Origin of the sequence: Jannaschia seohaensis (assembly GCF_900116765.1) — a bacterium.
Classification (GTDB): domain Bacteria; phylum Pseudomonadota; class Alphaproteobacteria; order Rhodobacterales; family Rhodobacteraceae; genus Jannaschia; species Jannaschia seohaensis.
The window spans coordinates 335,390-445,883 of sequence record NZ_UETC01000001.1; the positions used below are offsets into that span (position 1 = coordinate 335,390).

107 protein-coding genes (2 of these 107 cut by a window edge) are annotated in these 110,494 nt (G+C 69.5%); 60 read left to right on the forward strand and 47 right to left on the reverse strand.

From position 1 onward, the window contains the following. From polA to trhA, 3 genes are all read right to left on the reverse strand, one after another. On the reverse strand, nt 1–1,144 hold the 5' end (the start) of the coding sequence (gene polA, locus DTQ71_RS01640; protein ID WP_109562537.1) for a DNA polymerase I. Its footprint begins 1,646 nt before the window's first position; the window shows 1,144 of its 2,790 coding nt (coding positions 1–1,144); the start codon lies at nt 1,142–1,144; its stop codon lies off the left edge, out of view. Between the two features lie 148 nt (nt 1,145–1,292). Further along, nucleotides 1,293–1,883 carry a VPLPA-CTERM sorting domain-containing protein gene (locus DTQ71_RS01645; RefSeq protein ID WP_109562538.1) on the reverse strand — a complete coding sequence of 197 codons (591 nt, stop codon included), beginning with the start codon at nt 1,881–1,883 and terminating at the stop codon, nt 1,293–1,295. 151 nt (nt 1,884–2,034) lie between these two features. Then, a complete protein-coding gene (gene trhA, locus DTQ71_RS01650; RefSeq protein ID WP_109562539.1) occupies nt 2,035–2,712 on the reverse strand; it encodes a PAQR family membrane homeostasis protein TrhA in 678 nt (225 codons plus the stop codon). Nucleotides 2,713–2,902: 190 nt separating this feature from the next. Here trhA and DTQ71_RS01655 point away from each other — a divergent pair, with 190 nt between their 5' ends. Continuing rightward, nucleotides 2,903–5,005, forward strand: coding sequence for a hybrid sensor histidine kinase/response regulator (locus tag DTQ71_RS01655; RefSeq protein WP_109562540.1), 2,103 nt, complete (start codon nt 2,903–2,905; stop codon nt 5,003–5,005). Between the two features lie 98 nt (nt 5,006–5,103). Here DTQ71_RS01655 and DTQ71_RS01660 read toward each other — a convergent pair whose 3' ends face one another. Together DTQ71_RS01660 and rocF are read right to left on the reverse strand one after the other, a co-directional pair. Beyond that, a complete protein-coding gene (locus tag DTQ71_RS01660) occupies nt 5,104–6,129 on the reverse strand; it encodes an ornithine cyclodeaminase (protein WP_109563108.1) in 1,026 nt (341 codons plus the stop codon). Between the two features lie 32 nt (nt 6,130–6,161). Beyond that, nucleotides 6,162–7,073 (reverse strand): arginase, encoded by a 912-nt coding sequence (rocF, locus tag DTQ71_RS01665; RefSeq protein ID WP_109562541.1) that lies wholly within the window; start codon nt 7,071–7,073, stop codon nt 6,162–6,164. A 116-nt stretch (nt 7,074–7,189) separates the two neighbouring features. On the opposite strand from rocF, the gene DTQ71_RS01670 reads away from it, so the two are divergent. Then, nucleotides 7,190–7,612: an Lrp/AsnC family transcriptional regulator gene (locus DTQ71_RS01670; protein WP_109562542.1), complete on the forward strand. Its 423-nt coding sequence runs from the start codon at nt 7,190–7,192 to the stop codon at nt 7,610–7,612. 120 nt (nt 7,613–7,732) lie between these two features. Here DTQ71_RS01670 and DTQ71_RS01675 read toward each other — a convergent pair whose 3' ends face one another. Then, entirely contained in the window at nt 7,733–7,951 is a 219-nt protein-coding gene (locus DTQ71_RS01675) for a DUF6356 family protein (RefSeq protein WP_109562543.1), read from the reverse strand. A gap of 104 nt (nt 7,952–8,055) precedes the next feature. Between DTQ71_RS01675 and DTQ71_RS01680 the strand changes: the two genes are divergently transcribed. Then, nucleotides 8,056–8,517, forward strand: coding sequence for an Lrp/AsnC family transcriptional regulator (locus tag DTQ71_RS01680; protein WP_109562544.1), 462 nt, complete (start codon nt 8,056–8,058; stop codon nt 8,515–8,517). A 150-nt stretch (nt 8,518–8,667) separates the two neighbouring features. Here DTQ71_RS01680 and DTQ71_RS01685 read toward each other — a convergent pair whose 3' ends face one another. The 3 genes from DTQ71_RS01685 to dnaE all read right to left on the reverse strand — a co-directional run bounded on the left by DTQ71_RS01685 (nt 8,668) and on the right by dnaE (nt 15,671). Further along, nucleotides 8,668–9,837 carry a hydantoinase/carbamoylase family amidase gene (locus tag DTQ71_RS01685; RefSeq protein ID WP_109562545.1) on the reverse strand — a complete coding sequence of 390 codons (1,170 nt, stop codon included), beginning with the start codon at nt 9,835–9,837 and terminating at the stop codon, nt 8,668–8,670. Nucleotides 9,838–9,841: 4 nt separating this feature from the next. Next, nucleotides 9,842–11,962: a hypothetical protein gene (locus DTQ71_RS01690; protein WP_109562546.1), complete on the reverse strand. Its 2,121-nt coding sequence runs from the start codon at nt 11,960–11,962 to the stop codon at nt 9,842–9,844. A 103-nt stretch (nt 11,963–12,065) separates the two neighbouring features. Continuing rightward, on the reverse strand, nt 12,066–15,671 hold the full coding sequence (dnaE, locus tag DTQ71_RS01695) for a DNA polymerase III subunit alpha (RefSeq protein ID WP_172500035.1): 3,606 nt from the start codon (nt 15,669–15,671) through the stop codon (nt 12,066–12,068). Between the two features lie 163 nt (nt 15,672–15,834). Here dnaE and xdhA point away from each other — a divergent pair, with 163 nt between their 5' ends. Genes xdhA through DTQ71_RS01735 form a run of 8 tightly spaced genes read left to right on the forward strand, consistent with a single transcriptional unit; the run spans nt 15,835 to nt 25,861 of the window. Further along, nucleotides 15,835–17,220, forward strand: a complete 1,386-nt coding sequence (gene xdhA / locus DTQ71_RS01700; RefSeq protein ID WP_109562547.1) for a xanthine dehydrogenase small subunit — start codon at nt 15,835–15,837, stop codon at nt 17,218–17,220. Then, nucleotides 17,217–19,547, forward strand: coding sequence for a xanthine dehydrogenase molybdopterin binding subunit (gene xdhB, locus DTQ71_RS01705; protein ID WP_109562548.1), 2,331 nt, complete (start codon nt 17,217–17,219; stop codon nt 19,545–19,547). Before xdhA ends, xdhB begins: the two co-directional genes overlap by 4 nt. Further along, nucleotides 19,544–20,410 (forward strand): xanthine dehydrogenase accessory protein XdhC, encoded by an 867-nt coding sequence (gene xdhC / locus DTQ71_RS01710; RefSeq protein ID WP_109562549.1) that lies wholly within the window; start codon nt 19,544–19,546, stop codon nt 20,408–20,410. The genes xdhB and xdhC overlap by 4 nt, the downstream gene beginning before the upstream one ends. Then, a complete protein-coding gene (locus tag DTQ71_RS01715) occupies nt 20,407–21,921 on the forward strand; it encodes an ABC transporter ATP-binding protein (protein ID WP_109562550.1) in 1,515 nt (504 codons plus the stop codon). Before xdhC ends, DTQ71_RS01715 begins: the two co-directional genes overlap by 4 nt. Before the next feature lie 30 nt (nt 21,922–21,951). Then, nucleotides 21,952–23,064, forward strand: coding sequence for an ABC transporter permease (locus tag DTQ71_RS01720; protein WP_109562551.1), 1,113 nt, complete (start codon nt 21,952–21,954; stop codon nt 23,062–23,064). Between the two features lie 52 nt (nt 23,065–23,116). Further along, nucleotides 23,117–24,046: an ABC transporter permease gene (locus DTQ71_RS01725; protein ID WP_109563110.1), complete on the forward strand. Its 930-nt coding sequence runs from the start codon at nt 23,117–23,119 to the stop codon at nt 24,044–24,046. Then, on the forward strand, nt 24,033–24,776 hold the full coding sequence (locus DTQ71_RS01730) for a potassium channel family protein (protein WP_109563111.1): 744 nt from the start codon (nt 24,033–24,035) through the stop codon (nt 24,774–24,776). Before DTQ71_RS01725 ends, DTQ71_RS01730 begins: the two co-directional genes overlap by 14 nt. Further along, complete coding sequence (locus DTQ71_RS01735; protein WP_109562552.1) at nt 24,773–25,861, forward strand: BMP family ABC transporter substrate-binding protein; 1,089 nt, start codon at nt 24,773–24,775, stop codon at nt 25,859–25,861. The genes DTQ71_RS01730 and DTQ71_RS01735 overlap by 4 nt, the downstream gene beginning before the upstream one ends. Before the next feature lie 121 nt (nt 25,862–25,982). Here the strand turns inward: DTQ71_RS01735 and DTQ71_RS24530 are convergent, their stop codons facing one another. Beyond that, nucleotides 25,983–26,114: a hypothetical protein gene (locus DTQ71_RS24530; protein WP_281271209.1), complete on the reverse strand. Its 132-nt coding sequence runs from the start codon at nt 26,112–26,114 to the stop codon at nt 25,983–25,985. Nucleotides 26,115–26,437: 323 nt separating this feature from the next. Between DTQ71_RS24530 and DTQ71_RS01740 the strand changes: the two genes are divergently transcribed. The 3 genes from DTQ71_RS01740 to DTQ71_RS01750 all read left to right on the forward strand — a co-directional run bounded on the left by DTQ71_RS01740 (nt 26,438) and on the right by DTQ71_RS01750 (nt 29,185). After that, nucleotides 26,438–27,370, forward strand: a complete 933-nt coding sequence (locus DTQ71_RS01740; protein ID WP_109563112.1) for an aldo/keto reductase — start codon at nt 26,438–26,440, stop codon at nt 27,368–27,370. A gap of 97 nt (nt 27,371–27,467) precedes the next feature. Next, the gene (locus tag DTQ71_RS01745) at nt 27,468–28,535 is read left to right on the forward strand and encodes an NAD(P)/FAD-dependent oxidoreductase (RefSeq protein WP_109563113.1); all 1,068 of its coding nucleotides are present in this window, start codon (nt 27,468–27,470) and stop codon (nt 28,533–28,535) included. Nucleotides 28,536–28,588: 53 nt separating this feature from the next. Beyond that, on the forward strand, nt 28,589–29,185 hold the full coding sequence (locus tag DTQ71_RS01750; protein WP_245947152.1) for a DUF938 domain-containing protein: 597 nt from the start codon (nt 28,589–28,591) through the stop codon (nt 29,183–29,185). Between the two features lie 9 nt (nt 29,186–29,194). On the opposite strand, the gene hisG is transcribed toward DTQ71_RS01750, so the two are convergent. The 3 genes from hisG to hisS form a co-directional block, all read right to left on the reverse strand. Beyond that, the gene (gene hisG / locus DTQ71_RS01755; RefSeq protein ID WP_109562554.1) at nt 29,195–29,887 is read right to left on the reverse strand and encodes an ATP phosphoribosyltransferase; all 693 of its coding nucleotides are present in this window, start codon (nt 29,885–29,887) and stop codon (nt 29,195–29,197) included. A gap of 133 nt (nt 29,888–30,020) precedes the next feature. Continuing rightward, the gene (locus DTQ71_RS01760) at nt 30,021–31,112 is read right to left on the reverse strand and encodes an ATP phosphoribosyltransferase regulatory subunit (RefSeq protein WP_109562555.1); all 1,092 of its coding nucleotides are present in this window, start codon (nt 31,110–31,112) and stop codon (nt 30,021–30,023) included. Further along, entirely contained in the window at nt 31,109–32,731 is a 1,623-nt protein-coding gene (gene hisS / locus DTQ71_RS01765) for a histidine--tRNA ligase (RefSeq protein WP_109562556.1), read from the reverse strand. Before hisS ends, DTQ71_RS01760 begins: the two co-directional genes overlap by 4 nt. Nucleotides 32,732–32,798: 67 nt before the next feature. On the opposite strand from hisS, the gene DTQ71_RS01770 reads away from it, so the two are divergent. The 10 genes from DTQ71_RS01770 to cobJ all read left to right on the forward strand — a co-directional run bounded on the left by DTQ71_RS01770 (nt 32,799) and on the right by cobJ (nt 42,193). Then, nucleotides 32,799–32,993 carry a SlyX family protein gene (locus DTQ71_RS01770; RefSeq protein WP_109562557.1) on the forward strand — a complete coding sequence of 65 codons (195 nt, stop codon included), beginning with the start codon at nt 32,799–32,801 and terminating at the stop codon, nt 32,991–32,993. A 544-nt stretch (nt 32,994–33,537) separates the two neighbouring features. Then, nucleotides 33,538–34,680, forward strand: coding sequence for a cytochrome P450 (locus tag DTQ71_RS01775; RefSeq protein WP_109562558.1), 1,143 nt, complete (start codon nt 33,538–33,540; stop codon nt 34,678–34,680). Between the two features lie 45 nt (nt 34,681–34,725). Continuing rightward, nucleotides 34,726–35,106: an HIT domain-containing protein gene (locus DTQ71_RS01780; protein ID WP_109562559.1), complete on the forward strand. Its 381-nt coding sequence runs from the start codon at nt 34,726–34,728 to the stop codon at nt 35,104–35,106. A 157-nt stretch (nt 35,107–35,263) separates the two neighbouring features. Continuing rightward, nucleotides 35,264–36,022, forward strand: coding sequence for a DUF3750 domain-containing protein (locus DTQ71_RS01785; protein WP_109562560.1), 759 nt, complete (start codon nt 35,264–35,266; stop codon nt 36,020–36,022). Nucleotides 36,023–36,220: 198 nt separating this feature from the next. Next, the gene (locus DTQ71_RS01790) at nt 36,221–36,439 is read left to right on the forward strand and encodes a DUF6732 family protein (protein ID WP_109562561.1); all 219 of its coding nucleotides are present in this window, start codon (nt 36,221–36,223) and stop codon (nt 36,437–36,439) included. Further along, on the forward strand, nt 36,436–37,641 hold the full coding sequence (locus tag DTQ71_RS01795; protein WP_109562562.1) for a sirohydrochlorin chelatase: 1,206 nt from the start codon (nt 36,436–36,438) through the stop codon (nt 37,639–37,641). The genes DTQ71_RS01790 and DTQ71_RS01795 overlap by 4 nt, the downstream gene beginning before the upstream one ends. Nucleotides 37,642–37,704: 63 nt before the next feature. After that, nucleotides 37,705–38,337, forward strand: a complete 633-nt coding sequence (locus DTQ71_RS01800) for a precorrin-8X methylmutase (RefSeq protein ID WP_109562563.1) — start codon at nt 37,705–37,707, stop codon at nt 38,335–38,337. Between the two features lie 153 nt (nt 38,338–38,490). Next, entirely contained in the window at nt 38,491–39,696 is a 1,206-nt protein-coding gene (gene cbiE / locus DTQ71_RS01805) for a precorrin-6y C5,15-methyltransferase (decarboxylating) subunit CbiE (RefSeq protein WP_109562564.1), read from the forward strand. Continuing rightward, nucleotides 39,693–40,415 (forward strand): precorrin-2 C(20)-methyltransferase, encoded by a 723-nt coding sequence (gene cobI / locus DTQ71_RS01810; RefSeq protein ID WP_109562565.1) that lies wholly within the window; start codon nt 39,693–39,695, stop codon nt 40,413–40,415. The genes cbiE and cobI overlap by 4 nt, the downstream gene beginning before the upstream one ends. Continuing rightward, nucleotides 40,406–42,193, forward strand: a complete 1,788-nt coding sequence (cobJ, locus tag DTQ71_RS01815) for a precorrin-3B C(17)-methyltransferase (RefSeq protein ID WP_109562566.1) — start codon at nt 40,406–40,408, stop codon at nt 42,191–42,193. Before cobI ends, cobJ begins: the two co-directional genes overlap by 10 nt. Nucleotides 42,194–42,264: 71 nt before the next feature. Here cobJ and DTQ71_RS01820 read toward each other — a convergent pair whose 3' ends face one another. Next, nucleotides 42,265–42,705 (reverse strand): YybH family protein, encoded by a 441-nt coding sequence (locus DTQ71_RS01820; RefSeq protein WP_109562567.1) that lies wholly within the window; start codon nt 42,703–42,705, stop codon nt 42,265–42,267. A 17-nt stretch (nt 42,706–42,722) separates the two neighbouring features. Between DTQ71_RS01820 and cobM the strand changes: the two genes are divergently transcribed. The 3 genes from cobM to DTQ71_RS01835 all read left to right on the forward strand — a co-directional run bounded on the left by cobM (nt 42,723) and on the right by DTQ71_RS01835 (nt 44,877). Further along, nucleotides 42,723–43,490 carry a precorrin-4 C(11)-methyltransferase gene (gene cobM, locus DTQ71_RS01825; protein WP_109562568.1) on the forward strand — a complete coding sequence of 256 codons (768 nt, stop codon included), beginning with the start codon at nt 42,723–42,725 and terminating at the stop codon, nt 43,488–43,490. A gap of 113 nt (nt 43,491–43,603) precedes the next feature. Beyond that, nucleotides 43,604–43,963 (forward strand): hypothetical protein, encoded by a 360-nt coding sequence (locus DTQ71_RS01830; protein WP_109562569.1) that lies wholly within the window; start codon nt 43,604–43,606, stop codon nt 43,961–43,963. A gap of 59 nt (nt 43,964–44,022) precedes the next feature. Continuing rightward, a complete protein-coding gene (locus DTQ71_RS01835; protein ID WP_109562570.1) occupies nt 44,023–44,877 on the forward strand; it encodes a D-amino-acid transaminase in 855 nt (284 codons plus the stop codon). A 72-nt stretch (nt 44,878–44,949) separates the two neighbouring features. Here DTQ71_RS01835 and DTQ71_RS01840 read toward each other — a convergent pair whose 3' ends face one another. The 4 genes from DTQ71_RS01840 to DTQ71_RS01855 form a co-directional block, all read right to left on the reverse strand. Then, a complete protein-coding gene (locus DTQ71_RS01840) occupies nt 44,950–45,216 on the reverse strand; it encodes a hypothetical protein (RefSeq protein ID WP_109562571.1) in 267 nt (88 codons plus the stop codon). A gap of 17 nt (nt 45,217–45,233) precedes the next feature. After that, nucleotides 45,234–45,554, reverse strand: coding sequence for a hypothetical protein (locus DTQ71_RS01845; RefSeq protein ID WP_109562572.1), 321 nt, complete (start codon nt 45,552–45,554; stop codon nt 45,234–45,236). An 83-nt stretch (nt 45,555–45,637) separates the two neighbouring features. Beyond that, nucleotides 45,638–45,949, reverse strand: a complete 312-nt coding sequence (locus DTQ71_RS01850) for a DUF1244 domain-containing protein (protein WP_109562573.1) — start codon at nt 45,947–45,949, stop codon at nt 45,638–45,640. Next, nucleotides 45,942–46,691 carry an N-formylglutamate amidohydrolase gene (locus tag DTQ71_RS01855; protein WP_109562574.1) on the reverse strand — a complete coding sequence of 250 codons (750 nt, stop codon included), beginning with the start codon at nt 46,689–46,691 and terminating at the stop codon, nt 45,942–45,944. The genes DTQ71_RS01850 and DTQ71_RS01855 overlap by 8 nt, the downstream gene beginning before the upstream one ends. Nucleotides 46,692–46,814: 123 nt before the next feature. Here DTQ71_RS01855 and pyk point away from each other — a divergent pair, with 123 nt between their 5' ends. The 4 genes from pyk (at nt 46,815) to rplT (ending at nt 49,276) form a co-directional block, all read left to right on the forward strand. Continuing rightward, nucleotides 46,815–48,263 carry a pyruvate kinase gene (gene pyk / locus DTQ71_RS01860; RefSeq protein WP_109562575.1) on the forward strand — a complete coding sequence of 483 codons (1,449 nt, stop codon included), beginning with the start codon at nt 46,815–46,817 and terminating at the stop codon, nt 48,261–48,263. Between the two features lies 1 nt (nt 48,264). Beyond that, a complete protein-coding gene (locus DTQ71_RS01865; protein WP_109562576.1) occupies nt 48,265–48,576 on the forward strand; it encodes a hypothetical protein in 312 nt (103 codons plus the stop codon). A 124-nt stretch (nt 48,577–48,700) separates the two neighbouring features. Further along, a complete protein-coding gene (rpmI, locus tag DTQ71_RS01870; protein WP_109562577.1) occupies nt 48,701–48,901 on the forward strand; it encodes a 50S ribosomal protein L35 in 201 nt (66 codons plus the stop codon). Between the two features lie 15 nt (nt 48,902–48,916). Further along, nucleotides 48,917–49,276 (forward strand): 50S ribosomal protein L20, encoded by a 360-nt coding sequence (gene rplT / locus DTQ71_RS01875; RefSeq protein ID WP_109562578.1) that lies wholly within the window; start codon nt 48,917–48,919, stop codon nt 49,274–49,276. A 210-nt stretch (nt 49,277–49,486) separates the two neighbouring features. Here the strand turns inward: rplT and DTQ71_RS01880 are convergent, their stop codons facing one another. After that, a complete protein-coding gene (locus tag DTQ71_RS01880; protein WP_109562579.1) occupies nt 49,487–50,491 on the reverse strand; it encodes a glycosyltransferase family 2 protein in 1,005 nt (334 codons plus the stop codon). A gap of 97 nt (nt 50,492–50,588) precedes the next feature. On the opposite strand from DTQ71_RS01880, the gene DTQ71_RS01885 reads away from it, so the two are divergent. After that, nucleotides 50,589–51,251, forward strand: coding sequence for an SGNH/GDSL hydrolase family protein (locus DTQ71_RS01885; RefSeq protein ID WP_170125262.1), 663 nt, complete (start codon nt 50,589–50,591; stop codon nt 51,249–51,251). A gap of 7 nt (nt 51,252–51,258) precedes the next feature. Here the strand turns inward: DTQ71_RS01885 and DTQ71_RS01890 are convergent, their stop codons facing one another. Beyond that, nucleotides 51,259–52,395: a serine hydrolase domain-containing protein gene (locus tag DTQ71_RS01890; protein WP_170125263.1), complete on the reverse strand. Its 1,137-nt coding sequence runs from the start codon at nt 52,393–52,395 to the stop codon at nt 51,259–51,261. 123 nt (nt 52,396–52,518) lie between these two features. On the opposite strand from DTQ71_RS01890, the gene pheS reads away from it, so the two are divergent. Next, the gene (pheS, locus tag DTQ71_RS01895; protein WP_109562582.1) at nt 52,519–53,583 is read left to right on the forward strand and encodes a phenylalanine--tRNA ligase subunit alpha; all 1,065 of its coding nucleotides are present in this window, start codon (nt 52,519–52,521) and stop codon (nt 53,581–53,583) included. Nucleotides 53,584–53,638: 55 nt separating this feature from the next. Next, the gene (locus DTQ71_RS01900; RefSeq protein WP_109562583.1) at nt 53,639–54,325 is read left to right on the forward strand and encodes a methyl-accepting chemotaxis protein; all 687 of its coding nucleotides are present in this window, start codon (nt 53,639–53,641) and stop codon (nt 54,323–54,325) included. A 22-nt stretch (nt 54,326–54,347) separates the two neighbouring features. Here the strand turns inward: DTQ71_RS01900 and DTQ71_RS01905 are convergent, their stop codons facing one another. From DTQ71_RS01905 to DTQ71_RS01955, 11 genes are all read right to left on the reverse strand, one after another. Next, a complete protein-coding gene (locus DTQ71_RS01905; RefSeq protein WP_109562584.1) occupies nt 54,348–55,562 on the reverse strand; it encodes a lytic murein transglycosylase in 1,215 nt (404 codons plus the stop codon). Beyond that, on the reverse strand, nt 55,559–57,763 hold the full coding sequence (gene rnr, locus DTQ71_RS01910) for a ribonuclease R (protein WP_109562585.1): 2,205 nt from the start codon (nt 57,761–57,763) through the stop codon (nt 55,559–55,561). Before rnr ends, DTQ71_RS01905 begins: the two co-directional genes overlap by 4 nt. Before the next feature lie 151 nt (nt 57,764–57,914). After that, nucleotides 57,915–58,943, reverse strand: coding sequence for a DNA recombination protein RmuC (locus DTQ71_RS01915; protein WP_109562586.1), 1,029 nt, complete (start codon nt 58,941–58,943; stop codon nt 57,915–57,917). Further along, nucleotides 58,940–60,742 (reverse strand): DNA mismatch repair endonuclease MutL, encoded by a 1,803-nt coding sequence (gene mutL / locus DTQ71_RS01920; protein ID WP_109562587.1) that lies wholly within the window; start codon nt 60,740–60,742, stop codon nt 58,940–58,942. Before mutL ends, DTQ71_RS01915 begins: the two co-directional genes overlap by 4 nt. 121 nt (nt 60,743–60,863) lie before the next feature. After that, a complete protein-coding gene (locus tag DTQ71_RS01925) occupies nt 60,864–62,204 on the reverse strand; it encodes a M16 family metallopeptidase (protein ID WP_109562588.1) in 1,341 nt (446 codons plus the stop codon). Continuing rightward, complete coding sequence (locus DTQ71_RS01930) at nt 62,201–63,547, reverse strand: M16 family metallopeptidase (RefSeq protein WP_245947205.1); 1,347 nt, start codon at nt 63,545–63,547, stop codon at nt 62,201–62,203. Before DTQ71_RS01930 ends, DTQ71_RS01925 begins: the two co-directional genes overlap by 4 nt. Before the next feature lie 144 nt (nt 63,548–63,691). Then, nucleotides 63,692–64,201, reverse strand: coding sequence for a DUF3035 domain-containing protein (locus DTQ71_RS01935; protein ID WP_109562589.1), 510 nt, complete (start codon nt 64,199–64,201; stop codon nt 63,692–63,694). A 53-nt stretch (nt 64,202–64,254) separates the two neighbouring features. Further along, a complete protein-coding gene (gene lspA / locus DTQ71_RS01940; protein ID WP_109562590.1) occupies nt 64,255–64,722 on the reverse strand; it encodes a signal peptidase II in 468 nt (155 codons plus the stop codon). A 183-nt stretch (nt 64,723–64,905) separates the two neighbouring features. After that, on the reverse strand, nt 64,906–66,474 hold the full coding sequence (gene purH / locus DTQ71_RS01945) for a bifunctional phosphoribosylaminoimidazolecarboxamide formyltransferase/IMP cyclohydrolase (RefSeq protein WP_109562591.1): 1,569 nt from the start codon (nt 66,472–66,474) through the stop codon (nt 64,906–64,908). Between the two features lie 15 nt (nt 66,475–66,489). Then, on the reverse strand, nt 66,490–68,214 hold the full coding sequence (locus DTQ71_RS01950; RefSeq protein ID WP_109562592.1) for a heparinase II/III family protein: 1,725 nt from the start codon (nt 68,212–68,214) through the stop codon (nt 66,490–66,492). Nucleotides 68,215–68,264: 50 nt separating this feature from the next. Beyond that, nucleotides 68,265–69,515, reverse strand: coding sequence for an RsmB/NOP family class I SAM-dependent RNA methyltransferase (locus DTQ71_RS01955; RefSeq protein WP_109562593.1), 1,251 nt, complete (start codon nt 69,513–69,515; stop codon nt 68,265–68,267). Nucleotides 69,516–69,587: 72 nt separating this feature from the next. On the opposite strand from DTQ71_RS01955, the gene DTQ71_RS01960 reads away from it, so the two are divergent. After that, the gene (locus DTQ71_RS01960; protein WP_342768094.1) at nt 69,588–69,884 is read left to right on the forward strand and encodes a DUF1674 domain-containing protein; all 297 of its coding nucleotides are present in this window, start codon (nt 69,588–69,590) and stop codon (nt 69,882–69,884) included. A gap of 145 nt (nt 69,885–70,029) precedes the next feature. On the opposite strand, the gene DTQ71_RS01965 is transcribed toward DTQ71_RS01960, so the two are convergent. Both DTQ71_RS01965 and dapB read right to left on the reverse strand, forming a co-directional pair. Next, a complete protein-coding gene (locus DTQ71_RS01965; protein WP_109562594.1) occupies nt 70,030–70,371 on the reverse strand; it encodes a dihydrodipicolinate reductase in 342 nt (113 codons plus the stop codon). 103 nt (nt 70,372–70,474) lie between these two features. After that, nucleotides 70,475–71,284, reverse strand: a complete 810-nt coding sequence (gene dapB, locus DTQ71_RS01970; protein WP_109562595.1) for a 4-hydroxy-tetrahydrodipicolinate reductase — start codon at nt 71,282–71,284, stop codon at nt 70,475–70,477. A 114-nt stretch (nt 71,285–71,398) separates the two neighbouring features. Here dapB and rbfA point away from each other — a divergent pair, with 114 nt between their 5' ends. The 5 genes from rbfA to rpsO all read left to right on the forward strand — a co-directional run bounded on the left by rbfA (nt 71,399) and on the right by rpsO (nt 75,292). Next, nucleotides 71,399–71,833 (forward strand): 30S ribosome-binding factor RbfA, encoded by a 435-nt coding sequence (gene rbfA / locus DTQ71_RS01975; protein WP_109562596.1) that lies wholly within the window; start codon nt 71,399–71,401, stop codon nt 71,831–71,833. Further along, a complete protein-coding gene (locus DTQ71_RS01980; protein WP_245947155.1) occupies nt 71,830–72,552 on the forward strand; it encodes a phosphodiester glycosidase family protein in 723 nt (240 codons plus the stop codon). The genes rbfA and DTQ71_RS01980 overlap by 4 nt, the downstream gene beginning before the upstream one ends. A gap of 96 nt (nt 72,553–72,648) precedes the next feature. Then, on the forward strand, nt 72,649–73,551 hold the full coding sequence (gene truB, locus DTQ71_RS01985; protein WP_109562597.1) for a tRNA pseudouridine(55) synthase TruB: 903 nt from the start codon (nt 72,649–72,651) through the stop codon (nt 73,549–73,551). A gap of 569 nt (nt 73,552–74,120) precedes the next feature. Further along, nucleotides 74,121–74,639, forward strand: a complete 519-nt coding sequence (locus DTQ71_RS01990; protein ID WP_109563117.1) for a DUF1643 domain-containing protein — start codon at nt 74,121–74,123, stop codon at nt 74,637–74,639. Between the two features lie 383 nt (nt 74,640–75,022). Next, nucleotides 75,023–75,292 carry a 30S ribosomal protein S15 gene (gene rpsO / locus DTQ71_RS01995; protein ID WP_109562598.1) on the forward strand — a complete coding sequence of 90 codons (270 nt, stop codon included), beginning with the start codon at nt 75,023–75,025 and terminating at the stop codon, nt 75,290–75,292. Nucleotides 75,293–75,394: 102 nt separating this feature from the next. Here rpsO and DTQ71_RS02000 read toward each other — a convergent pair whose 3' ends face one another. Next, nucleotides 75,395–75,910: a GNAT family N-acetyltransferase gene (locus DTQ71_RS02000; RefSeq protein ID WP_109562599.1), complete on the reverse strand. Its 516-nt coding sequence runs from the start codon at nt 75,908–75,910 to the stop codon at nt 75,395–75,397. Nucleotides 75,911–75,912: 2 nt separating this feature from the next. Continuing rightward, nucleotides 75,913–77,340, reverse strand: a complete 1,428-nt coding sequence (locus DTQ71_RS02005) for a PQQ-dependent sugar dehydrogenase family protein (protein ID WP_109562600.1) — start codon at nt 77,338–77,340, stop codon at nt 75,913–75,915. Between the two features lie 286 nt (nt 77,341–77,626). Between DTQ71_RS02005 and pnp the strand changes: the two genes are divergently transcribed. Then, nucleotides 77,627–79,756: a polyribonucleotide nucleotidyltransferase gene (pnp, locus tag DTQ71_RS02010; protein WP_109562601.1), complete on the forward strand. Its 2,130-nt coding sequence runs from the start codon at nt 77,627–77,629 to the stop codon at nt 79,754–79,756. A 311-nt stretch (nt 79,757–80,067) separates the two neighbouring features. Here pnp and DTQ71_RS02015 read toward each other — a convergent pair whose 3' ends face one another. Beyond that, nucleotides 80,068–80,769 (reverse strand): glutathione S-transferase family protein, encoded by a 702-nt coding sequence (locus DTQ71_RS02015; RefSeq protein ID WP_109562602.1) that lies wholly within the window; start codon nt 80,767–80,769, stop codon nt 80,068–80,070. Between the two features lie 141 nt (nt 80,770–80,910). Between DTQ71_RS02015 and mscL the strand changes: the two genes are divergently transcribed. Next, the gene (mscL, locus tag DTQ71_RS02020) at nt 80,911–81,357 is read left to right on the forward strand and encodes a large conductance mechanosensitive channel protein MscL (RefSeq protein ID WP_109562603.1); all 447 of its coding nucleotides are present in this window, start codon (nt 80,911–80,913) and stop codon (nt 81,355–81,357) included. Nucleotides 81,358–81,397: 40 nt separating this feature from the next. Here mscL and ald read toward each other — a convergent pair whose 3' ends face one another. Continuing rightward, a complete protein-coding gene (gene ald, locus DTQ71_RS02025; protein ID WP_109562604.1) occupies nt 81,398–82,519 on the reverse strand; it encodes an alanine dehydrogenase in 1,122 nt (373 codons plus the stop codon). 135 nt (nt 82,520–82,654) lie between these two features. Between ald and DTQ71_RS02030 the strand changes: the two genes are divergently transcribed. Then, complete coding sequence (locus DTQ71_RS02030) at nt 82,655–83,119, forward strand: Lrp/AsnC family transcriptional regulator (RefSeq protein ID WP_109562605.1); 465 nt, start codon at nt 82,655–82,657, stop codon at nt 83,117–83,119. A gap of 21 nt (nt 83,120–83,140) precedes the next feature. Here the strand turns inward: DTQ71_RS02030 and DTQ71_RS02035 are convergent, their stop codons facing one another. Together DTQ71_RS02035 and DTQ71_RS02040 are read right to left on the reverse strand one after the other, a co-directional pair. Further along, a complete protein-coding gene (locus DTQ71_RS02035) occupies nt 83,141–83,464 on the reverse strand; it encodes an AzlD domain-containing protein (protein WP_109562606.1) in 324 nt (107 codons plus the stop codon). After that, the gene (locus DTQ71_RS02040) at nt 83,461–84,144 is read right to left on the reverse strand and encodes an AzlC family ABC transporter permease (RefSeq protein ID WP_109562607.1); all 684 of its coding nucleotides are present in this window, start codon (nt 84,142–84,144) and stop codon (nt 83,461–83,463) included. Before DTQ71_RS02040 ends, DTQ71_RS02035 begins: the two co-directional genes overlap by 4 nt. Before the next feature lie 63 nt (nt 84,145–84,207). Between DTQ71_RS02040 and DTQ71_RS02045 the strand changes: the two genes are divergently transcribed. From DTQ71_RS02045 to DTQ71_RS02060, 4 genes are read left to right on the forward strand one after another with little or no spacing between them, the layout of a single operon-like run. Then, nucleotides 84,208–85,029: a formate dehydrogenase accessory sulfurtransferase FdhD gene (locus DTQ71_RS02045; RefSeq protein WP_109562608.1), complete on the forward strand. Its 822-nt coding sequence runs from the start codon at nt 84,208–84,210 to the stop codon at nt 85,027–85,029. Next, complete coding sequence (gene mobA / locus DTQ71_RS02050) at nt 85,026–85,619, forward strand: molybdenum cofactor guanylyltransferase MobA (RefSeq protein WP_109562609.1); 594 nt, start codon at nt 85,026–85,028, stop codon at nt 85,617–85,619. The genes DTQ71_RS02045 and mobA overlap by 4 nt, the downstream gene beginning before the upstream one ends. Further along, the gene (gene mobB, locus DTQ71_RS02055) at nt 85,610–86,080 is read left to right on the forward strand and encodes a molybdopterin-guanine dinucleotide biosynthesis protein B (RefSeq protein WP_109562610.1); all 471 of its coding nucleotides are present in this window, start codon (nt 85,610–85,612) and stop codon (nt 86,078–86,080) included. Before mobA ends, mobB begins: the two co-directional genes overlap by 10 nt. Beyond that, nucleotides 86,068–88,104, forward strand: coding sequence for a molybdopterin-binding protein (locus DTQ71_RS02060; protein ID WP_109562611.1), 2,037 nt, complete (start codon nt 86,068–86,070; stop codon nt 88,102–88,104). The genes mobB and DTQ71_RS02060 overlap by 13 nt, the downstream gene beginning before the upstream one ends. Nucleotides 88,105–88,155: 51 nt before the next feature. Here DTQ71_RS02060 and DTQ71_RS02065 read toward each other — a convergent pair whose 3' ends face one another. The 3 genes from DTQ71_RS02065 to DTQ71_RS02075 form a co-directional block, all read right to left on the reverse strand. Continuing rightward, nucleotides 88,156–89,040: an NAD(P)-dependent oxidoreductase gene (locus tag DTQ71_RS02065; protein WP_109562612.1), complete on the reverse strand. Its 885-nt coding sequence runs from the start codon at nt 89,038–89,040 to the stop codon at nt 88,156–88,158. A 114-nt stretch (nt 89,041–89,154) separates the two neighbouring features. Next, a complete protein-coding gene (gene irrA / locus DTQ71_RS02070; protein ID WP_109562613.1) occupies nt 89,155–89,583 on the reverse strand; it encodes an iron response transcriptional regulator IrrA in 429 nt (142 codons plus the stop codon). Nucleotides 89,584–89,986: 403 nt separating this feature from the next. Next, nucleotides 89,987–90,979 (reverse strand): calcium-binding protein, encoded by a 993-nt coding sequence (locus tag DTQ71_RS02075; RefSeq protein ID WP_211317096.1) that lies wholly within the window; start codon nt 90,977–90,979, stop codon nt 89,987–89,989. A 280-nt stretch (nt 90,980–91,259) separates the two neighbouring features. Here DTQ71_RS02075 and fabA point away from each other — a divergent pair, with 280 nt between their 5' ends. The 7 genes from fabA to DTQ71_RS02110 all read left to right on the forward strand — a co-directional run bounded on the left by fabA (nt 91,260) and on the right by DTQ71_RS02110 (nt 97,637). Beyond that, on the forward strand, nt 91,260–91,769 hold the full coding sequence (gene fabA / locus DTQ71_RS02080; protein WP_109562615.1) for a bifunctional 3-hydroxydecanoyl-ACP dehydratase/trans-2-decenoyl-ACP isomerase: 510 nt from the start codon (nt 91,260–91,262) through the stop codon (nt 91,767–91,769). Nucleotides 91,770–92,462: 693 nt separating this feature from the next. Further along, nucleotides 92,463–93,692, forward strand: coding sequence for a beta-ketoacyl-ACP synthase I (fabB, locus tag DTQ71_RS02085; RefSeq protein WP_109562616.1), 1,230 nt, complete (start codon nt 92,463–92,465; stop codon nt 93,690–93,692). A 4-nt stretch (nt 93,693–93,696) separates the two neighbouring features. Next, the gene (locus DTQ71_RS02090) at nt 93,697–94,476 is read left to right on the forward strand and encodes an enoyl-ACP reductase FabI (protein WP_109562617.1); all 780 of its coding nucleotides are present in this window, start codon (nt 93,697–93,699) and stop codon (nt 94,474–94,476) included. A gap of 197 nt (nt 94,477–94,673) precedes the next feature. After that, on the forward strand, nt 94,674–95,111 hold the full coding sequence (locus DTQ71_RS02095; RefSeq protein ID WP_109562618.1) for a hypothetical protein: 438 nt from the start codon (nt 94,674–94,676) through the stop codon (nt 95,109–95,111). A gap of 50 nt (nt 95,112–95,161) precedes the next feature. After that, the gene (locus DTQ71_RS02100; RefSeq protein ID WP_109562619.1) at nt 95,162–95,848 is read left to right on the forward strand and encodes a haloacid dehalogenase type II; all 687 of its coding nucleotides are present in this window, start codon (nt 95,162–95,164) and stop codon (nt 95,846–95,848) included. After that, entirely contained in the window at nt 95,848–96,693 is an 846-nt protein-coding gene (locus DTQ71_RS02105; RefSeq protein ID WP_109562620.1) for an alpha/beta fold hydrolase, read from the forward strand. The genes DTQ71_RS02100 and DTQ71_RS02105 overlap by 1 nt, the downstream gene beginning before the upstream one ends. Next, nucleotides 96,675–97,637 (forward strand): threonine ammonia-lyase, encoded by a 963-nt coding sequence (locus DTQ71_RS02110; protein ID WP_109562621.1) that lies wholly within the window; start codon nt 96,675–96,677, stop codon nt 97,635–97,637. The genes DTQ71_RS02105 and DTQ71_RS02110 overlap by 19 nt, the downstream gene beginning before the upstream one ends. A 77-nt stretch (nt 97,638–97,714) precedes the next feature. Here DTQ71_RS02110 and DTQ71_RS02115 read toward each other — a convergent pair whose 3' ends face one another. From DTQ71_RS02115 to pobA, 4 genes are all read right to left on the reverse strand, one after another. Next, nucleotides 97,715–98,953, reverse strand: coding sequence for a TCR/Tet family MFS transporter (locus DTQ71_RS02115; protein WP_109562622.1), 1,239 nt, complete (start codon nt 98,951–98,953; stop codon nt 97,715–97,717). Between the two features lie 128 nt (nt 98,954–99,081). Further along, nucleotides 99,082–100,380 (reverse strand): lyase family protein, encoded by a 1,299-nt coding sequence (locus DTQ71_RS02120; protein ID WP_109562623.1) that lies wholly within the window; start codon nt 100,378–100,380, stop codon nt 99,082–99,084. Continuing rightward, complete coding sequence (pcaD, locus tag DTQ71_RS02125) at nt 100,377–101,129, reverse strand: 3-oxoadipate enol-lactonase (protein WP_109563118.1); 753 nt, start codon at nt 101,127–101,129, stop codon at nt 100,377–100,379. The genes DTQ71_RS02120 and pcaD overlap by 4 nt, the downstream gene beginning before the upstream one ends. Before the next feature lie 35 nt (nt 101,130–101,164). Next, on the reverse strand, nt 101,165–102,328 hold the full coding sequence (gene pobA / locus DTQ71_RS02130) for a 4-hydroxybenzoate 3-monooxygenase (RefSeq protein WP_109562624.1): 1,164 nt from the start codon (nt 102,326–102,328) through the stop codon (nt 101,165–101,167). A 200-nt stretch (nt 102,329–102,528) separates the two neighbouring features. Here pobA and DTQ71_RS02135 point away from each other — a divergent pair, with 200 nt between their 5' ends. From DTQ71_RS02135 to DTQ71_RS02145, 3 genes are all read left to right on the forward strand, one after another. Beyond that, the gene (locus DTQ71_RS02135; protein ID WP_109562625.1) at nt 102,529–104,256 is read left to right on the forward strand and encodes a putative bifunctional diguanylate cyclase/phosphodiesterase; all 1,728 of its coding nucleotides are present in this window, start codon (nt 102,529–102,531) and stop codon (nt 104,254–104,256) included. 104 nt (nt 104,257–104,360) lie between these two features. Continuing rightward, nucleotides 104,361–106,865 (forward strand): GcvT family protein, encoded by a 2,505-nt coding sequence (locus DTQ71_RS02140; protein ID WP_109562626.1) that lies wholly within the window; start codon nt 104,361–104,363, stop codon nt 106,863–106,865. A gap of 232 nt (nt 106,866–107,097) precedes the next feature. Beyond that, entirely contained in the window at nt 107,098–107,571 is a 474-nt protein-coding gene (locus DTQ71_RS02145) for a hypothetical protein (protein WP_109562627.1), read from the forward strand. Here DTQ71_RS02145 and DTQ71_RS02150 read toward each other — a convergent pair. Next, nucleotides 107,559–108,512 (reverse strand): DUF2125 domain-containing protein, encoded by a 954-nt coding sequence (locus tag DTQ71_RS02150; protein ID WP_109562628.1) that lies wholly within the window; start codon nt 108,510–108,512, stop codon nt 107,559–107,561. The genes DTQ71_RS02145 and DTQ71_RS02150 overlap by 13 nt on opposite strands. A gap of 66 nt (nt 108,513–108,578) precedes the next feature. Here DTQ71_RS02150 and DTQ71_RS02155 point away from each other — a divergent pair, with 66 nt between their 5' ends. The 3 genes from DTQ71_RS02155 to DTQ71_RS02165 form a co-directional block, all read left to right on the forward strand. Continuing rightward, nucleotides 108,579–109,127, forward strand: a complete 549-nt coding sequence (locus DTQ71_RS02155) for a gamma-glutamylcyclotransferase (RefSeq protein ID WP_109562629.1) — start codon at nt 108,579–108,581, stop codon at nt 109,125–109,127. 94 nt (nt 109,128–109,221) lie between these two features. Beyond that, the gene (locus DTQ71_RS02160; protein ID WP_109562630.1) at nt 109,222–110,433 is read left to right on the forward strand and encodes a biopolymer transporter ExbB; all 1,212 of its coding nucleotides are present in this window, start codon (nt 109,222–109,224) and stop codon (nt 110,431–110,433) included. Between the two features lies 1 nt (nt 110,434). Further along, nucleotides 110,435–110,494 carry the 5' end (the start) of a peptidoglycan -binding protein gene (locus DTQ71_RS02165; RefSeq protein WP_109562631.1) on the forward strand. It continues 2,481 nt past the right edge of the window, so only the first 60 of its 2,541 coding nucleotides appear in the window; it begins with the start codon at nt 110,435–110,437; the stop codon falls past the right edge of the window.

Consider the following 110,494-nt stretch of genomic DNA (forward strand, 5'->3'; position numbering starts at 1 on the left):
CGCGGTGGGCGAGCGGGATGTAGCAGGCGACACCCGGTTCCGTGGCGAAGCTGATGCCGACGAGATCGGCGCGCATCTCGTCGAGGGAGGTCGTCTCGGTGTCGACGGCCACCTGCCCGGCTGCGTTGATGCGGTCGATCCAGGCTCTCAGCGCGTCGAGGTCGCGCACGATCTCATAGCCGGCCGGGTCGATCGGCGGATCCTTGGGCGTGTCGGGCGCGGCGGGGGCCGCGGCCTCGGGCATCGGCGGCGGTTCCCGGTCGAGACGCTCCGCGATCTTCCGGGTGAGGGTGCGAAACTCCATCTCCGTCAGGAAGGTCAGCAGCCGGTCGGGGTCGGCGTCCCGGATCTCCAGGTCGTCCAGGGTGAAGTCGAGCGGGGTCTCGCAGTCGAGCTGCACGAGACGCTTCGACAGCTCGATCTGGGTGCGATGCTCGATCAGCGTCTGGCGGCGTTTGGGCTGCTTGATTTCTTCCGCGCGGTCGAGCAGCTCCTCCAGTGAGCCGTATTCGTTGATGAGTTGGGCGGCGGTCTTGATGCCGATCCCCGGCGCGCCCGGCACGTTGTCGACCGAATCTCCCGCCAGCGCCTGCACATCGACGACACGCTCGGGGGGCACGCCGAATTTCTCGCGCACGCCATCGGCGTCGATGCGGACGTTCTTCATCGGGTCGAGCATCTCGACCCCGTCGCCGACCAGCTGCATCAGATCCTTGTCGGAGCTCAGGATCGTCACGCGCCCGCCCGCGTCGCGCGCCTGGCAGGCGAGGGTGGCGATGATGTCGTCGGCCTCCCAGCCCTCGATCTCCTCGCAGGCGATGTTGAAGGCGCGGGTGGCGTCGCGGGTCAGCGGGATCTGGGGGCGCAGATCCTCGGGCATCTCCGAGCGGTTGGCCTTGTACTGGTCATAGAGATCGTTGCGGAAGGTGTGGCTGCCCTTGTCGAAGATCACCGCGACATGGGTGGCCGCGTTCGCCCCCGAATTGTCCCGCACATAGCGGTCGAGCATGTTGCAAAAGCCCGAGACCGCGCCGATCGGCAGGCCGTCCGACTTGCGGGTCAACGGCGGCAGCGCGTGGAAGGCGCGAAAGATGAAGGCCGAGCCGTCGATCAGATGCAGATGATGGCCCTTGCCGAACGCCATTGCCCGCTCCCTCTTTTCGTTGACCGGGCACAGCTAGCCTTCTGCGGACCAACGGTCCAGAGCGGCGTCTTCATAAACCCGCCTGGCCCGACCGACCGCGAATTACGCGGGGACGGTCGCGCCGGGGGCGTGTGCCGGGGGGCGCGTGTCAGGCGGCGGATTTGCGTCGTGCGCCGGTAAGCCCGAGACCGGCGAGAGCGGTCATGAGCAGCACGACGCCGGCCGGCAGCGGCACGACGGCGGTCGAGAAATTCAGGTTGATGGCGTTGGCACCCGCCGTGATCGTCACGTCGGTCGGCGTGATGCCGAGGCTGGCGAAGCTGCTGCCCGGCGCCTCCAGCGTGAAGGCCAGCGGCGTGCCGGTCGTGTAGTTCTCGGGCACCAACAGAACCGGGTCGCGACTGTTGAAGGCGATGCCGAAAGGATCGCCCGTTCCCGGCGCAAGGAGCGTGGAGACGCTCGTCCCAAAGCTGGTCGTCGCCGCGAACTCATATGCGTCGATGGAAGCGACCGCCCCCATGCCGAAGCCGCCGGCCGCTGGGTTGACGAAGTGCAGCCCGCTGTTGCTCGTCGTGAACAGTAAACTCAGCCCGCTGCCCAGCGTTATGTCGCCGGAGCCGGACATGGACACGCCGCCCGCGCTCTCGACGAAGTCGATATCGACGGTCCCGGCATTCGCCGCGACCACACCGGAGGCAACGAGGGCAATCCCGAGACATAAACTTTTGATTCTGGACATGACCGGGGACCTCAAGGCTTATTCAACAAAAACCGTATCTGACCTTACGTCGAATTCCTAGCCGCCCGCTCTGGATTTGTCCCCCTATACGACATCCACGCTGCGAGAGCGGAATTCCACTGCGCCGGCTTCACGACTGAGGGACGAAGCCTCAGACCAGACTCGTCGCCGCCAGATGCCAGAAGATCGCCACGCAGAACGCGACGGAGGCAAGCACGACGAAGCCGTGCCAGATCGCGTTGTGGAAGCGCAGCTTGTCCAGCAGCAGAAACGGTGTGCCCAGCGAATAAAGCAGTCCCCCCGCCAGCATCAGCCCGAAGACCGGCCAGGTCGTGGTCGCGATCACGTCGCCGCCCCCGACCAGCACCGCCCAGCCCATCGCCAGCGCGATGCATACGCTCAGCCCGCTGGTGCGGCGGCGGCGCAGGAAGACGGTTGCCGTGGCCAGGGCCGCCCCGCTCCACATCGAGGCCAGAAATACGGCGCCCGTGTCCGACAGCAGGGCGAAGGGCGTCACGGTCCCCGCGATCTTGAGATAGATCGCCGACATGTCGATCCGGCGCAGCAGGTCCGACCAGTCGGGGTGGGGGACGTGATTATAGGCCAGCGACGCCGACAGCATCGCGATGAGCGTCGCGCCATAGACGGACACGCCGACGATGTCCGTCACATCGTCGCGCCAGACCGCCGTCAGGGTGATCAGCACCGGCACGGCGGCCACCGCCAGGGCGAGCCCCGCGAGATGGATCATCGCATCGCTGACACGCTCCGCCCGGTCGTAGATCCGCGGCGGCGCGGCAGGCAGAGAAGAGGCAGGAACTGAGGGCATGGTCACAATAACATAGGATCGCAGCGCATCCGTCCAACGTTTGGTGCCGATCCGATCGCGACACTGTGTTGACGTGGCGTCCTTACCCGCACTGTAGGCAGATGATGTTGACGAAGCCTTAAGGTCTCTCGGCTAGCTGATTCGGCACGGGCGGCGTGCCCCGCCCCTTCGACAGGATGGAGCGCCGAAGGTGATCGAACAGCTGATGACGATGATCGAGAGCGCGTCGGTCATGTTGCTTCCGGTGCTGCTCTTGTCCGAGATCCGCCGCCATTTCGATGGCCAGCCGGTGCTGCGGGATGTCTGCCTCGGCTTCGTCTTCGCCGTGATCGGCACGATCGTCATCAGCAACTCGGTGGAGCTTTTGCCGGGCATCCGCACCGATCCGCGCGCGGCCGTCATCGTGCTCGCGTTCCTCTTCGGGGGGCCTATCGGAGGCCTTCTGACGGTTTCGACCCTGATCGCCATGCGGGTGTCGCAGGGCGGTGCCGGGGTCGTGCCCGGCCTCTCCTTCATGGTCGGTGTCTCAGTCGCGGCCCTGGCCTATACGCTGTGGCGGCGCCGGGGCGACCGGGGGCCGCCCAGCCTGCGCACGGTCGTCATGGGCGCGGGGATCGCGGGGCTGGTCCCGCCGGCGATTCTCGTCTTCCTGACCGCGCTGCCCTTGCCGATATTCCTGACATCGACCGCCCTCTCGACGCCGACCAATGTCCTGGCCGTCATCCTGGTCGGCGCGCTTCTGATCCGCGACAGGGAGCGGGAGACGGCGATCCGCCGACAGCTGGACAAGCAGGCGCAAATCAACGCCATTGCCGAGAACGCGCCGGCGGTGATCTTCCAGGCGCGCGCCGACACGGAGGGGGCGCCGCGGCTGACCTATGTCTCCGCCGCGGCCGGGCGTATCCTGGGCCTCGCGCCGAGCGGGCTCCTGCAGGCCCAGCCGCCTTTCGCCGTCCTGCTCTGCGCCGAGGATGCGGCGCGGCTGGCGGGCCAGTTCGACCCGACCGCCCAGACCGGAGAGAGCTGGTCACTGGAGCTGTCCTATCGGCATCCGACCGGACCGCGATGGATGCGCATCGCCGCCGGGTTGCGGCGGAATGAGCTGGGCTGCCCGATCTGGGACGGCACGGTCACGGACATCACCGAGCAGCGCCTCGCCGAGGAGACCAAGGATAATTTCATCTCCGTCATCAGCCATGAATTGCGCACGCCGCTTACCTCCATCCGGGGCGCGCTGGGCCTCTTGCTGGCCAGTCCGGCGGACGCGTTACCGCCCGCAAAGGCAAGAATGCTCCGCATCGCTAGCCAGAATGCCGAACGTCTGGTGCGTCTCGTCAACGAAATCCTCGACACGCAAAAGATCCGCGCGGGCGGGATGACATACGACATTGCGGCTCAGCCGCTGCGTCCGATCATCCTGTCGGCGATCGCCGCCATCCGGGACTACGCGCCCGAGAAGAACCTGGATATCCCTTTCGAGAACGACGCCGGCGAGGCGCAGGCCGAGATCGACGCGCATCGCCTGTCGCTGGTCCTGCAAAACCTGCTCTCCAACGCGATCAAGTTCGCGCCGCCGGACAGCGACATCGTCGTGCGCAGCGAGGTCCTGGGGGAGAGCCTTCACGTCTCCGTCTCGGATCGCGGGCCCGGTATTCCGGAAGAGTTTCAGGACTATGTCTTCGACCGCTTCCGGCAGGCCCAGGCCGCGCATGATCGCGGGGCGGGGGGAACCGGCTTGGGGCTCAGCATCGCCAAGTCCTTCGTGACGGCGATGGGCGGGCGCATCTGGTTCCAGACGGATCCGGCGACAGGCACTACCTTCACCATCGCGTTTCCTTTGGCCGCCGGGGAGCGCGCCCTTGCGACCCCGGGGGCGGAAGAGGTCGCGACTTCGGGCGGGGACGCGCCGCCTGGGTCGCGGGATCTGCCGCTGCTGCTCTATGTCGAGGACGACGATTCCCTCCAGCAAGTCGTGCGGGAGCGGGCCGAGGGGCGCGCGCGGGTCGTCTCGGCCACGACGCTCGCCCAGGCGCGGACCATTCACGCCCGTTCGCCCGCCGATATCATCCTGCTCGATCTGGATCTGCCCGACGGGACGGGGGCCGGCCTGATCGATGAGCTGGCCGACAGCGTGCCGGTCGTCGTCTTCACCGCCTATGAACTCGATCCGGCGGTCGCGCGACGGGTGGCCGGCGTCCTGGTGAAATCGCGCGTCCCGGAGGAGGAGGTCATCGAAGAAGTTCTGAACCTTCTGGCCGAGATCGGCCCTGCTCCGGACCGAAGCGCCGCGTGACCGTCCCCAGCCCTCGCCGGATCGGACCCGGGGTGGTCAAACCGGCTCCGGGCGTGCCGGGACCGGGCGTGCCGGGACCGAGAGGCGGGCGCCCGAGCTTATCCGGCATCGGCGCGGGCGACCATGCCGAACAGGTCGCGCGGGTCGTTCGGGTCGGCGAGCATGTCGAGCCATTGGTAATGCCCGGTCCGCTGCATCGCTTCGTGGATGTGGCAGAGCGCGCTGAAATCCTCGGTCGCGAAGCCCACCGAATCGAACAGCGTGATCTGGCCCGCATCCCGCCGCCCCGGCACCTCGCCTGCGATCACGCGCCAAAGCTCGGTCACCGGGTGGTCGGGGTCGAGCTGCTGGATCTCGCCCTCAACACGGGTCTGGGGCGGGTATTCCACGAAGATGTCGGAGCGGAGCAGGATGTCGCGATGCAGCTCCGTCTTGCCCGGGCAGTCTCCGCCGATCGCGTTCAGATGCACGCCCGCCCCCACCATGTTGTCGGTCAGGATCGTCGCCTGGCGCTTGTCGGCGGTGCAGGTGGTAACGATCTGCGCGCCCTCGATCGCCTCCTCGGCCGAGCCGCAGGGCACCACGCGCAGGCCCGTGCCGCGCAGGTTCCGCTCCGCCTTGGCGGTGGCGGCGGGGTCGATGTCCCACAGCCGCACCTCCTCGATGTCGAGGCAATGGTGAAAGCCCAGCGCCTGGAACTCGCATTGCGCGCCGTTGCCGATCATGGCCATGACCCGCGCGCCCTTGGGCGCGAGATGCCGCGCGGCCACCACCGACATTGCCGCCGTCCGCAGCGCCGTCAGCACCGTCATCTCGCAGAGCATCACGGGATAGCCCGTGTCGACCCGCGCCAGCACGCCGAACGCCGTCACCGTCTGAAAGCCGCGGGCCATGTTCGCCGGATGCCCGTTCACGTATTTGAAGCCGTAATGCTCCCCGTCGGAGGTCGGCATCAGCTCGATGACGCCCTCGGCGGAGTGGGACGGCACGCGCGCGACCTTGTCGAATTGCTCCCAGCGGAGGAAGTCTGCCTCGATGCGGTCGGCGATGGCGGCGATGGTCTGCGCCACGCCCGCGTCGTTCACGATCCGCATCATGTCGGCGACCGAGACGAAGGGCACCATCGCCAGCTTGGAGGGGAGGGGGGCGAGATAGGTCACAGGCGGCTCCGGGTTGGGCGGTCGAGCACGGTCTTGCCGAAGAGCGAGGACACGAGGTCCACCAGCAGCGTGGCCGTGCGGCCGCGATCGTCGAGAAAGGGGTTCAGCTCGGCCAGGTCGAGCGAGGTCACGAGGCCGGACTCGGCCAAAAGCTCCATCGCCAGATGCGCCTCGCGGAAGGTGGCGCCGCCGGGCACGGTGGTGCCGACGGCGGGGGCGATGGCGGGGTCCAGGAAGTCCACGTCGAAGCTGACATGCAGCGCGCCATCCGCGTCGCGCACCCGGTCGAGGAAGGCGCGCAACGGCGCGGCGATGCCGTGCTCGTCGATATGGCGCATGTCGGCCGTGTCGATCCCCGCTTCGGCCAGAGCCTGCTTTTCATAGCCATCGACGGAGCGCAGGCCGATCATGCAGACGTTCTTCGGGTCGACCGTGGCCGCGGGGGCGGGGAAATGCGGCGTGAAATCGGCCCGGCCCGTGACATAGCTGATCGGCGTGCCGTGGAGGTTCCCGCTCTCGGAGCTGTCGAGCGTGTGGATGTCGCTATGGGCGTCGAGCCAGAGGACAAAGAGCGGACGGTCCGTGCGCGCGGCCATGGCGGGCACGGTGCCCGCGGCCATCAGGTGATCGCCCCCCAGAAAGATCGGGAAGCGGTCGGGCGCGATCTCCGCGCGCTGAATGGTGTCGACCCAGCCCGCCGCTTCGGACAGGTCATGGATGGCCGGGTTCCGGTGGATGGCGTCGCGCGGGCGCGCCGCCAGATTGCCCAGGTCGCGCACGTCATGGCCGAGCGCGGTCAGCGCGCGGTCCAGCCCGGCCGTGCGCAGTGCATCCGGTCCCATGACGCAGCCCCGGCGCCCCGCGCCGCATTGCACGGGCACGCCGATGAGATCGATCTGTCGGTGCATTGAACGCTCCTGATTCTGTCACCGGGAGCGTCTCGCATTGGACTGGCGGGAGTCATTGGGATAAGTGATCGAAACGGGCAATAGGTTGCCCAAATTGATCGAGGGAGTAGTCCAAAATGGACGATCTCGATGAGCGGCTCCTGGCCGCGCTGGTGGCGGATGGGCGGGCGTCGGTTTCGGCGCTGGCGGCGGAATTGGGGGTCACGCGGGCCACGGTGCGGACGCGAATGGCGCGGCTGGTCGAGGAAGGCGAGATCCAGGGGTTTCGCGCGGTGCTGCGCGGCGATCTGGGGGAGCGGCCGGTGCGCGGCGTCGTCCTGATCGAGGTCGAGGGGACCGGCGCGCGGCGCATCACCCACACGCTGTTGACGATGCGCGACGTGGTTGCCGTGCACTCCACCCATGGCCGGTGGGACCTGGTGGCGGAGCTGGGTGCGGACACGCTGGAGGCGCTGGACGCGACCTTGGACCGCATCCGGCGGATCGACGGTGTCAGCCGGTCCGAGACCAGCCTCTACCTGTCGACCCGGCGCGGCTAAATCGTTTCGCCGTTAACTTGCGTTAGCAGCTTAAGGCGAAACGCGTGCACCGCTCGACCGGAGCACCGCGCTTCGCGAAAGGCCGTGATTCAGGTCTTTCGCGAGGCGCTTTAGCCGGTCTCAGTGCCGGTTGTGGATGCGAGCGTGGAGCGCGCGGACCTTGCGGCTGGCGGTCGTCTCGAAGAGCGGCGGGATGAAGGCGTGGACCAGCGCGGCGCCGCCGGCGAGGAACAGGGCGCCGGCAAAGCCCAAGGCGAAGCGCATATGTCCGAAATAGGTCTCGTCCACGGAGGCGGGGTGATCGCGGAAGGCGGCGAGGAAGGCGTGGGCACGGTCCATGAGTCTCTCCCGATGTAATTTAGGGAAGATTATGCTGTCTTCCTGGTGTATATATCCCAAAATGCCCTCGCTTTCGGGTCAATGGTGAGACTATTGTCTCATCTATGACGCTAGAGCTGGATGAAATGGACCGCCGCATTCTGCGGGCGCTCCAGTCGGACGCGGCACAGGGCCTGGAGGCGCTGTCGGAGCGGGTGCATCTGTCGCGCAACGCGCTGTGGCGCCGGGTGAAGCGGCTGGAGGAGGCCGGCGTGATCCGTGGCCGGGTCGCGGTGCTGGATCCGGCGGCGCTAGGGCTCGGCCTGTCGGTCTTCGTGATGATCCGCGCGGGCAGCCATGAGCCGGGCTGGCTGGAGCGATTTCAGGCCGCGGTGACCAGCCTGCCCGAGATCCAGGGCGCGCATCGCATGACCGGAGAGTTGGATTACGTGCTCCGCGTCCGGGTCCGCGACGTGGCCGATTATGACCGGTTCTACAAGGCGCTGATCGCGCGCGTGCCGGTGGCCGACGTCTCGGCGAGCTTTGTGATGGAGGACATCGTGGACCGGACCACGCTGCCGATCTGAGGGAAGCGGGCGCGCCGGGGCATCGAACCCCGGCGCGCCCGGGCCTGCGGCCGGTGCCTTGGCTCCGAGGATGGCGCCAGGTGGCGCGGGTGGAGGGGGGCTCTGCCCCCCGCTTCGCCCCCCCGGAGTATTTTTCGCCAGAAGAAGGGGTCAGGTGGTGAGGAGGTCGGCCGCCGCCATGGCGAGGATCCGGGTGGCGGCGATCAGGTCTGGCTCGGCCGTGTCTTCGGCGAAATCGTGGCTGATTCCGCCGATGCTGGGGGCGAAGAGCATGGCGGCGGGCATCAGCCGGGCGACGTTGGTGGCGTCGTGGAGGGCGCCCGAGGGCATCTCGCGCCAGCGGCCGGGAAGCTGGGCCTCGGCGGCGCGGGCGAGGGCGGCGCGCAGGCGCGGGTCCATCGCCGTGGGCGGTAGGGCAGAGGTTTCGGAGATCTCCAGCGCGAGGCCGGTGGCTGCGGCGGCTTCGGCCAGGGCGGTGCGGATCGCGGTCTCCATCCGGTCGAGGCGGTCGGCCTCGCCGTCGCGCCATTGCACGGTGAAGCGGGCCCGGCCGGGCACGGCGGAGGGCGCGTTCGGGTGCAGGGCGACATGGCCGATGGTCCAGACGCTCTCGGGGCGGGCGACGTTGCGCAGGGCGTCCGCGATGGCGGCATGAGCGGCGGCGAGGCCGGTCATCGCGTCGCGGCGCATGGGCATCGGCGTGGTGCCCGCGTGGTTCTGTGCGCCGGTCAGCGTGACGGTGATCTGGCGGAGGCCGACGATGGCGGTGACGACACCCGCCGCCTCGCCGGCCTGATCCAGGACCGGACCCTGCTCGATATGCAGTTCGAGATAGGCGGAGAAATCGGACGGGTCGGGGAAGGGGCCGGTGGACGGCAGGGCGCGGCGTGCCTCGGCGAAGGACAGGCCGTCCAGGTCGGTCAGCGCGTCGGCGGCCTCGAGCGTGAGCGCGCCGGACCAGATCTCGGAGCCGGTGGTGGCGCCGAAGCGGCCTTCTTCGTCCTGGAAGCTGACAACGGAGACTTCGGGGTTCGACCGGGCCACCTCCAGCCCGGCGATCACGCCCAAGGCGCCGTCGAGCCAGCCCCCCTCCGGTTGGGTATCGGTATGGGAGCCGATCAGCAGGGGACCGCGCAGGCCCCAGACATTGCCCGCCGGGTCGATGCGGGCGGTGAGCCCGGCCTCGGCGAAGCGCTCGGCGAGCCAGAGCCGGGCGCGAACGTCCTCCGCGTCGAAGGCGCGGCGGACGACGCCCCGGCCGCGCGTCCCGATGGCGCGGAGCGCGTGCAGGTCGGCGAGGAAGCGGGAGGGATCGATCATAGGGTCAGAGGAGCACCAGGTCGTCCGCAAGGTCAACCAGCCGGGCCGGCGGTGCGAGGAGCGTCAGCGAACTGTCGTCGGAGACTTGGAAGGTGATCGCGCCGTCCTCCGCGCGCGTCGCCCCCCGGGCGATCCGCCCGAGATGGAGCTCGGACAGCCCCAGGGCCGACATGTCCAGGCGGACGATCTCGCCGTCGGTCCAGTCGGCCAGGCTGTCATGGCCCCCGACGAAGACGAACATATCCACGCCCTCGCCTCCGATCAGGCGGTCATTGCCCTGGCCCCCCGCGAGCGTGTCCGGCCCGGCCCCGCCGGACAGGATGTCGTCCCCGGCCCCGCCGAGCAGCGTGTCACGCCCATCGCCGCCGATCAGCGTGTCCTCCGCCGCCCCGCCATCGAGCCAGTCGCGCCCGCCGCCGCCGCGCAGGTCGTCAGAGCCGGCCCCGCCTGTCAGCGCATCGCCGCCGGTCCCGCCTTCGAGCGTATCGTCCCCGGCTTCACCGTGGAGCACGTCGCTGCCCGCGCCGCCTTTCAGGCGGTCGGCATCTTCGCCGCCTTCCAACGTATCGTCGCCCGCCTCTCCGAGCAGCGCGTCGATGCCGGCCTTGCCGCGGAGGAGATCGTTGCCCAGGTCGCCCCGCACCGTGTCGTCGCCCGGCCCGCCGACGAGGATGTCTGGATAGTGCCGCCCCAGGATCAGGTCGTCTCCGGCGTCCCCGATCAAGACCTCACCTTGCTCCACGTCCGCCCAATCGTCGTCATTGCCTTCGTCGGATTCGGAGGCGGTGAGCAGACCCGCGTCGAGCGTGTCATCGTCCGCGCCGCCACGTATACTATCGACGCCCGGCCCCCCGTTCAGGTTGTCGTTCCCGTCGCCGCCCTGGAGCGTGTCGAAATTGCTCCCGCCCAGGAGGGTGTCATCGCCCGCCCCGCCATCCAGATCGTCGCGCCCGTCATCGCCCAGCAGAAGGTCGCGCCCGTCCTCCCCTCGAAAGACCGCGCCCCAATCATATCCCGAGATCGTGTCGTTCCCCGCGCCGCCGAATACGGTGGCGCCGCCGTTCGCGCCGAAGATCCTGTCGTTGCCGTCGTCGCCCCACAGGTGGTCCCAACCGCCGGAGCCATCCAACGTGTCGTTGCCAGGGCCTCCGAACAGCGTGTCCCACCCGTCGCTCCCCACGAGCCGGTCATCGCCCTCGTCGCCCTGCAGCCGGTCCCACCCGGCGACGCCGTAGAGCGTGTCGTTGCCCGGGCCGCCGGACAGGGTGTCGTTCGTCACGCTTCCTACGAGCCCATCATTCCCGCCGCGTCCCCCGGCTTTGCCGCCGAAGCCCCGCGTTAGAATGACGTCGTCGCCCGCCCCCCCCGCGATCCCGAGGGTCTCGGTCCTCCGGTCATAGGCAAAGGTCCAGTCTTCGGTGTCCTGCGGCGGGCCGTAGATGTGGCGCAGCGCCTCGACGTCCAGGTGTTGCGGCCGGGTCGGCAGGCTCGGGGCGAAGTTGTTGTAGGTCATCACCGTGTGGTCGAGCCCGTCGAGCCAGTTCGTGAGAACCTTCACCCCTTCATGCGGGTGGGACAGGCCCAGGGCATGGCCGAGTTCGTGCAGCAGGGTGAGATAGGCGGAAGAGCCCTCGACCCATTGGCCCTGCTCGGCCATGACAAGGTTGGCCGAGCCGAAATCCTCCCGTGTGGCATAGGGATAGCCGGAATAGCCGGAAAAGCCGAAATCCAGCGTGCCGACGTCGAAGGCCTCGATCATCGCGGGCCCGTCGATCTCGACCAGGGTGATGCCCGCGACGGCGCCGAACGCATCGGCCGCCTTGTGGAACGCCTCGCGCTCGGAGCGGGTGAAGGGGCGCGGCTCCCTTGCGCCGAAGTGGAGCTCCGAGGGCGGCGGCAGGTCGTCGCCGTCCGGGAAGCGATAGGTGACCACGACGGGCGTGCCGAGGGGATATTCCGCGTTCCAGCGCTTCGCGTCGAAGTCCTGATAGGCGAGGATCGCGGTGTAGTCCGTGACGATCTCGACATCGCCGAAGGTATAGGGCGCTACGTCCTGCCCCTCGAGCGTGCCGTGGGCCACGACAGGCGACGTGGCGCGGTCGTGATGATCGTGTTGGTCACGCATCGGCGGCCTCCGAGACTGAAGACCCGTTTAATTTCCATTGCCCACGCCGAAATGACAAAAGTCAACGTAGGCACGGATGCCCCCCGGCCGGTGTCCTCGGCTGCTAGACTTCCTCGACCATCGCCACCCCCGGCAGCGACCGGAGCGCGCCCTTGATCTGCGGGTTGACCGGATATTCGCCGGGCAGCAGCATCTCGACCTCGCCGGGCAGGTCTTCACCCAGGAGGCAGAGATGGACCGGGCCGCGCCCGCGGGCCTTCGTTTCCGACGAGACCCGCTCCAGCAGGCCCGAGAGCGGGGCCAGGGCGTCGGGGCCGCCTTCCACGAAGATGCGCAGGCCGATTTGGGGCGCGGCCTCGACGGCCTCGTCCATGGGCGTGACCGAGCGGGCCAGCAGCTTGAGCTGGTCGGCCTCCTGCGTGGCCTCGACCTGAAGCAACACGCGGCAGCCGGTCTCCAGATGCTGGCGCGAGGCGTCGAGCGTGTCGGAGAAGACCATGCATTCGTAACCGCCCGACGGGTCGCTGGCCTGAAGGAAGGCGAAGCGGTTGCCGCGCGCCGATTTCCGCTCCTGCCGGCTGGCGACGATGCCGGCCATCTTGACGAGGCGCGGGCCCTGGCGCGTCAGCTCCTGCACTTGGGCCAGGGTCAGCACGTCCTGGCGCTTGAGCGCGGGCATGTAGTCGTCGAGCGGGTGGCCTGAGAGGTAGAAGCCGATCGCCTTGAACTCCTCGGCGAGGCGCTCGGCGGGCAGCCAGTCGTCGCGGGTGGCCAGGCGCGGCTCGGGCAGATCCTCGCCCGCCTCTCCGAACAGGCTGACCTGATTGGAGGCGCGCTGTTCGTGGATCGCCGCCGAATAGCCGACCAACGCGTCCAGCGCATCGAGCACCCGCGCGCGGTTGCTGTCGATCTGGTCGAAGGCGCCCGCCCGCGCGAGCATCTCCAGCGGGCGCTTTCCGACGCGCTTGAGGTCCACGCGGCGGGCGAAGTCGTAGAGGGTCGAGAAGGGTTTCTCCGCCGTTTCCCGGGCTTGACCCGGGACCTCGCCGTCGGAGGAGGCCCCGGCTCGGGGGCCGGGGCGCGACGTGCCTCGCCGCGCCGTCACGATCAGCTCCATCGCGTCGACGCCCACGTTCTTCAGCGCGCCCAGGGCGTAGATCAGCTGGCCGTCCTTCACGGTGAACTTCGCCTCGGAGCGGTTGATGCAGGGCGGCACGATCTCCAGCCCCAGCCCTCCGCGCTCCTTCGACTTGCGGACCTCCTCGGCATAGACGGCCAGCTTGTCGGTCAGGTGGATGTCGGAATTCATGATCCCGGCCATGAACTCCACCGGGTGGTTCGCCTTGAGCCAGGCCGTCTGGTAGCTGACCACGGCATAGGCGGCGGCGTGGGATTTGTTGAAGCCGTAATTGGCGAACTTGTCGAGCAACGCCCAGACCTCTTCGGCCTTCTTCTTGTCGACGCCGTTCTTGGCGCAGCCTTCCAGGAAGATCGGCTTCTGCGCGTCCATCTCGGCCTGGATCTTCTTGCCCATGGCGCGGCGCAAGAGGTCGGCCCCGCCCAAGCTGTAGCCCGCCAGCTTCCGGGCGATCTCCATCACCTGCTCCTGGTAGACGATGATGCCCTGGGTCTCGTCTAGGATGTCGTCGATCAGCGGGTGGAGTTTGTCGCGGGCGCTGAGGCCGTTCTTGACCTCGCAATATTTCGGAATGTTCTCCATCGGGCCGGGACGGTAGAGCGCGACCAGCGCCACGATGTCTTCGATGCAGGTGGGCTTCATCCGGCGCAGCGCGTCCATCATGCCCGTCGATTCCACCTGGAACACGGCGACCGTCTGCGCGCTGGCATAGACGCGGTAGGCGCCGGGGTCGTCGAGCGGGATCGCGTTGATGTCGTTCTCGGTGCCCTCGAACGGCTCGTAGATGACGCGCCCGTCGGCGGCGACATGCAGGTCGCGTCCCTGCTCGCGGATCAGACGCACGGCGTCCACCACCTGGGTCAGGGTCTTCAGGCCCAGGAAGTCGAACTTCACCAGACCGGCTTTCTCGACCCATTTCATGTTGAACTGGGTCGCCGGCATGTCCGAGCGCGGGTCTTTGTAGAGCGGCACCAGGCGGTCCAGCGGCCGGTCCCCGATGACGACGCCCGCCGCATGGGTCGAGGCGTTGCGCAGCAGGCCCTCAAGCTTCTCGGCGAAGTCCAGCAGGCGCGCGACCGGGTTGGTGCGGCCCTCCCGCCGGTCCTGGTCGCTCTCGCGCGCGGCCTCGCGCAGGCGGGGTTCCTCGGCGAGGGCCTTGGTGATCGAGACCGGCTTGACCCCCTCGACCGGGATCATCTTCGAGAGCTGGTCGCATTGGCCGTAGGGCATCCCCAGCACCCGGCCCACGTCCCGGACGGCGGCCTTCGACAGAAGCGCGCCGAAGGTGATGATCTGCCCCACCTTGTCGCGGCCGTATTTGCCCTGGACGTAGCGGATGACCTCTTCCCGGCGGTCCATGCAGAAGTCGATGTCGAAGTCCGGCATCGAGACCCGTTCGGGGTTGAGGAACCGCTCGAACAGAAGGCCATAGCGCAGCGGGTCCAGGTCGGTGATCGTCAGCGCATAGGCCACCAGGGAGCCCGCGCCCGAGCCCCGGCCAGGGCCTACCGGAATGTCCTGCTCCTTGGCCCATTTGATGAAGTCGGCAACGATCAGGAAATAGCCGGGGAACCCCATCCCCTCGATGATCCCCAGCTCGTAGTCGAGCCGTTTTTCATACTCCTCGACCGGCGCGGCGTGCGGGATGACGGCGAGGCGCGCCTTCAGCCCCTCGACCGATTGGCGGCGCAACTCCGCCACCTCGTCATCGGCGAACTTGGGCAGGATCGGGGCGCGACCATAGGCCTTGAAGGCGCAGCGGCGCGCGATCTCGACGGTGTTTTCCAGCGCCTCGGGCAGGTCGGCGAACAGCGCGGCCATCTCCGACGGCGATTTGAACCGATGCTCCGGCGTGACCCGGCGGCGGGGCGCCTGCTGGTCGACATAAGCGCCCTCGGCGATGCAGAGCAGCGCGTCATGCGCTGCATGCATCCCGGCATCTTTGAAATACACGTCGTTGGTCGCGACCAGCGGCAGGCCCTTGGCATAGGCCGCCTCGACATGGAACCGCTCGGTCGGTTCGGGCTGCCGGTGGCGCTGTAACTCGACATAGAGCCGGTCGCCATAGATCCCGTGCAGCCGGTCGAGCAGCGCCTCCGCCTTCGCCTCCTGCCCCGCCGCGACCAACCGCCCGATGGGTCCGTCTGGCCCCCCGGTCAGGCAGATCAGGCCATCCGAAAACGCCTCGAGCTCCTCCACCGTCACCTGCGGCACCATGTCGGGCCGCTCCAGATAAAGGCAGGAGTTCAGTCGCATCAGGCATTCATAGCCTGCCTCGGTCTGCGCCAGCAGGACGATGGGCGCGGGCGCGCGCGGCTTCTCGCCGGGCGGCGCCGGGTCGAACATCAGGTCCACCTGGCAGCCCATGATCGGTTGCACGCCCTTGCCGGCAATCTTGGTCGCCGCTTCCAGGGCGCAGAACATGTTGTTCGTGTCCGTCACCGCGACGGCGGGCATGCCCAGCCCCGCCGCCAGACCGGGCAGCTCGCCCAGGCGCAGTGCGCCCTCCAGCAGCGAATATTCGGTGTGGACGCGCAGGTGGATGAATCGGGGATCGGCCATGCCGGACATCTAGCGCCCGCCCGCCCCCGCCGGAAGGGCCGCCAGCCGTGTCGCGGTCATCTGTGCCCTTGCCATTCCCGCCCGGGCTCGCCTCTATTGACGCGCCCGCCCCTCCTACGCCGCATCGGAGGGGACGCGACGGGCCGGACAGGTAAGGCGGCGGATCATTTCGATGGAGATTTCCTTCCGTCTCAACGGCGAAGACGTCACCGCCACGCCCGAGGCCCCGACCGAGACCCTGCTGGACTGGCTGCGCGCCCGCGGTCTGACCGGCACCAAGGAAGGCTGCAACGAGGGCGATTGCGGCGCCTGCTCGGTGGTCGTGACTGGGGCCGACGGCACACCCCGCGCGCTCAACGCCTGCATCCTGTTTCTGCCGCAGTTGGCCGGCAAGGCCGTCCGCACCGTCGAGGGCATCGCCGCCCCCGACGGCACCCTGCATCCCGTCCAGCAGGCGATGATCGACCGTCACGGCTCGCAATGCGGTTTCTGCACGCCCGGCTTCATCACCACCCTGGCCGCCGCCCATGCGCGCGGCGACACCGATCACGCCGACCAGATCGCGGGCAACCTGTGCCGTTGCACCGGCTACGCCCCGATCCTGCGCGCCGCCCGCGACATCGAGACGGCTCCGGTTCCCCCCCACATGATCGAGGCTCCTCTTCTTCTGGTCGCAAATACTCCGGGGGAGCGCGAGGGGGCTGGCCCCCTCGCTCCGACCTCGGCGGATGAACTGGCCGCCTGGTATCTCGCCCACCCCGATGCCACCCTGATCGCCGGCGCCACCGATGTGGGGCTTTGGGTCACCAAGCAGTTCCGCGACCTGGACAAGGTCGCTTTCCTGAACCGCTGCGAGGATCTCAAGGGCATCGAGATCGGCGCGGACGAGATCCGCATCGGCGCCATGACCGACATGGAGACCCTCCGCCACGCCATCGCGCCGCACCATCCCAGCTTCGCCGAGCTTCTGCGCCGCTATGGCTCGGTCCAGGTGCGCAACGCCGCCACGATCGGCGGCAATATCGCCAACGGTTCGCCCATCGGCGACAGCCCGCCCGCGCTGATCGCCCTGGGCGCGACGCTGCATCTCAGACGGGACGATGAGAGACGGCATATGCCGATCGAAGAGTTCTTCCTCGACTACGGCAAGCAGGATCGCCGCCCGGGGGAGTTCGTCGAGGCGATCACGATCCCACGCCAGACAGACGCGCTCTATTGCCACAAGGTCTCAAAGCGGTTCGATCAGGACATCTCGGCGCTTTGCATGGGGGTCAATCTGCCGGTTGTGGATGGCGTCATCGCGCGCCCCCGCATCGCCTTCGGCGGCATGGCGGGAACGCCCAAGCGCGCGGCCCGGGCCGAGGCGGTGCTCGACGGCCAGGCACCCGGCGAGGCGGCGTTCGCCGCCGCCGTCGAGGCCCTGGCGGGGGATTTCACGCCGCTCTCGGACATGCGCGCCTCCGCGACCTACCGGCTGGAGGCGGCGCGCGGCGCGCTGATGGGGGCGTTCCACGCGATGACCGGGACGGGTCCCGCGCTCCTGGAGGTGCGGCCATGACCGTCGCCAAGCCCCTTCCCCATGAGAGCGCCCGCCTGCACGTCACCGGCGCCGCGCGCTATACCGACGACGTGCCGGCGCCGGCGGGCTGCCTGCACCTCGCATTCGGCGTGGCGGAGGTCGCGCGCGGCCGCCTGGACGCTCTGGATGTCAGCGCGGTGCGGGCCGCGCCGGGCGTCGCCTTCGTGCTGACGGCGGAGGATCTCGATCCGATGCCCGACTGCTCGCCATCGCTGCACGACGAGCCGCTGCTCTGCACCGGCGAGATCCAGTATGCGGGTCAGCCGCTTTATATCGTCGCGGCCGACAGCCACCTGAACGCCCGCCGCGCCGCGCGCCTGCATCGGGCCGAGGTGACGGAGTTCGACCCCATCCTGACGGTAGAGGAGGCGTTGGCCGCCGAAGCCTGGTTCGATGACGGCCCGCGCGTCTGGTCCGACGGCGATGTCGCGGCCGGGCTGGTCGCCGCCCCCTGCCGGCTGGAGGGCCAGTTCGAGATCGGCGGGCAGGAGCATTTCTACCTGGAGGGCCAGGCCGCGCTCGCGCTGCCGGGCGAGGGCGGCGAGATGCATGTCGTCACCTCGACCCAGCATCCGACCGAAATCCAGCACAAGGTTGCCGACGCGCTGGGCGTGCCGATGCACGCGGTCCGCTCGGAGGTGCGGCGGATGGGGGGCGGCTTCGGCGGCAAGGAGAGCCAGGGCAACGCGCTGGCCATCGCCTCGGCCCTCGTCGCGGCGCGGACGGGCCGCCCGGCGCGGATGCGCTACGACCGCGACGACGATTTCGTCATCACCGGCAAGCGCCACGATTTCCGCATCGCCTATGAGGTCGGGCATGATGATGCGGGGCGCGTTATGGCGGTGCGCTTCCGTCATTGGGTGCGCTGCGGCTGGTCGCAAGACCTGTCCTTGCCCGTGGCCGACCGGGCGATGCTGCATGCCGACAACGCCTACGACATCCCGGCGCTGGAGGTGACCTCCTGGCGGCTGCGCACCAACACCCAGTCGGCCACCGCTTTTCGGGGCTTCGGCGGACCGCAGGGCATGGTGGGGATCGAGCGCGTCATGGATCACGTCGCGCAGGCCGTGGGGCGAGATCCGTTGGCTGTGCGGCGCCTCAATTTCTACGTCGATGCGGCCGAGCGGCCGGGGGGGCTGTCTGCCCCCCCGGACCCCCCCGAGGATATTTCCACAGGGAAGAAGGGACACACGCATTACGGGCAGCGGGTCGAGGATTTCTGCCTGGGCGCGATGGTCGGGCAGCTGGCGGAGCGCTGCGACTATGCGGGGCGGCGGGCGCGGGTGGCGGCGTGGAACGCGGACAGTTTTAGGCTAAAACGCGGGATCGCGCTGACGCCGGTGAAGTTCGGGATCTCGTTTACACTCACGCATCTCAACCAGGCGGGGGCGCTGGTGCATGTCTATGCCGATGGGTCGATCCACCTGAATCACGGTGGCACGGAGATGGGGCAGGGGCTTCATTCCAAGGTGGCGCAGGTGGCCGCGAGCCGCTTCGGCTGCGATCCGGCGCGGGTGCGGATCACGGCGACGGATACCGGCAAGGTGCCGAATACCTCGGCCACCGCCGCCTCCTCCGGCGCGGATCTGAACGGCATGGCCGTGGCCCGTGCCTGCGACGCGATCCGGGACCGGATGGCGGCCTTCCTGGCGGAGGAGCATCAGGCCGACCCGGCCTCGGTCGTCTTCGCGGAGGACCGGGTGCGGGTCGCGGGCGCGGAGTATGGCTTCGAGGAGGCGGCGGCCAAGGTCTATATGGGCCGCGTGTCCCTGTCCGCGACGGGGTTCTACGCCACGCCCGACATCTCCTGGGACCGGCAGGCGGGGCGGGGGCGGCCGTTTTACTATTTCGCCTATGGTGCGTCCTGTTCCGAGGTGGTGGTCGACCGGCTGACCGGCGAGAACCGCATCCTTAGGACCGACATCCTGCATGACGCTGGGGCATCGCTCAATCCGGCGCTGGATATCGGCCAGATCGAGGGAGGTTTCGTCCAGGGCGCGGGCTGGCTGACCACCGAGGAACTGGTCTGGGACGGCAAGGGGCGGCTGAGAACCCATGCGCCCTCGACTTACAAGATCCCCTGCGCTTCGGATGTGCCGGAGGCGTTCCACGTCCATCTCTGGGACGGGGCCAACCGGGAGGAGACGATCTATCGCTCCAAGGCCGTGGGGGAGCCGCCCTTCATGCATGGGATCAGCGTGTTTTCGGCCCTCTCGGACGCCGTCGCGGCGGCGGGAGGCGCGCCGCTGATCGATGCGCCTGCCACGGCGGAGCGGGTGCTGATGGCGATCCGCGCGGGCCGATGAGTTTCAGCTCCCGGCGGATCTTCCATGCGCTGGAGGCGCATGGTCCTTTCGCGAGAATCGTCATCGCCAAGACGCGCGGCTCGGCCCCCCGGGAGACGGGGACGGATATGTTCGTCTGGTCCGATCGGATCGACGGCACGATCGGGGGCGGCGCACTGGAATGGCGCGCGATGGCGGTCGCGCGCGAGGTACTGGAGAGCGGCGTGCCGAAGGTGCTGCGCCTGCCGCTGGGACCCGCGCTGAACCAGTGCTGCGGGGGCGCCGTGACGCTGGTCATCGAGCGGATCGACGCCGTTCCCCCCAAGGACTGGGTCCGCCGCATCGAGGGCGATGCGCCCGAGCCGTCGCGGCCTGCTCTGGGGCTGAAGTCTGGTTGGATGCGCGAAAAGTCGACCCGGACGGGGTGGCGCGTGAACGTCTGGGGCGCGGGGCATGTCGGGCGCGCCCTTGTCGACGTGCTGCATCCGCTGCCCGACTTCGCCGTCGTCTGGTATGACATCGCCAAGGCGCGCTTCCCCGCCGCGCCGCCGGTCATGCATGTCGTCAGCACCGATCTTCCGCGGAACATGGCGAGCTGCGCGACGACCGACGACCACCTGATCGTCACCCATTCCCACGATCTCGACCTCGCGCTCTGCCATGCGGCGTTGACGTGGGGCTTCGGGCGTTGCGGCCTCATTGGATCGGCGACGAAATGGGCGCGATTCCAGAGCCGTTTGCGCGATCTGGGGCATTCTGATGACGCGATCGCCCGCATTGACTGCCCGATCGGCGACCCCACCCTTGGCAAGCACCCCCAAGCCATTGCGGTCGGCGTTGCGGCACGGCTACTCTCGGCTGGGCCGCCGGAGGGGACCCCATGAGCGCACTCCTGACAATCGACGGGCTGACCAAGGCCTATCCCGGCGTCGTCGCCAATTCCGACGTCTCGATGTCGATCGCGCCCGGCGAGGTCCATGCCCTGCTCGGCGAGAACGGGGCCGGCAAGTCGACCCTGGTCAAGGCGATCTACGGGCTGGTCCGGCCCGATGCCGGGACCATGACGCTGTCCGGCCGGCCCTACGCTCCCTCCGAGCCGCGCGAGGCGCGGGCGGCGGGCGTCGCGATGGTGTTCCAGCATTTCAGCCTGTTCGAGGCGCTGACCGTGGCGGAGAATGTCGGCCTTGGCATGGAGAACCCGCCGCGGTTGCGGGATCTCGCCCGCCGCATCCGCGAGGTGTCGAAGACCTACGGCCTGCCCCTGGATCCCGGGCGCCGCGTCGGCGACCTCTCCGCCGGGGAGCGGCAGCGGGTCGAGATCGTGCGCTGCCTGCTCCAGGATCCGCGCCTGCTGATCATGGACGAGCCGACCAGCGTGCTGACGCCGCAGGAGGTCGACACGCTCTTTGCGACGCTGCGCAAGCTGGCCGCCGAGGGCACCGCGATCCTCTATATCTCCCACAAGCTGGAGGAGATCCGCGCGCTTTGCGACGCGGCGACGATCCTGCGGGGCGGCAAGGTCGTGGGCGAATGCGATCCGCGTCAGACCTCCGCCGCGGAGCTGGCGGAGCGGATGGTCGGCACCAAGCTGACCCAGCCCAAGGCGCGCGGGCCCGAGCCGGACGGCGTGTTGCTGCGGGTCAAGGATCTCTCGCTGCCGCCGGCGTCGCAATTCGGCACGCCGCTGCGCGAGGTCTCGCTGTATCTGCGGGCGGGCGAGGTGCTTGGTATCGGCGGGGTAGCGGGGAACGGGCAGGACGAATTGCTCGGCGCGCTCTCGGGGGAGCGGCTTTCGGTGCCCGGCAGCGTGACCCTGGGCGGCACGGATCTGTCGCGGGCGGGGCCCACCGCGCGCCGCGCCGCGGGCCTGCTAACCGGACCGGAGGAGCGGCTGGGTCATGCCGCCGCTCCGGACATGACCCTGGTCGAGAACGCGGCCCTGACCGGGGCCGCGCGCAAGGGAATGCTGCGCCGGGGCTTTCTGGATTGGGGCCGCGCCCGGCTCTTTGCGCAGGACGTGATCGACGCCTTCGATGTGCGCACGCCCGGGACCCATGTCGCCGCGCGGGCGCTGTCGGGGGGGAACCTTCAGAAGTTCGTCATCGGCCGCGAGGTCTTGCAGGAGCCCAAGGTCCTGGTGGTCAATCAGCCGACCTGGGGCGTGGATGCGGCCGCCGCCAGCGCGATCCGGCAGGCGCTGCTGGACCTCGCCGCCGGGGGGGCGGGCGTGATCGTGATTTCTCAGGATCTCGACGAGCTGCTCCAGATCTCCGACCGCTTCGCCGCGTTGAACGAAGGCCGGCTGGGCGCACCCGTCCCGACCGCCGATCTGACTGTGGAGCGGATCGGCCTGATGCTGGGCGGCGCCCATGACATGGAGGTGGCGCATGTCTAGGCGCCAGAACATTCGCGAAGGACTTGCCCCGTGATCGCGCTGGAACGCCGCCCCACGCCGTCGCGCGTCTGGGCCTGGGCCTCGCCATTGGTCGCGGTCGCGCTGACGCTGGTGGCGGGGGGCGTGATGTTCGCCGCGCTCGGGACCGACCCGCTGGAGGCGATGCGGACGATCTTCTGGGATCCGCTCTTTGGCGAGTTCGCCTTCTATTTCCGCGGCCAGCTTCTGGTGAAGGCCGGGCCGCTGATCCTGATCGCGGTGGGGTTGGCGCTGGGCTTCCGGGCGGGGATCTGGAACATCGGGGCGGAGGGGCAATACATCGTCGGCGCGCTTTGCGGGGCGGCGGCGGGGCTTGCCTTCTACCCGGCGGAGACGCGGCTGATCTTTCCGCTGATGGTGGTCTGCGGCGCGTTGGGCGGGTTCCTCTGGGCGATGATCCCGGCCCTCCTGCGCATCCGCTTCGGAACCAACGAGATCCTGGTCTCGCTGATGCTGGTCTATGTGGCCGAGAACCTGCTGGCCTCCGCCGCCGTCTCCTGGCTGCGCAACCCGGACGCGGTGGGCTTTCCCGGCTCGCGCAATCTCAGCCGCTGGGACGCCGCGTCCAATCCCGAGCTGATTGCCGGGACGGGGGCGCATTGGGGCGTGGTCGCCGCGCTGATCGCGGTCGTCTTCGCCCATATCCTTCTGACCCGGCATCTGATGGGCTTTCACATCAAGCTCACCGGCGCCGCGCCCCGGGCGGCGGCCTTCGCGGGCGTTAGACCTGCGCGGCTCGTCGTGTTCTGCCTGGGGCTGGCGGGGGCCTTGGCCGGGATGGCCGGCCTCTTCGAAGTGACGGGGCCAGCGGGGCAGATCAGCATCGATTTCGCGTCGGGCTACGGGTTCACGGCGATCATCGTGGCCTTCCTCGGGCGGTTGAACCCGGTGGGGATCCTGCTGGCGGGCCTGCTGATGGCGCTGACCTATGTCGGCGGCGATGCGGCGGCGACCAATCTGGGCCTGCCTTCGGCGGCGATCTCGGCCTTCCAGGGGATGCTGCTGTTCTTCCTGCTGGCGGTGGATGTGCTGACGAATTTCCGTCTTCGGGTGAAGCGGCGGGAGCCGCGCGTGCCGCAGCCCGCGCCCGAGGCGGCGGAATGAGACGGAGAACGGGGCGGCGCGTGCGCGCATGTCTCCCAAGGAAGACTGCGCCATGGATCTGACCTCGATCTCCCCCACGTTGCTCATCGCCTCGCTGATGGTGGCCGCCACCCCGATTCTGCTCGCGGCCCTGGGCGAGCTGGTCGTCGAGAAGGCCGGTGTGCTGAACCTGGGCGTCGAGGGCATGATGATCATCGGCGCGGCCATCGGCTTCATCGCCGCCGTCGAGATCGGGTCGGTCTGGCTGGGCTTCGCCGCCGCGGCGCTGGGGGGCGCGGTCATGGCCTTGCTCTTCGGGGTGCTGACGCAGCTGCTGCTGTCGAACCAGGTGGCGACGGGGCTGGCGCTGACGCTGTTCGGGCTGGGCCTCGCGAGCCTGCTGGGCCAGGGCTATGTCGGCATCAAGGTCGATGCGCTGCCACGACTCGATATGGGGCCGCTGTCGGACCTGCCCTTCGTCGGCCGGGTCCTCTTCGGCCATGATCCGATGGTCTATGTCTCGCTGGCGCTGGTCGCCGCGACCTGGGCGTTCCTGCGCTTCACGCGGGCGGGGCTGATCCTGCGCGCCGTGGGCGAGAGCCACGACGCCGCCCACGCACTGGGCTACCATGTCGTCCGCGTCCGCTTGCTGGCCATCGCCTTCGGTGGGGCCTGTGCGGGGCTCGGCGGGGCCTATCTGAGCCTCGTCCGTGTCCCGCAATGGACCGAGGGGATGACGGCGGGCGCGGGCTGGATCGCCCTGGCGCTGGTCGTCTTCGCCTCCTGGAAGCCTGCCCGCGTGCTGGTTGGCGCCTATCTCTTCGGCGGCATCACGGTGTTACAGCTGAACCTTCAGACGGCGGGCGCGACGATCCCGGTGGAGCTGCTCTCGGCCGCGCCCTATCTCGTCACGATTCTTGTTCTCGTCCTGATCTCGCGCCGCGGCCGCCGGGGCGGGGACGCCCCCGCGGATCTGGGCCGAGCCTTCCATGCCTCTAGCTGACGCGCGGGCCCGGCTGCGCGATGCGCTCGACGGGGAGGGCCGTGCGGGCCGGGCCTTCGGCACGTTTCTCACCTGGCTGATCGTCGCCTCCGCCGTCGTCGTCGCATTGGAGACGGTGCCGGAATTGCCCGCCCTGCTGGCCAGCCTGCTCTCCCAGGCCGAGATCCTCATCGTCGCCGTGTTCACGCTGGAATACGGCGCCCGTCTCTTCGCGGCGGAGCGACCCTGGCGCTACGCGATCTCCTTCTGGGGGATCGTCGATCTGCTCGCGATCCTGCCCGCGCTCCTTCTGCTGGCGCCGGACTGGGCGGTGCTGCGGGTGCTGCGCCTCCTGCGCCTGCTGCGGATCCTGAAGCTCTTCCGCGCCGACCGGGCGCTGGCACGGCTGGCCCGGGCGCTCCATTCCTGCCGGGGCGACCTCGCGGTCTTCGGCTTCATCGCGCTCTGCATGACCTATCTCGCGGCCGTCGGCATCTACCATTTCGAGAGCGCGGCGCAGCCCGACGCCTTCGGCTCGATCCCGGAGTCGCTCTGGTGGGCGATCGCGACGCTGACGACGGTCGGCTATGGCGATGTCTATCCCATCACCACGGGTGGACAGATATTCACCGCCTGCATCCTGGTCGTCGGGCTGGGCGTGGTGGCGGTGCCGGCGGGGCTTGTCACCGCCGCGCTCCTGACGGAGTTTCAGGGCGATAACGAGAACACATCTAGGGGAGACCAGGAATGAGACTCACGAACCTGCTGGCCGGCGCGCTGACGCTGGGTCTGGCCGGGGCCGCTTTCGCGCAGGACGAGCCGACGAAGGTCGGCTTCGTCTATGTCGGGCCGATCGGCGATGGCGGTTGGACGTTCCAGCACAACGAGGGCCGCCTCGCGCTGGAGGAAGAGTTCGGCGACCGCGTCGAGACCATCTATCAGGAGAGCGTGCCCGAGGGTGCCGATGCCGAGCGGGTCATCACCCAGATGGCGCTCCAGGGCGCCGACATTATCTTCACCACCAGCTTCGGCTACATGGACGCGACCAACAACGTCGCCGAGAAGTTCCCGAACGTCATGTTCGAGCACGCCACCGGCTACAAGCGCGACCATCCGAACGTCTCGACCTATGACGCGCGCTTCTACGAAGGCCGCGCGGTGATCGGCACCATCGCCGGGCACATGACCGAGACGAACAAGATCGGCTACATCGCCTCCTTCCCGATCCCCGAGGTCATCCAGGGCATCAACTCGTCCTACATGCACGCCGCCAAGGTGAACCCGGATGTCGAGATGGTCGTCACCTGGGTCTATACTTGGTTCGACCCCGCCAAGGAGGCCGACGCGGCGCGCGCCATGATCGACCAGGGCGTCGATGTCATCCTGCAGCACACCGACTCGACCGCGCCGCAGGCTGCCGCCGCCGAGGCCAACGAGAACGGGGGGCGCGTGTTCACCTTCGGGCAGGCCTCCGACATGGCCGCGTTCAAGCCGGTGCCGCGCATCGCGTCGATCATCGACGACTGGTCGCCCTACTACATCAAGCGCGTGGGCGCGCTGATGGACGGCACCTACGAGCAGACCGCCTCCTGGGGCGGCATGCCCGAGGGCGAGGTCGTGATCGGCGAGATCACCGATGCGGTTCCGGCCGAGGTCAAGGCCGAGGCCGAGGCGATGATCGCCGCCATCACGGCGGGCGAGTACCATCCCTTCACCGGCCCGATCATGAAGCAGGACGGCACCGTCTTCCTGGCGGAGGGCGAGGTCGCCACTGACGGGCAGCTTGCCACGATGGACTTCTACGTCCAGGGCATCGAGGGCGAGATCCCCAACTGATCCCGCGGTCCCGCGATCCCGCTGTCAAGGCGCCCGGTCGATCCACGGACCGGGCGCCTCATTTTTTCCGGGTCGCCGGATCGTCGCCCTGTCCGCGCCCCGGGCTCCGCCGGACCCGGCCTCAGGAGGGCAGGACGCCCGCATCGATCTCCGTCTCGGACAGCACGCCATCGCCATCCGAGTCCATGGCGCTCTGCGCGCCTGCCGGGGCGGCGAGGGTGAGGGCCAGAATCAGTGTCGCTTGGGGTCTCATGGTATCTGCTCCTTTCGGTCTCGGGGCCCGCGGTCCGCGCCCGGCCCGAGCCTCGCGCGGGCCGCGATCCGGCGCGCGCCCCGCCGTTCGGACTGCCCGGTTCGCCCGCTTGCCCGCCGCCCGCAGCCGTGGCGACGGACGCCCGCCCGCCCGGCCCAACGCCCCGCCTGTCCGGCGGCGGAAAAGGTCCGGCGCGGGCTGGGCGCGGCGACCGGCTTCCGCCGAGGGGCCAGGGTGGCCGGGATCGGCGGGGCGCCGCCGGGGGCGGGACGATCCGTGCGCCGCGATCTTGCCCTCGCGCGCCCATGCGCCAATCTTGCGCCATGACCAAAATCAGTAGCCCCGACGGCACCCCGCCCTCCCGTCTCTGCTTCGGCGCCATGCAATTCGGCGGCACGGCCGATGTCAGCGCCGCGAAAGAGATGTACGACGCCTGCCGCGCTGCGGGCGTCAACTTCTTCGACACCGCCCATGTCTATACCGGCGGCCAATCCGAGCGGATGCTGGGCAAGCTCATCGCGCCCGAGCGGGACAAGATCATCCTCGCCACCAAGGCTGCCTATGAGGGCGGCGCGTCCCGCGCGACGATCCTCGCCAGCGTCGAGGACAGCCGGTCGCGGATGCAGATCGACACGATCGACCTGCTCTATATGCACCGCTGGGATGCGGACACGCCGCTGGAAGAGACGTTCTACACCCTGGCCGAGCTGGTCGAGGCCGGAACCGTCCGGGCGATCGGCGTCTCCAACTATGCCGCCTGGCAGGTGATGAAGGCCCAGGCCGTCGCCGCGCGGGTCGGCCTGCGGATCGCGGCGCTTCAGCCGATGTACAATCTGGTGAAGCGACAGGCGGAGGTCGAGCTGCTGCCGATGGCGCAGGACCAGTCCATCGCCGTCATGCCCTATTCTCCGCTGGGTGGGGGGCTCCTGACCGGAAAATATGCGCGCGGCGGCGCCGGACGGCTGACCGACGACGCGCGCTATGCCGCGCGCTACGCGCCCGACTGGATGCATGCGGCAGGCCGCGGCTTGGCCGAGATCGCCGACGAGACCGGGATAGCGGCCGCGACGCTGGCCGTGGCCTGGGTGATGCGGCACCCGGCCGTGACCGCGCCCATCGTCAGCGCGCGCTCGGCCGAGCAGCTGGCCCCGTCGCTCGCGGCGCTGGACCTGAGGCTCGATTCGGACCTGGCGGAGCGGATCACGGCCCTCTCCTCCGCCCCCGCGCCCGCGACAGATCGCCTCGAAGAGGCCTGAATCGACCCCGACCGCGTCCACAAAGCACATCCGGGAAACCGATTGTCCCTCTCGCCGCGCTTGAGCGCGGGGGGCTGACGCCCCTATGGTCCCGTTCATGGATACTGATTTCCTGGTTATTGGCGGTGGCATTGCGGGCGTCTCGGTCGGTGCAGCCCTCTCGGGGTTGGGCCGCGTCACCCTATGGGAGGCCGAGCGCCAGATGGGGCTCCATACCTCCGCGCGCTCCGCCGCGCTCTTCGAGGAGAGTTACGGCCTGCCCCCGGTGATCGCGCTCAACCGTGCCTCGCGCGCGGCCCATGCCGAAAACGGGGATCTGTCGCCCCGCGGGCTGCTTCTGGTCGGGATCGAGGGCGAGGAAGAGATCTTCGCCGCGGATCTGGTCAAGATGCAGCTCTCCGAGATGTCCCTGGCGGAGGCGCGCGGGCTGATCCCGATCCTTTCGGAGGACGTGACCCGCGCGGCCCACGATCCGGACGCCTTCGACCTGGATACCGACGCGATGCAGCAGCGCGCCGTCCGCGCGATCCGCGCGACGGGGGGCGCCGTCGAGACCGGCCGCCCTGTCACGGCGCTGACGCCGGCCGTGGGGGGCTGGCGCGCGGTCTCGGGGGATCACGCGATCACGGCGCGGCTGGTCGTCAACGCGGCCGGCGCCTGGGCTGATCGAGTCGCGTCCCTGGCCGGGGTGACGCCGCTGGGCCTCACGCCGCTGCGCCGGTCGGTCGCGCGGATCCCGGCGCCGGGTGGCGCGGATGTCTCGGCCTGGCCGATGATGCTGGGTGCCGGGGAAAGCTGGTATGCGAAGCCCGATGCCGGCGCGCTGATCGTCTCGCCCGCCGATGAGACCCCGTCCGAGCCGATGGATGCCTGGGCCGACGACATGGACCTGGCCGTTGGGCTGGACCGCTACAGCCAGGCCGTGACCGTGGCTCCGACCCGGCCGAGCAGCAGCTGGGCGGGCTTGCGGACCTTCACGCCGGACCGCTGCCTCGCCCTGGGCGCCTCGGAGGTGCCCGGGTTCTGGTGGGTGGCCGGGCAGGGGGGCTATGGGTTTCAGACGGCGCCCGCCGCGGCGGCGCTGGTGGCGGACCTGGTCGCCGGGCGTCCCCCCGCGCTCGATGCCGCGACCGTCACGGCCTGCGATCCGGTGCGGTTCCTTTGATGCGCCGCCCGGTGGTGTCAGGGGCGCCCGGTCCGGCCGATGGGGACGGGCTGATGACCTCGCCTGCGGCCGAGCGCAATCTCGGGCCGATCCTCGACGTGGCGCTGCCGCATCTGCCGGCCAGGGGAACCGTGTTGGAGCTTGCCTCCGGGACCGGCCAGCACGTCGCCGCCTTCGCGGCGCACCGGCCCGATCTGATCTTTCAGCCGAGCGATATCGACCCCGCGCGCCGGGCGGCGACGGATGCCCGCTGCCGCGGTCTGCCGAACGTCGCGGCCTCGGTCGCGCTGGATGCGGGGGAGGCGGGCTGGGCCGCGCTCCATGGACCTGTCGAGGGGCTGATCGTGGTGAACCTGCTGCACCTCATCACCGACGGCACCATGGCCGTCCTCCTGGACGAGGCTGCGCGCGCGCTCAGCCCCGGCGGGCGCTTGGCGATCTACGGGCCCTTTCTGCGCGATGGCGTGGCGACCAGCGAGGGCGATGCCCGCTTCGACGCCGATCTCAGGGCGCAGGATATCGGCGTCGGCTACAAGGATATCGAGGTGCTGACCACGGTGCTCGGGGTGCTGGAGCTGTCGCCCCGGATCGTGGAGATGCCCGCCAACAACCTGATGGTGCTGGGCCGGAAGGGAACGCTGGGCCTCTGACCCCCGCGCTCACGACATCGCGGTCAGCCGCGGCCGGAGCGCCGCGAGCACCGCGTCCTCCTGTTCGGTCCAGGGTGCCTGACGGGCGCGGAAGAGCGTCGCCTCGCTGGCATGGATCAGGCCGTCCCGCAGGATCTTCAGGTGGTTCGCGCGCAGGGTCTCGCCGGTGGAGGTGATGTCGGCGATCGCCTCGGCGGTGCAATTGCGCACCGTGCCCTCGGTCGCGCCCTGGCTGTCGACCAGGGCGTAATCGGCCACGCCATGGCGGCGCAGGAACTCCCGCACGAGGCGGTGGTATTTCGTGGCGATGCGCAGGCGGTGGCCATGGGTCGCCCGGAACTGAGCGCAGACGGCGTCCAGGTCGTCGAGCGTGTCGACATCGGCCCAGAGCATCGGCACGGCCAGGATCAGGTCGGCATGGCCGAAGCCCATGGGCGCGAGCGTCTCGACCCGGGTCTCCCAGGCGGGCAGGGTCTCGCGGACGAGATCGCTGCCGGTGACACCCAGATGGATGCGGCCCGCGGCGAGCTCCCGCGGGATTTCGGAAGCCGAGAGCAGCACGAGCCGCATCTCCGCGCCTTCGACCTGTCCGGCATATTCCCGGTCCGATCCGCTGCGCGACAGCGTGAGGCCGCGGGCGCCGAACCAGTCGAAGGTCTTTTCCATCAGCCGCCCCTTGGACGGCACGCCGAGCGCGATCATGGGCGTGGTCCCTTGGCTGGGGGCGCAGACGCCGCATGGGCAGGGCGCGGCCAGATGCAGGCCTGGATCGGCGGATGGGATCGCCCGGCCGGAGCGTGCGCCTCCGGCGGGGATATTTGAGCAGGGAAGAAGATCACGGCCGCTCTCCCAGCAGGCCCGGTCGGATGACGCCGCCAACGGCGGGGATCGCGCCCTGGCCACCCAGCGCCGCGGTCAGGGCGTCGTAGCGCCCGCCGGTGGCGAGGGGCGGCTCGCCGGGGCGGTCCGGGGTGGTGAAGGTGAAGGTGAAGCCGTCGTAATATTCGAGGGTGGAGCGGCCCCGGGCAGGGGCGAAGGGCAGGGTGTCGACCGCGAGGCCGCGGCGGGCCATCGCCTCGGCCCGGGCCTCCAGGCGGTCGATGGCGGGCCGGAGCGCGGGCAGGTCCGTGGCGAGGTCGCGGAGCGGACCCAAGGCGCCGGTCATCGTGCCTTCCAGCGTCAGCAGGCGGTCCAGCACGTCGGCTTCGGCGGCCGGGATCGGCGGGGTCCGGGCGTCTTCGGCCAGGGCGGTGAGCCGCGCGGCGACCTCGTCCAGGCTGCGGAGTCCGGCTTCGGGACCGGCGGCGGCGGCGATGGCTTCGGGGGTCTCGTGCTCCAGTCGGGCGAGGAGGGCGGCGCGGTCCGGATCGGGCGCCACCCGCCCCGTGAAGCGGTCGGTCAGGCGGCGAAAGCGGGTGGGGCGCCAGATGTGGCGGCGCAGCGCGGCCCGGCGGCGGGGCGTGGTGGCCAGTCCCTCGACCGCCGCGATGAGCAGGCCCAGATCGCCGGTCGCGGGGACCGGGGACCAGGGAGCCAGTGCTTCGCCGATCCGGGCGAAGACATCGGCATCCGCCGCTGCCGGGTCGCTGCCGTCGAAGATCTCGTAGCCGACCTGGAGGTATTCGCGGGCGCGGCTGGGGTCGTCCTCCTGCCTTCGGAAGACCTCGCCCAGGTAGCAATAGCGGGCCGGCGTAGCGCCGCTTTCGAGATGGGCGCGCACGACCGGCACGGTGAAATCGGGGCGCAGCATCATCTCGCCCAGGGCAGGGTCCTGGGTCTGGAAGGCGCGGGCGCGGATGTCCTCGCCATAGAGGTCGAGGAGCGGGCCGGCCTCCAGCAGGATGGGCGCGGAGACGGGGGTGGCGCCGGCGGCGCGCAGGCCCTCGAAAAGGGCCTCGCCCCGCGCGCGGTCGGCGGCGGAGATCATGCCAGGAGACGCTTCAGGTGATCGACCAGCCCGTCCAGCGGCACCTCGACCTGGGAGGGGTTCTCCTTCCACTCCTCGACCGTGGCCTGCTCGGCCAGCTTGGCGCCGAGGATCAGATCCTTGACCTGAACGACGCCGCGCGCGGCCTCGTCGGAGCCCTGGATGATGGCCGCCGGAGAGCCGCGCTTATCCGCGTATTTCAGTTGGTTGCCGAAGTTACGGGGATTGCCGAGATAGACCTCGGCCCGGATGCCTGCTTGCCGAAGCGTCGCGCAAATCGACTGGTAGTCGGCCATGCGGTCGCGGTCCATGACGGTGACGACGACGGGGCCCGGCGCCTCGGCCTGGAGCTTGCCCTTGGCGGTGAGCGCCGCGAGCAGGCGGTCGACGCCGACCGAGACGCCGGTGGCGGGCACTTGCTGGCCGGTGAAGCGGGTGACGAGGTCGTCGTAGCGCCCACCGCCGGCGACGGAGCCGAACTGGCGGGGGCGGCCCTTCTCGTCGAGGATCTCGAAGGTCAGCTCGGCCTCGTAGACGGGGCCGGTATAGTAGCCGAGGCCACGGACGACGGAGGGGTCGATGACGATGCGGTCGGGGCCGTAGCCCTGGGCGTCGAGGAGTTCCTTGATGTCAGTGAGTTCTCGGACGCCTTCGGAGCCTACATCGGAGTCAGATACAAGAACTTGGAGATGTCGCAGCATCTTCGTATTCCAGAGCGCACGATCACTGGAACGCTCAGTCCACTGGTCTCTAAAAACTGGAGACGCGGCATCCCTCGCGGCATGCAACCGCTCGCTGTACTCATGATTGAACTCCTCAGCGTCAACAGCTTCGCGAGCTAAGGCTGAATCTACTTCGGAGTATGCATTAACGAATTTCATGATGACTTCGGCCTGCGCATTCGACAGACCCGCGCCCTCGGTGAAGTCTCCGCTTTCGTCCTTCCGGCCCTCGCCGAGCAGCGCGCGCACGCCGTCGGATCCCAGTCGGTCCAGCTTGTCGATGGCGCGCAGGACGATGCCGCGCGCCTCGGCCCTGTCGTCGCCTGCGAGGCCCGCGACCTCCATCACGCCGTTGAGCACCTTGCGATTGTTGATCCGCACCACGTAGTCGCCGCGCGCGATGCCGACCCGCTCCAGCACGTCGGCGAGCATCGCGCAGATTTCCGCGTCCGCCGCGACCGAGGCGGTCCCGACCGTATCCGCATCGCACTGATAGAACTGCCGGAAGCGCCCCGGCCCCGGCTTTTCGTTGCGCCAAACGGGCCCCATCGCGTAGCGGCGATAGGGGGTGGGCAGGGTGTTGCGGTGTTCGGCATAGACGCGGGCCAGAGGCGCGGTCAGGTCGTAGCGGAGGGCGAGCCAGGGGCCGTTCTCCTCGGGTTCTTCCTGCCAGGCGAAGACGCCCTCGTTGGGGCGGTCCACGTCGGGGAGGAACTTGCCCAGGGCCTCGACGGTCTCGACGGCCGAGGATTCCAGCGCCTCGAAGCCGTAGAGCGCATAGACCTCGGCGATGGCGTCCAGCATGGCCTTGCGCTGTGTCACTTCCGCGCCGAAATAGTCGCGGAAGCCGCGGGGCGGGACGGGTTTGGGGCGCGGGGTTTTCTTGGGCTTGGCCATCTCGGGTCCTCTCGTCGCCCGCCCGATACCGCCCGCCCGCGGGTCACGCAACCAGGAGGACCGCCCCATGCAGGCCCATGAGGAACGCATCGCCCACCTGACCCGCGCCGTCGAAGACCTTTCGGACGTCGTCGCCGCGCAAGCCCGTGCCATCGAGGTGCTGGAGCGCCGCGTCGCCATGCTGATGCAAAGGGCTGCCGAGGCCGAGTTGGACGCGGGTGGAACCGTGCCGCTTGCCGACCAGCGGCCGCCGCATTGGTGAGGGGCGCGCAGACGTCGCCCTGACGGCGCGCGCGGGATGCAGGCCCTTGCCAGGGGGCGTGCCCGGCCGGTCGGTCGGAGGGGGCGCTGCCCCCGTCGCCCGGAGGGCGACTCCCCCGGAGTATTTTTGGCCAGAAGAAGGGGCCATTGACCCCTGGGGCATCCCGCAACCGGGGGAACATGGCGCCGGCCGTGCCCTGCCGGATCGGGTGCCTTTGGGGGGTGATCGCGCCATGGGGCCGATGGCGCAGGACTTCCACGACGCCTTCGGAACCGGGGCCGATCCGCGCGGGGCCGTCGCGCCTCGATCCAGGCCCTCGCGGTGGAGAACGCGTCGCAGCGGGCGCTCAACGGGACACGGATGGACCGGCTCGAGCGGCTGGAGCGCCGGCTGCCCTCGGCGTTGTCGCCTTCCGCGTGCCGATGGAGCGATCGCACGCGCCCCGCACTCTCCTCCGCCGAAAGGCTGTTTCGGCCGACGACGAACGGCCGCGGCGAGGGCGGCTGCAATTGACCGCATCTGCGGGGAGCCGCATCCTGTGCCCATGATCCTGACCGACCTGCCCGACGGCTTCCACGACGATCCTTGGCCGCATTACGCCGCGCTGCGCGAGGCGGGGGCGGTGCGGCAGCCGGATGGCTCGGTTCTGCTGGGGCGGCACCGCGACCTGGAGGCGGTCTACAAGGATCCGGCGACCTTCCGATCCGACAAGCGGGAGGTGTTCGCGCCCAAGTTCGGGGACACGCCACTCTATGCGCATCACACCACGTCGCTGGTGTTCAATGATCCGCCTCTGCATGGGCGCGTGCGCCGGGTGCTGACCGGTGCGCTGACGCCCCGCGCCCTGGCGCAGCTCCAGCCGCGGTTGGAGGCGCTGGTGGACGGGCTGCTCGATCGGATGGGGGCGCAGCCGGACCTGATCGAGGATTATGCCGCGGCCATCCCGGTCGAGGTGATCGGCGACCTGCTGGACGTGCCGCGCGCGGAGCGGGGGCCGTTGCGGGGCTGGTCGCTCGCCATCCTGGGGGCGTTGGAGCCGGCCCCGGGGGCGGCGCGGCTGGAGGCGGGGAACGCGGCGGTTGAGGCGTTCCTGGCCTATCTGCGGGATCTGGTGGCGCGCCGGCGGGCGCGGCCGGGCGATCCCGAGACGGATGTGCTGACGCGGCTGGCCGCCGATCCGGACCTGTCGGAAGCGGAGCTTCTGCATAACTGCATCTTCATCCTCAATGCCGGGCACGAGACGACAACCAACCTGATCGGCAGTGCGCTGTGGCTTTTGGACCGGCACAAGGCGGCGCGGGGCGCCGATCCCGCCGCGCTGATCGAGGAGACCTTGCGCCTGGAGAGCCCGAACCAGCTGGGCAACCGGCAGACGACCGCGCCGGTGACGCTCGCGGGGGTGGAGATCGCGGCCGGGACCGATCTGCACCTTTGCATCGGGGCGGCGAACCGCGACGAGGCCGTTTTCGAAGACCCTGACCGCCTGCGCCCGGGCCGCCCGCCGCGCCATCTGGCCTTCGCCGCCGGGCCGCATGTCTGCATCGGACTGACGCTTGCCCGGATGGAGGGGCGCGTGGCGCTGGCGCGCTTCCTGGCGCGACATCCCGGCTATCGCATCGTCGATGCGGAGAGGGCCGGGCGCGTCCGATTCCGCGGCTTCTCCCGGCTGACGGCGCGGCTGGGCTGAGGCGGCGAGGCGCGCTACATCCCTTGCGACTGAAGAGGAGCCTCCATGGCCTACGACTACGACGACCAGAACGTGTTCGCCCGCATCCTGCGCGGCGAGATCCCCAACGACACGGTGATGGAGACCGAGCACACGCTGGCCTTCAACGACATCACGCCCCAGGCGCCGGTCCATGTCCTGGTGATCCCCAAGGGGGCCTATGTCACCTATGACGATTTCTGCGCCAATGCCTCGGAGGCGGAGATCGTCGATTTCGCGCGCACCTGTGCCGCCATCTGCAAGGAGCGGGGCATCACCGCCGACGCCTCCCCCGGCTTCCGCGCTCTGACCAATGCCGGGGAACATGCCGTTCAGGAGGTGCCGCATTTCCACATGCACATCATCGGCGGGCGTCCTCTGGGGCGGATCCTGTCGAAGATGGACTGAGGCGGCGGGCGAGAGGCTTGGGTCGGGGCGGATCGCAAGGTGGGTGCGAGAGGGCGACGCCCGGGACGGCCGTGGCGGATTCCGCTGATCGGGCCGGTCGGCGGCGGCGCGTGATGTCATCCGGCGCGACGCTTGGGCAGCCGCGGGAGGCCCCCATATGCGCCGTATGATCCGTGCCTTGCTTCTTTGGCCCATGGGCCTCTTCGCGGTGTTTTTTCTATTGCCGGCCCTGCTTGCCAGCCTGTGGTGGGCGGTGCAGGATCGGCCCTCCTCCTGGCGGGCGGCGGATTGGAGCGCGTCGGGATTGCTGCCGGCGGCCGCGGAGATGCCGGAGGCCGCGATCCACGTCCTGGCCGCGCGCACGGGCGGCGCCAAGGGCGCCCTCTCGGTCCATTCCTGGATCGTCTACAAGGAGGCGGGCGCCGATCGCTGGACTCGTGCGGAAGTGGTGGGCTGGGGCACGCCCCTGCGCCGCGACGCCTATGCGCCGGACGCCCGTTGGTACTCGAATGCTCCCGGTTTCGTAGGCTCGGTCACGGGGCCGGAGGCGGCCGCGCTGATTCCCCGGATAGAGGCCAGCATTCGCGACTACCCCTGGGCGCGGCGGGGCGATTACGGCATCTGGCCGGGGCCAAATTCCAACACCTTCGTGGCCCATATCCTGCGGGAGGTGCCCGAGATCGGACTGACCCTGCCGCCGCACGCGGTCGGGCGCGATTTCACCGGCCGCGGTCCGGTCGTGACCTGGGATGCGGGCGGCGATTGGCATCTCAGCTGGTCGGGGCTGGCGGGCCTGTCGGCGGGGCCGCGCACGGGCCTGGAGCTGCACCTGCTGGGCCAGGTCTTCGGTGTGGACGTGCTGCGCCCGGCGCTGAAGCTGCCGGGAATCGGGCGCGTCGGCGTGCCGTTCTCCTGACGGGGAACGTCGCGACGGAGGGGCGCAATACCGCAAACCCCGTTGCGCCCGCCCCCCGGCCCGGGCTAGCCCTGCCCGCGACGACGCCCCGGACGGGGCCGGACAGGTGGCCGCCAGATGCGCCGACCTAGGCAGGGGGCGCGCAGGCGGTATCGTCGCCGGATCGGTCCGCGGCCTCTGCCGATACGAGGTCCGATCATGCTCCGCTTTCTTCCCCTCTTCCTTCTGGCCGTGCCGGCGCAGGCGCATACCGGCCATTTCGGCGAGCTTGCGGGCCACGACCACTGGGTTCTGGGCGCTGGTCTGGGGGCCATCGCCGGGGCGGCCGCCATCGCCTGGGTGAAGGGGCGGCGCAAGAAGGACGAACCCGAGGAGCCCTCCGAAGAGGCCGACACCCCCGAGGAGGCCCCCGCATGACCGAGAAGACCGGCGTCATGATTTGCGGGCATGGCAGCCGCTCCCAATCGGCGGTCGACGAGTTCGCGACCCTTGCGCAAAAGCTGCCCGCCCTGCTGCCCGCCGATTGGGAGGTGGATTACGGCTATCTGGAATTCGCCAACCCGGTGATCCGCGACGGGCTGGACCGGCTGCGGGAGAAGGGCTGCACCCGGATCCTGGCGGTGCCCGGGATGCTGTTCGCCGCGATGCACGCGAAGAACGACATCCCGACGGTGCTCAACGCCTATGCGGCGCAACACGGGCTCGACATCCGCTACGGGCGGGAGCTTGGCGTGGACCCGAAGATGCTCGCCGCCGCCGCGGGCCGGATCCGCGAGGCATTGGACGCGGCCCCGGACGACGTGCCGCTGCATGAGACCTGCCTTGTAGTCATCGGACGTGGCGCCTCGGACCCGGACGCGAACGGCAATGTCGCCAAGATCGCCCGGATGCTGCACGAGGGTCTGGGGACCGGCTGGCTGGAGGTCGGCTTCAGCGGCGTGACCTTCCCGCTGGTCGAGCCCTGCCTGGAGCATGCGGCCAGGCTCGGCTACCGCCGGATCGTCGTCTTCCCCTATTTTCTGTTCAGCGGCATCCTGATCGACCGGATCTACGGCTTCACCGACCGCGTCGCCGCCGCCAACCCGCAGATCGAGTTCCTCAAGGCCAGCTATCTGGGCGACCACGACCAGGTTCTCGCCACCTTCGCCGAGCGCATCCGCGAACAGGCGGGCGCGAACCCGCCGCCGAATTGCGGCCTCTGCGCCTACCGGGAGCAGGTGCTGGCGCTGGAGGGCGGGCGCCATGTCCATATTCGCCCCGAGGATCGCCAGCATCCCGCCTTCGCCGACACGCCGCCGCCGACCTGCGTGCTCTGCAAATACCGCACCCAGGTGCTCGGCTTCGAGGCGGAGGTCGGCGCGATCCAGGAATCGCATCACCACCATGTCGAAGGGCAGGGCGCCTCGGCCCCTGGCTCCAACGTGGCGGATTGCACGCTCTGCGACACGTTCTGCACCGGGCTCTGCCGGCTGGAAGCGCAGGCGGACCATCACCATCACCCGCATACTCATCACCATGGCGGCGGCCATACTCATCACCACGATCACCATCACCCGACCTATCCCCATGCCGCCCACCCGCACGGGCCGGAATCGGCACGCCGGACCGCGAAAGGCTGACATGACCGCCTGCGCCCTTCCCGCCTATCGGGCAAATGTTGCTAAAAAGTTCACGGTTCGCCTATGAGGCCCTATGAGCGGGATCCGGCTGCAATCTATGCCGCGTCTTTCGCCACCGTGCGGGCAGAGGCGAATCTGGACCGTTTTCCCCCCGATGTGGCTGAGATCGCGGTTCGCGTGATCCATGCGTGCGGCATGGTCGAGGTCGCCGACAGGCTGGCCTATACGCCCGATGTGGCGGCCTCCGGCACCGCCGCGCTGCGGGCCGGGGTGCCGATCTATGCCGATTGCGAGATGGTCGCGGCGGGCCTGACCCGCCGCCTCTTGCCCGAGGCGTGCGAGGTTCGCTGCACGCTGAACGACCCCCGCACGCCCGCCCTGGCCGACGCGCAGGCGACCACCCGCTCCGCCGCCGCCGTCGATCTGTGGGAAACCGAGGGCGCCGTGATCGCCATCGGCAACGCCCCCACCGCGCTCTTCCGCCTGCTGGAGCGCCTGGACGAGGGCGCGCCCAAGCCGGCGGCCATCCTCGCCTTCCCGGTCGGCTTCGTCGGCGCCGCCGAATCGAAGGCCGAGCTCGCCGCCAATCCGCGGGCCACGCCCTTTCTGACCCTGCGCGGCCGCCGGGGCGGATCGGCCATGGCCTCCGCGGCGGTGAATGCGCTCGCTATCCTCGCTGCGGGAGGGGTCCAATGAACTATCCCCTGCCGGACGGGCGCACGCCCCGTCCTTCTTCTGGCCGAAAATACTCCGGGGGGGCCCGCAGGGCCGGGGGCAGCGCCCCCCTCCGCCCCCACCGCGAACACTGTCCCATCCGCGGCGCGCATCCCGAGCATCAAGGACTGACCCATGTCTGACGCGCCCTGGCTCCATATCGTCGGCATCGGCGAGGACGGGCTGGCGGGCCTCAGCCCCGCCGCGCGCACCGTGGTTGAGACCGCCGAGATCATCGTCGGCGGCGACCGCCATCACAGCCTGTCCGACAGCATCCAGGCCGAGCGCCTCGCCTGGCCGCACCCGTTCGATGCGCTGATCTCGACGCTCATGGGGCTCAAGGGCCGCCGCGTCGTGGTGCTCGCCACCGGCGATCCGCTCTGGTTCTCGGTCGGCGCGCGGATCGGACGTGCGATCCCGCCCCGCGAGATCGCCTACCACCCGCAGCTCTCGGCCTTCCAACTGGCGTCGGCCCGCATGGGCTGGTCGATGGCCGATCTGGAGACGCTGACCGTCCATGGCCGACCGGTCGAGCAGATGATCGCCTTCATCCAGCCCGACGCGCGCCTGCTGATCCTGACCACGGGGGCGGAGACCCCGGGCCAGATCGCGCGCTTCCTGACCGAGCGCGGCTTCGGCGCCTCGCCCATGACAGTGCTCGCCAATATGGGCGGGCCGGAGGAGGTGCGGTTCGACGGCACGGCCGAGACCTGGGACCACATTGTCCCGGCCTTCAACACCCTCGCCGTCGAATGCGTCGCCGCCCCCGACGCCGCGCTGCTCCCTCGGGTTCCCGGCCTCGACGATGCGCTGTTCCGCTCGGATGGGACCATGACCAAGCGCGAGGTCCGCGCTGCGACCCTGGCCAAGCTGATGCCGATGCGCGGGGCGCTTCTGTGGGATATTGGCGCGGGCTCGGGCTCGGTCGGGATCGAGTGGATGCGCGCCGCCCGCTCCGCCCGCGCCATCGGGATCGAGCCCCGCGCCGACCGCCGCGCCATGGCCGCCGAGAATGCTCTGGCGCTGGGCACGCCGCGCCTGGACCTGCGCGAGGGCGAGGCGCCCGCCGCGCTGGACGGCCTGGAGCCGCCCGACGCGGTCTTCATCGGCGGCGGCCTGTCGGAGGCCGCCTTCGACGCCGCCTGGGCGGCGTTGCGCCCGCTGGGCCGCCTGGTGGTCAACGCGGTGACGCTCGAATCGGAGGCGCTCCTGCTCGCGCTCCAGGCCAGGCATGGCGGCGACCTCGTCCGCCTCTCGGTCGATCGGGCGGAGCCGGTGGGCCGCTTCCGTGGCTGGCGCTCCGCGATGCCCGTCACGCAATGGTCCCTGATCAAGCGATGAGCGCGCGTGAGCGAGCGAAGAGCGGCCGGCTTTACGGCGTGGGCCTCGGCCCGGGCGACCCGGAACTCATCACCCGCCGCGGGGCCCGTCTGATCGAGACGGCCGAGGTGATCGCCTATCCGGCCCTGGCCGGGGGCGATAGCCTCGCGCGGTCCATCGCCGCCGAGCTGATCCCCGCGGGCGCGGAAGAGATCGTCATGGACATCCCCATGACACCGGCGCGCGCCCCGGCCCAAGCGGCCTATGACGACGGGGCCGCCCGGATCGCGGCGGCGCTCGACACGGGCCGTGACGTGGTTTGCCTCTGTGAGGGAGACCCCTTCTTCTACGGCTCCTTCATGTATCTCTTCGCCCGGCTCGCGCCCGCCTACCCGGTCGAGGTCGTGCCCGGCGTCACCTCGCTGACCGCCTGCGCCGCGCGCGCCGCGATGCCGCTGGCCGCCCGGAACGAGGTGATGACCGTGCTGCCCGGGCCTCTGCCGGACGATGCGCTCCGCGGGCATCTGCGCAGCGCCGACACCGTGATCTGCATGAAGGTCGGCCGTCACCTGCCGCGCTTGCGCGCCCTGCTCGCGGCCGAGGGCCTGACCGGGCGCGCCACCTATGTCGAGCGCGCCACCCTGGGGACCGAGCGCGTGCTGCCTCTGGCGGAGGCGCCGGAATCGGCGCCCTACTTTTCCATGATCCTGATCGCCAAGGGGGCCGATCCATGGCTCTGAGCCCAATCGTCCTCACCCTGAACGCGGCGGGCGAGCCCACCGCGCGCCGCGTCGCCGAGGCTCTGGGTTGTCCGCTCCATGGCCGCGAGGGGCGTACGGGGGCCGAGATCACCTTCCCGGATGCGCTGGCCCATGCACGCGATCTCTTCGCCGCGGGACACGCGGTGATCGGCGTCTGCGCGGCGGGTATCCTGATCCGGGCCGTCTCCCCCCTGCTCTCGGACAAGACGGCGGAGCCTCCGGTGTTGTCGGTGTCAGATGACGGCGCGGTTGTCGTGCCGCTGCTTGGCGGTCATCGCGGCGCCAACCGTCTCGCCCGGCGGATCGCCGAGGCTCTGGGCGCGACGGCTGCCGTGACCACGGCCGGGGAGGTGGCCCTTGGGGTCGCGCTGGACGAACCCCCGCCGGGCTGGGCCCTGGCGAATCCGCAAGATGCCAAGCCGGTCATGGCGACGCTGCTCTCGGGGAGCGGCGCGCGGACAATCGGCGACGTGCCGTTCGATCTGCCGCCGGGCGACGGGGTCGAGTTGGTCGGCACGGAGGTGCCCGCGCAAGGCGGCCCTACCCGGCTGGTCTATCACCCGATGCACCATGTCGTGGGCGTGGGCTGCGCCCGCGACGCGGACCCGGAGGAATTGTGGGAGAACGTCCAGGCGGTTCTGTCGGAGGCAGGTGTCGCCCCCGGGGCGGTCGCGGCGGTGGCGACGGTGGACCTGAAGCTCGATGAGCCGGCGGTGCATGTCGTGGCGGAACGACTCGGCCGCCCTGTCAGGGCGTTCTCTCCGGAGGCGCTGACCGCCATCGACGTGCCCAACCCGTCCGAGGTGGTGCGCGCCGAGATCGGCACGCCCTCGGTGGCCGAGGCCGCGGCTCTCGCGCTGGCCGGAGGCACGCTCGTCCACACCAAGCGCAAGACGGCCATGACCACCGCTGCGCTGGCCCGGGCCGAGGCGCCGATCACCGAGCTTGCGGGCCAGACCCGAGGGCGTCTCTCGATCGTGTCGCTGGGCCCCGGCCAGGCCGCCTGGCGCGCGCCCGAGGCGTCGCGGATGGTGCAGGAGGCCGAGGAACTGGTGGGCTACGGTCTCTATATCGACTTGCTGGGCCCCTTGGCCGCGGGCAAGCCGCGCGCGGACTTCCCCCTGGGTGGGGAGGAGGACCGCTGCCGCTACGCCTTGGAGCGCGCTGGGGAGGGGCGCAACGTGGCGCTGATCTGCTCGGGCGATGCCGGGATCTACGCAATGGGAGCGCTGGTCTACGAATTGCTGGCGCGCGACCCGGCCGACCCTTCGGCCCTCTCGCCCGCCGCGCGCCGCGTCGAGGTCGTCGCCACCCCCGGCATCAGCGCGCTGCAAGGCGCCGCCGCGCGGATCGGCGCACCGCTCGGGCATGATTTCTGCGCGATCTCGCTTTCGGACCTGCTGACGCCCCGCGACGACATCCTGCGCCGCCTCCGCGCCGCCGCCGAGGGCGATTTCGTCATCGCTTTCTACAATCCCGTCTCCCGCCGTCGCCGGACGCTGCTGGCCGAGGCGCGGGACATCCTGCTAGCCCACCGCCCCGCCGACACGCCCGTGCTGCTGGCGACGTCGCTGGGGCGACCGCAGGAGTCGCTGCGCCTGCGGCGGCTCGACGCGCTGGAGGTGGACGAGGTCGATATGCTGACCACGGTGTTGGTCGGCTCGTCCCAGACCCGGACGGTGGCGACGCCGGACGGGATGCGGATGTTCACGCCTCGAGGCTATGCGCGCAAGATGGCCGGGGGGGACCTGGCATGAGCGGGGGAGGGGGGCCAGCCCCCCGCGCCTGCGGCGCCCCCCCGGAGTATTTCCGGCCAGAAGAAGGACGGTCAGCGGTAGTCCTGCGGTGTCAGCGTTCCGTTGGTGTTCAGATGCGTCTCGGCGCCTGGAACGACATCCGTGTTTTGGGCGCTGACGGCCTGCCAGCCCTCGGGCGTGCGGTGCAGCACGAAGCTCAGGATCGTCGTGCGCGCCCCGGCACGGTTGCCGTCGGGGGCGCGTTGCCCGGTCAGGGCCATGCGCGCGTGGATCACGGCGACGTCCCCCAAGTCGCGGATCTTGACGCGGCCCGGAACGAGGCGTGTCTCGGCGAAGAAGCTGCCCAGCGCGTAGGAATGGGCGCGGGCGATGGCGGGCCGGTCCTCCCACCAGATGCCGGTGACGTTCACGAAATCGGCGTCGGGCGCGAAGAGGGCGGCCAGCGCATCGCCGTCCCGGGCCATCCAGGCGGCTGTGAAGGCGGGCACGAAATCCTGCGGGGCGGGAACCATGGACGGAGGATAGCGGCATGACGGTTCACTTCATAGGCGCTGGGCCGGGCGACCCGGAACTCCTGACGCTCAAGGCCCAGCGGTTGATTCGGAGCTGCCCCGTTTGCCTCTATGCCGGCTCGCTGGTGCCCGAGGCGGTGGTGGCAGAGGCCCCCGAGGGCGCGCGCGTCCTGGACACCGCGCCGATGACGCTGGACGAGACCCATGCCGAGATCGTCGCGGCCCATGCCCTGGGCCAGGACGTGGCCCGCGTCCATTCCGGCGATCCCAGCCTCTATGGCGCCATCGCCGAGCAGATCCGCCTGCTCAAGCGCGACGGTATCCCCTATGACATCTGCCCCGGCGTGCCTGCCTATGCCGCCGCCGCCGCCGCCCTGGGGCAGGAACTGACGGTGCCGGAGGTGGCGCAGTCGATCGTGCTGACCCGGGTGAGCATGAAGTCCACCTCGATGCCGCCGCGCGAGACGCTGGAGAATTTCGCCGCAACCGGCGCCACGCTGGCGATCCATCTCGGCATCCGCGCCCTGCGCGAGATCGAGCGCGTCCTGGTGCCCCATTACGGGCCCGACTGTCCCGTCGTCGTGGCCTACCGCGTGGGCTGGCCGGACGAGGCCTTTCTGCGCGGCACGCTGACCGACATTCGGGAGAAGGTGCGGGCGGCCAAGATCACGCGCACCGCGCTGATTCTGGTGGGGCCGGCCTTGGGGGAGGTCGAGGATTTCCGCGACAGCGCGCTCTACGACCCCGACATGCCCCATGTCTTGCGTCCCCGCGTCCGCGCCTGACCGGTGTCACAAGGGGATCACGAACCTTTCATTGACTCTTAACTATCCTGCGCCAGAGTCCTGGAGGTAAGCGGTTGCGTTTGCCGCGGTGTTACACGTGTGGGGAGAGTGGCATGGAACAGACCGAGTCGGACATCCTTCCGCAAGAGGTGCGCGACGGTCTTGCCGCCCGCCCCGTGCGGGAGCCGCGCCGTCCCGTCCGGGGAATGCGCCTTCGGGTCGGGGACGTATGGTATCCGATTCGCTCCCTCGATGAGACGGGGTTCGATCTGGATCTGGAATTCGCGCCCAAGCTGCGTGGGTTGGTCGAGATCCATGACGGCGCCACCTTGCTGCGCACCGGGCTGGTCGTGGCCGCGGAGCCGTCGCGCGACGTGATGCATTACGACTTTAAGATGACCACCGAGGCGCGCCGGACGCCGCCCCGCGATTATGTCCGGGCCGAACCCTGGGACGCCGCCGAGACGCGCTGACGCTTGACCCTGCCGCGCGCGGCCCCCAAGACGGGGCGACCCGGAGGAGGAGGCCCGCGATGCGCACCGTCTATGTCAACGGAGAATACCTGCCCGAGGACCAGGCGAAGGTCTCGGTCTTCGACCGGGGCTTCCTGTTCGCCGATGGCGTCTACGAGGTCACGAGCGTCCTGGGCGGCAAGCTGATCGACTTCGCGGGCCATGCGGCGCGGCTCGCCCGCTCTCTGTCGGAGCTGGGCATGAAGGCGCCCGTCGATACGGACACCCTGCTGGAGATCCACCGCGAACTGATCGCCCGCAATGGGATCGAGGACGGGCTGGTCTATCTTCAGGTGACGCGCGGGGCCGCCGATCGCGATTTTCTCTACCCCGACGCCGAGACGCCGCCGACGCTGGTCCTGTTCACTCAGGCCAAGCCGGGCCTCGCGGAACCCGACCGCGCCGCCAAGGGCTGGTCCGTCATCTCCATCCCCGACCGGCGCTGGGGCCGGCGGGACATCAAGACAGTGCAGCTGCTCTATCCCTCGATGGGCAAGATGATGGCCAAGGCGGCGGGCGCGGACGACGCCTGGATGGTCGAGGACGGCGCGGTGACCGAGGGGACCTCGAACAACGCCTATATCGTCAAGGGCGACACCATCATCACGCGGCATCTGGGCGAGGAGATCCTGCATGGGATCACCCGCGCCGCCGTCCTGCGGCTGGCGGCCGAGGCGCAGATGAAGGTCGAGGAGCGGTCCTTCACCATCGAGGAAGCGCAAGGCGCTGACGAGGCCTTCATCACCTCGGCCTCGTCCTTCGTGATGCCGGTGGTGGAGATCGACGGCACGCCGATCGGCGACGGCACGCCCGGCCCCATGGCCGCGCGCCTGCGGGAGATCTATCTCGACGAGGCCCGGCGCAAGGCGGTCTGAGTCAGGGGGGGCGCAGGCCCCGCCCGGGCACCGGCGCGGAAGATGCAGGCGACGGCCCGGGCGGCCTGCGCGTCAGTCCCGGCGCGGCGGGTCGAGACGCAGGATCGCCTTCACCTTCTGGCGCGTGCGGATCCAGTCCGGACCGAAGGCCAGCGCGTCGCCCTGAAGCTGGGTGTGCAGCGCGGCGATCTGGCGGGTCGAGAGCAGCGCGGCATCGACATCGGAAAAGCCGAGCTGGTCGAGCCGGACCTGGACAGAGGCCACCAGTTGCGCATTCGGTGCCGCCATCACGGGCAAGGGCGCGGTCAGCGAAATGGCGAGCAGCAGGGGGCGGATCATCGGTGTCTCCTTCGGGGTCAGCGCGAGACGCGGTCTAGCAGGGACTGTAACGGCCCGCCCCGCAGGATCGTCCCGATTCGGAGGCGGATCGTGCTTTCGGGCCGGTCGGAATACACGAGATGGTGGATCGCGGCGCGCTGCGCCGGGCTGAGATCCCGCACATCCACATCGCCGAACCCATAGCGCCGCAAGCTATAGGCCAGGCTGGCTTCCAGGGGCGTCAGCGGGGCGGTGGCCTGCGCGGCGGCCGGGGGCGGCGCAACAAAGGTATCCTGGGCCGCCGCCGCGAGGGGCGACAGCGCCAGCAAGACGCCGGCCAGGGGCAGTCGTCGGATCATGGCGCGGCCCTCCTTCAGGGGAGTTTAGGCGGTCCGGGCGCGTCGCTCCAGCACCGGCGCCCGCACATTTCCGAGAGCGCCGCTCAGCCCTTGCCGACGTTCTCCGCGAAGCTCTTCTCGAACGCGGCCTGCTGTTCGGGGGTCGCTTCGGTCTGGTGGCGGGCTTTCCACTCGGACATGGGCATGCCGTAATAGGCTTCGCGCGCCTCGTCCTTGGTCATCTCGATGCCATGCTCCGCCGCCGCCTCGGCATACCAGCGCGACAGGCAGTTGCGGCAGAAGCCCGCGAGGTTCATCAGGTCGATGTTCTGCGCGTCCGGGCGGTCCTCAATCAGGTGCTGGCGGAGGCGGCGGAAGGCGGCGGCCTCCACTTCGATGCGGGTGCGGTCATCCATTTCGTGCAATTTCGGCATCCTCCAGGGCGGCGGTCAGAAGCGGGGCGAGGCGGGCGGCCCAGCGGCTTTGCGCCTCTTCTGTCGAGATGAGGTCGTTCCTCAGCTCGATCAAGGCGTGCAGGCGGCCGGGGCCGAGCGCGTGCCGGTCCATCGTGTCGCCGGGCAGGTGCCCGCTATAGGGTTCGTTGACGCCGACGAAGATGTCGCCCTCCTTCTTGAGCCACGCGATCAGCGGGTCGGACAGGCGGCGGTCGTGGGAAAAGAGAACACCGACCTCCCAGGGGCGCGGCTCCCGCCCGCGCAGCTGCGGCGTGAAGCTGTGAATTGAGACCAGGACGGGGGCCGTCCGCCGTGACAGGAGGTCCGTGACGGCGGCGTGGTAGGGGCGATGAAACAGCGCGAGCCGCCGCGCCCGTTCGGCCGCGTCCGCGTGGCGGTTCCCCGGAATGATCGTGCCGTCATAGAGTTTCATCAGTAGGGTCGGATCGTCCTCCCCGCGGTTCGGGTCGATGACCAGGCGCGAGAAATTCGACAGCACGGCGGGCGCGTCCATCAGCCGCGACAGCTCCCGGGTGACGCCGGCCGTGCCGGGATCCCAGGCGATGTGGCGGGCCATGTCGGCTTGGGACAGGCCGAGCGTTCCGCCCACCTCCTCGGGAACCCGGTTGGAGGCGTGGTCGCAAAGCAGCACCCAGCGCGCGGTGCCTTCCGGGTTGACGATATGATAGGGCGCGAGGGACATGAGCCCCGCTTACCCTGCCCGCCGAACGATGCCCATACCCGCCGGGCGGTTGCCAAGTGCCCCCGGCGCACGGCATAGGCGTGAGCGCTAACACCTGTTTCCTCCCGGAAGGAAGACGCCCGCATGAGACGCCATCGCAACGTGAAGATTGTCGCCACGCTCGGCCCCGCTTCGGACGATTACGACACGATCCGCGCCCTGTTCGAAACGGGGGCGGACGTGTTCCGCCTCAACATGTCTCATGGCGGCCATGACGACATCCGCGCCCGCCACAACATCCTGCGCGATATCGAGCGCGACACGGGCCGCCCAGTCTGCATCCTGGCGGACCTGCAGGGCCCCAAGCTGCGCTGCGGGGTATTTGCCGACGACGAGGCCGAGATCGAGGAAGGCCAGCCCTTCCGCTTCGACCTCGACGACGCGCCGGGCGATGCGACGCGGGTGCAGCTGCCGCACAAGGAGATCTTCGAGGCGCTGCGTCCCGGCTCGACGCTCCTGGTCAATGACGGCAAGCTGCGGCTGAAGGTCGAGGCTTGCGGGGACGACTTCGCCGATTGCACCGTGGTGACGGGCGGCACGATCTCCAACCGCAAGGGCGTGAACGTGCCCGACGTGGTCCTGCCGCTGGCGGCGCTCTCGGAGAAGGACCGCAAGGACCTGGAATTCGTCTGCGAGCTGGGCGTCGACTGGCTGGCGCTGAGCTTCGTCCAGCGCGCCGCCGACGTCGAAGAGGCGCGCAAGCTGGCCAAGGGCCGCGCCGCGATCCTCTCCAAGATCGAAAAGCCCGCCGCCGTCGAGGCCTTCGACGAGATCCTCGCCGCTTCGGACGGGATCATGGTCGCGCGCGGCGATCTGGGCGTCGAATGCCCCGTCCACGCCGTGCCCCCAATCCAGAAGCGGCTGACCCGCAAGTGTCGCGCCGCCGCCAAGCCGGTGATCGTGGCCACGCAGATGCTGGAGAGCATGATCGACAGCCCGATGCCCACGCGGGCCGAGGTCTCGGACGTGGCGACCGCGATCTACGAGGGCGCCGACGCGATCATGCTTTCGGCCGAATCGGCGGCGGGATCCTACCCGCTGGAGGCGGTGCGGACGATGAACGACGTCGCCGAATCGGTCGAGGCCGACGTCACCTATCGGGAGATTATCGAGGCCAGCCGCCGGTCCTCGCATCTCAGCTCCACCTCAGACGGGATCGTAGCCGCCGCGCGCGAGATCGCCGAGACAACGGGCGTCAAGGCAATCTGCTGCTTCTCGCATTCCGGCTCCACCGCGCTGAAGGTCGCGCGCGAGCGGCCGCGCGTGCCGATCATCGCGCTGACGCCGATCACCCGTACGGCGCGGCGCATGGCGCTCAGCTGGGGTGTCCATTCGGTCGAGACGCAAGCGGTCGAGCGGTTCAAGTTCGCCGTGGTCTCGGCGGTGCGCGCCGCCAAGGCCGCAGGCTTTGCCGAGACGTCGGACACGGTCGTGGTCACCGCGGGCATCCCGTTCAACGTGGCCGGTTCGACGAACATCCTGCGGGTCGCGCCCTGCGACGAGCGGCTGATCTTCGGAGCCGAGGCCGACTGAGTTGGAGGCCCTGGCGGCGCTCTGGGCCCGGGTCACCGAAGGGTGGGCGGGCCTGCCGAGCCTGCCGCCCCTGGGGCTGCCCGCGCCGCCCGATCCCGATCTGCTGATTGTGATCGCCACCTCGCTGATGGCGCTGGGCCTGACCGCGGCGCTCTCGGCCCGGATCGACGGGCGGCGCAGCTGGGCCGGGCGGTTTGCCGTGATCCTCTCGGCCGGGATGTTCTTCTGGGTCTGGGAGGCCGCCCGGTCGGGATTCGGCTGGACCACGATCCCCGCGGCCTTCGTCGAGGTCGCCGCACGCATTCTGCGCTGACCGCCAACCGCCCACCCGCGTGACGGTGCCCCTTGCCAAGTCAGGGCGCGGCCGTTAGGGGACGCGCTCTACCGCCCGCCCGGCGATTGGGATGCCGAGGCGCGCGACGAAAAAGGAGCCCGAAATGCCCAAGATGAAGACGAAGTCGAGCGCCAAGAAGCGCTTCAAGGTGACCGCGCGCGGCAAGGTTCTGTCCGCCCAGGCCGGCAAGCGCCACGGCATGATCAAGCGCACCAACAAGTTCATCCGCGACGCCCGTGGCACGTCCACGCTCAGCGCTCCGGACACCAAGATCGTCAAGGGCTTCATGCCCTACGACCGCTGATAGGAGGAACTACCGATGTCCCGAGTCACCTCCGGCAAGGTCACCCACGCCCGCCACAAGAAGGTCCTGACGGCCGCGAAGGGCTACTATTCGCGCCGCTCGACCAACTTCAAGACTGCGCGCCAGGCCGTCGACAAGGCGAACCAGTACGCCACCCGCGACCGCAAGAATCGCAAGCGCACGTTCCGTGCGCTGTGGATCCAGCGGATCAACGCCGCCGTGCGCGCCCATGACGCCGACATGACTTATTCGCGCTTCATCGCCGCGCTCGGCAAGGCCGGGATCGAGGTCGACCGCAAGGTCCTCGCCGACCTCGCCGTCCACGAGCCCGAGGCCTTCGCCGCCATCGTGGCTCAGGCCAAAGCCGCCGCGTAAGCGCCGCGCCAGACCGCATCCGGACGGGGCCCCTTCGTGGGCCCCGTTTTTCGTTTCCTCCACTGGAACCGGGGCGACCCGCGTCCTCTTCTTCTGGCCCCAAATACTCATGGCCCGACCCCATCCGCATTCCGACCGCTCCGGTGTCTCGCCGAGCGTCGCGGACGGGGGGCCGGGGGGCGTCCCCCGGCCCCCTCCGCCAGCGGGTCGTCAGCGCCAGAGCATCAGCCCCGCCGCCTTCAACTGGTCGGGATGGACGTAGCGCTCGGACCGTTCCGTCAGGAAGGACGCGTCCTCCGCCCGCATGGCCTGCACCAGCGCCGCGAAGCGCTTGTAAGACGCGCCGCCGTGATTGTGCCCGCCATGGGCGAGCACTTTGTCGATCTTGGCGGGCAGGGCCGAGGTAAAGACGAAATGCGCGACCGTCAGCAGCCGGTCCGTCGGCGGCGGCCAGTTCGCCTTGTGCGACCCATAGCGCCAGACCAGCCGGGACCGTCGCACGATCGGCGTCTTCAGCGTGGAGTGGCGTGAGAGCGGCGGGCGGTCGGCTTCGGGGATCTTCTCACGGACATACCGGTCCCAGAGGACGCTCGACTTGGCCAGGGCGATCTGTTGCGGTTGGCGGAAGGGGCGGAGGCGCAGCAGGGGGTGCGCCTCGAAATAGGGGCACTCCGCGAGAAGGGCATCGAAATCGCCGGGGGGCGCGGCAGGGGTGCCGGGCGGGGGCAGGCGCTCGGGAAAGAATTCGACCAGGGAGGCGGCCACGGTGGGTCGCCGCTCGGCTCGGAGCACGTCGAGAATCGCGGGCAGGTCCGGCGCCTCGGCAGGGGGCAGCAGGAATTCGTCCGCATCGACATAGAGCGCGTGCCGGCCCCAGAGGAATTTCTGCGCGATGGCGTCCTTCATCACCACGCCCGCCCGCGCGGCCCGCTTGAACCCGAGCGGCCCGCGCCCATCCGCCGGATCGCCATAGCCGTAGCGGGAACGGAGCATGACAACGTCCGGCTGCGCCGCCAACAGCTCCGCCGTGCCGTCGCCCGAGCCGTCATCCAGCACGACGAACTGCGCGACCCCGATCCGGCGGTGATGGTCCAGCCAGGCGGGCAGGAAGTGCATCTCGTCGCGCATCATCGACAGGATCGAGGGCGCGCCGGAACGGAGCGTGCCGGAGGCGATCTCAAGGCTGTCGAGGACATCGGAATGGGTCGGGCGCATGGTGTCTCCCAAGGGGGCGGCGCGCGGTCTCTCTAGGAGAGGCGCGCGCCGCTCTCAAGCCGTCGACGCGCGCCGCTCCGGCGCTAGCTGCCGCCTCATGCGCGCCCTGATCCTCCTCCTTGCCCTCGCAGCCTGCACCCCCGCCGTCCCGCCGGAGCGGGCGATCCTTGCCATCGGCGACAGCGTCATGGCCTGGAACGGCGACCGGGGCATCCCCGAGGTCACGGCGGCGGCGCTGGGCCGGCCGGTGGTCGATGCCTCGCAATCCTTGGCGCATGTGACCCATCCGAACGCGCTGGCGCGGGTCACGGGTTTCGATATCTCGCGCCAGGCGCCTTCAGGGGCCTGGGACTGGATCATCCTCACCGGGGGCGGCAACGACATCCGCTCCGATTGCGCCACGCCCCGGGCGGCCGCGACCCGAGACGGGCTGATCGGCCCGGATCTGAGCGGGGACATCCCCGAACTGATCGCGCGGCTGCGGGCGCGGGGCGCGCGCGTGGCGGTCGTGGGCTATTACGACGGGGCCGAGGCCTCGCCCACCGGGTTCACGCCGTGCCAGCCCGAGTTCGACGTCATGAACCGCCGCTTCGACGCGCTGGCGGGCCGCGATCCGGGCGTGGTGTTCCTGGACGCGGGCGACGTGATCGACCCGCGGGAGACCGTGCTCTACGCGCCCGACCTGATCCATCCGAGCCCGCGCGGCGCCGCATTGATCGGCGCCGCCCTGGCCCAAAGGATCCGCGCGGCCGAGCGGTGAGCGCCGCTCAGGCGGCGTAGGCCGCGCGCTCCGCCTCCGCGTAGACGCGCAGATAGCCCGGCTCCACGAAGGGCAGGGTCTGTGTCATGACCACGCCGCATTTATCCGCGCTGCGATCGGCCCACCAATGGGTGTTCAGCACCCCTGCCCAGGTCAGCGTCCCCGCCCGGCGGCCTCCGTCCACATCCTCAATGTTGATCAGTCCGCCGAAGCCATGGGTGGCCGCCCCCGGGAACGGATCGACATCGGCGCTCACGGCGGGCACGGTTGCGACCATCCGCTCGAACCGCTTCCCCTCCATCTGATCGGCGAAGACCTGATCCACCGCGCCCTCGGACAGGATTCGCGTCCCGTCCAACTCCCCGCCTCGGAGCAGCATCCGCAGCAGGCGCATATAGTCCGGCGCGGTCGAATAGAGGCAATGCCCCATCCCGTAGACCTCGGGCTTGGGCGGGGGCGAGAGGTCGAAGGGGACAAAACCGCCGTCCTCGCCGCGGGCCTTCACCTGCGCCAGCCGATCCTCCATGCCGTCGGGCTCGAAGGCGGTGCGAGACATGCCGAGCGGCTCCAGGATCTCCGAGGTCACGAACTCGGTGATCGACTGGCCCGACACGGCCTCCACCACGAGGCCCAGAAAGTCGGTCGAGAGGCCATAGCCCCAGCGCTCCCCGGGGTCGAACATCAGCGGGTAGTTCAGCGCCGCTCGCGTGCCCGACAGCGAAGGCGGCGCGCCCGTCGCCTGGAGGTAGCGCATCATGTCCGCGTTCCAGAACTCGTATTCCAGCCCCGAGCGGTGGGTCGCCAGATGGCGCACCGTCGCCGCCGTGCGGGGCGCGCGCAGCCGGGGCGTGTCCCCGTCCCAGCCGTCGAGCACCTGCATCGCGTCCCAGTCCGGCAGGACCGAGGCCACCTCGGTCTCCATCGACAGCTTGCCCCGGTCGATCAGGATCATCGCCGCGAGCGAGCCGACGAGCTTCGTCATCGAGAAGATGCGGAACGCGGTGTCCTCCGAGGCGGGGCGGCCCTCGGCCGCGTCCCCGGCGCTGGCGCTGTCGGTGATGCCTCCGGCGTTGCCCAGCATGGTGACGACGAAGGGAACGTCCTGGCGTGCGACGGCGTCTTCCGCGAGGGTCTGTAAGGTCATTGTGGTTTCCTCCCGCTCGGAAGCGTCCGCGCGATGGCCGGTTGGGTCAAGCTGCATCGCAGGGGCGGTTGCAGCAGCGCGCCCCACGGGATACGCAGCGCCGACTTGAGACGAGGCCCGACCATGGACGACCTGCGCGAGAAATATATCGGTCAGATCCGCGACGCCGCCGACGAAGCCGCCCTGGAAGCAGTGCGCCTCGCCGCCGTCGGCAAGAAGGGCGAGGTCGCCCTGAAGATGCGCGAACTCGGCAAGATGACCCCGGAGGAGCGGCAGGTCGCGGGGCCGAAGCTGAATGCGCTGAAGGATGAGATCAATTCCGCCATCGCCGCCCGCAAGGCCGCGCTGGAGGATGCCGCGCTGGAGGCGCGCCTGCGCGACGAGTGGCTCGACGTGACCCTGCCCACCCGCACGCGGCGCGTGGGCAGCATCCACCCGATCAGCCAGGTCACCGAAGAGGTGACCGCGATCTTCGCGGATATGGGCTTCAGCGTCGCGGAAGGCCCCCAGATCGAGACCGACTGGTACAATTTCGACGCGCTCAACATCCCCGGCCACCATCCGGCCCGCGCCGAGATGGACACGTTTTACATGCACCGCGCCGAGGGCGACGACCGTCCGCCGCACGTGTTGCGCACCCATACCTCGCCGGTCCAGATCAAGGCGATGGAGGCCACTGGCGCGCCGCTGCGGGCGATCTGCCCGGGCCGGGTCTACCGCGCCGATTACGACCAGACCCACACGCCGATGTTCAATCAGGTCGAGGGCATCGCCATCGACCGCGACATCTCCATGGCGAACCTGAAATGGTGCCTGGAGGAATTCTGCCGCGCCTTCTTCGAGGTGGACGAGATCGAGCTGCGCTTCCGCGCCTCGCATTTCCCCTTCACCGAGCCCTCGGCCGAGGTCGATATCCGCTGTTCGTGGGAGGGCGGGACGCTCAAGCTGGGTGAGGGCGATGACTGGCTGGAGATCCTGGGCTCGGGCATGATCCACCCCAAGGTGTTGCAGGCAGGCGGGATCGACCCGGATCAATGGCAGGGCTTCGCCTTCGGCATGGGGATCGACCGGATCGCGATGCTGAAATACGGCATCCCGGACCTGCGGGCCTTCTTCGACAGCGACCTGCGCTGGCTGCGGCATTACGGCTTCGGCGCGCTCCAGGCGCCGGCGCGCCACGCGGGTTAATCACACCTTAGGACATGCGCGCTATCGCTGGGGGACGCCCCCCTCGGAGCAGATCATGACCGCGCAGCCCCGCATCCTGGCGTCCCATTCGCCGCCGGAAGAGATCGATTTGGACGTTGTCGGCCGCGTGGTCGAGCTGTTGACCCAGTGCCGGATGCTGTCGCTGACATCGGCCCTGCTGGCGGTCCAATGGGCCTCCGCCCGGGGCGCCCGGGAGCGTGCCGCCTTTGCCAGCGCCTTCCACGCCGATCGCCGCGCCTATATCGACGCGATCTCGGAGAAGATGCGGATCGCGCCCTTCATGGCGCGTTTGCCGGAAATCGCCAGACCACGGGCGGCGGTGCATGGCTTTCTCGATACGCTGCAACAGCTGGAGACGGACGGCACCGAGATGGATCACGCCTCGGCCGCCAAGCTGGCCGAGCGGGCGCGGCTGCATGTCCATCCCGCCCTGCGTGAGATCATTCTCTACCTGGAAGGCAAGATTCGAGAGGGGCAGGAGCGTGAGCGCGCCGGGGTGGCGGCGCGGGCCGATCTGGTCGATCGCACGCTCCACGACATGGGACGAATCGGCCGGATGATCGGCTCCATCTCGATCAACGCCTCGGTCGAAGCGGCCCGGGCCGGGGGCGAATCGGGGCGTGCCTTTCAGGTGATCGCGGCAGAGGTGCGCGATCTCGCGCGGCAATCCGCGACCCTGTTGGAGGAGATGAAGCAGCGGCTGGCCGAACGCCTGCGGTGATCGCCCCCTTACCGGCCTGCCCTCAGCCCTCGCGGCGCAAGCGCGCCAGGAGTTGCGGGCTCATATAGCCGTCGGGAACCAGACCGCGCGCGGCCTGCCATCGGCGGATCGCCTCCAGGGTCAGCGGGCCGACCAAGCCGTCGAATTTCTGCGGGTCGAACCCGGCCGCGGCCAGACGGCGCTGCATCTCCACGCGCTCGTCGAAGGTCAGCGCCCGGTCCCCGCGCGGCCAGCTGTCGATCAGCGGCAGGCCGCCCGCGATCCGGTCGGCCAGATGCCCGACGCCGATCACATAGGCGTCGGCGGTGTTGTAGCTCTCCAGCGCGCGGAAATTGGGCGTGGTGGCAAAGGCGGTGCCCTGATGCCCGCCCGGCACGCGGATCGAGATGCCCGGCCCCTCCGGCAGCGCGCCGCTCCGCGCCCGCACCCCCAACGCCGCCCATTCGGCGCCGGTCTTGGTGGTCCGCTCCCCGGTCAGCAGGTAGTCGAAGCCTTCGGGCACCACGACTTCGGTGCCCCAGGGCCGCCCGGTCTGCCAGCCATTTGCCTTGAGATAGGTCGCCGTCGAGGCCAGCGCATCGACCGGCGTGCCCCAGATGTCGCGTCGCCCGTCGCCATCCCAGTCCTGAGCGTGCGCCAGAAAGCTCGACGGCAGGAACTGCGTATGCCCCATCGCCCCAGCCCAGGAGCCCCGGAGCGTGGCGGGCACGGCCTCCCCCCGCTCGACGATCTGCAACGCGGCCAGGAACTCCCGCTCCCACAGAGCGGCGCGGCGGGCGTCGAAGGCCAGGGTTGCGATGGCCTCCAAGGTCGGTGTGTCGCCCTTGAAGGCGCCGTAACTGCTCTCCAGCCCCCAGATCGCGACCAGGATCTCGGCGGGAACGCCATGGGTGGCTTCGATACGGTCGAGATCTGCCCGGTGGTACGCCAGGGCCGCGCGCCCGTTCCGGATGCGCGCGTCCGAGACGGCGGTATCGAGATAGTCCCAAACGGTCTTGGTGAATTCCGACTGGGTGCGGTCGCGGCGGACGATGTCGGCGCGGTAGGCGAGCCCGCGCGTCGCGCGCGTCCAGGTGGCGTCGGAGATGCCCGCCGCCTGCGCCGTCTCGCGGAACCCGGCAAGCCAGGCGTCCAGGCTCGGCGACGCCGCGCCGCGCATGGCCGGGCGCGGCGAGGTGACCGGCTGCGCGCAGGCCGTGGTGGACAGAACCAGCGTCAGCAGCAGGGCGCGGATCATCGCCGCCTCTTCTTCGGGCCCTTGCGGAGCTTGCGCTTGCGCGTGGGGGGCGCGGCCGGGCGCCGGCGTTCGCCCTCGATCTCCAAAAGCTCCACGATCAGGCCGCCGGTCACCGGCGCGGCTTCGGCCAGGCGGACGGTGACGCGCTGGCCCAGGCTGATCTCGGTGCGGGTCTCGGTCCCGGTCAGGGTCTGCTCGTCGCGATCATAGCGGAAATATTCCGCCCCGAGCGAGCGCACCGGGATCAGCGCATCCGCCCCCGTCTCGTCCAGCCGCACGAAGGCGCCGAAACTCTGCACGCCCGAGATACGGCCGGTGAACTGCGCCCCGATCTGATCGGCGAGGAAGGCGGCGAGGTAGCGGTCGTTCGTGTCGCGCTCCGCCACCATCGACCGCCGCTCCGCTTCGGAGATGAGCGTCGCGGTGGCCTCCAGATGCTCCAGATCCCATTCCGACAGGCCATCGGCGTCGGGATTGGGGCCCCAGCCATGGGCCGTGATCAGCGCGCGATGCACGATCAGGTCGGAATAGCGCCGGATCGGCGAGGTGAAATGCGCGTAGCTTCGCAGGGCGAGGCCGAAATGGCCCAGATTGACAGGGGAATAATAGGCCTGCGCCATCGCCCGCAGGGTCGACATGGAGATCAGCTCCGCCAGATCCGTCCCCTCGGCCGCATGCAGCAGGCGGTTCAGCATCGCCGGCCGCGTCACCTGTCCCTTGGGCAGTGAAAATCCCGAGGCCTTCGCCGTCTCGCGCAGCGCGTCCAGCTTGTCCTCCGCCGGCTCTTCGTGGACGCGGTAGATCAGGGGGGTGCGCCGCTTCTCCAATTCCTCGGCGGCGGCGACATTCGCGGCGATCATGAACTCTTCGATCAGGCGATGCGCATTGAGCCGGTCGCGGAAGGCGACGGAGGTGACTTGGCCCTCCTCCGACAATTCGATCCTCCGCTCCGGCAGGTCCAGGTCCAGCGGCGCGCGGCGGGCCCGGGCGCGCTTCAGCGCGTCATAGGCGGCATAGAGCGCCCTCAGCACGTCCAGATGCGGCGCCGTGCGGTCGTTGGGCGTGCCGTCTACCGCCGCCTGCACCTCCTGGTAGTGGAACGACGCCGCGGAGTGCATCAGTCCCCGGTAAAACGTCTGCCCGGTCCGGTTCCCCTCCGCGTCGAAGGTCATCCGCACCGCGATACAGGCCCGGTCCACCCCCTCATGCAGCGAACACAGATCGCCCGAGAGCGCATCGGGCAGCATCGGGACGACCCGATCGGGGAAATAGGTCGAGTTGCCCCGCTCCCGCGCCTCCCGGTCGAGCGCGGAGCCGGGGGAGACATAGGCGGCGACGTCGGCGATGGCGACCCAGATGGCGTGGCCGTCGCCCTCGGGCTCTGCGAAGACCGCATCGTCCCGGTCGCGGGCATCCGACGGGTCGATCGTGATCAGCGGCAGGTGGCGCAGATCGGTGCGGTCGCCCAGTTCGGGCGGCGCCGCGGCCTCTGCTTCGGCGATGACCTCTTCGGGGAAGTGGTCGCGCAGGCCGTGCTGGTGGATCGCGATAAGCGACACCGCCTTGGCCGCACCCGGATCTCCCAGGCGCGTCACCACCTTGGCCCGAGGCAGACCCATCCGCGTCCGCCCCTTGCCGATCTCCGCCTCGACAAGCTCCCCATCGCGCGCCCCGCCGGTGTCGCCCGCGCCGATGATCCATTCCCGGTCGGCCCCCTTGTCCACCGGCATCAGACGGCCGCCCTCGGCGGAGGCGCGGAACACGCCGATTGCGCGGCGCGGGCCGGTGCCGATGCGGCGGATCAGCCGGGCCTGGTGGCTGTGATCCTCACCCGTGACCTCGGTCAGCCGCATCAGCAGCCGATCCTCGGGTCCGAAGGCCGGGTCGTCCTCTTGCGGGATATAGAGAATCCTTGGCTCCGGCTCGTCGCCGCGCCAGTCGGCGGGCCGCAGGAACAGATCCCCATCGGCATCGGTGCCGGCGAGTTTCAGGATCGAGACCGGCGGCAGGCGGTTCGGGTCGTCATAGGACCTCTTGCGCTTGGTCAGATACCCCTCGTCCTGCATCTCGCGCAGCAGGCGCTTCAGGTCGATCCGCGCCTGGCCCTTGACCCCGAAGGCCTTGGCGATGTCGCGCTTTGAGGTCTGGGCGGGGTTGTCGGCGATCCATTGCAGGATCGCCTCCTTGGTGGGGATGCTCATGGGGTCGCAGGTAGCACGGCGGTGGGGCGGCGTCGAATGCCCACAGGCTCAGTCATTCTTCATTAAGGTTAACGCGTCCCTTCCTGCCTCATCTTGCCGGAAATACCTTGGGGTCCGGGGCAAAGCCCCGGCTTTTGGCGATCCGACGGACTCATCCCCGCCGGATGACCGGCGCGAGCCGCGGCTTGGCCGCCGCCTCCTCCCCGAAGTCGAACGCGTCCAGCCGCTCGGCCCGCCTGCCCGCGCGTTCGGCGGCGGTGGCGATCCCTTCGACATCCCGCCGCGCCTGGTCGAAATGGCTCTCCAGCTTGGCCGCGCGCTCCACGATCAACTCCACGTCCCGGCCTAAAGCGGCGAGCGCACGGCGGATGTCCCCTGCTTGCTCGCGCATTCGGTGGTCCTTGAGCACGGCGCGCAGCGTGTTGAGCGTCGCCATCATCGTGGTCGGCGAGACGATCCAGACGCGGGCGACGAAGCCCTCGCGGACGATCTCCGGGTGGTTGGCATGCAGCTCCGCATAGATCGCTTCCGAGGGGAGAAACAGGCAGGCGCCATCCGCCGTCTCTCCGGGCAGGACGTATTTGTCGGCGATGGCGCGGATATGGGTGCGCAGCGCGGCGCGGAAGGCGGTCTTCGTCGTCTGAGACGGCTCCGCGAGCAGCGCCTCGTAGCTCTCCAGCGGGAACTTGGCGTCGATGACCAGCGGCCCCGGCGGGTCGGGCATGTGGATGAGGCAATCGGCGCGGCGCCCGTTCGTCAGCGTCGCCTGCCAGGTGAAGGCGTCGGGCGGCAGCGCCTTGGCCACCAGGTCGTGAAGCTGGATCTCGCCGAAAGCGCCACGCGTCTGCTTATTGGACAGAATGTCTTGGAGGCCGAGAACGTTCGACGACAGGTCCTCGATCCGGGACTGGGCGGCGTCGATGGCGGCGAGCCGCTGTTGCAGCGCGCCCAAAGAGGCCGCCGTGCGGGCCGCGCCGTCGGTCAGCGCCGCTGCCGTCCCGGCCTCGGCCCGCGCCTGCGCATCGGCCAGCCCGGCCAGCGTCCCGGTCAGCTGCGCCTGGGCGCGGGACAGGTCCCGCAGCCGGGCGGACATGGCGAGCACGACGACCAGTAGCAGCAGCGCGAGCGCCCCCGCGCCCAGCGCGCCCAGCGTGGCCGGGTCCGACAGGTCCAGGATCATGTCCGGCCGAACAGGCGCTCGATGTCCTTGAGGTCCAGCGAGACATAGGTGGGGCGGCCGTGGTTGCATTGGCCCGACATCGGCGTCGCCTCCATCTCCCGCAGGAGCGCGTTCATCTCGGGCGCCGACATGCGGCGGCCCGCGCGGATCGAGCCGTGGCAGGACATGCGGCTGAGGATCGCGTCCAGGCGGCGGCGGAGGGTGAGGGGCGTGGCGTCCTCGTCCTCCTCCAATTCCTCGATGATGTCGCGGATCAGGGCCTCCGCCGAGACGGGCCCGAGGAGCGCGGGCGTCTCGCGCACGGCAACGCAGCCGGGGCCGAACGGGTCGAGGCCGAGGCCCAGGGCGCTCAGGTCCAGCGCCAGCAGCCGCTCCGCCCAGGGGCCGACCTCCACCACTTCGGGGATCAGCAGCGCCTGCGCGGCGATGCCGCCCGCTTCGGCCTGGGCCTTGAGGCGCTCGTAGACGAGACGCTCATGGGCGGCGTGCTGGTCGACCAGGACGAAGCCGGTCTCGGTCTGGGACAGGATGTAGGTTTCGTGCAATTGCGCGCGGGCGGCGCCGAGATAGCCGGGGGCTGCGTCGGGCGTGGGCTCGGGCGCGGGCTCGACCCGGGCGGAGGCGTCGGCGAAGCCCGGCATCTGCATCGTATAGGCCGTGTCCCGGGCGCGGGGCGAGGGGCGGTCCATCTGATAGACCGGCGCGGCGGGACGCGGCGGCTCGGCCCGGGCGGCGCCGAGGGTGGCGGTGGCGACGGTCGTGGCGCTGCGGTGGCCCGCTTCGGCCAGGGCATGCTTCAGGCCCGAAACGATGAGCCCCCGCACCAGCCCGGCATCGCGGAAGCGGACCTCCGTCTTGGCCGGATGGACGTTGCAATCGACCAAGGTCGGCGGGCAGGTGATGAAGAGAGCGGCGACCGCGTGGCGGTCCTTGGCCAGCACGTCCGCATAGGCTCCGCGCAGGGCGCCGGTCAGCATCCGGTCGCGGACAGGGCGGCCGTTGACGAAGAGATATTGGTGCACCGCGTTGCCGCGCGAATAGGTCGGCAGGCCCGCATGGCCGGTCAGGCGGTGGCCCTCCCGCTCGGCATCGAGCGTCATGCAGTTCTCGGCGAAGGCGCGGCCTAGAATGGTGGCGAGCCGGTCGGCGAGGCTGGCGGCGGGGTCGGCGCGGAACAGCACCTTGTCCTCGCCATCCGAGACGTCGCGCAGATCGAAGGCGACCCCCGGCTCGGCCATGGCGAGGCGGCGCACGGCGTCGGTGACGGCCATGCTCTCGGAGCGTTCGGATTTCAGGAACTTCAGCCGCGCCGGAGTGGCGTGGAACAGGTCGCGCAGTTCGACGACCGTCCCGGCGCGCAGCGCGGCGGGGCGGGGCGCGTCGATCCGGCCGCCCGAGACATGCAGGCTCATCGCCCCGTCCGACCCAGTGGCGCGGGTGGTGATCGTCAGGCGGCCGACGGCGCCGAGCGAGGGCAGCGCCTCGCCCCGGAAGCCGAAGGAATGGATCTGGAGCAGATCCGTCCCGTCGATCTTGGAGGTGGCATGGCGCGAGAGCGCCAGCGGCAGGTCCTCGGCGGCGATGCCATGGCCGTCATCGGTGACGCGAATCAGCGTGCGTCCGCCATCGGCGATCTCGATCCGGATGCGGCTGGCGCGGGCGTCGAGCGCGTTCTCCACCAGTTCCTTGACGGCCGAGGCGGGGCGCTCGACCACCTCGCCCGCGGCGATGCGATTGATCGCGGCCTCGTCCAGCTGACGAATGCGGGGAGGGGATATGTTGCGGTCCTGGGCGCCCATGGCGCTACAGCTAGCGCGACCGGCCCGGCAGGGGAACCCGGATCATGCGCTGTTCGGGCCGGGCGCGGTCCTCATTTCGCCCGACAGTCCTGGCCGCGGGGTGCCCCGCGGCCGACCGGGTTCAGCCGTCGCTCGCGGGGGCGGGCAGGGGGCCGGTCTCCAATCCGTCCGGCTGGCCCACCACGACGAAATGCAGGTTCTCCGGTTGGAGGATGCGCCGCGCGACGCGGGCGATGTCCTCGGGCGTGACCGCCATGATGTTGTCGTTGCGCGTCGCGATATACTCGATGGGCAGATGCTGTGCCTGCATCGAAACCAGGATCCCCGCGATATTGGCGTTGCCGTCGAATCGCAGCGGATAGGCGCCGGTCAGATAGGTCTTGGCGGCGTCCAGCTTGTCAGTGGCGATACCGTTCGCGGCCACGTCCGCCCAGATGTCGCGGACGATCTGCACCGCCTCGGCGGTCTTGTCGTTGGACGACGAAAACTGGCCCATATATTGCGCCGCCAGATCCCGCGGCACCAGGAAGCTGCCGATGCCATAGGTCAGCCCGCGCTCCTCGCGGACCTCGGTCATCAGCTTGGAGGCGAAGCCAGAGCCGCCGAGGATGTGGTTCATGACATAGGCGGGGAAGAAATCCTCGTCGTCGCGCATGATGCCCTCGTGGCTCCAGAGCACCAGGGATTGCGGCGTAGGGAAATCGACGACCGTGATGCCGCCAGCGAGCGCATACTCGGCCTCGGGCACCTCGGGCGCGCTGCTTTCGGGCAGGGCGCCGAGCAGCTCGTCGAGCAGCGGCCCGAGTTCCTCGGCGGTAATGTCGCCGGTGACGCCGACATGTACACGGTCGCGGGTCAGTGCCGCCCCATGCGCCGCGACGAGGTCGTCGCGGGTCAGCGCCGACACCGTCTCCCGTGTGCCCTCCAGCTGGGTGCCGTAGGGATGGTCGGGAAAGGCCAGGCGAGCCATCGTGGCCGACGCGATCTCCTGCGGGTCGGTCTCGTCCTGGGCGATGCCGGCCAGCACCTGGTCGCGGACGCGGTCGATATCGTCCTGCTCGAATTGAGGCGAGACCAGCGCATCGCGGAGCAGCGCGAGCGCGTCGGCCCGGTTCTCGGTCAGTACCTGGGCCGAGACCGACACGCTGTCGTTGAACGCCTCGAAGCCGAAGCTGGCGGCCAGGCCTTCGGTCGCCTCGGCGAAGGCGCGGGCGTCGCGGTCGCCGGCACCCTCTTCGAGCAGGGCCATCATCAGATTGGTGGCGCCGCGCTTGCCCGGCGCGTCCAGGTTGGCGCCGCCTTCGAAGTGCAGCTCGATGGCGACGAAGGGGATCGACGGCTCTTCCACCAGCCAGGCGGTGATGCCGCCCTCCGACGTGACCTCCTGGATCTCGACGGCGGCGAGCGCGGGCAGGGGCAGAATGGCCGCGGCGGCGACGGTCAGGGCGCGCAGGAAGGTCATTGGCTCACCTCCTCGGTCGGGGCTTCGGGACGGGTGAGATAGCCCGTGACGGACCTGTTCATGTCGAAAACGCGTTCGGCGGCGGCCAGGATGTCCTCCTCGGTCACGGCCTCCAGGATGCGCGGCCATTCCTGCACATCCTCGACCGTCAGGCCCGAGGTGATGGCGACGCCGTAATTCCGCGCGCGGCCCTGCAGGCTGTCGCGGCCATAGATCTCGGAGGCGCGGATCTGCGCCTTGATCCGCTCAAGCTGGGCGTCCTCGATCCCCTCCTCCAGGAGTTGCGCGATCATCCGGTCCATGTCGGCCTCTGCCTCTTCCAGCGAGCGGCCGGGCACGGGCATGACGACCAGACCGAAGGTCGTGTCGTCCAGCGAGGTGCCGCTGTAGAAGGCCGAGGTATAGAGCGCGGTGCCCTCTTCCTGCTCCAGAGTGCGGCCCATGATCGAGGTCTGAGAGGACCCGCCGAGCACCTGCGCCAGGATCGTCAGCGCGGCGGCTTCCTCCTGTGCGCCGGCATCGCGCTCGGGGGCGAGATAGGTGCGGATCACGTAGGGGTTCGAGACCCGGTCATCTTCCATCGTGGCGCGGCGTGGCACCAGTTGCGGCGGCTCGGAAGGGCGGACCCGCGGGGCGAGGTCGGGATTGGCGGCGATGGGGCCGTAATGCTCCAGCGCGAGGCGCTCGACCTCGGCGGGGTCGACATCGCCCGCGACGATCAGGGTCGCGTTGTTGGGGGCGTAATGCTCCCTGTAGAAGTCGATGGCATCCTGGAGCGTCAACTCCCGGATCTCCTGCGGCCAGCCGATGATCGGAATGGCGTAAGGGTGGTTGAGATACTGGATCGCGCGCCGCTGCTCGGCGAAGATCGCGCCGGGATTGCTGTCGGTGCGCTGTGCCCGCTCCTCTTGGACGACATCCCGCTCCGTCAGGAAGTCGTCGCTGTCGAGCCGGAGGTCGCGCATCCGGTCGGCCTCCATCTCCATCATCAGGCCCAGACGGTCCGAGGCCACCCGCTGGAAATAGCCGGTATAGTCGTAGCTGGTGAAGGCGTTGTCGGAGCCCCCCTGCGCCTCGACGATGCGGGAGAACTCGCCCGGACCCAGATCGTCGGTGCCCTTGAACATCAGGTGTTCCAGGTAGTGGGCGATGCCCGACTTGCCCGGCGGCTCGTCGGCGGCGCCCACATCGTACCAGACCATGTGGACGACGACGGGCGCGCGGTTGTCCTCGATGACGATGGCGTCCATGCCGTTGGGCAGGGTGAAGGTGGTGACCGTGTCGTCGCCGGTCTGCGCCGCGGCGGGCAGCGCGAGGGCGAGGGCGGCGGCGAATATGGGCAGTCGCAAGGGCAGGCTCCGATGCTGGGGGTCCGCAATATTCCTGTCCGACAGATAGGAACGCAACGCGCGATTGCGAACGGGATGGGTCTGCGGCTTCACGGAGATGTCAGCGCGGCGGCGGGTCGCATCGGGGGCCTCTCCGGCTCAGTCCAACAGCTCCGGGTCCGGCGGGGCGGCGACCGTGCGGATCCCCAGGCGGCGCAGGCGCTCCAATTCCCCATGCTGGTCGAGGGACTGGGGCTCGTAGGCGTCGAAATAGACGTTCACGCTGAACAGCCGCTCCAGAAGGCGGCCGTCATTGGCCCGGCGGAAGGCGAGATCCTCGGCCGCGAGACGGTCGCGGATGTTGCCCTCCACGCCGTAGCGCGTCACGGCGGCCACCAGCGCGCCGTCCGCGCCGACGCCCCGGTCGATATTGCCGCCCAGCGCGGCGATGGCCTCGGCCTGGGGCTGCGGGTCGGTGCGGTTGACCCCGCCGGGCGTGGGCGGCGGCAGGGCGTCGAAGCTCTCGGGCGTCTCGAGCGGGCGGGTCGGCAGAATGCCGAACTCGTCGGGCGTGCGGTCCTGGGCGCGCACGTTGAACAGCGTCGGGTTCTCGCGCTCGCAGGCGGAGAGCGTGATGGCGGCCAGGACGGCCAGGGCGACACGGATCATCGCAGGTCCCTCGATCTCTGTGCCGCAAGGTCTAACGCGGGCGGGCCGCGGGGTCACGGGGTCTTCTTTTTTTCGGTTTCGCCCCAGATCACCAGGCCCGCCGCCCCGGCGAAGATGAAGACATCCGCCAGGTTGAAGGCAAAGGGATTCCGGATGCCGCAGCAGGACATGTTGAGGAAATCCGCCACCGCCCCATAGAGCACCCGGTCCAGCGCATTGGCCAGCGCCCCGCCGATCACCAGCCCGGCGGCGACGCGCGCCACGGGCCGGTCGAAGCCCCGCGCCCAGCGCCACAGCAAGATCGAGATTCCCACGGCCAAGGCAACGAGGCCCCAGCGCGCTCCCGCGCCCGAGAAGAGCCCGAAATTGATCCCCTCGTTCCAGCCCATGCGGAACACGAGGAACGGAGGCAGCACCGGCAGGATCAGCACTTCCTTGAGGTTCAGCCCGAAGACCACGATCAGCTTGGAGAGCTGATCAACCCCGAAGGCCGCGACGGCCGCGATCCAGAGTCCTCTCATCCCAGGCGTTCCCCTCTCCCGTCCGGTCCGATGCGCCTCCACCCCGGTCGCGCGGCACCGCTCGTAAAGGACAGGGCTCTCATCTTGCCGAAAATACCTCGGGGTCCGGGGCAGAGCCCCGGTCCGCCGGTTCCGCACGCGCTTGCGGTGCTAAACAATAGTGCCCTCCTCGCGGCACCCACCTCAGTGCCGGAAATGCCGCATGCCGGTGAAGACCATCGCCAGCCCGGCCGCGTCGGCCGCCGCGATGACCTCTTCGTCGCGCATCGACCCGCCGGGCTGGATCACCGCCTCGGCCCCCGCCTCGGCGGCGGCCAGCAGCCCGTCCGCGAAGGGGAAGAACGCGTCCGAGGCGACGACCGAGCCCTTGGCCATCGTCTCGGGCAGGCCCAGCACCTCCGCCATGTCCTGCGCCTTGCGGGCGGCGATGCGCGACGAGTCGACCCGGCTCATCTGCCCCGCGCCGATCCCCACCGTCGCGCCGTCCTTGGCATAGACGATGGCGTTCGATTTGACGTGCTTGGCGACGGTCCAGGCCAAAGCCATGTCGTCCATCTGCGCCTTGGTCGGCTGGCGCTTGGTGACGACGCGCAGGTCGCTCTCGGTCACGTGGCCCGCGTCGTGATCCTGCACCAGCCAGCCGCCGGCGACCTGTTTCATCATTCTCCGCGCGGCCGCCGGGTCGGGCAGGGTGCCGGTGGTCAGCAGGCGCAGGTTCTTCTTGGCGGCGAAGACGGCCTTCGCTTCGTCGGTCGCGTCGGGAGCGATGACGACCTCAGTGAAGATCCCGGCCATCAGCTCCGCCGTCTCGGCGTCCAGCGTGCCGTTCAGCGCGACGATGCCGCCGAAGGCCGAGGTCCGGTCGCAGTCGAAGGCTCTCTGGTAGGCCTCCGCCAGGGTCTCGCCGGTGGCCACGCCGCAGGGGTTGGCGTGCTTGATGATCGCGACGGCGGGGCGTTCGGTGAACTCGGCCACCAACTCCACCGCCGCATCGGTGTCGTTGATATTGTTGTAGCTCAGCGCCTTGCCCTGATGTTGCGTGGCCGTCGCCACGCCGGGGCGCGCCGAGCCGTCGGTGTAGAAGGCCGCGCTCTGATGCGGGTTCTCGCCATAGCGCAGGGGCTGGGCCAGCCGGGCCGAAGCGGCGACGCGGCGCGGGGTGTCCTCGAACCGGGCCATCCAGGTCGAGACGGCGGCGTCATAGGCGGCGGTGCGGCCATAGGCGATGGCCGATTGGCGCTGGCGGAAGGCGAGGGTCGTGGCGCCGTCATTGGCCTCCAGCTCGGCCAGCAGCGCGCCGTAATCCTCGGGGTCTGTCACTACGCAGCACCAGCCCTGGTTCTTCGCCGCCGCGCGGATCATCGCCGGGCCGCCGATGTCGATATTCTCGATGCAGCTCGCCTCGTCCGCGCCCGAGGCCACGGTCGCCTCGAACGGGTAGAGGTTGACGACCAGCAGGTCGATCGCCTCGATCCCATGGGCCTCCATGTCACCCGCATGGGCGTCGCGCAGCGCCAGCAGGCCGCCATGCACCTTGGGATGCAGCGTCTTGACGCGCCCGTCCATCATCTCGGGCGAGCCGGTCAGATCGGCCACGTCCCGCACGTCCAGCCCCGCCTCACGCAGGGCTTTGGCCGAGCCGCCGGTGGACAGAAGCTCCACGCCGCGCGCGGCAAGGGCCTGGCCTAGCTCGATCAGCCCCTCCTTGTCGGAGACGGAGAGAAGGGCACGTTTCAGTGGCACGGTGGTCATAGGCAATCCCAGATTTCATACGCCTTCGGCGGGCGAGGGCGGCAGGTCCACCGCCTCCTGCGCCCGCGTCAGGGTCCAGTCGATGGTGGCCGCGTACTTCACCACGCGGTCGGATAAAACCACCTGGGTGGCGGCGCGCGGCTTCAGCCGCCCCGGCTCCAGGTGGACGGAGGGGTCGACCGACATCTCGATATCGCGCCCGGGGCGAAAGACCCAGACCTCGCCCGATGCCAGCGTGATCGAGACGGCCCGCCCGCCCAGGTCCAGCTCCGCCTGGGCGTCGGGGTGCAGATGGAAGCGCACCTTGTAGGGGAAGCCCTGCAGCTTCGCCTCGGTCATCGCGTCGTCGAACCGCTCCTTGTCGGAGGCCTTGATCGCGCGCAGCCCGTCCTCCCCCTCCAAAAGCCGCCCATCGGTCGACAGGATCAGGCGGCGCAGATGGGTCAGCCCATGGGAGGGGACATAGCCGTCATGGCTGAACATCGCCGTGGACGAGCGGCGGGAATTGCTACGCTGCCATTGCACGTGTTTGGGCGTCTGGATCAGCGGCGCGATGCGGCGGCCGCCCTCCTCGATCAGGGGGCCGATGCGGGACGAGGACCAGCCATCCAGGATCAGCGTCGAGTGCGAGGCCGTGGCCCGGCCCGCGCGATGCCATTCCGGTCCGAACGGCCCGCCGGGGCCGCAATTGACGATCACCGGGCTGCCGCCCGAGGTCATCTCGAAGGCCAGGGTGGAGGCGGCGGCCGAGCCCGAGACGCGGCCCGTGGGCGGTGCCTCCGCATCGACGATGAGTGTGGTGCGCCCATGGGCGATCGGCACGAAGCCCATGGCCAGCCCGCTGTCGTTCCGCGCCCGGATGCCGGAGGTCGCCAGCACCCGGTCCAGCCGCCCCTCGCGGCCCCGCCCGCCGCCATGGAACCGCGCGAGGCCCCCATCGGCATGGCGCAGCGCCCGCAGGGTGGGGATGATCCGGGCCTGGGCCTCGGACAGCCCCTGAGGCACCGCGTGGTCAGAGGCGGTCAGGGCCTCGATGCTCCAGCCGAGCAGCGTCGCGACCTCCAGGAGCGCCTCGGGATTGCGCGCCGCGATGCCGCCATCCGGCCCCACATCTTCGCCCATGGCACGCGTCAGCGCGGCCGCGGCGTCGTCGCAGAGCCCGGCCATCCCGTCCAGCGTCAGCCCGGCATAGAGCAGCCCCGTCAGCGCCTCCATCCGGGGCAGGCCCGCGGGCGCGTCCTTCCAATGGGCGCGCAACAGGCCCGCCTGGGCATAGGCGCTCTCGAAGAAGGCGGCCTGGTCGGCGGGGCGCAGCGATTGCAGCAGATCCGGCGCATGGCTGATCCAGCGCAGCAGCCTCCGCCCGGTCAGCGGCATCGTCCAGCCCGGTCCCGTCCCGCGCCCATAGCGCTGCACCCACTCCACCACCCAGCCGCGCACCCGCGCGATCGCGGCTCGGTCGCCGGTGGCCATCACGTCGTCCAGCCAGCCCATGCCGTGCAGCTGCATCTCGAAGGGGATCGAGGGCGCCTCGATCTCCCAGGGGGAGGTTTCCTGCGCCTCGACCAATTGACCCGCGAAATGCCAGATCCCGCCGGCGATCTGACGCCCGCGCCGGGGCGCGCCGCTGCCGCGGGGCGGGGGCTGCCAGGCCACGCCGCGCGGGCCTTTGGCGGGCATGGCGCGGCGCACGCGCCAGCGCGTGGCCAAACTTTCGCGGAACCCCGCCCCCGTCGCCATTCAGCCCCCTTTCAGCCGATGGCGGACGTTACGGTCTGGCCGCGCCGGTGTCACGCTCGTGTCCGCAGCACGGCCATGTAGAACCCGTCCATATGCCCCCGTTCAGGCCAGAGATCGGGCAGCAGGCGTAAGCCATGGGCGGAGCCGGTCTCGGGCGGCAGGCCCAGCGCCGCGGGGTCGGGCGGCTCGGCAACGAGCCCGGGATGCCGGCCTAGCGCGGCCGTCACCTGATGCTCCCCCTCGACCGGCAGCAGAGAGCAGGTGCAGAAGACCAGTCTGCCGCCCGGCACGACGAAGCCGAGCGCCCGGTCGATGAGCTTGTATTGCAACTCCGTCAGCGCCTCGACATCCCGCGCCTCCCGCAGATGGGGCAGGTCGGGGTGGCGCCGGATCGTGCCGGTGGCGGTGCAGGGCGCATCCAGCAGCACCGCATCGAAGGGGGCCTCGGGCGTCCAGTCCAGCGCGTCCGCGGTCACGAGATCGGCGGTGAGCCGCGTGCGCTCCAGGTTCTCCGCCAGCCGCCGCATCCGCGCCTCCGACAGGTCGAGCGCTGTGACCCGCGCCCCCGCCGCCGCCAGCTGCATCGTCTTGCCGCCGGGCGCCGCGCAGAGATCCAGCACGCGGAGCCCCGCCACGTCCCCGAGCAGCCGCGCGGGGATCGCGGCCGCCGCGTCCTGCACCCACCAGTCGCCGGTCTCGTAGCCCGGCAGGGCGCTGACCTGCCCGCGCGGCAGCCGCAGCGAGCCGGTGGGCAGCAACTCGGCCCCCGGAACGGTCACGCCGGGCTTGGGCGTCAGATCCAAGGGGGCCGGGACCAGATGCGCGGCCTCGATCGCCTCCAGCCGGTCGCGGCCCCAGGCCTTCGCCAGGGGCTTGCGCAGCCAGGGGGGCAGGGCGGGGGGCGGCAGCGCGTCCCACTCGGCGCGTGCGTCCGCCAGCCCGCGCAGCACCGCGTTGACCAGCCCCGCCTGCTTGGCGGTCTTCGGACTGCTCCGCGTCAGCGCCACCGCGTCGTGGACGACGCCATGGGGCGCGGCGTCCAGCACCATGAGTTCGACCGTCGCAAGCCGCAGGATGTCGCGGGTCCGGGCGGCGGGCTGCCGCGCCATCCGCTGCTTCAGCAGGGCGTCGGCCCGACCCATATGGCGCAGAACGGTCCCGGCGAGGCGCAGCGCCCGCGCCGCCTCCGCGCCTTCCAGGCCGGAGGCGCCGTCATCCAGCATCCGCCCGTCGCGCAGCACATGGGCCATCAGGCGCAGCGCGCCGCGGCGGGCGGTGAGGCCGTCTCGGGGGTCGGACATCGGGTCGCCTCTCCTTGGCAGCGGCGCGGGCGGGACGTATATCAGACGGGCCGGACCGACAAGGAGGCACCCATGGCCGAGCGCATGAATGTCGACCCCACCGACCTGCCGCAGGCGCGCGCCGATGCGCCCGCCTGTCCGACCGACGCCCGCCGTCCCGAGCCTGAGATCCGCCCCCTCACCCCCGAGGAAGAGGCCGCCCGCCGGGCCGCCCTCCCCGCGGTCGCCCGCCGCGCCCTGGAGGAGGCCGATGCCCGCCGCGCCGCCGCCACCCCTGTCGACCGTCCGCTGGAGCTTGGCGGCCGCAAGGGGCCGGAGCCCGTGCGCTATGGCGATTGGGAGGCGAAGGGCATCGCCATCGACTTCTGACCGGCCCCGGATGACATAACCCGGCGTGCCCGGCCCGCGCCCGACCAAGTCACCCGCCCCGAGCGGGTCGCCTCCCCCTCCATCACGGGTTCAAAAATACTCACATCGCACCGCGCCCCCCAGGCGCGGCGCCTCGGAGCCCGCGCTACCGAAGCCGCAGATCCGCCTGGTCGCCCGCCCCGCGATCCGCTGTGAACCGCAGAACGTCGCCCAAGACCTGCACCACTTGGCAATTCCGCGGGAAGTCCCGCAGCAGCGTGTCCAGCGTCCGGCAGAAGAACCCACCCTCCCAGGTCCAGCCGCCCGTGACCCGCAGCCCGAATCCCCGCCCCGAGATCGAGCCGTCGACGCCAACGCGCAACGAAACGCCATCCCCGCTCAGCGTCCGCCCCTGGACAAGCGAGAGGAACGCGTCGCGGCTCTCCACCCGCTCGAAGGCGAGGGCGGGGGCCGGAAGGAGAAAGAGGAGGACGATAAACGCGCGCATGATCCGAATACGGCCAGCGGCTCCGGCTGGATCAGTCCTTCTTCTGGCCGGAAATACTCCGGGGGGGCGCCGCAGGCGCGGGGGGCTGGCCCCCCTCCGCCCTCTATTTCAGGCCCAGCACGTCCAGCATGTCGAAGGCGCCCGGCCCCTTCCCCTGGCCCCAGAGCGCGGCCTTCAGCGCCCCGCGGGCAAAGACCGACCGGTCCGTCGCCTGATGGCGCAGGGTGATCCGCTCGCCATCTGCGGCGAAGATCACGTCATGCTCGCCGATCACGTCCCCGCCCCGGATCGCGTGGAAGCCGATGGCGCCGCGCGTCCGCGCCCCCGTCATCCCGTCCCGTCCCCGGTCGGCCACGGCGTCGAGCTCGACCCCCCGGCCCTGCGCCGCCGCCTCGCCCAGCATCAGCGCCGTGCCCGAGGGCGCGTCGACCTTATGGCGGTGATGGGCCTCGACGATCTCGATATCGTAATCGGCGTCCAGCGCGCCGGCGACCTGGGCCACGATCTGCGTCAGCAGGTTCACGCCCAGCGACATGTTCCCCGCCCGCACCACCGTGGCGTGGAAGGCCGCGCGGTCGATCACCGCGATATCCTCGGGCGTGAGCCCCGTGGTCCCGATCACATGCACCGCGCGGGCCTGGGCGGTCAGCTCGGTCATGGCGACGGTGGCGGCGGGGGTGGTGAAGTCGATCACCGCCTGGGCGCGGGACACGACCTCGATCGGATCGTCGGTCACGGGCACGCCATTGGCCGCACCGCCCGTCACCTCGCCCAGATCGCGGCCCGCCCAGGGGTGGCCCGGCGCTTCGGTGACACCGACGAGATGCGTGGCGTCGTTCTCCTGGATGAGTTGGCAGAGCATGCGCCCCATCCGTCCCGATCCGCCCATGACCACGATGCCGGTGCTGCTCATCTCATGCCCTCCTGTCGGCCCGGCCCCCGTGATGGCCCGCCCCGCGCCCCGTGGCAACGGCTTGCGCGCGCGGGCGCCGCGGCCTATCTGACGCCCCTTCCCAGGGAGGCGCCCATGGCACGATCCAGATCCGAAGACCGCGGCCCGTCGCAGCGCCAGCTGCGCGTGGGCGAGCTGATCCGCCGCACCCTCTCGGAGGTGCTGATGCGCGGCGAGGTGCACGATCCCGAACTCAACGCGATGTCGATCACCGTGGGCGAGGTGACGATCACCCGTGACCTCAAGATCGCCACCGCCTGGATCATGCCGCTGGGCGGCGAGAGGGCCGAGGAAGCGATCGCCGCGCTCAACCGCAATCGCGGGGCGCTGCGCCATCTGGTGATGAACGGTCTGACCTTGCGCCACGCGCCGGAGCTGCGCTTCCGCATTGACGAGACCTTCGACCGGATGGACGCGACCCGCCGGATGCTGGCCGACCCCCGCGTGCGCCGCGACGTCGAAGCGGGTGGGGAAGCGGGTGGGGAGGCGGACGGGGAGGACACCGAGTGATCCGGCTTGCCGCGTTGCTCTGGCTCGCGCTGGCTACGACGGCGGCGGCCTGCGAAGCGGTGTCCCACCGGGACCGCGCCTTCACCGTCTGCACCGCCGATCTGGCGATCCACGACATCGCGCTGCGTCTCAACGGCGCGGATGGCCGCGCGCTGGGGACCTTCGTCGCGCTGGAGACCGTCACCGACGCGCCCATCGCCTTCGCGATGAACGGTGGCATGTATCACCAGGATCGGCGGCCCGTGGGCCTCTATGTCGAGGATGGCCGCGAGGCGAAGCGGATCGTGACCTCGGCCGGCCCGGGGAATTTCGGGATGCTCCCGAACGGCGTCTTCTGCGTCGAACGAGGCCGCGCCCGTGTGGTCGAGAGCCGCGCCTTCGCGGCCCGTCCTCCCGCCTGCCGTCAAGCTACGCAATCCGGCCCGATGCTGGTGATCGACGGCGCGCTGCATCCGCGTTTCCTGCCCGGCAGCCCCTATCTGAACCTGCGCAACGGCGTGGGCGCGTCCGCCGATGGGCGCCGTGTTCACTTCGTCATCTCCGACGAGCCGGTCACTTTCCACGAGATGGCGACCCTGTTCCGCGACGTCCTCGGCCTGCGTGACGCGCTCTATCTCGACGGCCGCGTCTCCCGCCTCTATGCGCCCGCCCTGGGCCGGGCCGATCCCGGCCGCCGCATGGGTCCGATCCTGGTGGTGACGGAGAAAACCGATGGCTAGTGCCGCCCCCAAAGCGCTCTGACCCCTCAGCACGGGTTCACAAATACTCACGTCGCGCCGCCCGCCCCAGGCGCACCGTCTCAGAAAGGAGTACCCATGGCACGCCGCAAGAAGGGCCGCCCCATCCACGGATGGGTCATCGTCGATAAGCCCGCTGGAATCGGCTCGACCCAGGTCGTGGGCAAGGTGCGCTGGGCGTTCGACGCGCAGAAGGCGGGCCATGCGGGCACTCTGGACCCGGACGCGACCGGCGTGTTGGCCGTGGCGCTGGGCGAGGCGACCAAGACGGTGCCTTTCGTGACCGACGCGCTCAAGGCCTACCGCTTTCGCGTGGCCTGGGGGGCGGAGACGTCGACCGACGACGCCTCGGGCGAGACCGTCGCCACCTCGGAGGTCCGGCCCGACGCGGCCGCCGTCGAGGCGGCGCTGCCCGCCTTCCGGGGCCAGATCGAGCAGATTCCGCCCCAGGTCAGCGCCGTGCGGGTCGAGGGCGAGAGGGCCTATGACCTCGCTCGCGAGGGCGTCGAGATGGACCTCGCGCCGCGCCCGCTCTGGGTCGAGCGGCTGGAGATCATCGCGGCCGACGCGGACGGGGTTGAGCTGGAGATGGTCTGCGGCAAGGGCGGCTACGTTCGCAGCATTGCGCGCGATCTGGGCCGGGCGCTGGGCACCTATGGCCATGTCGCCTGGCTCCGGCGCCTCTGGTCCGGGCCGTTCGAGGCCGAAGCGGGGATCTCGCTGGAGGAATTGGAGCGCCTGGCCCGCACGCCCGAGCTGGAAGCGCATTTGCGGCCGTTGGAAATGGGTCTGGCCGACCTGCCCGCGCTGCCCGTGACCGAAGCGGCGGCGACGCGGCTGCGCCATGGCAATCCGGCTGAAGTCCTGTCGGGGGCGGAGTTCGGCGAGACCTGCTGGGCCGTGCGGGATGGGCAGGCGGTGGCGGTGGGCACCTACAAGGCCGGGATGCTTCATCCCTCCAAGGTGTTCCAGACCGGCTGAGGGCGGCGTTTGAAGCACTCGGAGCCGATCGCTCCGACCGATCGCCGCGAGTGTTTCAGGGGCTCACTAGATTGGGCCATCATCTCTCCGCTCCGGTGCCCCCTGGTGAGGGGGCTGCCGGGGGCTCCGGCTATACGTCTCTCCAGCACCGCAGCCGGAGATGCCGCATGACCGACAGCGTCGCCTCCACCACCCGGGCGCTTTTCGCCGCCGGTGCCCTCGCGACGTGGACGTCAAGGCGGTCTTCGCCGTCACGCCAAAGGGGATCGGGGAGATCGTTCTCACCCTGAGCGGGCTGATCGCCTTTCCGCTGGTTTATGTCCTGCTCGCCCGCGCGCTGCCGCCTCTGGCGCTGGACCCTGGTTCTTCGGCCTGCATTTTGACGCCCATCTTATCGCGGGCAACGCGCCGTTCCTGGGCGTCTCGGGTCTCACCGGGGATCCTCTGGGGACCCTCTTCGCGCGGGTCGCCGCGACAGGGATCGAGGCGCGTCCGCCGCGCTCTGGCCCGACATGCCGAAATGACCTGTTTCCGTGGACGCGGGGCCGGGCCTTTGGCATGTCGGCGCCATGCTGATCCGCACCCATCAAAAGGGCGATGCGTCCTCGACCGCCACCTATAGCGACGACGAGGTCTATCGCTACGACCTCACCCGCATCTGGGACCCCGAGGGCACGCGCGTGACCTTTGCCATGCTCAACCCCTCGACCGCCACCGAGCTCGCCAACGACCCCACCGTCGAGCGCTGCGAGCGCCGCGCCCGCGCCCTGGGGCACGGAGCCTTTCGCGTGGTGAACATCTTCGCTTACCGCGCCACCGATCCGCGGGACATGAGGGCCCATCCCGAGCCGGTCGGCGGCCCCGCCAACGACGCCGCCATCCGGGACGCCGCGCTCTGGGCGGATGAGACGGTCTGTGCCTGGGGCACCCATGGGACGCATCTGGAGCGGGGGCCGGCGGTAGAGCGGCTGCTGCGAGCGACCGGGCGGCCCTTGTTTCACCTCGGATTGTCCAAGGCGGGGCATCCGAAGCACCCGCTCTATATCGGGTATGCCGTGCGCCCCGTGCCCTGGGTCGTGCCCGGCTGAGATCGGGGAGGGGGGCTCTGCCCCCCGTCGCCAGGGGCGACTCCCCCCGAGGTATTTCTGGCAAGATGAGGTGGGGCTCGCGGCGAGGCGGACGAGGACGGCGCCATTGCCTCGCAACTTCGTCCGGCCCGGCGCGCAGGCCATTCCGACGGCGTCCAGCGCTGGGTCGAACGCCGCGAACCAGAGCGGAGGGAGCGGGAGGCGTCGCCGAGGATGGGGCCGGGCATGGGTGCCTTGTCGCAGGCGGCGTTGAGGACGGGTGAAGATCGCGCGAACGGGGCTTTCCAATCGGGGATTCGATGTGTATGCGACGCGCTCACTCCATGGGCCCGACCTGGACGACATCCCGGGCGGCGCCATCACCTCAAACCCAGGAGACCCCGATGTCGATTACCGTCGAAGAGAAGAACCGCCTGATCAAGGAATTCGCAACCAAGGAGGGCGACACTGGCTCTCCGGAAGTTCAGGTCGCGATTCTGACCTCGCGCATCAGCACGCTGACCGAGCACTTCAAGACCCACAAGAAGGACAACCACTCCCGCCGTGGCCTTCTGAAGCTGGTCGCGCAGCGTCGTAAGCTACTCGACTATACGCGCGCCAAGGACGAAGCCCGCTATCAGGACCTGATCAAGCGGCTGGGCATCCGCCGCTAATCACCGTTCCAAGACGAGTTGCGGCGCGCCCGTTCCGATGGAGCGGGCGTTTTCGTTGGTGCCGGGGGTGTCAGGTCCCGACGACTGGGGCAGCGCGCCCGATCAGTCGAAATCATATTGCATGAAGATGAAATACGGCTGCGCTTCGACCGGGTCCGAGCATTCGGGATAGGCGTCGATGTAGCGGAATCCCAGCTTCTCGTAGATCCGGATCATGTCCATGTTGCCCCGGATCGCGTTGACCAGAAGGGTCTTCCACCCGATCTCCCGCGCGGCCGCCATCCGCATGTCGACGATCGCCCGCCCAAGCCCGTGGCCCGCCGCCTTCGGCTTGACGTAGAGGCGTTTCAACTCGCCCGCGTCGGGCCGCGCCTGTTGCAGCGTTCCACAGCCGACGAGGTCGCCGTTGCCGTCATGGACAAGGATCAGCCGGCCGGTGGGTGGCAGAAACTTGTGCAGGTTGGGCCAGAAGGAGGATTTCAGATCTTCCGCCGTGTAGATCGTGGGGCCGCCGGCCGCTTCGAACTTGCGCAGGATGACGCCGTAATATTCCAGCAGCAGGGCATCGAGCGCCGCCTTGTCGGGAACCGTGTCGAAGGACGAAACGTCGTAGGTCATGGTCAAGCCCGGTCCTCCTCGATCCCGCGGCAACCGGATCGTCCCCTGCTCCCCATTGCCATGCCCGCAAGGAGAAGGGCGAAGGCCCAGCCCATGGCCGGCAGCGGTACCGCCGTTCTCACCTCGGTCAGGCGGAACGCGCGCCCCGCCCCCTCCAGGAGCACGCCCGCGCCGCCGTCGGCGAAGTTGAAGAAGCGCGGATCGACCCGGCCGTTGCGCGCGCCCAGTTCGAACAACGAAGTCGGGGCGCCGGATTCGTCCTGGAGATTGACCCGGAACACGTCCACCTGGCCCACGACCCAAAACGGGTCGGCCAGGGTCGCATAGACCCGGCCGGACACGAGGTCGCCGAACAGCGCGGCGATCCCGTCGAAGGAGCTTGCCGAAAAGACCGGTCCCGAGACCGCTGCGAATGTCAGATCCTCGCGCCCGAACTGGGCGTAGGGCTGAAGGAAGCCCGCCTCGCCCGGCGGCGCCTCTCCGACGGCGTCGGGCGCGCCTGTCACCCCAGGGGCGCCGGGGGCGATGTAGAATGTCCCCTCCCGCGCGAGGCCGTCGGCATTGCGGCCCCAGCCGAAATTCTCGATCACGGTCGTGTCGAGCAGGTCGGCGAGCGGGACGACGTTGATCTCCTCGGCGGTGGCCGCGCCGATATCGGACATCGCCACGGCGGTCTTGCTGGCGTCGGTCCAGGTCAGGCGCTGGGTATTGCGCAGGCCCTTGGCGACGACCTGGGCCGCGCCCGTCGTGGCGTCGATGCGGAGGATCTTCGACAGGTGCGAGCTGTCATCCTGCGGGGCGGCGCGTCCGTCCGTGCCGAAGAGCAGGCCGTCGCCGATCGCGAAGAGCACGTCGCCCCCGTCCAGGCCGAGCAGGCCGCCTCCGAGATGGCCGCTATCGCCGATGCCGAAACTCGCCAGTGCGACCGGGTCGGTGAGGGTTCCGTCGGAGGCGCGCCGATACCGGTAGACCACCTGGTAGAGCGGGGTCGAGGAATACTCGCCGACCGTGGGCGGCCGCCGGGCCGGGGGCGCGTCTGTCGGCAAGCTCTCCGAGAGGGTCGCGACGAAGACGGCGTCCCCCGCGCCGTCGGCGATATCGAGAATGGCGGCGCGGCTTGACGGGCTGAACCCGGCAGGGGCCGCGTTGGCGAGGTCGAGCACCGTCTGAAACCCGCTGGCGGTTTCCCGAAGGATGCGGCCGGCTTGGTCCACATAGTGCAACGCGCCGTCGATCGCCTTGGGCGCGGCGAAATTGTTGGGGCCGGGGGAGAAAGGGGTGGCGACCTCCACCGCGCGCACGATCACGCCGCTGGGACGGATCGGATCGGGGGCGAAGGTCGCCGCCCGCGCGTCGCCGGCGGACGACAGGAGGGACAAGATGAGGCCGACCAGCGCGACCAGACCCGTGCGTGCAACGTGCTGCGACATGACTGCTCCCGGTAGACGCGCCCCGCCCGTCGGACGGGCGGGCCTGTCCGAGCCTGCGGCCTGATCTGACCTTGCGTCAAGCGGAACCGCCGAATTGACTTGCCGCATCCGCCGAGGGGCGCGCAGTCTCTTTCCATCTGCGCAGAAAGCGCCTAAGGAGAGGCCGTCTGAGACGCGGCGCCCCGACCCCGGCGCCCGCACCATAGGATCAGGGGTCGGCGGCAATGGGGCCGCCATATGCCAGGGGACTCGGGAAGGGCCCGAGACCGCCCCAGACAGGATAGATATGTTCGACATCGTCAAGAAAGAGATGGAGTGGGGGCACGACACCCTCACCCTGGAAACCGGCAAGATCGCGCGTCAGGCCGATGGCTGCGTCATCGCCACCTATGGCGAGACCTCGGTCATGGCCGCCGTGACCTATGCCAAGGAACCCAAGCCGGGGCAGGATTTCTTCCCGCTCACCGTCCACTACAACGAGAAATACTACGCCGCGGGCAAGATCCCCGGCGGCTTCTTCAAGCGTGAGGCGCGGCCCACCGAGAAAGAGACGCTGACGAGCCGTCTCATCGACCGGCCGATCCGCCCGCTTTTCGTCGAGGGCTTCAAGAACGAGGTGCTGGTGATCTGCACCGTTCTGTCCCACGACCTGGAGAACGACCCCGATATCGTCGCGATGATCGCCGCCTCCGCCGCGCTGACGATCTCCGGCGCGCCCTTCATGGGTCCGATCGCCGGCGCCCGCGTGGGCTTCGTGGATGGCGAGTACATCCTGAACCCCTCCGTGGACGACATGCAGGGCCTGCGCAACGACCCCGAGCAGCGGCTCGACCTGGTCGTCGCCGGCACCAAGGACGCGGTGATGATGGTCGAGTCGGAGGCCTATGAGCTCTCCGAAGCCGAGATGCTGGGCGCGGTGAAGTTCGGCCACGACCAGATGCAGCCGGTGATCGACCTGATCATCTCGCTGGCCGAGGCCGCCGCGAAGGAGCCGCTGGACTTCCAGGCGCCGGATTACAGCGCCCTCCTGGCCCGCGTGACCGAGCTGGGCGAGCAGAAGATGCGCGACGCCTATGCGATCACCGACAAGCAGGTGCGTGTGAACGCCGTCTCCGCCGCCAAGGAGGCCATCAAGGCCGAGCTGTCGGAGGAAGAACTGGCGGACGCCAACCTTGGCACGGCGCTGAAAAAGCTGGAGTCGAAGGTTCTGCGCGGCGACGTGGTCAAGAACGGCAAGCGGATCGACGGGCGTAGCCTGGACACCGTGCGGCCGATCGTGGCCGAGACGGGCCTGCTGCCGCGGACCCATGGCTCTGCGCTGTTCACCCGTGGCGAGACGCAAGGCCTCGTCGTGACCACGCTGGGCACCGGCGATGACGAGCAGTTCATCGACGCGCTGCACGGCAATTTCAAATCCAACTTCCTGCTGCACTACAACTTCCCGCCCTACTCGGTCGGCGAAGTTGGCCGCTTCGGTCCTCCGGGCCGGCGCGAGATCGGCCACGGCAAGCTGGCCTGGCGCGCGCTTCAGGCGGTGCTGCCTTCGGCGACGGACTTCCCCTACACGATCCGCGTCGTCTCCGAGATCACCGAGTCGAACGGCTCCTCCTCGATGGCGTCGGTCTGCGGCGGCTCCCTGTCGATGATGGATGCCGGGGTGCCGCTCAAGGCGCCGGTGGCGGGCGTGGCCATGGGCCTCGTGCTGGAAGATGACGGCTCCTACGCGGTGCTGACCGACATCCTGGGCGACGAGGACCATCTCGGCGACATGGACTTCAAGGTCGCTGGCACCGAGGCGGGCATCACCTCGCTCCAGATGGACATCAAGGTCGCCGGCATCACGCCCGAGATCATGGAGAAGGCCCTGGCCCAGGCCAAGGACGGCCGGATCCACATCCTCGGCGAGATGGCCAAGGCGCTCAGCGCGCCCTCGGGCTTCTCGGAGCACGCGCCCCGCATCGAGACGATGCAGATCCCGACCGACAAAATCCGCGAAGTGATCGGCTCGGGCGGCAAGGTGATCCGCGAGATCGTCGAGGTCTCGGGCGCCAAGGTCGACATCAACGACGATGGCGTCATCAAGATCGCCTCGGCCAATGGCGAGGCCATCCAGAAGGCCCATGACATGATCTATTCGATCGTGGCCGAGCCGGAGGAAGGCAAGATCTACAAGGGCAAGGTCGTGAAGATCGTCGATTTCGGCGCCTTCGTGAACTTCTTCGGCAAGCGCGACGGCCTCGTGCATGTCAGCCAGATCGAGAACCGCCGCCTGAACCATCCCTCGGACGTGCTGAAGGAAGGCCAGGAGGTCTGGGTGAAGCTCTTGGGCTTCGACGATCGCGGCAAGGTCCGGCTGGCCATGAAGATGGTCGACCAGGAGACCGGCGAAGAGAAGGTGAAGGAAGAGACGGAGTGATCCCGCTCTCCTTCTAGGATCGAAGGGCCCCGGCAGCGATGCCGGGGCCCTTTTTCTTGGGATCGCGCTGCCTCGGAGAACAATCAGTCTCATCCGGGCAGATGGGACCGATTTCGGGATCAAAAGCCGCATTCGGCGATTCACCGTTTCCCGAATGACAGCTTCGGACGGCCCATTTCGTGATATCTGTTAAGAATGCCGAAACGTCTTCGGTTCAAAGTTGAGTTATGTTGGTACGAGTAGAAATCGCGGCGATGTCTGCCGCTCTGTGCTTCCTGCTGATCTTGCTAGGGGCTTTTGCCGCGGGGGGATCAGCCTTCCCGCGGCGGGACATTCAATCCGCGCATGACGGCGTCGCGCGCCATGAAACGGTTGAGATAGGCCTGCAGGGCGGGGTGATCCTCCCAGCCGACTAGCTCTTTGGTGCCGTAGTAATTCAGGGCATTGAGCCAAGGCGCGATGGCAATGTCGGCGGCCGAAAACTCCCCCGCGATCCAGTCGCGCTGCGACAGCTCTCCCGACAGCACGGCCAGCAGGCGCTTGGCCTCGGAGGCATATCGGTCGCGCGGGCGCTTGTCCTCCCATTGCGCGCCCGCGAATTTCGCGAAAAAGCCCACCTGCCCCAGCATCGGCCCCAGCCCCCCCATCTGGAACATCAGCCATTGCGTCACGCGGGCCTTGTCGGCGGCGGTCTCGCCCAGAAGCTTGCCGGTCTTCTCGCCCAGATAGAGCAGGATCGCCCCGCTCTCGAACAGGCCCAGCGGCTGGCCGTCCGGCCCGTCCGGGTCGATGATGGCGGGGATCTTGTTGTTGGGGTTGAGCGAGAGGAATTCGGGCGACTTCACGTCCGCATCCGAGAGCGTGACGCGATGGGCCTCGTAGGGCAGGCCGGTTTCCTCCAGCATGATCGCGACCTTGACGCCGTTTGGGGTCGGAAAGCTGAAGAGTTGCAGGACCGACGGGTCCTTCGGGGTCCATTTCCGGGTGATGGGGAAAGCGCTGAGATCGGCCATCGGGGCCTCCTGGGTGAGAGCAATGGCGCTTCACCTATGGCGGCCGGGCGATTACGAAACCGGCTAGAAGCGTGCGCAGGACCGGAACGCCCTGTGCGGAGCGCGCGCGCCCCAAGTCGCACGCGAAGAGTGGTGGTAAAAATGCTAAAAGAATTCAAAGCCTTCATTGCCAAAGGCAATGTCATGGACCTGGCGGTGGGGATTATCATCGGCGCGGCGTTCACGGCGATTGTGAACTCGCTGGTGCGGGACCTGATCAACCCGGTGATCGGTTTGATCCTCGGCGGGATCGACTTCACCTCGATGTATTGGGTGCTGTCGGGCGAGGTGCCGGCGGGGGTCGGGCTAGAGGCCGCGCGCGAGGCGGGAGCCGCGATCTTCGCCTATGGTGCTTTCGTCACGGCGGTGATCGAATTCCTGATCGTCGCCTGGGTCGTCTTTTTGCTGGTGAAGGTCGTCAACCGGATCAAGGCGGCAGCCGAAAAACCTGCCCCCGCTGCCCCCGAGGCAAAGCCGGGTCCGTCCGAGTTGGAGGTGCTGCTTCAAATCCGCGACGAGATCCGCGCGGGCCGCAGCCCGGCGGAGTGAGGTCGGCGTAGGGCGGGGATATCCCCGCCCTACCGAAGGCTCAGGCGGCGTCGAGCACCGTCAGCGGATCGACCGCGTCGAGGCCGAGCGCCTCGCCGACGGCGCCGTAGGTCAGCTTGCCGGCATGGACATTCAGCCCCGCCCGCAGATGCGGGTCGGCCAGGCAGGCCGCGCGCCAGCCTTTGTCGGCCAGCGCCAGCAGGAAGGGCAGCGTCGCGTTGCCTAGCGCGATGGTCGAGGTCCGCGCCACGGCGCCCGGCATGTTGGCCACGCAGTAATGCATGATGCCGTCGACCTCGTAGATCGGGTCCTCATGGGTGGTCGCGCGCGAGGTCTCGAAGCAACCGCCCTGGTCGATGGCGACATCGACGATCGCGGCGCCGGTCTTCATCTGAGACAGCTGCTCGCGGCGGACCAGCTTGGGCGCGGCGGCGCCGGGGATCAGCACGGCGCCGATCACCATATCGGCCCGCAGCACCAACTCCGCCGTGTTGCCCGCGCTGGCATAGCGCGTCCGGAAGACCGAGCCGAAGGCGTCGTCCAAGTAGCGCAGCCGCGGCAGCGAGCGGTCCAGCACCGTCACCTGCGCGCCCATCCCCGCGGCGACCCGCGCCGCATGGGTGCCGACGACGCCGCCGCCGATGACGACCACCTCGGCCGGGCCCACGCCGGGGACGCCGCCCATCAGGACGCCACGGCCGCCATTGGCCTTTTGCAGCGTCCAGGCGCCGACCTGCGGCGCGAGCTTGCCCGCGACTTCGGACATCGGCGCGAGCAGGGGCAGGCCGCCATTGCGGTCGGTCACGGTCTCATAGGCGATGCAGGTCGCGCCCGACGCCAGCAGGTCCTTGGTCTGGTCCGGATCCGGCGCGAGATGCAGGTAGGTGAACAGAAGCTGGCCCTCGCGCAGCATCTTGCGCTCGACGGCCTGGGGCTCCTTCACCTTCACGATCATGTCGGCGCGGGCGAAGACTTCCTCGGCGGTATCGGCGATCTCGGCGCCGACAGCGGCGTATTCCGCGTCCTCGAAGCCCGCGCCGATGCCGGCGCCGGTCTGCACCAGAACCTTATGGCCATGGGCGATGGCCTCCATCGCCGCGGCGGGCGTGACGCCCACGCGGAATTCTTGCGGTTTGATCTCTTTCGGGCAGCCGATGAGCATGGCGAAGTCTCCCTTGTTCGCGTTTGTCGCCTCTATAGGGGTGACGTAGTGGGAAGTGTTCGCCATTATCGGCGTAAAAGCGGAGGAATACGCGAAGATTTCGCGTCTCTGACTTTCTCTGGTGGAGAAATTCGCATGGACCATCAAATCGACGAGATCGACGCCCGCCTTCTTCGGATCGTGCAGCGCGATGCGGATCTCTCGGCGGCGGAGTTGGCGGAGCGGGTGCACCTGTCGCCCTCGGCCTGCCATCGGCGGTTGCAGCGGCTGCGGCAGGCGGGCGTCGTGCAGGGCCATGTGGCGCTTCTGGATGCGCGGCGGGTGGGGCGGCCGACGACGGTCTTCGTGGAGATCAGCCTTTCGACCCAGGCCGACGAGGTGCTGGATGCGTTCGAGGCGGCGGTGGCCCGCATCCCCGACGTGCTGGAATGCCACCTGATGACCGGGGCCTACGACTACCTGCTCAAGGTCGTCGCCCGCGACAGCGAGGATTTCGCCACCATCCACCGCCGCCATCTGGCGCGCCTGCCGGGGGTGGCCAAGCTGCAATCGTCCTTCGCGCTCAAGACCGTGTTCAAGACGACGGCGCTGCCGGTCTGAGCGGCCCGGGCCGTCCCGGCCTCACGCCAAAAGCCAGCTGCCCAGCCCCATCACCAGGGCTCCGGCCACCGCCGCCACGACCACGTCCTTGCGCCAGACCCCGACGCCCAGCGCCACCGCCGCCGCGAGCAGGCGCAGCGGATCCAGCTCGCCCCCCGTCGCCTCGGGCCAGACCAGGAGCGGCGCCACCAGCCCGGGCAGCACGGCGACGCCCGTATAGCGCAGATGGCGCAACAGCCAGGGGGGCAGCGGCCGGTCGCCGATCAGTCCCAGGAAGGCGAAGCGCGACAGATAGGTGCCCAGGCCCAACGCGGCGATGATGGTCCAGACGGTGGCGTCGGTCATGCGCGCCGCTCCATTTCGGCGCCCGCCGCCATGGCGGCCAGCGCGGCCAGGATCAGGCCGAGGTTCCAAGGGATCCAAGCAAAGGCCAGCGCGACGGTCACCGACACGAAGGCCGCCACCACATGCGCGCGCGTCCTGAGCATTGGACCCACCAGCGCGATGAAGGCCAGCGGCACGGCGAAATCCAGAGACCAGCTCTCGGGGATGCGGGCGCCGAGCGCTGCCCCCAGATAGGTCGCGCCGACCCAGCCCGGAAAGACCGGCAGCGCTACGCCGAACAGGTAGGCGACCTTGTCCGCCACGGCCCAGTCGGTTTGCGTGTCATAGGCCGACTGGGCCAGCGCATAGACTTGGTCGACCAACAGATAGGCCATCAGCGCTCGCTGCCAGGCGGGGGCCGGCCCCAGATGCGGTGCCAGCGCCGCCGAATACATCACCATCCGCAGGTTCACCGCCAGCGCCGAGAGCACGACGATGGCCGTGGGCACCCCATCGACCATCAATTGCACGGCGGCGAATTGCGACGCGCCGGCGATCACGATCGACGAGAAGACCATCACCTGGGTCAGCGACAGCCCCGCCTCGGTGGCGACGACGCCGAACAGCGCGCCGAAGGGCATCATGATCAGCAGGAAGGGCAGGCCCTGCGCCACACCGCGTCCGAATGGCGTCCGGCCCATCGCCTTGCATCCCCTTGCCACCGCATCCAGACTGGCCCTATCGCCGTCGCTTGCAGGTCACAAGTGTCCCTCCAGATCCCGCCCTCGCTTCTGGTCCGACCGGACCCGACAGACCCCCGGCTCACCCGAGCGGTCGAGGGGATCGACCAGTCCGGCGCGCCGGTCGAGCTGCGGGTCGTCGAAGAGCGGCCGCTTGCGATCTACCTCAATTCCCGCGAGATCCTGACGGCGATGACCGTGGGCGCCCATCCCGAATGGCTGGCGCTGGGCTTCCTGACGAACCAGGGGATGCTGGACGGGGCCGAGGTGACGGCGGTCCAGTTCGACGAAGAGGCGGAGGCGGTCATCGTCCGCACGGCAGAGGAGACTAACCACGAGGCGAAGCTCGCCCGCGCCACCCGCACCTCGGGCTGTGCGGTGGGCACGGTCTTCGGCGACATGATGGAAGGGCTGGAGGGGCTGACCCTGCCCGACGCGACGCTGCGGGTCTCGGACCTGCGTGTGCTCTCGGCCGCGATCGCCCGCACCCCGTCGCTTTACCTGGAGGCGGGGGCGATCCATGGCTGCTGCCTCTGCCGGGGCCCCGACCCGCTGGCCTATTTCGAGGATGTCGGCCGCCACAATGCCATCGACACGCTGGCGGGCTGGATGCGTGTGACCGGGACCGGAGCGGCGGACAAGACGCTGTATACGACCGGGCGGCTCACCTCGGAGATGGTGATCAAATGCGCGCTGATGGGGGTGCCGTCCCTGGTCTCGCGCTCGGGCTTCACCGCCTGGGGGGTGGAGATCGCCCGGCGGGTGGGTCTGACGGTGATTGGGCGCATGAAGGGCGCGCGCTTCGTCTGCCTGTCGGGCGCGGAGCGGGTGGTGTGGGACGAATGATCCCCGGCGTGATCCTGGCGGGCGGCCGCGCGACCCGGATGGGCGGCGGCGACAAGGGGCGGCTGGAGGTCGGCGGGTGCGCCCTGATCGAGCATGTGATCGCGCGGCTGGGGCCGCAGGTCGACGCGCTGGCGCTCAATGCCAACGGAGATCCGGCACGCTGGGCCGATCTGGGACTGCCGGTGATCGCCGATGCCGACGACGCGCGGGCCGGCCCGCTGGCGGGGGTGCTCGCCGGTCTCGACTGGGCGGCGGGCGCGGGGGCGGAGGCGATCGTCACTGCCGCCGCCGACACGCCCTTCCTGCCGCGCGACCTGGTGGAGCGGCTGGTGGCGGCCGCGGGCCCCTCGGGGTTGGCCCTGGCCGCCACCCGCGAGGAGGGGCGCTTCTGGCCCCAGCCGACCTTCGGCCTCTGGCCCGTGGCTTTGCGCGACGACCTGCGGGCGGCCTTGGCCGATGGTACGCGCAAGGTTCTGCATTGGACCGACCGGCACGAGGCGGGCTTGGCCGTCTGGGGCGACCCCGCCCCCTTTTTCAACGTCAACACGCCCGAGGACCTCGCCCGGGCCGAGGCGCTGGCATGCGCCTGATCGGCATTATTGGCCGCAAGGATTGCGGCAAGACCACCCTGACGGAGCGTCTGGTGGCCCATTACGTGGCGCAGGGCCTGACCGTCTCGACGCTGAAGCGGAGCCATCACAGTCTGGACCTCGACACGCCCGGCACGGACAGCCACCGGCACCGGATGGCGGGGGCGCGGCAGGTGGTGCTGGCCTCGGATGCGCGGCTGCATTGCTTTGAGGAGTTGGACGCGCCGATGCCGCTCGAAACGCTCATGACCCGGCTCGCGCCCTGCGACATCGTTCTCGCCGAGGGCTGGAAGTCCGGCACCCATTTCCGCATCGAGGCGTGGCGCGCGGCCTGCGGCGCGCCGCCTTTGATCGAGGCAGATCCCACCATCGCCGCGCTGGCCGCCGATACGCCCCATCCGCGCGCCCACTTCGCCCTGGACGACATCGCCGCTATCGCGGAGTTCGCATGTTCGACCTGATCCTCGCCGCCGACTGGTCCGCCGCGGCCAAGCCCACCGGACCCAGGCCGAAGAAGGATGCGATCTGGGTCTGCGCCGATCTCGATGGCGTTCAGGAGACGCGGTACTTCCCCACCCGGGCCGCGGCGCTGGACTGGATCGATGGCTGGCTCGCGCTTGGGCACCGCACGCTGTTGGGCTTCGATTTCGCTATGGGCTATCCGCCCGGCTTCGCCGAGGCGCTGACCGGACGGGCCGAGGCGCTGGCCGTCTGGGACTGGCTGGGCGCGCAGCTCACCGACGGGCCGGACAATTCAAACGATCGCTTTGCCGTGGCGCAGGAGATCAACCGCCGCTTCCCCGGCATCGGCCCCTTTTGGGGGAGGCCCGCCGCGTTGGACCTGCTCGACCTTCCGCCCAAGGATCGGACCCGCGAGGAGCATGGCCTGCCGGAGCGGCGGGCGGTCGAGGCTGTCGTGCCGGGGGCCAAGCCCGTCTGGCAACTCGCCTATGCGGGGGCCGTCGGGTCGCAGTCGCTGGTCGGGCTTGCCGCCCTCTCCAAGCTGCGCGCCCGCTGGGGCGACGAGATGGAGGTCTGGCCGCAGCAGACCGGCTGGCGCGTCCCGGCCGCCCGCATCGCCCTGGCCGAGATCTATCCCAGCCTCTGGCCCCCCGCCGCCGCGCCGATCAAGGATCAGGGGCAGGTGATCGCCACCGCCCGCGCCCTGCGCGCGGCCGATGCCGGGTGGTTCACGGGACCTGCGGCGCAGCCCGACGCGGGCCGTATCGCGCGGGAGGAAGGCTGGATCCTGGGGGTCCACCTCGCCGCCTCCTGTCAGGCGATGCCGGCCGGGGTGCATTGGACGCCGATGGGCGAGGCGTTGGAGACCTTGCGAGCCACCCATCCCTGCTGCGTCGGGGTCGAGACGGTGCCCCTCTCGCGCGCCGCGCGCCGCGTCTTGGCGGAGGACGTTACGGCCCGCCGGGCCCACCCGCCACGTGCCAATGCCGCGGTGGATGGCTGGGGCTTCGCCCATGCCAGCCTCCCCCCTGGCCCGATCCCGGTCGCACCCGGCCGCGCCGCGGCCGCCACGACCCGCGCGGCGGCCGTTCCGCCGGGCCATGCGATCCGAATCCTGACCGGCGCGGCCTTGCCGTCCGGTGTCGACACCGTCGCCTTGCAGGAGGAGGCGGAACTGCGGGACGGCGCGCTCCATTTGCGCGCGGTCCCAAGGCCCGGCGCCAATGCCCGTGAGGCGGGCGAGGACGTGACCGAGGGCGCGACCGTCCTCTCCGCCGGCCGGGTCCTGACCCCCGGCGATCTGGCGCTGGCCGCCGCGGCGGGGCTGGGCGACCTGCCGGTCCGCGCGCCGCTCCGCGTGGGGGTGCTCTCGACCGGAGACGAGCTGATCCCTCCCGGCGCGCCGGGCGAGGGTACGCCTGACGCGAATCGCCCGATGCTGATGGCTATGCTCGCGGGCTGGGGCCTGGCGCCGGTCGATCTGGGGCACGTGGCCGACGACCCGGACGCGTTGCGCGCCGTGCTGTCCGCCGCGCCATGCGACGCGATCCTCACGTCGGGCGGCGCCAGCGCGGGCGACGAGGACCATCTCTCGCGCCTTTTGTCGCGGGAAGGCTGCGTGCATCACTGGCGGATCGCGATCAAGCCGGGCCGGCCGCTGATGCTGGGCGAGTGGCAGGGCCGCGCGCTGTTCGGCCTGCCGGGGAACCCGGTCGCCGCCTTCACCTGCGCGGCGTTGTTCGCGCGTCCGGCGCTGCTCCAGATGGCCGGGTCGGGATGGTCCGTGCCGTCGCCCCAGCCGGTCCCGGCGGCGTTTGCCAAGCGAAAGAAGCCGGGCCGGACCGAAATCTATCGGGCCCGTCTGCGGGACGGGCGGGCGGAGGTGTTCGCCTCCGAGGGCTCGGGGCGGACCTCGGGCCTGTCCTGGGCCGAAGGCTTCGTCATCCTGCCCGACGCGGCGTCGGAGATCGCGGAGGGGGACCCGGTGCCCTACCTGTCCTTCGCGGCGCTCGGACTCGGCTAGGCGCCTGCGTCGTGTAAGGCGGGGACATCCCCGCCCTACGGGAAACAGCAGCTATCGCGTGATGCCGTTGGCCTTGGCCACGAAATCCACCAGATGCGGCACGTAGTCGTCCCCGCCGTCGCCGCCGGTATTCACAGCCAGCATGTAGGAGTTGCGGACCGCGGCGCCCATCGGGTTGGCGACGCCCGCGCCGCCCGCCATCGCGGAGAGATAGGTCATGTCCTTCAGCGCGTTGGTGAGCGTGAACTTATGCGCCTCGCGATTGCCCTCTACCGCATAGCCCATGAAGGTCTGGTAGAAGCCGCAATCCATGCGGCTGCCACGGATCACCCGGTCGAAGGTCTCGGTTCCCAGCCCGGTCTTCTCAGCGAGGGCCAGCGCCTCGGCGTAGAGCGCCCCGTACCCCATTGCCAGGAAGTTGTTCAGCAGCTTCATCCGGTGCCCGGCGGCGGGCCCGCCGATATGGGCGATGGTCCCTGCCCAGCTGGCGATCACCGGCTCAACTCGCGCGAAGATCTCGGGTGTGGCGCCGACCATCGCGGCCAGTTCGCCGGCTTCGGCCTGCACCGGGGTCCCGCCCAGGGGCGCGTCCGCCCAGCCGATTCCCTTGGCGTCGAGCTTGGCCGCCAAGGCCTCCGACGAGACCGGGTTGGAGGTAGAGCAATCGATGACCACGCCGCCCGCGGCCATTTCGGCGGCCAGAACGTCCACGATGGCCTCCACCTGCGGCGAGCCCGGCGCGCAGATATGGACGATATCCGAGTCGCGGGCGAGCGCGGCGAGATCGGCCGCTTCCTTGGCGCCCTGCGCCACGAGATCCTCGACGGGCGCGCGGTTGCGATGCGCGATGACCGTGACCGGGTAGCCCGCCTTCAACAGGTTGGCGGCCATCCCATGGCCCATCAGGCCGACCCCGACGAAACCGATTCTCTCCATGCTTTCCTCCCTCTGGCCCCCAGTCGAAGAGGGCGCGTCAGCAACCTATGCGCCGGTCAGGTCCGGCAACACTGGCCCATGCTGCCTGACCGCGCGGGTGGGGGGAAGTCCGGATCAGGATTTGGGGCGCAGCCGGATGACGACGTCGACCTTGGCGATTTCCATCCCTTCGGGCGCGTCGGGCAGATTCGTGATCTCCAGCGCCTCGGCGCCGGCATCGGTAAGACTGCCGTCGTCTTCCCAATAGAAATGCGGGTGGTCGTCCAGACGGGTGTCGAAATAGGAGCCGGTGCCGTCCACCGTGATTTCCTGGACGAGACCGGCCTCGGTGAAGGCGCGCAACGTATTGTAAACAGTCGCAAGCGACACCTTGTCGCCGGTGCGCCGCACCGCGTCGTGCAACCATTCGGCCGTCACATGCCGATCCCGGCCGTCGCCGACGAGCAGCGCGGCCAACGTCACGCGCTGGCGCGTGGGCCGCAGGTGGGCGCGGGCAAGCCACGTTTCACCGCGAGCGCGGGCGATTTCGGAACAGCTTTCCATCACGTCCCTATATAGGGTGCGACCCCATGGGGTTTCAAACCCTTTCGCCGCTCCGGGCTCGGGCGGGGGTGACTTTCGGGCGCATGGCAGCCGGTATTCCCCTTGGAACGGCGGAGCCTGGGCCATTGCCGGTCCGCGTCTGCCGGCGTCGTCCCTTTCGCGCCGTCCGAGGCAGCCGGATGCGCCGGCGTGCGGTCGTCGGGGGACTCAAGGGCCGAAATTCCGGCGTCATCGCGAGGCCTCCGGGGGAGGCGTCCCGTCCGGTGTGACGGCGCCAGACCGCAGGGCGCGGTCTCCGGGGGCGACGTCCCGCCACGACGGCCGGGATGCTGGCCTCTGCCTGTCGCTGGCCTGTTGCGGTCCGGCGACAGGCGACAGGCGAAAGGCCGCAGCGGGACCGCTCTCAGAAGAGCAGGACGTCCTCGAAGCCGAATCCGGGGCCGTCTTCGAGTACGGCGACCAGCGTCGGGGCCTCGGCGCCCTCCCGGCCATCCGCGTCTATCATGAGTTCACCTGTCCCGCGATCATACTCGACCCGGCCGGCGCGCAGGGCAGCCTGTGCTTGAGCCTGCGTCACGTCGCGCGGGTCGACGTCGCTGTCCCCCAGCCCGAAGAACCTGTCATCGAGCGCCAGCCGGTCCCCCTCGCCGGGGTCGAAATCCCGCACGGTGACCGGGCCCTCGCCCGGACGGAAGGCGAAGACGTCGCTTTGGGCGCCGCCCTCCATCGTGTCTGTGCCGCCTCCCGCGATCAGCACGTCGTCGCCCTCGCCCCCGAGAAGCAGATCGTCGCCGCGGCCTCCGGTGAGCCGGTCGGAGCCGCCCCGGCCCTCGATCGTATCGTCTCCGGCCCTGCCATCCAGCCGGTCGTTTTCCGGGCCGCCGAACAGCCGATCGGGTCCGTCCGTCGGCGGAATGGGCCAGTCCGGAAAGGCGAAGAAGGCGAGGTCGATCCCGTCTCCGAGGTCGTCCTCGGACAGGCTGACCCAAGTCTCCGTCGGTGCGTCGGCGACGAGGAGTGCGAGGGTTCCTTCGCGGTCGAGACTGCCCATGAAGGTTCCATCGAGCTCGATATCGATGCTGTCCCTCGGGGTGAGCCCGAAATCGTATCCGTCCCCGGTGGCGTTGTCGTTTGCCGTGGCCACCAGCAGGGCCTGCACCGGCTCATCGAAGGTGAGCGTGAAATTCGATGCGGTGTGGATCGCCTCATAGGCGCGGGGCAGGTCGTTGAAGACCTGGGTGGGGTCCGGATCCGAAAACGGGAGGAAGACGAGGTCCCCCTCCTGCGGGACCAGCCGGTAAGGGATGCCGTTGGACGTCCCTTCGGCGCTGTCCACGAAATTGTTCTCCACCTCCTCGCCGAAGGCGTCGAGCGTGAAGGTCAGGGGAAATGACACGAGGTCGGCAAGTGTCGGGGTTGAAAACGTCATATGCAGCCAATCCTTTCGGGATTTGAGGTGCGGCGGGGGCATCATGCCGTTGGTGCCGCAACGTCTCAACCGTCTCGGATCCGCCGAGATGGGACCTGCCCCCGCTTTTCGTTGCGACACCCTGTCGCCCCGGCCCGGTTTTCAGCGTCCTGAGACCGGATCGGCCCGGGACGGGGCGAGTTCACGACGGGTTGCAGGCGTGTAGCCCGGCCGCTACAGGAAGTCGGACCATCCGACCGGGGGACAGATGAGCCAATATCCGACCAGTTTCGACCGCGACGACCTGCTGAAATGCGCCCGCGGAGAGCTCTTCGGCCCCGGCAATGCGCAGTTGCCGGAGCCGCCGATGCTGATGGTCGACCGCGTGCTGGACATCTCCGCCGATGGCGGCGCGCACGGCAAGGGGCATGTCCTGGCCGAGTTCGATATCTCGCCGGACCTGTGGTTCTTCGCGTGCCACTTCCCCGGCAACCCGATCATGCCGGGCTGTCTCGGGCTGGACGGGCTGTGGCAGCTGACCGGCTTCAACCTGGGCTGGCGCGGCTGGACCGGCCGGGGCTATGCGCTGGGCGTGGGGGAGGTGAAGCTCACCGGCATGGTGCGTCCGGACCGGAAGAAGCTGACCTACAAGATCGACTTCACCAAGGCGTTGCAGACCCGCCGCCTGACCATGGGCGTGGCCGACGGCATCGTCGAGGCGGATGGCGACGTGATCTATCAGGTCAAGGACATGAAGGTCGCGTTGAGCGAGAGCTAGGCCGCGACCCGCCGCCGCTCGCCGAGGGCGCGCGCCGGTCGAGGTGGCTCCGGGAGCGGCACGCGGATCAGGTGTTGGCCCGGGGTCGAGGCAGTGCCCCCAAAATCCAGAACGCATGCCCGAAGAGGCCTTTCATGGCAGCGTGGTGGTCGGGCTGGGCCGCGCCATCGTCTGACAATTAGGGTTGGCCTGCGACGGACGCCGCCAAGCCGGTACGCTTATCGGTTCGCCATCGTCGCGGGCAGCCATGCGGCCCGGCGCGTCATCCATGTGTTATCGAAGCGGAGCATCCAGTGGCGCGGCGAGAGGCGCTAACATTGTGGCCGCACCGCCTGCCCCCGCCCAAGTGCAGCGCGGTCCTCGCTCTCTCGGCGCAGGACGGCTCCATCGCGCCTCGGGCCGCCCTCGGGAGCGGACTGATCCTGATCCGTCTCTGCGGCGCTATTCGGAAGGCCGTGCCGGTGCGGAGCTTCGGGTCCATCGCTCCCATCGGCTGGCGCACGCGGCCATTCGGGCCGCCCGCCGGGACGGGAGCGCGCGATCCCGATCCGCGCGGAGGGGGCGAAAGTCCGGTCAGCCGGGCCGATCTTCCCGCTCTGTGGGAGGCGGGGTTGCTCTAACGCGCCATCTATTGCCTTGCCCCTCCCGGCCCCCACGTCCTAGTTGCGCAGGAAAGCGAAGGGAGGATCGGCCATGCGTCGCGTCGTCGTCACCGGAATCGGAATCGTCTCGCCCATCGGAAACACCCCCGAGGAGGTCGAGGCGTCCTTGCGCGCGGGCAAGTCGGGCATCACCGCCGCTCCCGTCTATGCGGAGCACGGCTTCCGCAGCCAGATTCACGGCAAGCCGGAAATCGATCTCGAAGCGCATATCGACAAGCGGCAGCTGCGCTTCATGGGGCCGGGGGCGGCTTACAACTATATCGCCATGGATCGCGCCGTCGCGGATTCGGGGCTGGAGAAGCACGAAGTCTCCAACGAGCGCACGGGTCTCGTGATGGGCTCGGGCGGGCCGTCGACCTCGAACTTCTTCACCGCCTTCGACACCGTCATCAACAAGGGCTCGCCCAAGCGCATGGGCCCCTTCATGGTGACGCGCTGCATGTCGTCCACCAACTCCGCCTGCCTGGCCACGCCGTTCGGGATCAAGGGGATCAACTACTCGATCACCTCGGCCTGCACGACCTCGCTGCACTGCATGGGCAATGGCGTAGAGCAGATCCAGTTCGGCAAGCAGGACATCGTCTTCGCCGGTGGCGGGGAGGAGGTCGACTGGACCCTTTCCTGCCTGTTCGACGCGATGGGGGCCATGTCGTCCAAGTATAACGACGCCCCCGAGACGGCCTCGCGCCCCTATGACGCGACTCGCGACGGCTTCGTGATCGCCGGTGGCGCGGGCGTCGTCGTGCTGGAGGAGCGGGAGCGCGCCCTTGCGCGCGGCGCCAAGATCTACGGCGAAGTCACCGGCTATGGTGCCACTTCGGACGGGGCCGACATGGTCGCGCCCTCGGGCGAGGGCGGCGAGAGGGCGATGCGTCTGGCGCTGAGCCAGCTGCCCGAGGGGCGGCAGGTCGACTACATCAACGCCCACGGCACCTCGACGCCGGTGGGCGACATCAAGGAAGTGATCGCCTGCCGTAACATCTGGGGTGAGGGCAAGACGCCGCCGATCGCCTCGACCAAGTCGATGACCGGCCATTCCCTGGGCGCGACCGGCGTGCAGGAGGCGATCTATTCCATGATTATGATGAACAAGGGCTTCATCGCCCCCACGATCAACGTCACCCAGCTCGACGAGGCGCTCGACCCCTCCGAGATCGTGACCGAGCTGCGCGAGGGGGTGGAGATCGATTCGATTCTCTCGAACTCTTTCGGCTTCGGCGGCACGAACGGGACGGTCATCATCTCCAAGCACCGGGACTGACGCCATGGACATGACCGGAAAGCGCGGCCTCGTGATGGGCGTCGCCAACGAGCGCTCAATCGCCTGGGGCATCGCCGAGGCGCTGGCGGGTGCGGGCGCGGAGCTTGCGTTCAGCTATCAGGGCGAGGCCTTCGGCAAACGGGTTGAGCCGCTCGCGGCGCGGGTCGGCTCGGATCTGCTACTGGACGTGGACGTGACCGACGATGCCTCGCTGGAGGCCGCCTTCGCCCAGCTGGCCGACTGGGGTCGGCTGGACTTCGTCGTCCACGCCATCGCGTTCTCGGACAAGGCGGAGCTGACCGGCCGATTCGTCGATACCAGCCGCGCCAACTTCAAGCATTCGCTCGATATTTCCTGCTACTCCCTGGTCGAGGTCGCGCGCCGCGCGCGCCCGCTGATGACCGAGGGCGGCACGATCCTGACCCTGACCTTCGACGGCTCCCGCCGGGTCATGCCGTTCTACAACGTCATGGGCGTGGCCAAGGCCGCGCTGGAGGCGTCGGTGCGCTATCTCGCCTCGGATCTCGGCCCCGAGGGAATCCGCGTCAATGCCATTTCGCCCGGACCGATGAAGACCCTGGCCGGGGCTGCCATCGGGGGCGCGCGCAAGACCTTCCGCCATACCGAACAGAATGCCCCGCTGCGCGCCAACGCCACGTTGCAGGCGGTGGGCGGCACGGCGCTTTGGCTCTGCTCCGATGCGGGGGCCTGCACGACCGGCGAGGTCGTGCATGTCGATGGCGGCTTCCATGTCATGGGAATGCCACATTCGGATAATCTCTGAATGCGCATCGGCCGTTTCCCGCAGAGGAACGGCTCAAATTAGGCGGAAATTGACAAGATACGGGTTCCAAAGACGAACTGTGTGGGTTTGATACACGATCCTTGGTTTATTCGCCTTAACTAGGACGTTCGAGACTGGCACGATGAGATCGTGTGTAGTCAGTATCAATAAACTTGAGTTCGAAAATGCGGTACTCCTTGAGACGCTTCTGGGCAGACGAGACGGGAAATGTTTCCCTGGACTGGGTCGTGTTGACCTCGGTGCTGGTTGCGACCGGCATCGCCGTCATCGGAACGATGCAGAGTGGAATCGAGACGGCTTCGGTCGATGTGGCGGAACAGATGCGGGGCCAGGTGGTGCGCTCCTCCTTCGAATCGGAGCTTTGCCCAGGCGGCATTCCCGCGCTCCAGGCCCGCGAAGACCTGCGCGCGGCCTTCGCCCAAGAAGAGCCGCTGAACGTCGCCACGTGGATGGCCGAGTCGTTCGGCGACCTCTCCGACCAGGAAGTCAGCTTGCGCTATCTGCGCGATCTCGCCGACGCGGCGCCGGTGGTCTCCGATGATGCCCCCTGGACGCGCGCGCGGGTCGAACTTGCGGCGCTGGCCTGTGAAGTGGTGGCGCGCGGTCTGGACTGACCCGCGCCGCGCGTGCGACTGTCCGGGCGATCCGACCGGAAGGGCACCGAATGGCCATCGACACCTGCATCTTCGACGCCTACGGCACGCTGTTCGACGTGACCGCTGCGGCCCGGGAGGCCGCCGCGGAAAAGCCGTTCGAGAGCTTGGCCGAGACTTGGCCCGCCATCGCCCGCGACTGGCGCGACAAGCAGCTGCAATATAGCTGGCTGCGGGCGATCACCGGCGAACATGCGGATTTCTGGCAGGTCACGGGCGAGGCGCTCGATTGGGCGCTGGAGGCCAACGGGGCGGCGGACCCGGCCCTGCGGGACCGTCTGATGCAGCTCTACAGGGAATTGTCGGCCTATCCCGAGGTGCCCGCCATGCTGGGCGCCTTGCGGGATGCCGGGACCGCGGCCGGAATCCTGTCCAACGGATCGCCCGAGATGCTGCAATCCGCCGTCTCCTCGGCCGGGATCGGCCGGCTCCTGGATCACATCCTGTCGGTCGAGAGCGTGGGCATCTTCAAGCCCGCCTCCCAGGTCTACGACCTCGTCGGCCGCGCCTTCGGCTGCGAGGCGGGCAATGTGCTGTTCGTGTCGTCGAATGGCTGGGACGCGGCGGCGGCGGCGGGCTATGGCTTCACCAGCGTCTGGGTGAACCGCGCGGGCGCGCCGGTGGACCGGTTGCCGCACAGGCCGCATCACGTGCTGGAGGATCTGACCGGCATCCCCGATCTGGCGAAGTCCCTCTGATGCCCGAGTTCCGTTCCTCCGACAATCTGCGCCTCTGGTACGAGGATACGCTCGAACAAGGGGGTGGAGAGGGCGATGGCCCGCCCATCCTCTGCCTGTCGGGCCTGACCCGGAATTCGACCGATTTCGACTATGTCCTGCCCTATCTCGCGGGCGAGAACCGGGTGATCCGGCTCGACTATCGCGGCCGCGGCAAGTCGCAACGCGCGCCCGACTGGAAGACATACACCATCCCCACCGAGGCCCGCGACGTGCTGGAACTCCTGGCCCATCTCGGGCTGGAGCAGGTCGGCGTTCTGGGCACCTCCCGTGGCGGGTTGATCGCCATGTCCCTCGCCCTGATGGCAAAGAGCAAGCTCGCTGGGGTCTGCCTGGTCGATATCGGGCCGGAGCTTGCGCCGGACGGGCTGGAGGCCATCGCCTCCTATCTCGGCAAGCCCCCGGCGGCGTCCACCTATGACGAAGCGGTCGCGATGCGCGCCACGCTCATGGCCGGCTTCGAGCGGGTGCCCGAAAGCCGCTGGCGCGAGGAGGTCGAAAAGCACTACCGCGAGACGCCCGACGGCCTCGCGATCAACTATGACGCAAAGCTGCGGGACGCCGTGCTGGAAGCGGGCGCGCAGCCGATGCCCGATCTCTGGCCGCTCTTCGACGCGATGCAGGGGCTGCCCCTGGCTTTGATCCGGGGCGCCAATTCCGATCTTCTCAGCCCCGAGACCGCGGTCGAGATGCGCCGCCGCCGCCCCGACATGATTTTCGCCGATGTGCCCGGGCGGGGCCATGTCCCCTTCCTGGACGAACCCGAGGCGCTGGAGGCGCTGAACGAATGGACGATGCTTCTCTGATCCCTTCCGTCACCCGGGCCGATATCGAGGCCGCGGCCGACCGAATCCGCGGCCATGCCCTGCGCACGCCGCTGCTCAACGCGCCGTTGCTCGACGCCTTCGCCGGACGCCGGATCTGGGTCAAGGCGGAGTGCTTGCAGAAAACCGGCAGCTTCAAGTTCCGCGGCGCCTATAACGCCGTCAGCCAGGCCCCGGGCGATGTGGTCGCCTTCTCCTCGGGCAATCACGCGCAGGGCGTGGCCTTGGCCGCGCGGATGCTCGGAAAGCAGGCAGTCATCATCATGCCGTCGGACGCCCCGGCCGTGAAGATCGCCAATACCCGCTTCTATGGCGCCGAAGTGGTGCTCTACGACCGCGCCACCGAGGATCGCGACGCCTTGGGCGAGGCATTGCAGGCGGAACGGGGCCTGACCCTGGTGCGCCCCTTCGACGAGCCCATGGTCATCGCGGGGCAAGGCACGTGCGGGCTCGAGATCGCCGAGGATCTGCCCGACTCCGTCACTCAGGTGCTGGTCTGCTGCGGCGGCGGGGGCCTCACCTCCGGCGTGGCGCTGGCGCTGGAAGGCCGCGCCACCGTCCATCCGGTGGAACCCGAGGGCTTCGACGACGTCGCCCGCTCCCTCGCCTCCGGCCGGATCGAGCGCAATGAACGCCTGACCGGCTCGCTCTGCGATGCGATCATCACGCCCTCGCCGGGCCGGATCACCTTTCCGATCATGCACCGCCTCTGCGGCCCCGGCCTGACCGTGACCGAGACCCAGGCCCTCCAGGCCATGGCTCTCGCCTGGCAGCATCTGCGCATCGTATTGGAACCCGGCGGCGCGGTGGCCCTCGCCGCCGCCCTGTTCCACGCCGAGGGCGATGTCTGCGCCGTCGCCTCGGGCGGAAATGTCGACCGTGACGTGTTCATCCGGGCGCTGACGGAAACCAAAGAAATCGAATAAAATTCTCCGCGCTCTCATCTTGCCGGAAATACCTCGGGGGGAGTCCGGCTTGCCGGACGGGGGGCAGAGCCCCCCTCCTACGGTCCCGAGGCGACCGCCCGTGGCAGCGGTGCGTCTCGGGCATAAAGCGCCCCGCTCACGACCATCAGCACGAAGGACAGCAGGAAGGGCGCGCCCGGCATGTCTGCCTCCCCTGCCGTGGCCCAGCCGAAGATCTGCGTCATCACCAAGGGCGAAATGATCGAGGCCACGGCCGTGATCGAGGCCAGGACGCCCTGCAACTCGCCCTGCTGGTCGTCATCGGCGATCCGGCTGGCCAGTCCCTGGAGCGCCGGGGCCACCACCGCTCCCAAGGCCGAGAACGGCGTCAGCGCCAGCATCATCCACCCCGCGGGCACGAAAGCCGCGCAGAGAAGAATAACGGCGTTATAGGGCAGGAACCACGCCAGGGTCCGCCGCTCCCCCAGGCGCGGCACGATCACCCGGATCAGCCCGCCCTGCACGGCCACCATCGAGATCCCGTAGACCGCGAGCGACACGCCCACCATGCGCGCGTCCCAGCCGAACGCCGCCTGGGTGAAATAGGCCCAGATCGCCGGGTAGACGTAGTTGGCCACCTGGTAGAAGAACCAGACCAGCAGAAGGACGCTCAGCCCCGGCAAGGCGCGGATGGCGAGCAGCCCGCCCAGAGGGTTCGCCCGGCGCCAGTTGAAGGGGCGGCTGCGGCGCAGGGTCTCGGGCAGCACCAGGAGACCGAAGGTCAGGTTCGCCCCAGCCAGCAGGGCCGCCGCCCAGAAGGGCGCACGAGGGCCGAACTCCGCCAGCAGGCCGCCGATGGCCGGGCCCAGCACGAACCCCAACCCGAACCCCGCCGAGATCAGCCCGAAATTCTGCGCCTTCTTCTCGGGCGGCGAGATGTCGGCCATGAACGCCATCGCCACCGACATGGTCGCCGCGGCGATTCCGGCCACGACCCGGCCCAGGAGCAGCAGCCAGAAGGTCTGCGCCAGTGCCATGACGATGTAATCTACGAAGATCACCGCCAGCGACAGCAGCAGCACCGGCCGTCGCCCGAACCGGTCCGAGAGGCTGCCCAGGGTCGGCGAGAACAGGAACTGCATCAGCGCATAGGCCGAGGCCAGCACTCCGCCCCAGAGCGCCGCCCCGCTGAGCCCCACGCCCTGCACCTCGGACAGGAGCGCCGGCATCACGGGCAGGATCAGGCCGATGCCCATGGCCTCGACCGTGATCGTGATCAGAACAAACAGGATCGGCAGCCGCGCGTCCCGCGGCGCCTCGGCGGCGGGAAGGGTCATGGCGTGGCCGTAGCCTGTCCCGGCTTATCTGACCAGAGGCCGCTTCAAGGCCGGACCGCTGAGGGGAAGGCGGCGACCGCTCCGGCCGATCCCGGCCGTTCGGGCGATGCACGCCGCCGGGCTGTCGGTCAGATCCCGTCCCGGACCCGCGCCGCGAAGGCGCGGGCCTGGGCCGGCGCGTCGCCCCAATGGCGCTCGGGCGCGTACTCCGCCGGATCGGCGCCCGCCCTGTCGAGCAGCGAGCCACCCCCGTCCCGGATCTCGGCCACCCAGCCCTTGATGCGCGCCTGCGCCTCGGGCCGGGGCATGTCGCGCGCCATCGCGAAGGAGAGCGCCTCGGCATGGATCAGCCCGCTCGGGTCGTCGAGCCGCGCGCGCAGCCGGGCGGGGTCGGGCCGCACCTCCAGGTCGCGCAGCAGCGCCGTGGCCTTGGCTGCGGCCACGATCAGCGGCGGGAGGGACAGCCATTCGGTCAGCCAGGCCGCGCCGTCCCGAGCGTCGCGGGTAGGCTGAGCATGGATCGCCGCGGCGAGGCCGCCCCCATGGGCCGCGAGCGCGCAGATCGTGGAGGGCGCGACGGGGTTCGCCTTCTGCGGCATTGTCGAGGAGGCGCCGCCGCCCGCCAGCACCACCGACCCGTCCCGCGTCATCAGGAGAAGGTCCGCGGCGGGCTTGGCGCAGGCCTGGAGCAGGCGGTTGGCCCAGCCTGCCAAGCGCAGCACCCCCGACCGCTCCGCATGGGGCGGGCCGGGGGGCAGGCGCAGGCCCAGGGCCTTCGCGACCGCCACGCGGAGGGCGGGGCCCTCGGGGCCTAGAGCCGACAGGGTGCCGGAGGCGCCGTGCAGCGTCAGGATCAGGACCGCGTCTCGCACCGCCTCCAACTCCGCGCGCAGGGCCAGCAGCCCCTCGCCCCAGACCGCGACCGCCGCGCCGAAGCTGGTCGGCGTGGCGACCTGACCCCAGGTCCGCGCGGCCATCGGCGTCTCGGCATGGGCCTCGGCCAGATCGGCCAGCCGCTCCAATGCCCCGTCCAGCCGCGCCTCGATCAGCGTCAGCGCCTGGCGCAGCCGCAGGGCGAGTCCGCTGTCGAGCGCGTCCTGGCTGGTCAGGCCCCAATGCAGGTATTGCGCGTATTCCGGCGCTTGCGCCGCCTTGCGCGTCTCCGCCACGAGGCCGGGGATCATGATCCCGTTCTGCGCCGTCCGCTCCGCCAGAGCCGAGGGGTCGACCTGGAGCTCCATCGTCGCGCGGTGGAGGAAGGCCCCCGCCGTCTCGGGGATGATCCCCGCTTCGCCCTGCGCGCGGGCTACGGCCCCCCAGAAGATCAGGATGGCGCGCACCGTCGCCGTGTCCGAGAAGAGCAGCGCCACCTCCCGGTCGGAGAACAGCTCGCGGGTGATCGCGCTGTCGAAAGGGGAGACGGTCACGGGCGGCCGAGCCGGGCGAGGAAGTCGGTAAGCAGGCGGGCGTATTCCTCCGGCGCTTCGACGCAGGGCAGGTGGCCCGCCCGGCGGATCAGGGCGAACTCGGAGCCGGGGATCAGGTCGGCCGTCTCGCGCACGAGGTCGGGCGGGGTGGCCCCGTCCTCGGAGCCCGCGATGGCAAGCGTGGGCAGGCGCAACCCGCTGGTCGGCGTGTAGAAATCCGTCCCCTTGATCGCCGCCGAGCAGCCCGCATAGCCCTTGGGCGGCGTTTCGCAAAAGCGGGCGCGCCAGAGCGGCAGGTCCGGCCCCTCCAGGAAGTCACGGCCGAACCAGCGCTCCATCACGCCGTCGGCCAAAGGCTCCATGCCCTGCGTCGTCGCGGTCTCGATCCGCATGTCCCACAGGTCCGGCGTGCCGATCTTGGCCGCCGTGTTCGAGAGGACCATCGCGGCCACCAGATCGGGGCGTTTCACCGCGATGCCCTGCGCGATCATGCCCCCGATGGAGAGGCCGCAGAAGACGGCGTCGCGCACGCCCGCCGCCTCCATCACCGCCTCGGCATCCGAGACCAGCGTGCCCATGGCGTAAGGCGGCTCCGGCACGTCCGAACGGCCATGCCCCCGCTTGTCCCAGCGGACGATCCGCAGTCCCGCAGGCAGCAGCGGCAGCACCGCGTCCCAGAGCCGCAGATCGGTGCCCAGCGAGTTGGCGAAGACCAGGGCCGCGCCGTCCTCGGGCCCGGTGATTTCCATATAGAGGCGCGTTCCATCGCGCGCGGTCACATAGCTCAATAGGGCAGCCCCACATAGTTCTCGGCCATCGCGGCCTGCGCCGCTTCCGAGCCTTCCAGATAGTCGATCTCCGCCTCCTTCATGCGGGTGCCGAAGGTCCCGTCCTCGGGGAAGCGATGCATCAGCGTCGTGAACCACCAGGAGAAGCGCGTGGCCTTCCAGACTCGCGCCAGCGCCCGGTCGCTATAGCCGTCCACCCCCGAATCGTCGCCCGCGTAATGCGCGATCAGCGCCTCCGACAGGTAGCGCACATCCGCCACGGCGAGGTTCAGCCCCTTGGCCCCGGTGGGCGGTACGATATGGGCCGCGTCGCCCACCAGGAACAGGCGGTTCCAGCGCATCGGCTCTGCCACGAAGCTGCGCAGGGGCGCGATGGATTTCTCGATCGAGGGCCCCGTCTCCATCGTCTCGGCTACGTCCGAGGGCAGGCGGCGGCGCAGCTCGTCCCAGAAAGCGGCGTCGGTCCATTTCTCCAGCGGGTCGTCGACCGGGGCCTGAATATAGTAGCGGCTCAGCCCCTCGTTGCGCATCGAGGCCAGCGCGAAGCCGCGGGAATTGTTGGCGTAGATCAGCTCATGGGCGGCGGGTTTGGTGCGGCTCAGCACGCCCAGCCAGCCGAAGGGATAGACCCGCTCGACCGTGCGTAGCACATCCGCCGGGATCGTGGCGCGGCTGACCCCGTGAAATCCGTCGCAACCCGCGATCCAGTCGCAGTCGATGCGATGCTCCGCCCCGTCCTTGCGGTAGGTGACATGCGGCCTGCCGCCCGCGTCGTGGATCGTGACCCCTTCGGCCTCGTCCACGATCCGGCCGCTATCGGCGTCGCGTGCGGCATAAAGGTCCGCGGTCACCTCGGTCTGGCCATAGACCATGACGCGCTTGCCGGTCAGCCGCTCGAAATCCACGCGGAAGCCTCGGTTGCGCGCGGCGACATAGGTGCCGGAATGGGGGAAGCCCTCGGCGTCCATCCGGTCGCCCAGCCCATGAGCGCGCAGCGTCTCGACGGTGCCCTGTTCCAGCACGCCCGCGCGGATGCGGCCCAGCACATGGGCGCGGGACCGGCGCTCCAAGATGACGGTGTCTATCCCGGCCCGGTGCAGGATATGCGAAAGCAGCAGGCCGGACGGCCCCCCGCCGATGATGCAGACCTGAACGCGCATGGCTCCTCCCCCGTTTCAATGGCCCGCTGGCCCACGGATTTCAACGGATCTCGCGGCCCGGAGCGGTGATCCGAGATCTAGACGGTCGGGGCGGGAAATCGGGAAAATTCGCGATGCTCCCTTAAGAAATACCTCAGGCGGATCATGCTACCTCGGATAGGGCAGAACGGGCTGCCCTAGTCGGCAAGGAGGCGTGAATCGTGACGCCGGTCATCAAGGACGGGGTGGATCTGGCCCGGCTTGCCGAGAAGCTTCAGCTTGCGTTCAAGGCGTCGCGCATGGGCGTTTGGGAATACGACGCCCAGAGAAAAGCCGTCCATTGGGACGACCGGATGCTGGAGATCTACGGCATCACCGACGGCTGCAACCACCGGCCCGACGACTTCTGGGAGACACATATCCATCCCGACGACCTGGAGGGGACCCTGGCCTATGCGGAGGAGTGCAAGCGCACGCAGTCGGACTTCATCCGCGACTACCGCATCATCCGCGCCGACGGCGCCGTTCGCCATATCCGCAGTCTCGCGCGCAGCGTCGTCGAGCCGGATGGCGGCGAGAAGCTGATCGGCGTCAATATCGACGTCACCGAGGATTACCGCCGCGCGGAGGAGTTGTGCGCGGCCCAGCAGAAGCTCAAGCACGAGGCGCTGCACGACGCGCTGACCGGCCTCGGCAACCGGAGGCGCCTCGACGAGGTGACGCAGGCCGCGTTCGAGCGGCTTGGGAAGACCGACCGCTACTGCGTCATGCATCTCGATCTCGACCACTTCAAAGCGGTGAACGATACGATGGGCCATCTGGCCGGGGATTTCGTCCTGTCGACCGTCTCGGGGATCCTGCGCGACGCGCTCGGCGACCTGGGCACGGCCTTCCGCGTCGGCGGGGACGAGTTCGCGGTCTTCTTCGAGGTCGCGCCTCCCGAGGCCCGGGTTGCGACCCTCGCCGACCGGCTGATCGCGGATATCTGCCAGCCGATGGACTACGGGGGCACCCCGATCTCCGTCGGGGTCAGTATCGGCTTTGCTTTCGGAGTGGGTCCGCCCGACAATCCGTCCGACGTGTTCATCGACGCCGATGCCGCGCTCTATGCCGCCAAGCGGCGGGGGCGGTCCTGCCATGTAGTCTATTCCGCCGGGCTGCGCGCCGCCGTGACCGATATCAGCACCGCGCGCCATGACATCCTGGGCGCGATCGCCCGGGATGAGCTGATCTGTCATTACCAGGCGCAGTTCGATGCGCGCAGCCTCCAGATCGTGGGCGCCGAGGCGCTGGTGCGTTGGTCCTGCCCGGATCGCGGCCTGTTGGGCCCGGACAAGTTCCTGCCCCAGGCGGCGGCGGCCGGGCTGCTCCACCGCATCGACCGCCATGTGCTCACCCTCGTGCTGGAACAGCAGACCCGCTGGCATGCCGAGGGGGTGCCTTACCCGCCCGTCGCCATCAACACTTCGGCCGCGCGGCTGCGGGACCGGGATTTCGTCGATAGCGTCCTGATCCAGTTGGAGCCGCATCACGACATCTCCTTCGAGCTGCTTGAGACCGCGTTTCTCGACAAGCTGGAGCCGTGCCTCGCGGAGACGCTCGACCGGATGCGCGCGGCGGGTCTGCGCGTAGAGCTGGACGATTTCGGCTCGGGCCATTCGTCGGTCGCCGCGCTCCAGGCGGTCCGGCCGGACCGCGTCAAGATCGACCGCAGCCTCGTCGCCCCGCTGCGCACCCGCCCCGAACAGGCGCTGACCCTCGACGCGCTGAGCCGGCTGGCCCGCCTGGAGGGGGCCGGCGTCGTCGTGGAAGGGCTGGAGAGCGGGATGCAGCTGGCCGCCATCCGCGACATCGATTGCGACGCGTTGCAAGGCTACATCCTGCAACGCCCGCTTGCGGCCGACGACTTCGCCGCGATGCTGTGCCAGGCGAGGCGGGGCGTCGCCTGAGCTAGGGCGCGAGGTCGCATCCGGCCTCCATCCCGTCGCCGGAGGCGCGCCGCCCGTCCGCCGATCGGCCACATTGCACCCGGACCGGACCGGAGATTCCAGCCATGAAGACCCATGTCAGAGCCCTCGTCGTCGGCGGTGGAGCCGTCGGGACGGGCATCGCCTATCACCTCGCCCGGGCGGGCTGGGACGATGTCATGCTGCTTGAGCGGGACGAGCTGACGAGCGGGTCGACCTGGCACGCCGCGGGCCTGCTGCCGCTGTTCAACATGAGCTACGCGACCAGCCATATCCACGACTACTCGGTCAAGTTCTACAAGACCCTGGAGGAGGAGACGGGGCTCAACCCGGGCTTCTCCGTCGTCGGCAACCTGCGCATGGCGCAGACCGACGACCGAATGGACGAATACGCGCTCTATGCCGCCACGGCCGAGACGGTGGGCATCCCCCATGAATGGCTCACCCCCGCCCAGATAAAGGAGCGCTATCCCCTGGTTCGGACCGACGACCTGAAAGGGGCGATCTTTCATCCGACTGACGGCTACATCAACCCCGCCGACGTGACGATGGCCATGGCCAAGGGCGCCCGGCAGCGCGGCGTGATCATCGAGCGAAAATGGCAGGTCGACGGCTTCCACTGGACCGGCGCGCATTGGGATGTGACGGTCACCAAGATGGCAGAGAAGGGCGGCAACCTCGTCCCGACCGAGGAGCAGGTCGTCATCCATGCCGAACATGTGGTCACTGCCACCGGCAACCACGCCCAGCGCACCGCGCGCCTGCTGGGCATCAAGACCCCCGCCGTCGTGGTCGAGCATCAGTATATCGTGACCGAACCCGACCCCGCCCTGGTCGAGTGGCGCGTCGCCGGGAACCCGCAGCACCCCGTCCTGCGCGACGCCGACGCCAAGTGGTATGTCCGCGAGGAACGGGGTGGCTGGATCCTCGGCCCCTACGAGCAGAACGCCCCCGCCCGCTTCCCCTATGGCGTGCCCGACAGCTTCCGGGCCGACCTCTTCCCCCTCGATCTGGAGCGGATCGAGGAGGAATACATGTCGATGATCCACCGCATCCCGACGTCGGAGACCTGCGGGCTGAAGGACGACTATAACGGCCCGATCTGCTATACGCCGGACGGCAATCCGCTGGTCGGCCCCGCGCCGGGCCTTCGCAACATGTGGCTGGCCGAGGGGTTCAGCTTCGGTATTACGGCAGCGGGCGGCACCGGGCATTACCTTGCCCAGATGATGGCCGAGGGCGAGGCGGAGATCGACATGGCCTCGCTCGACCCCAAGCGCTTCGGCGACTGGATGACGACGGAGTACGCCTGCCGAAAGAACGAGGAGGCCTACGACCACGTCTACGTCCTCCACCATCCCGACGAGGAGCGGCCCGCCGCCCGACCGCTCAAGACCGCGCCTTGCTACGACCGCATGAAGGCGGCGGGGGCGCAGTTCGGCTGCGTCAATGGCTGGGAGCGCCCCAACTATTTCGCACCCGGCGCGCCGAGCGATTTCGATCTGACCTCCCGCAGCTTCCGCCGCGGCGCGTGGTGGCAATACGCGGTCGAGGAAGCGAAGGCCGTGCGCGAGGCCGCCGGGCTGATCGACGCGACGGCCTTCACCAAGCAGTCGGTGACCGGCCCCGGCGCGACCGCCTTCCTGGACTGGTTCACGACGAACAAGCTGCCCAAGGTCGGCCGGATCAACCTGACCTACGCGCTGACCGACGCCGGCACGACGCGGACCGAATACACCATCGTGCGCAAGGCCGAGGACGCCTATTACCTGATCTCCGCGGGGGCCTGGCAGGCCTATGACCGCGACTATCTGCTCAAGGCGGTCGAGGACTGGACCGGCGGCGGCGGCGCGGGCGTCACGGTCGCGGACGTGACCTCGCAATACGGCGTCTTCGCGCTGGCCGGGCCGAACAGCCGCGCCATCCTGGCCGAGCTGATCCGCGACGCGGAGCCCGGGACGGCGCTGTCGAACAAGCGTTTCCCCTGGCTCAGCGCGCGCGAAATCGAACTGATGATGTGCCCGCTCACCGCGATCCGCGTCGCCTATACCGGCGAGCTGGGCTGGGAGCTGCATCATCCGATGGAGATGCAGAACTATCTGTTCGACCGGATGATGGAGGCGGGCGCGGGGCATGGTTTGAAGCTCGTCGGGGCGCGGGCGCAGAACTGGCTCCGGCAGGAGAAATCCTACCGCGCCTTCGGCACAGAGCTGGGCCGGGACGCGACGCCGCTTGAGGCGGGGCTCGACCGCTTCGTGGACCTGTCGAAAGACTTCCGCGGAAAGGCCGCGATGGAAGAGATCGGGATCCGGTCGCGGTGTGTGACGCTGCTGGTGGACGGACCCTCCGACGCCGATCCCTGGGGGCGCGAGGCGCTTTATACGGATGATGGCACGCGGGTCGGGCGGATGACCTCGGGCGGCTATTCCGTGGTCTTCGGCAAGTCCATCGGGATGGGCTATGTCCGTCCCGATCTGGCCACGCCGGGCACCAAGCTGAAGGTCCGGATGCAGCGGGAGCTCTGGGACGCCGAGGTGGTGGAGGACAGCCCCCACGACCCGAGCCAGGCCCGCCTGCGCGTCGACGGCTAGGCCCGGAGCGCGGGTATCCAGGCGGGGGAGCGCAGACGTCGTGTCGGTGTTGTCCTGTTCGAGAACAGATCCATCTCCGGCGCATGTGCGTGACAGTGATGTCGGAGGGGGCTCTGCCCCCGCCCTTCGGGCCCCCCGGGATATTTAGACAGGGAAGAAGGCGGGCGTGCGGCCGGTCGGTCCGGGTTTGCGTCCTGCATGGGGGCAGCGCCTTTTCGGGGCGGGGAAGCGCATGACCGCCGGCCGGTATCTGCGGCGTGGGGGGCTGGTCGTGGCCGGTCTCTTGGCGCTCTGGGGGCTTTGGCCGCGAATGGGGCCGCCCGGTCTCTCCGTCGTGGGGGACGGCGCGCCGGCGGTCGTGGCGGCGCTGGATCTGCCGGCGGACGCCTCGGTCGATGCGATCCTCCTGCGGCGGTCGGGCGCGTTGCGGCATCTGGAGGATGTGGCGCGGCTCTGCCGGGGGCGCTGCGGACCGGGGCTGACGGTCTTGCGCGTGCTTGGACCTGGGGGCGGCACGCGGCTGGTTTTCGAGATGTCCGAGATGGACGGGATCGCGGTGCTGGATCGGGGGGCGCCGCTGCCCGAAGAGATTGCTTTGTGCATTGCGCGGACCATCGCCGCCGAGGCCGCGACGCGCTGGGGCGATCCAGGGCTGGACTGCGCCGGGCCCCGGCGCGCCCATATCGTAATGCCCTACGGGCTGTAGGGCGCGGGCAGGCGGGGAAGGGGCGCGAGCGGGATCGCTCCGAAGCGGAGCATCCCCTGCGAGAGCGTGAGCGGGAGTTCGGCGCGACCGTCCTGGGCCATCTCGGACAGACCGCCCGCGAGCAGCATCGCCTGGCCTTGGGGCAGGCCCAGCTCGGTGAGCAGCGGCAGCAGCGCCTCCCAGCCTTCGAGCGCAAGGGTCAGCGCGCCCTCGGGGGTGCCGGAGGGGCCGATCTCGATCTCGCCGGTCAGGTTCAGGCGCGTCCCGTCCCAGGCCAGTTCCGCGGCTCTGAGGGTGAGCGCGATCAGCGCCGGGTGCTCCGCCAGCGGCCGGTCGAAGCGCGCGGTGCCGTCGAGACGGACGAGATCGAACAGGCCGGGCAGGCGGGGATCGAGCCCCTCGACCCCGAGATCGGTCACCGTCAGTGCGAGGTCGTAGGCATGCGGGACCTGGCCCTCCGCCTCGCGCATCGCGGCCACGGCACGAGTGACGGTCGCCGCGCCCGCCGCCGTCTCCAGGCGCAGCGCCGTCCCCTCGGCCTGGGCGCGGGACGGGCGCCGCGGGGTGGCGAGGGTCAGGGTCGCGGAGGCGCGCAGGTCTTCTCCCGCAACGCGCAACGGGCCGACGGGCGTCGCCAGCGTCAGCGGCAGGCCGGGAACGGCGATGACCCGATTGGGCCGGTAGCTGAGCGCCAACACGTCGAGCCGGGGCGCGTCGAGCCCCCAGCCCTCGGGCGCCCGCGCCGAGAGCGCCGTCACCGAGCTGTCGAAGCGGTTGGGAAAACCCGCGATCGACAGGTCCTCCCATGCGACCTCCCAGCCCTCGGACCGGGCCTGCGCCACGCCGGCCTCGATCCCGCGGGCCAGCGCCAGGCGGCCCGCGATCCAATAGCCGGACCACCCCAGCCCCATCAGAATCACCATGATCGTCAGGATGCGCATCGCCGCCCTTTCCCCGCCGGTCCCGCCCGTCTATCTGCGGCGCATCCCGAGGGGAAGGAGCCCAAGATGACCGAACCGGATGCGCTATGGGTCTTCGGCTATGGCTCGCTGGTGTGGAATCCTGGCATCGAGGTGGCGGAAACGCGGCTGGCCTCGCTCAGGGACTTCCGGCGCCGCTTCTGCATGTGGTCGATCCATCACCGTGGATCGGAGGCCGATCCGGGGCTCGTTCTGGCGCTGGAGCCCCATGCGGGGGGCGTCTGCGATGGCCTCGCGATCCGGGCGGCCGCGCCCGGGGCGGCGCTTGCGGAGCTGCGCGAGCGGGAGCTGATCTCAAGTGCCTATGTCGAGCAGGAAGTGACGCTTTTTTGCCGTGATGGCAGTAGCTTGCAGTCCCTCGTCTATGTCGTCGACACCGGCCACCGGCAATATACCGGAGAGCTCGAGTTGGAGCGTCAGGCCGAGATCATCGCCCATGCCCGGGGCGGGCGGGGACCGAATCACGAATATCTGACGCGGACCGCCGAGGCATTGCATGCGCATGGGATCGGCGATGCCGATCTCGATTGGTTGGTATCCCGCGTGCAACAGATGCGTGGCGACGGCGGCGGCTGACACGGCCGCCCGCTTGTCGCTCGACAATGGCGTCTCTAGCGTCGCTACTGTTTTCCAAAGGACCCCGAGCAACGGGGCGGCAGGCTCCAAAACGATGGCACGCGCACAATTCGACGAGGGGACGCAGTTCACCCAGCCCGTCCGGCAGATCGTCTACATGCTGGCGGTGCTCAGTGTCGTGGGCGCGGGCGTCTGGGTGGCCTATCCGCAGATCGCGCCGATCTTCACGGCCAATCCCTGGCTGAACGGCACGATCATCGCCGTCTTCGTTCTGGGCGTGTTCGCCTGTTTCGCGCAGGTCTTTCAGCTGTTTTCCTCGGTCAGCTGGATCGAAGGCTTTGCCGAGCAGCGGCCGGGCCATGACATCACGCGGCCCCCGGCCCTACTGGCGCCGTTGGCGGCGATGCTGCGGGCCCGGTCCGCGCGCAGCCAGATCTCGTCCTCTTCTTCGCGGTCGATCCTCGACTCGGTCGGGGCGCGGATGGAAGAGGCGCGGGACATCACACGCTATCTGGTCAACGTCCTGATTTTCCTCGGGCTTCTGGGCACGTTCTGGGGACTCGCCATCACCGTACCCTCGGTTGTCGACACGATCCGCAACCTCAACCCGGCCAGCGACGAGGGCGGCGTGGCCGTCTTCGCGCGCCTTATCGGCGGGCTGGAGGAGCAGCTGGAGGGGATGGGCACCGCCTTCGCCTCCTCGCTGCTGGGCCTCGCGGGCTCGCTCGTGGTGGGTCTGCTGGAGCTCTTCGCGGGCCATGGCCAGAACCGCTTCTACCGGGAGTTGGAGGACTGGCTCAGCTCGATCACCCGCGTGGGCCTCGTGGGTGACAATGATGAAGAGACCATCGACCAGTATTCGCTGGCCGCCGTGCTCGACCACATGAACTATCAGATGGAGAGCCTTCAGGACATGTTCCAGAAGGCCGAGGCGGGGCGTCTGGCGGCCGACAGCAAGATGGCCACCCTCTCCGATGCGATCACCACCATGGCCCAACGGATCGAGAGCGGCACGGGCACGGATACCAGCATCGCCTTGCAGCGTGTGGCCGACGGGCAGGATCGCATCGTCGAAGCGCTCACCTCCAGCGGGTCGATCGGCGGCGAGGCGATGGACGCGGAGAGCCGGGCGCGCCTGCGCTCCATCGATGTGCAGCTTCTGAAGGTCTTCGAGGAGATGCAGCAGGGCCGTCAGGCCGCCACCGACGATTTGCGCGGCGATCTGGGAGCGCTGACCCGTGCGATCCGCCAGATGAACCGTCTGGTCGGTCAGCAGCAGGGTCGCGGCCTGGACGGGGACGCTTAGAATGGCGCTCTCCCGCCGGTCGGGACAGCGCTTCTCGGCCAATGTCTGGCCGGGCTTCGTG

Excerpts from the sequence above, each read along its gene's own strand:
- DTQ71_RS01900 (WP_109562583.1), top strand. The coding sequence starts at position 53,639 with ATGACCGCGCAGCCCCGCATCCTGGCGTCCCATTCGCCGCCGGAAGAG.
- purH (WP_109562591.1), bottom strand. The coding sequence starts at position 66,474 with ATGACCACCGTGCCACTGAAACGTGCCCTTCTCTCCGTCTCCGACAAG.
- DTQ71_RS01955 (WP_109562593.1), bottom strand. The coding sequence starts at position 69,515 with ATGTCCGACCCCCGAGACGGCCTCACCGCCCGCCGCGGCGCGCTGCGC.
- pyk (WP_109562575.1), top strand. The coding sequence starts at position 46,815 with ATGAGACGCCATCGCAACGTGAAGATTGTCGCCACGCTCGGCCCCGCT.
- DTQ71_RS01745 (WP_109563113.1), top strand. The coding sequence starts at position 27,468 with ATGGATACTGATTTCCTGGTTATTGGCGGTGGCATTGCGGGCGTCTCG.
- ald (WP_109562604.1), bottom strand. The coding sequence starts at position 82,519 with ATGCTCATCGGCTGCCCGAAAGAGATCAAACCGCAAGAATTCCGCGTG.
- pcaD (WP_109563118.1), bottom strand. The coding sequence starts at position 101,129 with ATGGAAATCACCGGGCCCGAGGACGGCGCGGCCCTGGTCTTCGCCAAC.
- DTQ71_RS01845 (WP_109562572.1), bottom strand. The coding sequence starts at position 45,554 with ATGATCCGACGACTGCCCCTGGCCGGCGTCTTGCTGGCGCTGTCGCCC.
- dnaE (WP_172500035.1), bottom strand. The coding sequence starts at position 15,671 with ATGTCCGGCATGGCCGATCCCCGATTCATCCACCTGCGCGTCCACACC.
- DTQ71_RS02030 (WP_109562605.1), top strand. The coding sequence starts at position 82,655 with ATGGACCATCAAATCGACGAGATCGACGCCCGCCTTCTTCGGATCGTG.
- DTQ71_RS01770 (WP_109562557.1), top strand. The coding sequence starts at position 32,799 with ATGCAGGCCCATGAGGAACGCATCGCCCACCTGACCCGCGCCGTCGAA.
- DTQ71_RS01675 (WP_109562543.1), bottom strand. The coding sequence starts at position 7,951 with ATGGACCGTGCCCACGCCTTCCTCGCCGCCTTCCGCGATCACCCCGCC.
- mscL (WP_109562603.1), top strand. The coding sequence starts at position 80,911 with ATGCTAAAAGAATTCAAAGCCTTCATTGCCAAAGGCAATGTCATGGAC.
- DTQ71_RS01840 (WP_109562571.1), bottom strand. The coding sequence starts at position 45,216 with ATGATCCGCCCCCTGCTGCTCGCCATTTCGCTGACCGCGCCCTTGCCC.
- rplT (WP_109562578.1), top strand. The coding sequence starts at position 48,917 with ATGTCCCGAGTCACCTCCGGCAAGGTCACCCACGCCCGCCACAAGAAG.
- DTQ71_RS01730 (WP_109563111.1), top strand. The coding sequence starts at position 24,033 with ATGCCTCTAGCTGACGCGCGGGCCCGGCTGCGCGATGCGCTCGACGGG.
- DTQ71_RS01935 (WP_109562589.1), bottom strand. The coding sequence starts at position 64,201 with ATGATCCGTGTCGCCCTGGCCGTCCTGGCCGCCATCACGCTCTCCGCC.
- mobB (WP_109562610.1), top strand. The coding sequence starts at position 85,610 with ATGCGCCTGATCGGCATTATTGGCCGCAAGGATTGCGGCAAGACCACC.
- DTQ71_RS01645 (WP_109562538.1), bottom strand. The coding sequence starts at position 1,883 with ATGTCCAGAATCAAAAGTTTATGTCTCGGGATTGCCCTCGTTGCCTCC.
- DTQ71_RS01750 (WP_245947152.1), top strand. The coding sequence starts at position 28,589 with ATGACCTCGCCTGCGGCCGAGCGCAATCTCGGGCCGATCCTCGACGTG.
- lspA (WP_109562590.1), bottom strand. The coding sequence starts at position 64,722 with ATGAGAGGACTCTGGATCGCGGCCGTCGCGGCCTTCGGGGTTGATCAG.
- DTQ71_RS02155 (WP_109562629.1), top strand. The coding sequence starts at position 108,579 with ATGACCGAACCGGATGCGCTATGGGTCTTCGGCTATGGCTCGCTGGTG.
- fabA (WP_109562615.1), top strand. The coding sequence starts at position 91,260 with ATGAGCCAATATCCGACCAGTTTCGACCGCGACGACCTGCTGAAATGC.
- DTQ71_RS01760 (WP_109562555.1), bottom strand. The coding sequence starts at position 31,112 with ATGATCTCCGCCGCCGACCGCGCGCGGGGCGAGGCCCTTTTCGAGGGC.
- DTQ71_RS01965 (WP_109562594.1), bottom strand. The coding sequence starts at position 70,371 with ATGCGCGCGTTTATCGTCCTCCTCTTTCTCCTTCCGGCCCCCGCCCTC.
- DTQ71_RS01660 (WP_109563108.1), bottom strand. The coding sequence starts at position 6,129 with ATGGTGCCCTTCGTCTCGGTCGCCGACATGATGCGGATCGTGAACGAC.
- DTQ71_RS01820 (WP_109562567.1), bottom strand. The coding sequence starts at position 42,705 with ATGGTTCCCGCCCCGCAGGATTTCGTGCCCGCCTTCACAGCCGCCTGG.
- DTQ71_RS01800 (WP_109562563.1), top strand. The coding sequence starts at position 37,705 with ATGAGGCCCTATGAGCGGGATCCGGCTGCAATCTATGCCGCGTCTTTC.
- DTQ71_RS02015 (WP_109562602.1), bottom strand. The coding sequence starts at position 80,769 with ATGGCCGATCTCAGCGCTTTCCCCATCACCCGGAAATGGACCCCGAAG.
- DTQ71_RS01680 (WP_109562544.1), top strand. The coding sequence starts at position 8,056 with ATGACGCTAGAGCTGGATGAAATGGACCGCCGCATTCTGCGGGCGCTC.
- pheS (WP_109562582.1), top strand. The coding sequence starts at position 52,519 with ATGGACGACCTGCGCGAGAAATATATCGGTCAGATCCGCGACGCCGCC.
- DTQ71_RS01850 (WP_109562573.1), bottom strand. The coding sequence starts at position 45,949 with ATGGATGACCGCACCCGCATCGAAGTGGAGGCCGCCGCCTTCCGCCGC.
- DTQ71_RS01990 (WP_109563117.1), top strand. The coding sequence starts at position 74,121 with ATGCTGATCCGCACCCATCAAAAGGGCGATGCGTCCTCGACCGCCACC.
- truB (WP_109562597.1), top strand. The coding sequence starts at position 72,649 with ATGGCACGCCGCAAGAAGGGCCGCCCCATCCACGGATGGGTCATCGTC.
- hisS (WP_109562556.1), bottom strand. The coding sequence starts at position 32,731 with ATGGCCAAGCCCAAGAAAACCCCGCGCCCCAAACCCGTCCCGCCCCGC.
- DTQ71_RS02065 (WP_109562612.1), bottom strand. The coding sequence starts at position 89,040 with ATGGAGAGAATCGGTTTCGTCGGGGTCGGCCTGATGGGCCATGGGATG.
- rocF (WP_109562541.1), bottom strand. The coding sequence starts at position 7,073 with ATGCACCGACAGATCGATCTCATCGGCGTGCCCGTGCAATGCGGCGCG.
- DTQ71_RS02160 (WP_109562630.1), top strand. The coding sequence starts at position 109,222 with ATGGCACGCGCACAATTCGACGAGGGGACGCAGTTCACCCAGCCCGTC.
- irrA (WP_109562613.1), bottom strand. The coding sequence starts at position 89,583 with ATGGAAAGCTGTTCCGAAATCGCCCGCGCTCGCGGTGAAACGTGGCTT.
- cbiE (WP_109562564.1), top strand. The coding sequence starts at position 38,491 with ATGTCTGACGCGCCCTGGCTCCATATCGTCGGCATCGGCGAGGACGGG.
- mobA (WP_109562609.1), top strand. The coding sequence starts at position 85,026 with ATGATCCCCGGCGTGATCCTGGCGGGCGGCCGCGCGACCCGGATGGGC.
- DTQ71_RS01830 (WP_109562569.1), top strand. The coding sequence starts at position 43,604 with ATGGAACAGACCGAGTCGGACATCCTTCCGCAAGAGGTGCGCGACGGT.
- DTQ71_RS01855 (WP_109562574.1), bottom strand. The coding sequence starts at position 46,691 with ATGTCCCTCGCGCCCTATCATATCGTCAACCCGGAAGGCACCGCGCGC.
- DTQ71_RS01925 (WP_109562588.1), bottom strand. The coding sequence starts at position 62,204 with ATGACCTTCCTGCGCGCCCTGACCGTCGCCGCCGCGGCCATTCTGCCC.
- DTQ71_RS02040 (WP_109562607.1), bottom strand. The coding sequence starts at position 84,144 with ATGGGCCGGACGCCATTCGGACGCGGTGTGGCGCAGGGCCTGCCCTTC.
- DTQ71_RS01785 (WP_109562560.1), top strand. The coding sequence starts at position 35,264 with ATGCGCCGTATGATCCGTGCCTTGCTTCTTTGGCCCATGGGCCTCTTC.
- DTQ71_RS01885 (WP_170125262.1), top strand. The coding sequence starts at position 50,589 with ATGCGCGCCCTGATCCTCCTCCTTGCCCTCGCAGCCTGCACCCCCGCC.
- DTQ71_RS24530 (WP_281271209.1), bottom strand. The coding sequence starts at position 26,114 with ATGAGACCCCAAGCGACACTGATTCTGGCCCTCACCCTCGCCGCCCCG.
- fabB (WP_109562616.1), top strand. The coding sequence starts at position 92,463 with ATGCGTCGCGTCGTCGTCACCGGAATCGGAATCGTCTCGCCCATCGGA.
- DTQ71_RS01670 (WP_109562542.1), top strand. The coding sequence starts at position 7,190 with ATGGACGATCTCGATGAGCGGCTCCTGGCCGCGCTGGTGGCGGATGGG.
- DTQ71_RS01735 (WP_109562552.1), top strand. The coding sequence starts at position 24,773 with ATGAGACTCACGAACCTGCTGGCCGGCGCGCTGACGCTGGGTCTGGCC.
- pnp (WP_109562601.1), top strand. The coding sequence starts at position 77,627 with ATGTTCGACATCGTCAAGAAAGAGATGGAGTGGGGGCACGACACCCTC.
- DTQ71_RS01960 (WP_342768094.1), top strand. The coding sequence starts at position 69,588 with ATGGCCGAGCGCATGAATGTCGACCCCACCGACCTGCCGCAGGCGCGC.
- DTQ71_RS01915 (WP_109562586.1), bottom strand. The coding sequence starts at position 58,943 with ATGATCCTGGACCTGTCGGACCCGGCCACGCTGGGCGCGCTGGGCGCG.
- rbfA (WP_109562596.1), top strand. The coding sequence starts at position 71,399 with ATGGCACGATCCAGATCCGAAGACCGCGGCCCGTCGCAGCGCCAGCTG.
- DTQ71_RS01880 (WP_109562579.1), bottom strand. The coding sequence starts at position 50,491 with ATGCGCCCGACCCATTCCGATGTCCTCGACAGCCTTGAGATCGCCTCC.
- DTQ71_RS02105 (WP_109562620.1), top strand. The coding sequence starts at position 95,848 with ATGCCCGAGTTCCGTTCCTCCGACAATCTGCGCCTCTGGTACGAGGAT.
- DTQ71_RS02035 (WP_109562606.1), bottom strand. The coding sequence starts at position 83,464 with ATGACCGACGCCACCGTCTGGACCATCATCGCCGCGTTGGGCCTGGGC.
- DTQ71_RS02150 (WP_109562628.1), bottom strand. The coding sequence starts at position 108,512 with ATGCGCATCCTGACGATCATGGTGATTCTGATGGGGCTGGGGTGGTCC.
- DTQ71_RS01685 (WP_109562545.1), bottom strand. The coding sequence starts at position 9,837 with ATGATCGATCCCTCCCGCTTCCTCGCCGACCTGCACGCGCTCCGCGCC.
- DTQ71_RS02005 (WP_109562600.1), bottom strand. The coding sequence starts at position 77,340 with ATGTCGCAGCACGTTGCACGCACGGGTCTGGTCGCGCTGGTCGGCCTC.
- DTQ71_RS01905 (WP_109562584.1), bottom strand. The coding sequence starts at position 55,562 with ATGATCCGCGCCCTGCTGCTGACGCTGGTTCTGTCCACCACGGCCTGC.
- DTQ71_RS01740 (WP_109563112.1), top strand. The coding sequence starts at position 26,438 with ATGACCAAAATCAGTAGCCCCGACGGCACCCCGCCCTCCCGTCTCTGC.
- DTQ71_RS02060 (WP_109562611.1), top strand. The coding sequence starts at position 86,068 with ATGTTCGACCTGATCCTCGCCGCCGACTGGTCCGCCGCGGCCAAGCCC.
- trhA (WP_109562539.1), bottom strand. The coding sequence starts at position 2,712 with ATGCCCTCAGTTCCTGCCTCTTCTCTGCCTGCCGCGCCGCCGCGGATC.
- DTQ71_RS02000 (WP_109562599.1), bottom strand. The coding sequence starts at position 75,910 with ATGACCTACGACGTTTCGTCCTTCGACACGGTTCCCGACAAGGCGGCG.
- hisG (WP_109562554.1), bottom strand. The coding sequence starts at position 29,887 with ATGATCGCGCTCGGCGTGCCGTCCAAGGGGCGGCTGATGGAAAAGACC.
- xdhB (WP_109562548.1), top strand. The coding sequence starts at position 17,217 with ATGACCGTCGCCAAGCCCCTTCCCCATGAGAGCGCCCGCCTGCACGTC.
- DTQ71_RS01690 (WP_109562546.1), bottom strand. The coding sequence starts at position 11,962 with ATGCGTGACCAACACGATCATCACGACCGCGCCACGTCGCCTGTCGTG.
- cobJ (WP_109562566.1), top strand. The coding sequence starts at position 40,406 with ATGGCTCTGAGCCCAATCGTCCTCACCCTGAACGCGGCGGGCGAGCCC.
- DTQ71_RS01835 (WP_109562570.1), top strand. The coding sequence starts at position 44,023 with ATGCGCACCGTCTATGTCAACGGAGAATACCTGCCCGAGGACCAGGCG.
- DTQ71_RS02145 (WP_109562627.1), top strand. The coding sequence starts at position 107,098 with ATGACCGCCGGCCGGTATCTGCGGCGTGGGGGGCTGGTCGTGGCCGGT.
- DTQ71_RS01715 (WP_109562550.1), top strand. The coding sequence starts at position 20,407 with ATGAGCGCACTCCTGACAATCGACGGGCTGACCAAGGCCTATCCCGGC.
- DTQ71_RS02100 (WP_109562619.1), top strand. The coding sequence starts at position 95,162 with ATGGCCATCGACACCTGCATCTTCGACGCCTACGGCACGCTGTTCGAC.
- DTQ71_RS01795 (WP_109562562.1), top strand. The coding sequence starts at position 36,436 with ATGACCGAGAAGACCGGCGTCATGATTTGCGGGCATGGCAGCCGCTCC.
- rpmI (WP_109562577.1), top strand. The coding sequence starts at position 48,701 with ATGCCCAAGATGAAGACGAAGTCGAGCGCCAAGAAGCGCTTCAAGGTG.
- dapB (WP_109562595.1), bottom strand. The coding sequence starts at position 71,284 with ATGAGCAGCACCGGCATCGTGGTCATGGGCGGATCGGGACGGATGGGG.
- DTQ71_RS01950 (WP_109562592.1), bottom strand. The coding sequence starts at position 68,214 with ATGGCGACGGGGGCGGGGTTCCGCGAAAGTTTGGCCACGCGCTGGCGC.
- DTQ71_RS01790 (WP_109562561.1), top strand. The coding sequence starts at position 36,221 with ATGCTCCGCTTTCTTCCCCTCTTCCTTCTGGCCGTGCCGGCGCAGGCG.
- DTQ71_RS02115 (WP_109562622.1), bottom strand. The coding sequence starts at position 98,953 with ATGACCCTTCCCGCCGCCGAGGCGCCGCGGGACGCGCGGCTGCCGATC.
- rpsO (WP_109562598.1), top strand. The coding sequence starts at position 75,023 with ATGTCGATTACCGTCGAAGAGAAGAACCGCCTGATCAAGGAATTCGCA.
- cobI (WP_109562565.1), top strand. The coding sequence starts at position 39,693 with ATGAGCGCGCGTGAGCGAGCGAAGAGCGGCCGGCTTTACGGCGTGGGC.
- xdhC (WP_109562549.1), top strand. The coding sequence starts at position 19,544 with ATGAGTTTCAGCTCCCGGCGGATCTTCCATGCGCTGGAGGCGCATGGT.
- DTQ71_RS02110 (WP_109562621.1), top strand. The coding sequence starts at position 96,675 with ATGGACGATGCTTCTCTGATCCCTTCCGTCACCCGGGCCGATATCGAG.
- xdhA (WP_109562547.1), top strand. The coding sequence starts at position 15,835 with ATGGAGATTTCCTTCCGTCTCAACGGCGAAGACGTCACCGCCACGCCC.
- DTQ71_RS02090 (WP_109562617.1), top strand. The coding sequence starts at position 93,697 with ATGGACATGACCGGAAAGCGCGGCCTCGTGATGGGCGTCGCCAACGAG.
- pobA (WP_109562624.1), bottom strand. The coding sequence starts at position 102,328 with ATGCGCGTTCAGGTCTGCATCATCGGCGGGGGGCCGTCCGGCCTGCTG.
- DTQ71_RS02140 (WP_109562626.1), top strand. The coding sequence starts at position 104,361 with ATGAAGACCCATGTCAGAGCCCTCGTCGTCGGCGGTGGAGCCGTCGGG.
- DTQ71_RS01890 (WP_170125263.1), bottom strand. The coding sequence starts at position 52,395 with ATGACCTTACAGACCCTCGCGGAAGACGCCGTCGCACGCCAGGACGTT.
- DTQ71_RS01725 (WP_109563110.1), top strand. The coding sequence starts at position 23,117 with ATGGATCTGACCTCGATCTCCCCCACGTTGCTCATCGCCTCGCTGATG.
- DTQ71_RS01780 (WP_109562559.1), top strand. The coding sequence starts at position 34,726 with ATGGCCTACGACTACGACGACCAGAACGTGTTCGCCCGCATCCTGCGC.
- rnr (WP_109562585.1), bottom strand. The coding sequence starts at position 57,763 with ATGAGCATCCCCACCAAGGAGGCGATCCTGCAATGGATCGCCGACAAC.
- mutL (WP_109562587.1), bottom strand. The coding sequence starts at position 60,742 with ATGGGCGCCCAGGACCGCAACATATCCCCTCCCCGCATTCGTCAGCTG.
- DTQ71_RS01775 (WP_109562558.1), top strand. The coding sequence starts at position 33,538 with ATGATCCTGACCGACCTGCCCGACGGCTTCCACGACGATCCTTGGCCG.
- cobM (WP_109562568.1), top strand. The coding sequence starts at position 42,723 with ATGACGGTTCACTTCATAGGCGCTGGGCCGGGCGACCCGGAACTCCTG.